Below are 114593 nucleotides of genomic sequence, written 5' to 3' on the forward strand. Positions count from 1 at the left end.
TTATATGATGTTTCGCTAGAAGAAACGAAAAAAGAGAACATCATATGGTATTGGCTTGATTTATATAAGCCAACGAAAGAGGAGTATACATATATTTTACAAGATCACTTCAAGTTCCATCCCCTTGCAATTGAAGATTGTGTAGAGTATGTACAGAGACCAAAGGTAGATTTTTATGATGGATATAACTTTTTAGTTCTTCATGCATTCGGAGAAGACGGATTAGAACCGCATGAAATCGATTTATTTATTAGTGATCGATATATAGTCTCTTTCCATTTCTCTCATAACAATGCGATTGAAAGAGTATGGAAAACGCTCGGTGAAAAGAAACGTATTAAGAAGAGTCCTTTGCATGTAGCACATACAATTATTGACCAAATTGTAGATGATTATTTCGCACCTGTTTATTACATCGAAGACCATTTAAATGCAATTGATGATAATTTAACGGGTGAGACAGCAGGAAGTGTGCTAGAAGAAGTATTTGATATTCGTGCAGATTTATCTAAGCTAAGGCGTACGATTATTCCGATGCGTGATTTATTGTATCGTATATTAAATTCAACACGTTTTTACGGTATAAGCGATCATGAAATTTATTTTAAAGATATACATGATCATTTGCTTAAACTGACAGAGATGATTGAAGCGAGCCGTGAATTAACAGCAGATATTCGAGATAGTTACTTTTCGTTGAATTCCCACCATATGAACAATATTATGAAAACATTAACTGTTTTCTCAACTATTTTCATGCCGTTAACATTTATTGCAGGGGTATACGGCATGAACTTCGCACATATGCCAGAGCTTGGCGGGAAGTATAGTTATTTTATTTGCTTAATTTTAATGGCATTAATTGGCGGCGGAATGATGGCTTGGTTTTATAAAAAAGGTTGGTTTAAGTAAAAAAACACCGAGGATTTCCTCGGTGTTTTTTTCTTAGCCAATAGCGTGTAATACGAACATGGCTAAGAATAAGCATGTAATAATATACATGGACGGTGCGACTTCTTTACGCTTTCCAAGTGCAACTTTCAAGATAGGATAAGCGATAAATCCGAACGCAATGCCATCAGCGATACTATATGTGAGCGGGATCATAACGATAATTAAAAACGCTGGAAATCCTTCTGAAAAGTCGTTCAGAGGAATTTGTTGAATGCTTGTAATCATCAGCCCGCCAATAATAATTAAGATTGGTGCAATGGCACTGTCAGGGATTATTTTGACAAACGGAAGCGCAAACAGTGATGCGAAGAATAACAACCCTGTAACGATAGACGTCAGACCTGTCTTTCCGCCTGCAGTAATACCTGCGGCACTCTCTACTGTTGAAACGGTAGGGCTTGTGCCAAATAGACCACATGTCATTGCTGAAATTGCATTTGCTTGGTAAGCACGTGGGAATTTACGATCATCTTCTAATAAACCATGTAAAAGTCCCATGTTCTCAAAAATAAGCACCATGCTTAAGGAGAATGTTGCAATCCAAAATGGCAAGGAAGAAAGTTTCCCAAATGACATAGCTCCAAACACATCGCCATAATTAGCGAATGAAAACGAACTATTTCCCATTTGACTCGTATCAACAAGACCAAACAGCCATGCAATACCAGTTCCAATTGCAATCGTCCATAAAAAGCTTCCACGTACGTTACGCGCAAATAGTACAAGTGCGACAATAAGAGTAAGTAGTGTGGCAAGAACGACAGGACTACTTAATTTTCCCATTGCAACAGCAGTATTAGGATGCGAAACGACTAAACCACCTTTTTGCAAGCCAATGAAAGCTAAAAACAACCCGATACCGACAGTGATCGCTTCCTTTAATGACTTTGGAATCGATACCGAAAGCACGCGAGCAATCGGTGTAAAAGCAGCAATTGCAAAAATAATACCGGCGATAAAAACAGCTGCCAATGCTTCTTGCCAAGTTAAACCGAGCGTATGCACAGCAGTGTACGTGAAGAATGCATTTACACCCATACCAGGGACAAGAATAGCAGGTGCATTTGCCCAAAATGCCATGAGTAGACATCCGACAAATGAACTAAAAACAGTTGCCAAAATTCCTGCCTCAAGAGGAATGCCGGCATCTGATAAGATTGACGCATTTACAATCATAATATAAACAATTGTGAAAAATGACGTGACTCCAGCTAAAACTTCTTGTTTTGGTGATGTTTGGTGTAAGTCTAATTTAAATGTTCTTTCAAGTATTCCTTTCATGTTAAACCTTCTTTTTCATATCCCTCTCCCACCCGTGATATCTCTTATGTAAGAGCTCACCGTCCTTTATTATATCAGAACATCATGTTTTTACAACAACGAAAATGATAACGGTTACTTATAAATGAATTTATTTATAAATACGTAAAAATTGCCCGGATAGATGAAATGATTTCTAGTTCTCCTGATTGAATGGGCGGAGCTGCTTGCGCATGCAAAGTAGCATATGATGCGATCTCCCGTGGTAATTGGACAGATTCTTCAACGAATGAGAGGGGAACAGGATTAATATTTAAATTGTAGGTACTCGCAATTGTACGAGCTTTGTCTACTGCTTGTTGCAGAGCTTGAATGAGAGCTTGCTCATAATATTTATTTGGATGAGATATTCGAAAACGTAATCCTTTTGCTACGTTTGCACCATTCGATACGGCTATATCATATACTTCCCCTGCTTTTTGCACATTTAAAACGGTAATTTCATACAAATGCTCCACACGGTAGCCTTGTAGTAATGCTTTATCATTTACATATTCGTATTGAGGCGTAATCGTATAAGAAATGGTTTCTATATCTTTATCGGCAATACCTAGCTGTTTGAGTGCATCAAGCAATTGTTTCGATTGCACTGCATTTTCTTCTTGCGCTTGTTTTACATTTTTACTATCCGTTCGAATGCCCAGTGTTAATATGACAACATTTGGTTTTGCTTTTATAATGCCTTCTCCTTGTACAGTAATAGTAGCTTCTTTACCAGTATTTGTCGTACGGATATTATGTAAATACGGATTCATTCCACTTTGCATTTATGCTCACCATCCTTTTTTATATGTATATGTGTGAACAAAAAAGAAAATCTTATGAAAAAAGTTACATAAATGAGAATGTTGAGGGAAGAAAGCATATACAATATAGGTATTTATAGATTATAATATGTGTAAATATGATAAAAAAGGGACGAGGCTAGTGAACGAAAATAGAGAAACACTGATTTTAGATTTATCTGCATCATTTCGAAAGATGATACGTTTATTACAAAATGATATTAATACACGTTTTTCAGAGCATATGCCATATAACGAATTCTCTGTATTACGTGCGTTATTTTTAAAAAGTCCACAGATGGCTTCGCAAATTGCGAGTGAAGTAAACGTAACCTCCAGTCATATTACAGCTGTAACAGATCGTCTCGTGCGAAAAGGGTTTGTTGAAAGAAAACGTTCAAATTCGGACCGTCGTATCGTATACTTAGAAATTACTGAAAACGGACGAGAAGTAACTGAAAAGCTTGAAGCTGTGCGTAAAGAATATTATAAAGAGAAATTTAAAGGTTGGAGCGACCAAGAGATAGAAATGGTTTTAGAACTATTTGGCCGCGTATTATAATAAATGAGGATAGGAAGCGAGAGCTTTCCTATCCTTTTTCTTTTGAATAAAAATATTTTGAAACTCCGATACTTTAATTAAACAGATCGGAGGAAAGATTATGAAATATATTGCTGCACTTATCATTTTACTTGGAAGTTTCTTCTGCTTTCATACATTCATGTACGCTGATACCCCTATCCAAGTGGTGCAAAAAGAAGTGAAGTACATTGAAAACGATAATACAGTCTTGTATTCGAAATTATGGATTCGTTCTATGCAAAACGCAGTATTATTTCATCATAGTGATAATGTTCGTAATCAGGACACTTTGCGTAATGTAACAAGTTCATCGCTCGTTAAAGCGAAGCACTTACCATTTAAGAAAGCATCAATGTACATTCCAAGATTATCGCAATACGTATCAAAAGCAGGGAAAGAAAATATTCAAGTGCACTACATTGCGGTGCACTATAATGTGAAAAAAGAAAATGCGTATCAATTAAATGGCATGAACTATTTTCTGCAAGTATTTGTGAAAGAGCGCGGCGAATGGAAAATTGCTGAAAGTGTAGTCGCGCCGACAGAGCAAATTGTGCAAAATGGTGATGGGTTCGGGATGAAAGAAGAGATGGTGTATGGGGATAGGAGAGAGAATGTGAAATAACCTCCTTTTGAAGGAGGTTATTTCGTATGAAGTAAAAATTTTTTATTTATCAAATAGTGAAGTATTACATAGCCAAATAGTCCTATTATTATGAACCCAGCGTAATAACTTAATAGCGGATCGTTTTTTTCACCTGTTATCCGGCCTCCTAATAGAGCAAAACATATTGTAACACAAGGTATAAATAGTCGATGTAGTTTAGTGAATAATAATATTTTACCGTTATTTTCATTAGGAGTCCGATTATACAAAAATACTCCTAATGGTAAAAGAATGAGAATATATAGAATCGGAGTGATAAGCTTCCAGATGGGCTGGAATTGATGCTGCTCCTTAACGGATTCTTTTAAATTATTAATGTCTACTTCCTTTACTTCTGGATTAAATGTATAAGATATATAAGTATTATTAGTAGGTGCAAAAACTTCAATATTCTCTATATATGATGCATAATTTGCTTTCTTAAGGAAAAATTCAGTTGTAGATACATTTGTGTGAATCCAAGCAAAATGAAACAGTAACATGCCTATTCCAGATGGTAATATAATGAAAATTAAGCTTAATATACTATGCGAAATGACATTGCCAGCAATTGTTCCGATAAAAATAGCTATTGTAAAAATCGCAATCCATGTAATGGTAACATAACATAATAATGTACCCATTGGCCCGAAAGATTGGTATTGGCTAAAAAGATTAATCTTTAGGATGAAATAAATTAAGATACCATTAAGACTCATTATGAATAGAATTGCGATTGTCCCGAACAGCCACTTAGAAAGAAAAAGCTCTTTTCTCGTGAATGGCATTGCAAATAACAGATAGTCTGTTTGATTTTGTCTTTTCCAACTGATTAATGAACAGGCGAGTAATATGAAAATTGGAATGAAGGGGATGATAAGAGTATCCCCATTTAAACTATAGTAGAAATAGCCATCTTCGTTTGGTTGAACCTGTAAATCATTAAAGTAGCTAATAGGTAAAAACCAAAAACTACTACAAGCAAAGAGTAAAAGAATGTACTTACTTTGCTTGTAATGATGGAGCCATAAAGCTTTATGAAACATGTAATCCCTCCAGTACAAAATTGTGATAATGATGAGTTTATTTAGCGTTCCAAGAGAACTTCCATTTCAATAGTTTGGATAGAAGAAAATAGCTAATTATGCTTGCCCCCAAAAATCCAATGTAAAAATTAAGTAATGATTTGTCTCCCCTTAAGACTAAACCACCAACTATTCCTATAACGAAAATACCAATGCTCATAATTATTTTTTGTAACTTCGGATATAGGAGGAAGTTTCCATTTAGCTCATTGACTGAACGAACATATAAATATATACCGAGTGGTAATAAAATAATGATATATGTGATAGGTGCAATCAATAATTTTGCTGAAGGGATTTTTGTAAAGTTTGGTTCATTATGACGCACTCCATCCTCATCAGTAAAAGCGCCTTGAGGATCGTAATTAAAGCGAATAGTAAACTCTTCTACTGGACCAGAAATCCGTATGTTTTCCATAACACGATGCATATTGCCATTGTTCTCATGAAAGTCAACATTTGAGTGAACAGCGATGACTCCTGAGATAAGTGGTGGAAGTAATAATGGGAACATGAATATAGCTGCAGTGAGAAATCCTTGCGAAATAACATTCCCAGTTATTGTTCCTATACACAAGGCAAGTGTATAAATAGCAATTAATACAATTAACATGTATATAAAATAAGAATGAAATGGGGAAAATACTTGATATTTATTATGAAAAGTCAACTTTTTCATAATAGCAAATAGTCCCCAGTTTATACTAACAGCTGCTACAATGTTACAAGTACCAAACAACCATTTTGTCATAAAAAGGTGGGAACGTTTAAAAGGCATAGACCAAAGAAAATCAATGGAGTTATTTTGCCTTTCCCAACCGATTAACGTACAGGCCAGAATGATAAGTGCACCACCTTGAAAGATGACAGGGTCCATAAGTGATAAACCAAAATTGTAATGATATACATATTCCCCTTCTTTTGGCATCTTCAGAAGGTATTCTTGTTCAATCGATGTTATATAGTATTTGTATGACAAAGTATAGAGGCTGACGAGCCAAAATAACCATACAACATATTTACTTTGTTGATACGTTCTTAGCCATAGTGCTTTTTGAAACATAGGATCTCTCCTTTAAAAAACTTTATAATTTGTTAGGCGTGATAATACAACATAAGTAATGATTCCAACGAGAAACAAACCGATATAGTAGTTAAATAAGAAACTAAATTGATTTATTTTATAGCCACCTAGTAATGCAAAGTAAATGGTTGTTCCCCATATCCATATTCGTAAATGTTTTTGGAAAATAAATATCTTTTGAGTGTTTTCATTAGGCGATCGTGTATATAAATATGCGCCAAGTAGTAAGTAAAATATTGTATACAAAATAGGGACTAACACTGATTTAGCCGAATAATACGTATAAGATGCTGGATCTCTTAAAGTAGTTGGGTCATTTTCTTTTTTGCGTGATTCTGGATTATATTGGTAATGGATCGTAAAGTTATATATCGGTGCAACTATATTTGTCTTTCGATTGATTTCATCAAGCTGTTGATACAAGTTGGTATTTCTAGTATCTGTAGCCTGTAAATGGTTTATTGTAAAATTGTACAATAATGAAGTAAATGTAAGTCCCATTAGCAGCCATGGAATACAAAAAAAGATTTGCGAAACAATGCTCCCAGTAAAAGTACCGATACATAATGCAGCTGTATAGACTGCAACATAAGAAACAATCGCATAAAGAAAGTATCGATGAAATGGACTGAATGTTTGATACTCAAAATGAATTGTTGTTCTATAAATAATGTACATAAGGATCCAGTTCATAAGGAGAGACCCTATAATCCAGAATGAACCGAAAGCCCATTTAGAGAAGAAAATATTTTTTCTTGTAAATGGCATTTCCATAAGTAGGGTATTAGACTGGTTGCTACGTTCCCATCCTATTAATAGACAAGCTAAACAAATAATAAGAATAGTTAGCCAAAAGCTATTACCTGTATTTGACAAAAAAGTATAATAGTAATAGAACGTTCCCTTTTCTTGCAATTTATAATAATTAGCAAGTTGTTGCTGAGCTGCTTTATAGTATCCGAAAGATAAAAGATAAAGTGTACTCAAGAAAAAGAGTGATACAGCATACTTCCCGCGCTTCCAATTCCACATCCACAATGCCTTATGAAACATACCCATCCTCCTCAAGTGTCGTAACAAAGACATCTTCAAGTGACATTGCTAATTCTTCAATGAGTATTGGTTGCTCTTTATAAAACTTCTCCAGTGTTGTAGCCACATTTTCCTCAATTAAGATTGTATATACTTTTCCTGTTTGGTTTAATATTTTAATATTGCTTAAGTTTTCTAGTTTTTGAGGTAATGAACGTTCATAAGCAACTTGTATTTTGGCAAATCGTGATTTTGCATCATCTAGTGATGTAATAGAATCTACTGTATGTCCTTTTAAAATAATGATTGTATCGGCAATTTTTTCAACTTCATCTAAATGGTGAGTGGAGATGAAAATTGTAATTTCTTTTTCTGCTACTTCTTCAACGAGAAATTGTAGAATCTGTCTTTTAACGATAGGATCAAGTCCGTTTGTCGGTTCATCTAAAATGACATATTCTGCTTTTGCAGCGAAAGCTAAAATGATCGCAAGCAGTGCTTTCATTCCTTTTGAGTAACTACGAATACGTTTGTTTGGTAAATTAAAACGTTCTAATATTTCATAAAAATATTGTTCATCAAATGCTGTATAAACTGCTTTATAAAACTTAACGATTTCTTTCACTGTATAACCGTTTAGTATGTTAGTAGAGTCTGGAACGTATACAACCTTTTGTTTAATTTCAGGATGCTTATGAACATCCGTATCCTCATATGTAACAGTTCCTGCATCTGGGTCTAAAATGCCGACCATCGTTCGTAATAAAGTTGTTTTCCCCGCACCGTTTCTTCCGAGTAATCCGACGATACTACCTTTTTGTAATGTGAAAGAAACATCGTCTAAAATCGTTTGGTTATCAATTGTTTTCTTCAAGTTTGTCACTTTCAGCATCCGTATTTCCTCCAATCTCTTTATAGTATGAATCTATCCAATCGTGAATTTTATCTTTCGTAATCCCAAGATAAGAGGCTTCTAGTAATAATTGATGAAATTGCTTTTCAACCATAGCGATTTTCCTTTCGTCTAATGTTGGGGTAATCGATTGGGCTACAAATGTTCCTTTTCCTCGTAATGTTTCAATAATCCCTTGTCGCTCTAATTCTTGATAAGCTTTACTTACTGTATTTGGATTTATAACGAGCAAAGAAGCAAGCTCGCGTACAGAAGGAAGCTTATCACTTGGAGCTAACATGTTTTTTAGTACGAGCTCTTTTATATTTTGAACAATTTGTTCCCATATCGGAGTGTTGCTTCTTGGATCAAGTTGAATATGCAAGAGCAATGTCTCCTTCCTGATGAGTATTAAGTGTACTACTGTGTGTAATACACTTAATACAATATAAGCAATGAATTTATTTGTCAACTGAAAATGATAGAAAAATATGGTATTAAAAATGAATAAATTGGAAAAAATAAGTTTGATATAGAATGGAGGGTTAGTCATGAAGCGAGTTTTTGGAATACTTGTTTGTTTCATGTTATTGCTTTCTGGTACTTCAGTTAGTTTTGCGCAATCTGAGAAAACGAAGCAGGAGAAAACAGAAGAAGCCACGCCGAAGTTAGCGGAACAAGCGTCGTCAGCGATCGTAATTGAGCAAGATACAGGTAAAGTTTTGTTTGATAAAAATCCGAATGAAAAGTTACCACCTGCTAGTATGACAAAGATTATGACAATGCTATTAATTATGGAACAAGTTGAAAAAGGAAAACTAAAACTAAACGATAAAGTTAGAGCGAGTGAACACGCAGCTTCAATGGGCGGATCACAAATTTTTCTAGAACCTGGGGAAGAGATGACTGTAAATGAAATGTTAAAGGGCATTGCAATTGCATCTGGAAATGATGCATCTGTTGCAGTAGCTGAGCATATCGCTGGTTCAGAAGAAGGTTTCGTAAATATGATGAACAAAAAAGCGAAAGATCTAGGATTGAAAAATACACATTTTCAAAATCCGACAGGTCTCCCGGCCAAAGATCATTATTCTACAGCGAATGATATGGCTATTATGGCGAAAGAGTTGATGAAGTATCCACTTATTCGAAAATACACAGGTAAATATGAAGACTATTTACGTGAAAATACGGATAAGAAGTTTTGGCTTGTTAATACGAATAAGTTAGTACGTTTTTATCCTGGAGTAGATGGAGTGAAAACAGGCTTTACGACAGAAGCGAAATATTGTTTAACGGCATCGGCTGAGAAAAATGGTATGCGTGTTATTTCAGTTGTAATGGGAGCACCTACATCAAAAGAGCGGAACAATCAAGTAACGAAGCTTCTTGATTATGCATTTGGACAATACATGACAAAGAAATTATATACACGTGGTGAGAAAATTAAGACTGTGCAAGTAGGAAAAGGTAAGGAAGAAAAAGTAGATTTAGTTGCGTCAGACAATGTGTCTCTTCTTATGAAGAAGGGCGAAAATATGGACAAAGTTAAACAAGAAGTGATTGCTGAAAAGAAAGTGAAGGCACCGATTAAAAAAGGTGATGCACTTGGTACACTTGTTATTAAAAGAGATAAAGATGTTTTATTAAAACAAACAATTGTAGCGAAAGAAGATGTTGAGGCAGCGAGCTGGTGGGAGTTATTTAAAAGAAGTTTTGGGATGTTTTCAACATCAAAATAGCGGCGAAAATTTTGATGTTTTTCTGTTCGTATTTACTGAAATAATTGCTGAAAGGTTTCACTTTATGACGAAATAGTTCTTCTTTTGTCAGTAGGAAGGATTCTGATTTTATATCACGAAAATCTTATGTTAATGAGTAAAGTTTGAGCATAAGGAGGAAATCGTGTGAGTCTTTCCATGCATTTAGAAGTAAAACGTGACGTCTTATGTGTGAGGCTAGAGGGCGAGTTAGATCATCATACTGCTGAAGAGTTGCGAACGAAAGTCACAGATATGATTGAGACACATGGTGTTCATCATATTATTTTGAGCCTAGAGAACTTAACATTTATGGATAGTTCTGGTTTAGGCGTTATATTAGGCCGATATAAACATGTAAAGGGATTAGGTGGAGAGATGGTTGTCTGTGCAATTTCACCGTCCGTTAAACGTTTATTTGAAATGTCAGGTCTATTCAAAATTGTTCGTTTAGAAGAAAGTGAAGCGCATGCGCTCGCGACGTTGGGGGTGGCGTAGATGAGAAATGAAATGAACCTTCAATTTTCAGCGTTAAGTCAGAATGAATCATTCGCTCGTGTTACGGTAGCTGCTTTTATTGCGCAATTAGACCCGACGATGGAAGAACTAACAGAGATTAAAACAGTTGTGTCAGAAGCGGTTACAAATGCAATTATTCATGGGTATGAAGGAAATGCAGAAGGTGTTGTTTATATTTCAGTGATTTTGGAAGAAGCGATGGTGAAACTCACGATTCGAGATGAAGGGATTGGTATCTTTAACTTAGATGAAGCAAGACAACCCCTTTTTACAACTAAACCTGAATTAGAGCGTTCCGGAATGGGATTTACTATCATGGAAAATTTTATGGATGAAGTAGAAGTTATTTCAAACGAATCTTTCGGGACAACAATCCATTTGACAAAATACTTATCAAATAGTAACGCTCTATGCAATTAAGGAGAATAGCCAATGGACATAGAGGTCAGAAATGAGAAGAAGAAACCTCGGTTAAAGGACCACGAGCTAAAAGCGTTAATTCAAAAAAGTCAAGATGGAGATCAACAAGCGAGAGATACAATCGTTCAAAGTAATATGCGTCTCGTATGGTCGGTTGTACAGCGATTTCTTAATCGAGGATACGAACCAGACGATTTATTTCAAATTGGATGTATTGGACTCTTAAAATCGGTAGATAAATTTGATTTATCTTTCGACGTGAAATTTTCAACATATGCAGTTCCAATGATTATCGGTGAAATACAACGATTTTTACGTGACGATGGATCAGTGAAAGTAAGTAGATCTTTAAAAGAAACAGGAAACAAAGTCCGAAAGATGAGAGACGAGCTTTCGAAAGAATTTGGAAGGGCTCCAACGATTAATGAGGTAGCACAGGCTCTTGAACTAACGCCGGAAGAAGTTGTTCTGGCGCAAGAAGCGAGTCGTGCTCCTTCGTCGATACATGAAACTGTGTATGAAAACGATGGAGATCCAATTACTATTTTAGATCAAATTGCAGATCAATCGGAAACGAAATGGTTTGATAAAATTGCTTTAAAAGAAGCAATTAGAGAATTGGATGAACGAGAAAGGCTAATTGTGTATTTGCGCTATTATAAAGACCAAACCCAATCAGAAGTAGCGGAGCGCATAGGCATTTCGCAAGTACAAGTTTCAAGACTTGAAAAGAAAATATTAAAACAGATGAAAGATCGAATAGATGAATAGCTATCTATTCGATTTTTTTTATTGTCACGAAAAGGAGAAGATTATAACTATCGCTAAAAAATTTACAGAATTTATTGATAATTTAGTTAATTTAAACTATAATCCAAGTATGAACTTGTCACAAAGGGGGAAGGAAACATGGAAACGAGGCAACAATGGGGAACTAGGGCTGGATTTATTTTTGCAGCAATCGGTTCCGCTGTTGGACTAGGGAATATATGGCGTTTTCCTTATACAGCGTATGAAAACGGGGGAGGCGCATTCTTTTTACCGTACTTATTTGCATTATTAACGACTGGTATTTCATTGTTAGCTTTCGAGTTTGCTCTTGGGCATCGTCATCGTGGTTCGGCGCCACTTACATTCTTCCGTATTCATCGACGTGCTGAATTTATTGGATGGTGGCAAATGTGTGTGACATTTATTGTTTCAACATATTACGCTGTAATCATTGCTTGGTCTATTTCGTATACGTACTTTGCAATTACTGGAGCATGGGGGAAAGACACGCAATCATTTTTATTTAAAGAATATTTACATGTTGCAGATAAGCCAGGACAATTCGGGGGGCTCGTACCAGAAGTATTAATTCCGTTAGCTCTCGTTTGGATTATTGTGCTTGGTGTTGCGTTTAAAGGAGTTAAAAAAGGAATCGAAGTTGTTAACCGTATTTTTATTCCTTTACTAGTTGTTATGTTCCTTATTATCGTTGTTCGTGCAGTGACGATGGAAGGTGCGATGCAGGGGCTAGATGCATTTTTTAAACCAGATTGGAGTCGTATTTTTGATGGGAAAGTATGGCTTGCTGCTTACGGTCAAATTTTCTTTAGTTTATCTTTAGCATTCGGAATTATGATTACGTATTCTAGTTATTTACCGAAAAACTCAGATACAACAAATAATGCTTTTATTACAGGATTTGCAAATTCAGGATTTGAATTATTGGCAGGTATTGGTGTCTTTGCAGCTCTTGGATTTATGGCGAATAACATGGGGGTACCGGTTGATAAAGTAGCTAGTGCTGGTGTAGGACTTGCATTTGTAGTATTCCCGCAAATTATTAATGAGTTACCGATGTCGCCGTTATTTGGTGTATTATTCTTCTTATCTCTAACTGTTGCTGGAATTACATCACTCATTTCACTTGCAGAAGTATGCTTTGCCGCTGTATCTGAAAAATTCAGCTTGAGTCGTCAAAAGACGATTGGAATTATGGGAACGCTATTAGTATTAGTTTCTCTTGTTTTTGCAACACGTGGTGGACTTATGTTCCTAGATGTTGTTGATTACTTCGCTAACAATTTTGGATTGATTACAATTGCACTCGTTGAAGTAGTTACAATAGGACTAATCTTGCGCCGTTTACCAGTTTATCAAAATCATGCAAACTTTGTATCTGATATAAAGTTAGGAACGTTTTGGAGAGTGAGTTTACTCGTTATTACTCCACTTATGTTAGGGTATATGTTAATTGATGGTACAATCCAAAACATTAAAAAGAACTACGGAGGTTATCCAACAGAGTTTGTTGTAACGTATGGTTGGTCGATAGCGGCAGCGTTTCTTATAGTTGCACTAGTCATTAGTCTGAAGAAATGGAATGCACAAATACATTCAGACTCTGTCCAGCTTGAAAAAGAATGGAAGGACCGAGGTGTTTCATGATGAGTGGATCAGCGATTATGATGATGGTTATAGGTATGGTAGTCATTTGGGGAGGACTTGCATTAAGTATTGCAAATTTATTTAAGAAAAAGGCATAAGCTAAAAAACATCTGTACCGAAACGGTACAGATGTTTTTTTATGAAAAAATTGTATTAGAAAAAATTCAATAACCATACTACAACTACGAGGAAGAGTGAAGGGGTGAATGGAAATTGGAAGGAACAATTTATATTAAAATGCGCAATCGCTTAAAAGTGTCTCCTACGTATGAAGTAAAGCTGAGCGATGTTGCTCAACTTGCCGGAGATTCTTTTGTAGTTGAGTCGTTACAAAATGAAATAGTCTACAACATAACAGCACATGATAAGACGCATGTTGTAATTGATGTTATGAAAGTAATTGAGATTATTCAACAAAAAGCGGCTCACATACAAATTAATTTACTTGGTTCTGGACAAACTCTTGTTGAAATTATATACGAAAAAAAGAAAGTGCATCCGGTTTTCTTCGGACTTGTATGGTTGTTGCTTTTCATTGGAGCGGCCCTTGCGATCATTTATTTCCATGAGGATGTAAGTATGCAACAAGTACATCAACGGTTATATTACATGATTACTGGAGAGTTTAAGGAGCAACCACTATTATTTCAAGTTCCATATTCAGTAGGTCTTGGATTAGGTATGGTTTTATTTTTTAATCATGTATTTCAAAAGCGAATTAATGAAGAGCCTAGTCCGTTAGAAGTTGAGATGTTTCAATATCAGCAGTCGCTTGATCAATATGTAATTGTTAATGAAAACAAGGATAACACGAAACAGCTTGCCGATGATTGAATGTGGGTTTGTTGTATTAATTGGTTTAGCTGGCGGGATTGCAGTAGGTAGCGGATATGTTGCCTTTTTAGCTGTTCTCGGTATTATCCCGCGCTTAGCTCAATTAACGAGAAGTGGAAAGCATATTCAATATTTTGAGTGGGCTGTCATTGCGGGTACTTTAACTGGGGCTTGGTGTAGTTTGAAAAACATTACATTTCAAACATCGCAATATTGGCTTGTAATATTAGGGTTATTTTGTGGCACATTCATTGGAATGCTTGCTGCGGCATTAACAGAAGTATTAAATGTTTTACCTATTTTAGCGAAACGAGTCGGGGTAGAGGGGAAAATTGTTGTTTTACTCGTTGCTCTTGTACTTGGAAAAGTAATAGGCTCATTGTTTCACTGGATTTATTTCGTAAAGTAGGAGGCAATATATATGACAAGGCGAAAACTGAAAGATGATTACATAAATAAAGTGAAGGAGTACCATCCAAAGCCAAACTATTTGCTAAATTGTGTGAAGGCATTTCTTGTAGGTGGGCTCATTTGTACAGTCGGAGAAATATTGATGAAATTTTATATACATTATTTTCACTTTAGTGAACAAGAGGCAGGAAATCCGACAGTTGCAACGCTTGTTTTATTGTCGGCGATTTTAACAGGGTGTGGTGTATATGATAAAATCGGGCAGTTTTCTGGAGCGGGATCAGCAGTACCAGTTACTGGATTTGCGAATTCTATGGCGAGTGCCGCACTAGAGCATAGGAGTGAAGGGATTGTTCTAGGAATCGCTACTAACATGTTTAAGCTTGCAGGAAGTGTCATTGTATTTGGAGTCGTCGGTGCATACATTATCGGGTTAATAAGATATACATTTCAAATTTTAATGTCTTAAAGGAGGGGTGGGTATGAGATTGACAGGAAAACAAACGTGGGTATTTCAAAATGATATCTTCGTGAATGCAACTGGTACTGCTGTCGGTCCGAAAGAAGCTGAAGGCCCTCTTGGAAAGGATTTTGATATTTCATATTCTGACTTACATTGCGGAGAGGAAAACTGGGAACTTGCTGAACGAAGGTTAATGTCAGACTCAATTCAACAAGCGATGCAAAAAGGGAATATAAAAAAATCGCAAATTGATTTCTTTTTAGCGGGAGATTTATTAAACCAAACAGTGACAGCAAATTATGTTGCTCGTGAGTATGGTATTCCTTTTTTAGGGATGTTCAGCGCTTGTGCGACGTCAATGGAAACTTTGGCGATTGGATCAGCTTTTATAGATGGTGGATTTGCGAATCGTATTTTAGCTACAGTAAGTAGTCATAATGCGACGGCTGAAAGACAATTTCGTTCCCCAACAGAATACGGAGGACAAAAGCCAGGGACAGCAAACTCAACTGTTACCGGAGCAGGGTCAATATTAATTAGCAATGAGGAGAGTGCAATTAAAATAACAGCAGCAACAATTGGTAAAGTGCAAGATTTAGGAATTGCTAATCCTTTAGATATGGGATCAGCGATGGCACCAGCTGCTGCTCATACAATTCAACAACATTTTGAAGATTTGAGAAGAAGTGCAGCTGATTATGATCTTATTGTTACTGGTGATTTATCGGCTGTTGGGACACCAATTGCGAAACAACTTTTACTTGAGGAAGGGTATGATTTGGGGAATGTATACAACGATTGTGGATTAATGATTTACAATTCAAATCAAGAAGAAGTGTTTGCAGGGGGCAGTGGTTGTGCTTGTTCAGCTGTTGTAACATACGGCCATTTACTGCGTGAAATGCAAAAAGGGAATTTACAAAGAATTTTTGTCGTTGCAACTGGAGCTCTATTAAGCCCCATGATGATACAACAGAAGGAAACGATTCCAACGATTGCGCATGGTGTTGTGTTTGAAAGCGTTAAAGGAGAGTGAATTGTGGATTTTATATATGCATTTCTTGTAGGAGGAGCTATTTGTGTAATTGGACAAGTGTTGCTAGATTTCGCAAAGTTAACACCGGCACATTTAATGGCAACTTTTGTAGTCGCCGGAGCTATTTTAGACGGATTCGGATTGTACGATAAGCTTATAAAATTTGCAGGTGCTGGGGCAACAGTCCCTATTACAAGTTTTGGACACTCACTATTGCACGGGGCAATGCATGCGGCAGAAAAACATGGATATTTAGGAATTGGAATCGGTATGTTTAGCTTAACGTCTGCGGGGATTTCAGCAGCGATATTATTTTCATTTTTTGTTGCACTTATATGTAAACCGAAAGGATAAATCAAATGAGACGAAGGGTTGTTTTGGTCACAGATGGAGATGAATATGCAAAGCGGACAATTGAGCTGTTAACAAAGGAATTTGGGGGGAGGTGTATTTCAGCATCGCAAAGTAATCCGACCAAATTGACAGGGAAGAAAGTTGTTGAGCTTATTATGCAAACGCCATATGACCCTGTATTTGTCATGTTTGATGACAGCGGATTTATAGGAGAAGGATCTGGTGAAAAGGCGTTAAAGTATGTCGCAACACATAAACAAGTTGATGTACTCGGTATTTTAGCAGTAGCATCTAATACACATCATTGGGAATGGGCACGTGTAGATGTAAGTGTAGATCGGAATGGGAATTTGACAGAATACGGCGTTGATAAATTTGGACTCCCAGATGGTGAAATTGGCAGGATTAGTGGAGATACGATTTATTGTTTAGATGGTCTGAATGTTCCTGTCATAGTGGGGGTCGGTGATATTGGCAAGATGTGCGGAAATGATGAATGGGAGAGAGGATCACCTATTACTAGAAAAGCGATTCAATTAATTTTGGAAAGGAGTGGCTTTTATGACGAAGCCTAAAAAAGTGAATATCCCGATTTCATCTTTTTTAAGTGATAATGAAAATTATTTAAAGCAAACAGTTGGACTGGGTGTTACATACGATGTTGGTATTCGTAAATTTCAAATTTTAAATAAAGAAATTGGTGTGTTATTTGTAAATGGACTTTGTGATACGAATTATATTATCCCTATTTTAGAAGAAGCGGTGGATACAAATGAAATAAGGGATGTAGAAGAAGATACAGTAAAGCTTTTAGAGAATCGTTTAATTCATCAACAAGTAAGTAAAGTAAAAACGATGGATGATGTAATGCTCCAAGTATTATCGGGACTCATTGTTATATTTGTGGAAGGTGAAACAGAAGCGTTTGCAATAGATGTTCGTAGTTATCCGGGACGGACACCAACAGAACCAGATACAGAAAAGGTAGTGCGTGGTGCAAGGGATGGCTTTGTTGAAAATATCGTTGTAAATACAGCGTTAATTCGTAGAAGAATACGCGATCCACGTCTTCGAAATGAAATGATTCGAGTAGGGGATAGATCGCAAACGGATATTTGTATTACATACGTACAAGATGTTGCAAATCCAGATTTAGTGAAGATTATAAAACAAGAATTAAATAACATTGAAGTAGATGGGATTACTATGGCGGATAAAACGGTAGAAGAATTTGTAGTGAAACAAGGTTATAATCCATTCCCACTTATCCGATACACAGAGAGACCAGATGTAGCAGCAAATCATCTGTTAGAAGGACATGTGTTAGTACTCGTTGATACATCACCAAGTGCTATGATCACTCCAACAACATATTTTCACCATTTACAGCATGCAGAAGAGTTTAGACAAAATCCAGCTGTAGGTACATTTTTACGTTGGGTACGTTTTTTAGGTGTTATATTTTCGCTATTCTTACTGCCATTTTGGCTAGTTTTTGTTTTTGATCCGACTCTTTTACCGGAAAGTCTTGCTTTCATTGGACCAAATAAGATGACGCATTTACCGATTTTATTACAAATTTTGATGGCGGAAGTCGGACTCGAATTTTTAAGAATGGCCGCCATTCATACACCGACATCATTGTCGTCGGCAGCAGGATTAATTTCTGCCATATTAATTGGTCAAATTGCAATTGATGTAGGTTTGTTTGTACCAGAAGTTATTTTGTACGTAGCAGTTTCTATGATTGGAGCATACGCAACGCCAAGTTATGAGTTAGGGCTTGGGAATAAGATTGGAAAATTGTTTGTCATTATTTTAACAGGCATATTTCATGAAATGGGATTTGTCATTGGAATGACGATATTGATTCTATTTTTAACATCTATAAAAAGCTTGCAAACACCGTATTTATGGCCGTTTTTACCGTTTGATTGGGGCGCGTTAACGAAAATTTTACTTCGTCCAACTATGTCTAGTTTAAAGGTTCGTCCAAGTATTGTAAGACCTCAAAATGTGCGAAGACAAAAATAAGCGGGATTATGCTCCGCTTATTTTTTATTGAAAATTTATTGTTTTTTTAACAAAAATCAAACATTTTTTTTGTACAATTAGAGTAGATATTGTGTATGGAAGGGGAAGAGGACATGATTAAACTATTTGTAAGTGATTTAGATGATACACTCGTTTACAATATGAATGATATGCAAAAAGAAGATGAACGAGCGCTTTGTTGGCTAGCTGAAAACGGGACAAATATTTGTTTTGCCTCTGGCCGTTTTACTCACCGAATTGATGAGGCGGTAAAAAGGTTTTCGTTCCCGTATTACACAACTAGTTTAAATGGAGCGACAATGATACTACCGGATGGAAAAGTATTTCATGAATCGAGTTTTGAAGATGGGGTTGCCCAGGAAATATATCGATATATACATAAAAAGGGACTAGCAGATATTGTTTGTGCAAATGAGCAGCGATATACAAAAAGGAAGAATGAACATCACCATACTTTTGAAGAGTATATGGGAGTGCATATTGCTGAAATCGAAGAGTTAGAAGAGGAATTTGGGAAGACTGTACATCCTGCGAAATTATTTGTTTTTGGCGAAGAAGAAAAAATTGTAGCATTAGATCAAGAGTTGAGAGATACATTTCATAGCGAAGCGGAAGTCTTTATATCGGGTAAGCGATATGTTGACATTATGCCAAGAGGTGTAAGTAAAGGAAGCGCTCTGAAGCGATTAATGGAACATTTACAAATTGAAGCAAATGAAGTTGCATGTATTGGAGATTCTTTCAATGATATTTCTATGTTTGAAGTAACCCCGCACTCCTTCACCCTCCATCATGCTCATCCGTATGTAAAGGAGAAAGCAAATCATGTTGTCCGTTCGGTTGAAGAAGCTATTATGAAATTACCGTTACTTGTATAAAAAAGAAGCCCGCCAGCGGCGAGCTTCTTTTTTACTTGAATAAAGATTTAACGAAATCAATGATACTAGAGAAGAAATCTTTTACTTTATCTAGGAAACTTTGCCCTTCTTCAGATCCTAAGAAGGCAGACACATGGTCTTTTGCTTTCTCTAATTGGCTACCAACTTGGTTCCAATCGATATTAAGATTTTTCATTTTATCAAATAACGCTACTAGGCTATCCAGCTGTTCATCTGTTAATGTAATACCGAGTTGATCAGCAATTTTTTTAATTAATGTACGTAAATCTTCAGTTGTTTTTGGCTGTTCTTTTGCAATTTCTTCTTTAATTTTTGCAACAAGTTGAACTGCTTTTTCTTCGCCGATTTTATCACCAAGCTGGGCTGTTTGTACCATTTCTTCATTGGCTACTTTTTTTACTTCTTCAGGAATGGCTTTGTTTGATGTTGTTTCATAGGCCTTCATTAAACCTGTTAAAGCAGCAGTTCCTGAAACTTTAAATGGTGCAGTAATTTGAATCTCTGCATCTTTCACACCTGCTGTAATAAGTGCATTTGTGTACATTGCATCTGTTATCGAATTAATGTTTTTTGAGCGTACAATGAGACCTGACCCTGGTTTTGTGTATGTAATCATAGAAGAGGAAATAGCTCTCGTACCAATTTGCGCTTTTGGAACGATGCCCTCTAGAAATTTATGTTCTTCCGCATTAGATACAGTAATAATTTGTGCATCTTTTGGTGCTTTCATTTCTTTCAAAAGATCTTGTTTCTGTTGTTCAGATAAGTTTTCTCCTAGTGTAACAATTGATTCTCCCTCAATGATGTCTGCAAATGAAGCTGTTGGCATAATAAATACGGCTACAGCTAATAGCAGAGCTAGTAATTTCGTTTTCACGAAAAATCGCTCCCTTTCTCTTTCTTAAATTTTCGGGCAACACAGTTATTATAGTATATTTTTCTTATTTGTCACCTAGCTTCTTCCACATTTCAAAAAAGAAGTATGCAGATTGTCGGATTCTTTTTGTTTCTCGTCATGAATATGGTAATATAGTGCTGAGATAGTTGAAAGGAGACATATACATATGAAAACTTTAGGATACATATTAATGGAAAATGGCGAAAAAATCGATTTAGAATTTTTCCCAGAAGAGGCACCAAAAACAGTAGAAAACTTTAAAAAATTAGCAGAGCAAGGATTTTATGATGGTGTGACATTCCACCGCGTTATTCCTGGCTTCGTAAGCCAAGGTGGAGACCCAACAGGCACAGGAGCAGGTGGCCCAGGTTACTCTATCCCATGTGAAACTGATGGAAATCCTCATAGACATCTTGTTGGCTCACTTTCTATGGCACATGCTGGCCGTAATACAGGTGGTAGCCAATTCTTTGTTGTTCATGAGCCACAACCGCATTTAGATGGCGTACATACTGTATTCGGTAAAGCAACAAGCGGTATTGAAACGGTATTAAACATGCGTCAAGGCGATGTAATGAAAGAAGTTAAAGTTTGGGAAGAATAAGTTATGAGAAAAAGAGAGCGATTTTGCTCTCTTTTTTTATTTCCTATAAACAGGAATTGGTATATATTTTAAAGTATATGACACAAATAGGACGGCTACTAACGTTAAATTATATTGTTCATGAGAACACACTTTTAACAAAATACATAGGATAGAGTACGAATTATATGCTTCAATAAATGTATTTCTCTTAACATATTGCTTTTGGTAGAACTACTTTGTTCAAAAGTGGTTAATAAGTGAAATGTGATGAGAAAGGGATTTTCCTTTTAGTTCCTATATAGTATTGTCTCTTTTTTGAGCGGTGTAATAGAAAGAAATAGCGTGGAAACATATATTTGACTTTCTTCTTAACGCTTTGTATGATTATCAAGTTGTTTCAGCCCCTTCTCACTCTGGTAAAAATATTGTAGAATGAATGTGATATGAAAAGAGTGATTGAGGGGATAAATAGTTTGTAACTTTTGTAAGAAGGGATAAGGGTTATGTTAATTCGTTTTAAAAAAAGTTATGAAAAAATTGCAATGGGGCTTCTTTCATTTATGCCAACTGAAAAAGATGTGAAAACATTACAATTGACAATGAAAGAATATGAAGCGAAAGAGGATTGGCAATTGTATTTGTGGAAACAAAATGAAGATTTTGTTGGGATAATGGGGATTATAAAAAAAGAAGATCAGGTATTGGAAATTCAGCATTTGAGCGTGAATCCGTCTCACCGTCATATGGGGATTGGGACGAAGATGGTTCAAGAGCTTAAGAGTAAATTTCTTGAGTTTACAATTTGCGGAAATGAGCAAACAGCAAGTTTTTGCAAAAAGTGTAAAGAGCTTGAACAAAATATACATTCATGAAAGCAGGGATAAGTAGTTTATTATCTCTGCTTTCTTTTTTGTAGTTGCTCGTGTCGCTCAGAAATGACTTCTGTTCGATCACGCAATGTGTGCTTACTTATGATGTATTCACCAGGAATGACGTTCAGATCTTTCCAAGAGAGGTTTTGTTTCTTACATAACTGTATGCATTGTTTTTCTAACGATACGTCTAATAAGGGTAAAAATAACGGCGCAAAAATTTCCTTTTTGTGGATAGAGTTTAATCTTTCATTTAATAAGAACATAAGTTGTTTATGATCTATTCCTAATTGATGTAAAGATGTACTGTTCTTTTCTAAAAGTGCTATTGCGCTTTTTATCATCTTCTCTGCACCATTCCAGTTGGATCGTCTGTGATGGTATAAGGAAACAGCAATTTGAATGAGACCGACTAAGTAATTGTCGCGTTCTCCTCTAGGTTTTAATTTCCAATACTCTTCTAATATTTCATGACATTCAAAATAATCATAGTCTCCGTGAAAATGAATTAAAAATTGTATGTACTCGGTAGGATACATTTTATTCGCTCCTGTCTAACGGTTATATGTACAGTTTATCATAGAAATATTAACAATAAGCGACTAGGGAAATATCCCTAGTCGCTTTATTGCGTCCTATTAGCAGAAGCAAGCTGCTCCTACAATGATTAGTAAAATGAACAGTACAACAAGTAATGCGAACCCACCGCTAAAACCGCAATCAACGTGACCCATAGTTTTTTGACCTCCTACATTGTTCTTACTACATTGTTATCATATGAAGCGGTGGGCATTATGACATGGGCATAGGTCTATTTTTAATTAAATTTCTTAAAAAGGTTGGATAGAACATGAGTATGCTCTATACTTATGGTGTTATAGAAAAAATGTGGTGGGATGCTTTGTGCAGTATAATTTTAAAGTAGAGGCTTTTGAAGGGCCTTTAGATCTATTGTTACACTTAATAAATCGTTACGAAATTGATATATATAATATTCCTGTAGCGAAAATTACAGAGCAATATCTATCTTATGTCCATACGATGAAAGAATTACAATTAGATGTTGCCAGTGAGTATTTAGTAATGGCTGCAACGTTATTACAAATTAAAAGTAAAATGTTGTTACCGAAACAAGAAGAAGATGTACCTGATAACGGTGAAGACTTTATAGATGATCCTCGTCAAGAATTGATGGAGAGGTTAATTGAATATAAGAAATATAAGCAAGTTGCTACTGAGTTAAAAGAAAGAGAACAAGAAAGAGCACAGCTATATACACGTCCGCCAATTGATTTTACATCATTTCAACAAGAAGAGGAGACAAGCTTACCTCTTGATGTTACGTTATATGATATGTTAGCGGCATTTCAAAAGCTAATGCGTCGTAAAAAAGCAAAAACCCCCGTAACAACGCGAATTACTCGCCAAGAAATACCAATTGCACAGCGAATGACTGATATTCTACAACAGTTAGAAGTAAGAGGCGGTCGTCAAAGCTTTTATGATTTGTTTGCTGATGAAGAACGTGAAATAATGGTTGTAACATTTTTAGCGGTTCTTGAGCTAATGAAAAATCAACAAATCATAATTGAGCAGGAACATAATTTTGATGAAATTTTCGTATCAAGCTCTAATAAATCCGTATAGAGTTGATGTGAAGATGGGATAGAAATATTTTATCTCATGTTAGGTTTTAATGTATCGTTTGGAACGAGAGAAGAAATATTGAACCGAACGCATTTACTGTGATTCGGTTTTTTTATGTGTGTTTTTTATGGGAAATAGGAGGAAGGAGTTCGTAAAATGGATAGAAAAGAACAAAAATCGATTATTGAAGGGCTTTTATTTGTTGCAGGTGACGAAGGGATTTATCCGGAACAGATAGCTAAAGTTCTGGAAGTTGAAGTGGAAGAAGTAATAAACAGTATAGAGGAAATGCAAAAAGAATGCGAAGGATCGAATCGCGGTTTGCAAATTGTACAATATGCAAAAGTGTATCGTTTTGCAACAAAGAAAGAACATGCTTCGTACTATCAAAAATTAATAGATACTCCAACCGCGGCTTCACTTTCTCAAGCAGCTCTTGAAACGTTGGCAATCGTTGCGTACCGTCAACCGATTACAAGGACAGAAATGGAAGAGATTAGAGGTGTGAAAACGGACAAGGCATTACAAACGTTAGTTTCACACTTACTTATAAAAGAAACGGGAAGAGCGGAAGGACCAGGGCGCCCTATTTTATACGGAACGACGAAAGAATTTTTAGATACGTTTGGATTGAAAACGTTAGATGATTTACCACCTCTTTCGGAAGAAAATGAACAAATGAATGAAGCAGATTTATTCTTTGGTTCTTTACAGGAATTATCAAAATAAAAGCTTAGCATTTTGCTAAGCTTTTTTTGTATATCAATTACAGAGCGTGCCATACTAAATGAAAAAAGGAGACGAGTTATGAGAGGTGTACGGAATATTCTATTGTTGGTTTCTGTTTTATTATGCTTTTCGTTAAACAGCGCATCGGCTAAAAGATATATGATGTCTATTCATACTGCGTCTTCTATACATATGCAGCGGCAACATTTTGGTAAAATGAAAGTGAGTTTTTTAAAAGTTGGACAAGGTGATGCGACACTTATTACATTGCCAAATGGTCAAACGATGTTAATAGATGGGGGTCCTTATGAAGCGGGAGAGGTCATTATTCAAAAACTAATTGAAAAAAGAATTAATCATTTAGATGTGATTGTAAGTACTCATCCTGATATGGACCATATAGGAGGACTTATTCCAATTGTAGAGCAAATGCCAGTTTCCCTCGTATTAGATAGCGGGAAAACATATAGTTCATTTACTTATCATACGTATCGAAATAACATTAAAAAAAGGGGCATTCCTTTCATTTCAGTGAAGGAAGGACAATACATACCGCTAGATCCACATGTTTCTATACAAGTATTGAACAATGGGAAATCGAAAGACGAGAATAACGAGTCTTCAATTGTATTAAAGATTCGATATGGTAAAGCGGACTTTTTATTAATGGGTGATGCTGATATACGGACAGAAAATGAAATATTAAAGCAATTTGATGTACATGCAGATGTATTAAAAGTAGGGCATCATGGCTCGTATACTTCAACGAGTGAAACATTCTTAAAAAAAGTAGACCCACAATTCGCTATTCTTTCGTACGGGAGTAGAAATCCATATGGACATCCTCATCAAAGTGTTGTAAGACGATTAAAACAGCGTGGTATAATGATATACGGAACAAACAAGCGTACAGTAGAAATAGAAACAGACGGTGAACATATTACTATGGGGTCGAGTGGTCTTATGCCACTACTTAAGTAATTAATTATATAAGAGGGTATTTTCCATTTTGGAAAAAATGAATAACATATATTATAATGAAAAAGAAATAAATTTCCTTTTTTCTGCTGAATGAAGAGGAAATTTCATTAGAATGTATAGACAACTACTCGTGTGTATATTAAGATGGAATTAGGCGAATAAGGTAATAATAACAAGTAGGTATTTCATGGGAAAGGATCGATGAAAATGAAAACGCAAGTTGTCATCAATGCCAAAATTTATACAGGTAAAGAAGTAGTGGAAAACGGATTTATTCGTTACACAGAAACAATTAAAGAAATTGGTTTGATGGCTCAATATGTATCACAAGAAAATGAAACTGTGTTAGATGCGGCAGGAAAGATTGTGATTCCAGGTATGATTGATGTTCATATTCATGGTGGATACGATATTGATGCGATGGATGCAAATAGCGATGGATTAGTAACTCTTGGTAAAGAAATGTTAAAAGAAGGAGTTACAACTTACTTCCCAACAACAATGACACAAGCTCCAGAAGCGATTGAAGCGGCGCTAAGTGCTGCGAAGGAAGCGAAAGATAAGGGAGCACATTTCGAATATATTCACTTAGAAGGACCATATGTTTCAAAAAAACGTGCGGGTGCACAACCACTTGAACATATTGTTCCTGCGAGTATCGAGCAATTTAAACAATGGCAGGAAGCAAGCGGTAATCTAATTAAATTAGTAACATATGCACCGGAAGAAGAAGGTGCGTTAGAGTTTGAACAGTATCTTGCTGAAACAGGTGTTGTTGGCACAATGGGGCATACAGATGCAATTGATGCACAACTGAAAAATAGAAAAATTACACATGCAACACATTTATACAATCAAATGCGTGGATTACATCATCGTGAACCAGGAGTTGTTGGTCATGTGTTATTAAATCCAGATGTAATGGTTGAAGTAATTACAGATGGTATTCACATTCACCCTGATATGGTGAAATTAGCATATAAATTAAAAGGACCGAAAAAAGTAAGTGTCATTACAGATGCAATGCGTGCAAAAGGTCTTGAAGAAGGATTATATGAGCTTGGCGGACAGCCAGTACATGTAAAAGATGGCAGTGCCCGATTAGAAGATGGAACGTTAGCTGGTAGTATTTTAAAAATGGATCAAGCTTTCCGAAATGTAATTGAATTTACAGGATGTTCAATCGAGGAGGCAGTGTTAATGACATCAGTTAACCAAGCAGAAGAATTTGGATTAAATAATAAAGGTGCGTTAGCGGTAGGTAAAGATGCAGACTTTGTTGTTATGACTGAAGAATTACATGTATATGATACGGTTCGTTTAGGAATTCATATGAAGGAAGGGAAGTAATTAGATGAATATTCTTGTTGTAAAAACTCCAGAAGAATTAGCAGAAGCAGGTTATAAGTTAATTAAAGAGGTTGTAAAATCAAAAGAAAATCCAACTTTAGGAATGGCTACAGGAAGCTCTCCATTAGGTATTTATGCAGAAATGCGAAAAAATAAACTTGATACAAGTCATGCAATCACTGTAAACTTAGATGAGTACGTAAATTTACCACACGAAGATAAAAACAGCTATCACTATTTCATGCAAGAACAGTTGTTTGATCATCTTCCATTTAAACAAACTTATGTACCGAATGGGATGGCAAGTGATTTAGAGGAAGAGTGCAAGCGTTATGAAGGCATTCTAGTAGCTAACCCAGTTGACTTACAGATTCTTGGAATCGGTGAAAACGGTCACATCGGATTTAATGAGCCAGGAACACCATTTAATTCTCCAACTAACATTGTAGAATTAACAGAATCTACACGCCAAGCAAACCTTCGCTTCTTTGAAAATGAAGAAGATGTGCCGACTCATGCGATTACAATGGGAATTGGAAGTATTATGAAAGCGAAACAAATTCTACTTGTTGCTATGGGATCTAAAAAGGCAGAAGCTATTAAAGAATTATTGCAAGGTGAATATAGTGAGGCGTGTCCTGCTACAGTTTTACAACGTCATCCGAATGTAACCGTAATCGCAGATCCAGAAGCTCTATCTTTATGCAGTGAGGCGATTGCTGATGAACATCGACAAGTATTCACCATTTCCGATTTATTATCAGATTCAAGAGTGGGTGAAACAGCTAATTGAGGAAGGCGAATGGAAGCCGGGAGATAAAATTCCATCTGAGAATGAACTTTGTGATAAGTTCGAAGTGAGTCGTATGACAATCAGACAGGCGATTAATAACTTAGTGGAACAAGGTTATTTATACCGGAAACGTGGGATTGGAACGTTCGTCCAACTTCCGAAAGTGGAGCAAAAGTTGCAAGGAATGACGGGATTCACAGAAGATATGATATCTCGTGGTATGAAACCGAGCAGCCAGTTATTAAGTTTCCGCCTAGTTCCAGCTACTGCTAAAATAGCAGACCGGCTGAGAATACAAGAGGGAGAATCGGTTTATGAAGTGAGGCGTACGCGCTTAGCTGATGACGAACCGATTGCATTTGAGACGACATATTTGTCGCCAACTCTTGTGAAAGATATTAACGAAGAAATATTACAACAATCTTTATATGAACATTTAGAGAAAAAACTGGGCTTTAAGCTTGTTCGCGCTACTCAATCAATTGAAGCTTCAATTGCAACGGATAATGAAGCTGAACATCTGCATATTCCTAAAAAGGCGCCTGTACTTGTAATGCGTCAATGGTCATATTCAGAAGGTGAGTTACCGTTAGAGTATGTGAAATGTATTTATCGTGGGGATCGTTACAAGTTTATTACGAACATCGCACGTAACAAGTAATATATTTCAGTTTGTGAAGTACAGTGAACTTTGATGTTTTCAACATGTAAAGAAATAAAAATACGACTCATCCTTATAAGGATCGAGTCGTATTTTTATTTGCTTCTTCATTATAAACAAGTACTTGGTTAACGGCATCTTTGACAGCATCTACTACATAGTGAGCGTGCTCTTTTACCGCATCATCAGCTTGAGACATAGCAAAACTATGGGGAGTTAAGGAAAACATTGGAATATCATTGTAAGAATCCCCTATGCACGCAACCTCCTCTGGTTGTATTTGAAACTCTTGTAATAAAACAGAAATAGCAGAACCTTTACTAATATTTGGTGGCATTACATCTAAACATTGTTCAGCTGAAATGAAAGTACTAACTTTTCCATGGAATTTTTCATCGATCTTTTTTTGAAGGAGTTGTAAGTTTTCCTTTGTTCCACCGATAGAAATTTTATTTGGAAAAATTGTATCATCGATTTTCTGTAATAAATTTGGTTCTTCAACAGAAGTCATTGCTACTTGTTTTTCGAGTTCATGAATAAAAGGTGTCTTTTCTTCAATATAGTAATTATGCTCATCACTTACATAACGGAAATAAGGGTCTTGATTTGTCATAGCTAGTAAATCAGGAAGAATGCTGGAATCAAAATTTGCGGATAATAGTTGCTTATTTTCATTAGTATATACAAACACACCATTTACACTAATACGATGGAAATTTGTATTTACAGCTTTCATTAAGTCTGCGATTTCATTATCAAGTCGTCCAGAAGCGAAGCAAAGAATAACATTTTGCTCAGCAAGACTGCGAAGTGCCGCAACATCCTGCTCATCAATCAGACCTCCGTGTTGCATCATCGTTCCATCAATATCACTTACAAACATTTTAATCATGTTGCAATCTCCTTTCTATGTACAGTTGCCCTTACATTATACGCATCATATACAAACATGTCTAAAAAATGAATTTTTATTAAATGGTAGATGTTTTATATTGACGAAAAAGAAGAATGTTCTGTAACATAAAAGTAGGCTATTTAAGTACGAGGGTGGTGTTATATGAGTAATTATCTAGAAATTAAAAAAGTTTTAAATAATAATGTCATCATTGCTAGCCATCCTGAACACGAGGAAGTAGTAGTGATCGGTAAAGGAATCGGATTTGGGAAAAAGGCTGAAGATGTGTTGGAGCAAGAACAAATTGAGAAAATGTTTGTTTTAAAAAATGAACGTGATCGAGAACAATACAAACTTTTAGTACCACATGTGAGTGAAAAGCTAATTGAATTGATGAATGATATTATGTTATATATTCAAGAAAAAGCGGAGTCTCCATTAAATGAACATATTCATATCGCTTTAACAGATCATATTTCTTTTGCAATTAAAAGGCTGAAACAAGGACTTACAATAGATAATCCTTTTTTAGTTGAAACGAAAATGCTATATCCAGAGGAATATAAAATTGCTGAAGGCGTTGTGCAACTTTTAAATTCTCGTTTGCAAATTACATTGCCAGAAGGGGAAGTTGGCTTTATCGCACTTCACATTTACAGCTCGCTTACAAACTCTGATTTATCTTCTGTTAATCAAAATTCTCGTCTTATTGCACAACTTGTGTCTTTAATTGAGACAAGCCTACAAATTACATTAGACCAAGAAAGCATTCATTATTTACGCCTTATTCGCCATTTACAATATGCTATTGAGCGGGTGAAAAAAGGAGAAAAAGTAGAAGAAGCACAGAGTTTTGCTGATTTATTAAAGTTGGAATATCCAGTTTGTTATAATTTGGCGTGGAAACTAGTCAAAGTAATGCAGAAAGAATTACAACTTCCTGTATATGAAGCGGAGAGTATTTATTTAACGATGCATTTACAACGATTAGTGAAAGTAGAACATGTGTAAAAAGACATATATTTTTGTCTAAAATGAAAACGTTAAAAAAAATGATTGAATCGCTTACAATAGTTATGTATAATAACTATTGCAAAGTTATACAAAATTCGACAAACACATTAAGGTAAATAACGAAAACGTTTGCTTTAATTATAGTGAACTTATACGTAATCCTATTTTTGACACGTGTTACTGATTCGATCAGGCATGAGTGGAGAAAAGTTGGGAATGTAAGCTAAAGAAAGGGACATACTACCCTTTGTATAGCTATCGTTCTATCTTTTTTTTCCTCATGCCTTTTTGGCGTTTGTCGAAAAGTATCAATATAGATAAGAGAGGAAGGGTTTCCATGTTTAAGAAGATCTTTGGTGTTCTTCAAAAAGTCGGAAAAGCGCTTATGCTTCCAGTAGCGATTTTACCGGCAGCAGGTATTTTACTTGGATTTGGTAATGCATTTCAAAATCCACAACTAACAAATGTTATCCCTGCTTTAAAAGCAGATTGGTTCGTAATGGTTGCAAAAATTATGGAACAATCTGGCGATATTATTTTCGCTAACCTTGCGCTATTATTCGCAGTTGGGGTAGCGATCGGTTTAGCTGGTGGAGACGGAGTAGCTGGTTTAGCAGCGTTCGTCGGATACTTAATTATGAACAAAACGATGAGTGTGTTCTTAGAAGTAGATAAACTAGTGAAAGTAACAAGCACTGGAACAGATCCAGTAAAAATTGGATTTTCAGATCCAGCATATGCAAACGTATTAGGAATTCCAACGCTGCAAACAGGAGTGTTTGGTGGTATTATCGTCGGGATAGTAGCGGCATATTGTTATAATAAATACTTCAACATTGAATTACCATCATACTTAGGTTTCTTTGCAGGTAAGCGTTTCGTACCAATCGCAACTGCAACATTCTCTTTAGTGGTAGGTATTATCATGTGCTTCATTTGGCCATACATTCAGGGTGGCTTAAATACGTTCTCACATCAAATGATTGATGCAAATAGAACGATAGCAGCATTTATATTCGGTTTAATCGAACGTTCATTAATTCCATTTGGATTACATCATATTTTCTATTCACCGTTCTGGTTCGAATTCGGTCAGTATACAAATGCAGCTGGCGAATTAATCCGTGGTGACCAAAAAATCTTTATGGCACAGTTAAAAGACGGCGTAGAATTAACAGCAGGTACATTTACAACTGGTAAGTATCCGTTCATGATGTTCGGTCTTCCAGCAGCAGCTTTAGCAATGTACCATGAAGCACGTCCGGAAAATAAAAAATTAGCAGCTGGTATTTTAGGATCTGCTGCATTAACATCTTTCTTAACAGGTATTACAGAACCACTTGAATTTTCATTCTTATTCGTAGCACCAGTATTATTCGGAATTCATGCAGTATTCGCTGGTCTATCATTTATGACAATGCAAATTTTAGGTGTTAAAATTGGTATGACATTCTCTGGTGGTTTAATTGACTTCATATTATTCGGTGTACTACCAGGTCGTACGGCATGGTGGTGGGTAATTATTGTTGGTCTTGTACTAGCAGTGATTTACTACTTCGGATTCCGTTTCGCAATCCGTAAATGGAACTTAAAAACACCTGGTCGTGAAGTAGCGAATGCTAATGAAGGCGCAGGGAAAACAGAAGCAGGAGAACTTCCACGTGAAGTATTAGTAGCACTTGGTGGTAAAGAAAACATTGCTTCGTTAGATGCTTGTATTACTCGTTTACGCGTTCAAGTTAACGAACAAAAAAATGTAAATAAAGACCGCTTAAAAGAGCTTGGAGCAGCCGGTGTACTTGAAGTTGGAAATAACATTCAAGCTATTTTCGGACCGAAATCTGACACATTAAAATCACAAATTCATGATATTATGTCAGGTCGTACACCTCATGTTGAAAAAGAAGCGCCTGTAAAAGTGGAAGAAGCTCCTCAACAGGTTGATGAAAATGAAACAATCGTTTCACCAATTGAAGGGAAAATCTTACCGATTACAGAAGTACCTGACCAAGTATTCTCAGGGAAAATGATGGGAGATGGATTTGCGATTGAGCCAACAGAAGGAACAGTAGTTTCTCCGGTTAATGGTGAGATTGTAAATGTATTCCCTACAAAACATGCGATTGGTATTCAGTCTGAAGGCGGAAAAGAAATTTTAATCCACTTCGGTATTGATACTGTAAAATTAAATGGTGAAGGCTTTGAAGCGCTTGTAGCACAAGGTGATAAAGTGAAACAAGGACAACCATTATTAAAAGTAGATCTTGCATTTGTAAAAGAAAATGCACCATCTATTATTACACCAATCGTCTTTACGAATTTACAACAAGGGCAACAAGTCGAATTGAAAAAAGATGGAAATGTTAAGAAGGGCGAAAACGCTATTATTGACATTCAGTAGGAATTTGACGCAAAATGTTTATAATTATAATAGGCGATGTGGTTGACCGAACATCGCCTATTATATACAATAGATGATGTAGTACTCACGTCTATACAACTAAAAAAATACTGTATTTGAAGGAGATAAATTATCATGGAAAAAATCTTTAAAGTAACTAGCGACTCAGGAATTCATGCTCGTCCAGCAACTCTACTTGTAAACACTGCAAGCAAATTTGGTTCTGACATCAACTTAGAGTATAACGGAAAAAACGTTAACTTAAAATCAATCATGGGTGTTATGTCTTTAGGAATTCAACAAGGCGCGGAAATTAAGGTCACTGCAAATGGTGATGATGCAGCTCAAGCACTAGCAGCTATCGAAGAAACTATGAAAAACGAAGGATTAGGAGAATAATGACTCTTAACATTCAAGGGATCGCTGCATCAAGTGGGATTGCTATTGCAAAGGCTTTCAGACTTGAGAATCCTGAATTTAACATTGAAAAGAAATCAATTACAGACGAAGCTGCTGAAATTGCACGCTTAGACGCTGCGCTTGAGAAAGCAAAATCTGAACTAGAAGCTATTAAGGACCATGCTTTTGCTGAGCTAGGTGCTGATAAAGCTGCTATCTTTGAAGCACATTTATTAGTATTAAATGATCCAGAATTAGTGAATCCAGTAAAAGATAAAGTAAATGGCGAAAAAGTAAATGCTGAATTTGCAATGGATGAAGTTGCATCAATGTTTATTTCTATGTTTGAAAACATGGATAACGAATACATGAAAGAACGTGCTGCGGATATTCGCGACGTAACAAAACGTGTTCTTGCACATTTACTAGGAATTAACTTCTCAAACCCTGGTACAATTTCTGAAGAAGTAATCATCATTGCTGAAGATTTAACACCATCTGATACAGCTCAGTTAAACCGTAAGTATGCAAAAGGTTTCACAACTGATATCGGTGGACGTACATCTCACTCTGCAATTATGGCTCGTTCTATGGAAATTCCAGCTGTTGTTGGTACGAAAGTTGTTATGGAGAAAATCCAAAACGGCGATATCGTAATCATTGACGGTTTAGATGGAGAAGTAATTGTAAACCCATCTGAAGAAACTCTTCGTTCTTTTGAAGAAAAGAAAGCGAAATTTGAAGAGCAAAAAGTTGTATGGGCAAAATTAAAAGACCAAGCAACTGTAACAAGTGATGGACATCACGTTGAGCTTGTTGCTAATATCGGAACACCAAATGATGTACAAGGTATTATCGATAATGGCGGAGAAGGCGTTGGTTTATACCGTACAGAATTCTTATACATGGGCCGTGACAATCTTCCAACAGAAGAAGAGCAGTTCGAAGCGTATAAAGCAGTTCTTGAAGGTGTAAAAGAAGATCAACCAGTCGTTGTTCGTACACTTGACATCGGTGGAGATAAAGAACTTCCATACTTACATTTACCAAAAGAAATGAACCCATTCTTAGGATACCGTGCAATTCGCTTATGTCTTGATGAGCAAGATGTGTTCCGTACACAACTTCGTGCATTACTTCGTGCTAGCGTATACGGTAACTTGAAAATTATGTTCCCAATGATTGCAACTCTTGATGAGTTCCGTCAAGCGAAAGCAATCTTATTAGAAGAGAAAGCAAAACTTGTAGAAGCGGGTACAAATGTTTCTGATTCTATTGAAGTTGGTATGATGGTTGAAATTCCAGCTTCAGCAGTATTAGCTGATCAGTTCGCAAAAGAAGTTGATTTCTTCTCTATTGGAACAAATGACTTAATCCAATACACAATGGCTGCAGACCGTATGAACGAACAAGTAGCTTACTTATACCAACCATATAACCCATCTATTTTACGTCTTGTAAAAATGGTTATCGATGCTGCTCATAAAGAGGGCAAATGGGCTGGTATGTGTGGTGAGATGGCGGGAGATTCACTTGCTATCCCATTATTATTAGGATTAGGCTTAGATGAGTTCAGTATGAGTGCAACATCTATCCTTCCTGCAAGAACACAACTAAGCAAGTTGTCAAAAGCAGAAATGGAAACATTAGCAGAGAAAGCATTAACAATGTCAACTGCTGAAGAAGTTGTTGAATTAGTTAAAAGCATATAATAGTAAAAAAACCTGAGTCGATTCGAAATCGATCTCAGGTTTTTTCTATGAGAAAAGTAAATCTTATTTTGCCACTATTGAGGCTAAAGAACAGAATTAGATAGCGATTGCAACGATATCAGTTGGGCAAACACGTAAAATACCAGTAAAACTATTCTGATTGTTCTTATCGTCTTTATTATTGTTGTTGTTGTTATCTTTGTTATTACGAGCTAAAGCAGAGAAAAGAGCAACACCGTTAGCGAAACCTTCAAAAATTAAATTACGGAATGATCCATCGCCTCTAATGCTTAAAAGGGAAATTTCTGTTCCCACTGAAATGCTAGCAAGTACGTTACATACAGCAGGTCGGTGTGGTCTAACTTCTTCTCTCTCTTTCTCGCGATGGTCGCGATGGTCACACTCTCTTTCACGATGATGACATTCTCTAAAGTTATCACAGCATCCAAATGATCCAAACATAATCCTCATCACCCCCTTCACACTTATAATCTATGTAAGTTCGGCAGTCGGTGACTGGACAGATAATGGAAATTTTTCTAGGGGATTTTCTCATTTTAAATGACTAGATGGGTATTTAGTATGGAATGATGTTTAAAATAGGGGAAATGTCACAAAAAAATGTAAAGACCACCGAAATGAATGAAATAGGTAGCCTTTACACTTTTTTACTTTTATATAAAACGATGATATATACAGGAAGAGCTAAGAGTAGTGGTGCAATGGATCGTGCAGTATGTTTTTCTGCTTCTAATTGTAACGCTTCTTCTTTAGGGAATTGTAACACTGATATGTTTGCAGCATCGCCAATAAAATATAGCAGTAGTACAGTTACTATGTAACTCAAAAGTGCGATAAAGCTTCCGTATGAACTCAATGAAAATCCCTCTCTTGTTATCTATTTGTTATCATTGTATCACAATTGTAACAAAAATACACGGTTATATTTCAATGCTTTAACAAATTTCGACACAAAACGCCATATTTGTTTATGGTGATAGCGTAAAAATTACAATTTCTCTATGTATAGATGTCGAATAATACATTGTAATATTACGGATGTGTGACAGAATATAAAAAAGCGAAGGTAATGAAATTACCTTCGTTTTTATTATTTCGCCCATTCACTTACTTGTTCTACGCTCATGCGCGGTGCAGGGTGACCTTTTAAAGTTGATTCACCAATTGTAATAAGCATAATTGGTACGTAACGAGATGAAACATTGAATTCTTCCATTAATGCCTGTGGATTGAAGCCACCAATAGCGCAAGTATCCCAGCCAGTTGCTTTAGCAGCAAGCATAAGTTGCATTGCTGCTAAAGCAGCATTTGAAAAGGCAGCATCTCGTGGGTATTGCTCACGAGTATATGCAGATTCAATATTTTTAGCTAAGCGCTCTTTTGCGTCTGCTTTCATAAATCCTTGTTCTACAATTGGACCGTAAACAGGTTCAACATTTTTATATGCCTCTAAATCACCTAAAATAGCGACTACGGCAGAAGCATCAAGAATTTGTTGTTGGTTATAAGCAATTGGGTGTAATCGTTTTTGTACATCTTCGCCTTGGAAAACAAGGAATTTCCAGTGTTGCAAGTTCCAAGCAGAAGGTGCTTGCGCAGCTGCTTTTAAAATTTCATGTAACTCTGTAGATGAAATTTCTTTTTCAGGGTTGAATGCACGTGTAGATGTGCGTTCATATAAAACGTTAAAAAAGTCGTTGTTTGTCATTATATATCCTCCAAATTACATATCAACTTAATATAAAATAAATGTAATATACTCTACTTACATTTTGTAAGTTATTGAATTTAAGAATATAATACCTTTATTTTAATTGTCAAGTTTTAAATAGTAAGGCAGGGCATTCATACAAACGATACAATTCATATAATCATAAACTAAAAAAGGAATTTCCAGAGCAGATAAGCGAAGATAACATTCTCAATTAGCTTGTTAATATGAGTTCCTCACAATTCTTTATAAAATGATTGTGAGGAATTCAGTAAAACAAGATATATGAAGTGAGTGAAGACTAGTGATGAACATACTACATTTTTTATTAGAGAATACTGTTTTCCAAAATGTATTACAAGATCTTCAGTTGAATGTCCTTTATATAGAAGATGGATGTACACATCAACAAACGATAGAAAACGTCCATCCAAAATGTATGTTTATAGCAAATAGTTTTGAAGAAGGAGAAATATTGTTTCATAGAACTAGACCACATATTGTAATTATGTATGTAACAGATTTTGCTCAAATAAAATATATAAAGAATATATATAATTCACAGAGCACATTCATTATCATTTGGGATCAACAGATAGACAATCAGTTTGCAGATTTACTACTGTTAGGAATACGTAATATTGTTATAGCACCAGTAACCCCACAAGTAGTACTAGAGGAAGTGAATAAGAGTTTATATCAGCTTTCTTTAGTGCGACAAGTAAGTTTACAACAAGAATTGCTTCAAACGATGTTTGATTTTCAAAATGATTTATTATTTATAGTAGAAGATGATGAGATTGTTGATTGTAATACGAATTTTTTACAATTCTTCGGACATGATAATTTATTTACGTATCGTGAACAACATTTAGTGTTTGCAGAACATCTTATTAGAGAGAACGGATATTATTCGACGACTCACGATATAACATGGCTGGATGATACTTTATCAAATGGAAGAAGAATTAAAATGTATAATTATGAAGGAGAAGCATTTACTTTTCTATTACGTGCGACACCATTACCAGAAGACTTATCGCGATTTATAGTAAAATGCACAGAGATTACAGAATTAGATGAAATCTATCAAGAGCAAGAAAGATTGGCTATGATAGATTCATTGACAGAAATATATAATCGCTTGAAATTCCAACAAATATTGGAGACAGAGTGGGAGAATGTATTACGTAATGATGAAAAAGTTGCACTTATTTTGTTTGATATAGATAATTTTAAATCAGTAAATGACACATATGGTCATGATTTTGGCGATTTAGCATTAGTACAACTTGCAGATCTTATGAAATCTAAAGTTGAAGCTCAACATGTATTTGCAAGATGGGGAGGAGAGGAATTTATAATATTAGTGACAAATACGGTAGAAAAAGAAGCGTTTCAAGTTGCGGAATCATTGCGATTTTTCATTGAAACAAAGCATTTCTCTGGAATTTCGAAATTAACAGCGAGTTTTGGAGTTGCGTTATATGAGCAAGGGATTACAAGAGAAGAGTTAATGCAAAGAGCGGATATTGCGTTATATGAAGCGAAAAAAAATGGGAAAAATCAAGTATGTATATATAGAAAAGAAAAAATGTGATTTTTCGCAACAAATTGTTGCGATTTTTTTTTATTACTTGATAATAGAATATGGGGGACCATTTTAACCGAGAAGCTCCCACTTCAAGTAAGCTCGCAAGAGAGACTAAGTGGTGGGTAGTTCACATGAAGTAATTACGGAGGAACAATATGATAAAAAAAATAATGGTTATGGCTTCACTGTCTGCTGTAGTTTGCGGCGGAGTATACTATTTTCTCTATCCCGATCCAAGGGAACAAGCAGTATTAACAACAAAGGTAACTCCTGCTATTGAGTCAGATGTACAGGATAATATAGAAGAAGTGCAAAAAATTGATTATGCTAGTATATCTCAAAAGTTAGATCAGTATTTAGTAGGAAAGCAATTTAATGGGACAGTTTTGGTGACAGATAAAGAGCATGTTATATTGAATAAAGGATATGGATATGCTGATGTTCAATATAAAATAGAAAATACGCCTCAAACAAAATATCGTATCGGTTCTATTACGAAAACAGTTGTTGCTACATCCATTCTACAGTTACAAGAACAAGGGAAGTTAAATATCCAAGATAATGTAAATAAATACATTCCTTCATTTCCAGCAGATAAACACATCACGTTATATCACTTATTAACGCATACATCTGGTTTACCGGAAAGTGGGAAAGGGAAGGTTAATGTAGCTTCACGTATAAATTTAGTAACTTGGATTGGAAGTCAAAAATTAGAGTTTCCACCAGGAACAGGTTGGAAGTATACGGATTATAATTATATGGTGCTCGCTTATATTATAGAAAATATAACGAAAAAGCCTTTAGGAGACTATGTAAAAGAAAATATATTTACAAAGGCCGAGATGCATGAATCAGGTATGGGAAATATGGTGCCTGGAGATAAAAACTTCACGAAGGGGTATGTGAAGAAAGATCAAGAGCTTGTACTAGCACAAAAATTAGGGGGGGACTGGTTATATGGATCGGGTGAGATGTATACGACAGTAGGGGATATGAAAAAATTAGATGAAGCGATTATAAATGGAAAGCTTCTTTCTGAACAAAGTATACAAGCGATGTTTACACCTTCACAAGAAAGAAAATATGCATTTAGCTTTTACATATATCCAGATTATTTCCATAACCATGGTGTACTATCTGGTTGGAACACTTTCAATAATTTTAATAAAGAAAAAGGAACTTTTGTTATTTTATTTTCAAATGTGAAAAATAGTATGGATGATGATTTTAATAAAGAGTTCCGAAAGATGGTAAATGATTTATTAGAACAAAGGGGATGAGAAGATGGAAAATAAAAATTTATCAATAGGTTTCATTGGTATTGGTGTAATGGGAAAAAGTATGGTCAACCATTTAATGCAAAGTGGTTATAAAGTATATGTATATAATAGAACGAAGGAAAAAGCGGATTCTTTAGTGCAAGAGGGTGCGACTTGGTGTGATACACCGAAAGCGTTAGTAAAGCAAGTTGATGTTGTTATGACGATGGTTGGTTATCCTCATGATGTAGAAGAAGTGTACTTTGGGATTGATGGAATTTTAGAACATGCAAATGAAGGTACGATAGCAATTGACTTTACAACATCTACACCAACATTGGCAAAACGTATTAATGAAGTTGCGAAAAGCAAGAATATATATACATTAGATGCACCAGTATCTGGCGGGGACATTGGGGCTAAAGAAGCAAGACTAGCAATTATGGTCGGTGGAGAGAACAGAATATATGATATTTGCTTACCTCTATTTGAAAAACTAGGAACAAATATTCAGTTGCAAGGCCCTGCTGGGAGTGGACAACATACAAAAATGTGCAATCAAATAGCAATTGCTTCTAACATGATAGGAGTATGTGAAGCGGTAGCATATGCGAAAAAGGCTGGACTTAATGCAGATAAAGTATTAGAGAGTATTTCGACAGGAGCAGCAGGTAGCTGGTCATTAAGTAATTTAGCTCCTCGAATGTTAAAAGGAGATTTTGAACCTGGCTTTTATGTAAAGCATTTTATGAAAGATATGAAGATTGCTTTAGATGAAGCTGAAAAATTACAATTACCAGTACCGGGTTTAACCCTAGCGAAGGAATTGTATGAAGAGCTAATCGCAGATGGAAAAGAGAATAGCGGAACACAAGTATTATACAAAAAGTATATAAGGGGGTAAATGGAATGGATCTCCAAAAGTTTGACGAGATGATTGATGCTGTGCAGCGAGCAACTTGTGTACAGATTAATGATAAGCAAAAAGAAGCTTTTAAACAAAAATACGATTTTGGACCAGATTTTGAATATGGAAGAGATGAGAAAGGACATTATGTTATCCGAAGCTCGAAAAAGATGTTAGAGGAAATGGAGTTTTATTTGGCATTGAAATATGATCGGGATGGAATTGTCCTTTATATGCATGCTGAGATTGAAGGGACATGTCATGTATCCGTTAGCTACAGTGAAGATGCACTTCATTTGCAAGAGTTGTTTCAATTTCTAGAAGAAAATAAATAAAAAGTCCTCATTTGAGGACTTTTTATTTATTTAGGCAGGCATAATATTTAAGCTGGATAATTTATAGGCTGGAAGCTCGGCGGCATCGTTCAATTGGGAATGGAATAACTTGTGCAATGTGATTAGGACCAAACTGTTTCGCACGAGCATGGCGTACTATATAAAATGCGCACAGGATAGAAATAGGAATAGCACCGTACAAACCGAAAAATAAAGCGCTTACACAAGATGCGACAAAACCTAAAACACCAACTTCTAATTCTTCCATAATAGCTCCTAAAATGACAGGAATAGCTCCGCATGAAACCCCTAGTATAAGTGCGATAAGTAAACTCATGATTATCCCCCTCTGCTTGCAATATTCTTTTCCTTCTTATTAGTTGTAGTATATCATACATAAAACAGAATTTTCAGAAAAAATTCAAAAAAAGTTCAATAAATGTTCAAAAAGTGTTCCGAAATATACTTGATAAAATGGAAGTGTGATTTGAGATATTTGATTTGAATAAACGAAAGGGACAAATTATTTTAGTAAATAAAAAATCAGGCTTACTTCAATGTTATGAAATAAGCCTGTTCCATAGGAGGATGTATATATGTAGAGTGAATAAAAGATTGGAAAAGGGGTTCCAATCTTTTATTCAACTAGCTACCTTAATAAATTGGAACCCAACCTTCTGTTGTAACAAAAATACGAATAGCTACAACTTGGCGATCATCTTGTAAGGTAAAATAATGTCTTGCATTTTCAGGTACAGATATAAGATCACCAGGCTCAAGTTCAACGTCAAAGAATCGACCATCTTTTCCTTCAATAGCGAAGATGCCATGACCGCTGACAATAAAGCGAACTTCATCGTCAGTATGATGGTGTTCTTTTTGGAAATTAATTAATAATTCGTCAAGGTTAGGTGTGCCATTTGAAAGTGAAATTACATCATGAGCTTTATAACCTCGGCGCGCTGAAACATCAGCGATTTCTTTTGAAAACACAGCTAATATTTCAGCCTTGTTTTCATCTGCTAACGAATAATTTTCATTTAAATGAGTAGGAAGCTTAGAGATGTTCCATTTCTCATATAAAACGCCTTCCTCTTGTAGAAATTTAGATACTTCCACTTCATTTTCGATACGAGTATTTACTTCATGAATACGAATTTGCGCCATTAGAAACGCCTCCTTGAATTGATAATAGTTTTATATGAAATTGGAATAAAAACTCATAAGCTTCTAATCTTTTCTTTGCATCAAAGCTATCTCGGCCCCATACGGTAATACCATGGTTACGGATTAATACTGCTCCCGAATCTCCTTGTATATGCTTTCGGAAGTTTTCTCCAAGCGTTGGGATATGGGCATGGTTTTCGATAATAGGAATGTTAATCGTTGCACCTTCTTCCCAAATATCAAGAGCTTTAATAATCTCTTGATTTTGAAGGGTGACTGCATCACTATACAAATTTGTGATGACATTGTTATCAGTTGTATGAACATGAAGTACGCACCCAGCGTTCGTATTGTTATAAATATGTGTATGCAATATTGTTTCTGCCGAAGGGCGTAACTCAGTTTCTAAAACGGGAACTCCTTGATGATTTACTAATAAAAAATCATCTGGAGTGGTTTTGGTTTTATCTTTGCCACTTGCTGTAATAAGAAAAGTAAGGGGATCATGACTGACTTTTATAGAAATATTTCCACTCGTTGCTGGAAACCAATTCCGAGTTGTTAATTCTTTTTTAATTTCACTTAAGTCATACCATTGACGAAAAAGTTGTTTCATAATTTCACCTCCAACAAATGTTTTAGTTCAGCTAGAACATCGTGAAATGTTTCAAACGGTGTATAAGCAATACGATTTTCTTCACATTTTGTAATAAGGAAGTCACGGGCGAATACTTTATCTGCTTGTTTTGCTGCTTGTAAATCAGTAATAGAATCTCCAATCACAATATGAAAATCATCTTTAGAGCTTAGTTTACGAATTAATGATGATTTACAGAGACCGCAACTATGCTGACATTGCTCGTCACAAGGGTGCGGCCATTTAACTTCAACAAATTCTCCTGAAAAGTCAGTTGCATTACAGTAAATTTGCTCTTTTGGAATGATTCCTTGTAAGAGTGGATAGACGAAGAAATCCATTCCACCTGATATAACGTAAAAGGAAATGTTATTTTCATTAATAAATTGTATGAATTCATGAAAACCTGTACGGATTTCAGCAGTTTCTTGTAAAAACTGAATAATATCATCGTGTAGATTAATAGGTATTAATCGAAATAATTGAGAAACACCTTCTTGAATAGAAAGTTCTTGCGATAAAATTTTTTGCTTTATTTCCTCTGCTTCTGGTGGTGCGAACTTTTCCATAATGGACATGATATTATCGTTATTTGTAATCGTACCATCGAAATCACAAAATACTTGAATACTCATAATTTCACCTCATGAGAAGGATTTCCCCATATTTGTAGTGCGCTATGTAAATTCACTTCATCTACCTCATGGAGTGGTTTACCTTGTAAAGTAGCTTCAATTGCAGCACGGAAAGCTTTGCCACCACCTTGAGCTCCATTTGGATGCCCATGAATCCCGCCGCCGGCATTAATAACAACATCCTTACCAAAATCTCGTAAAATAAAGGGAACGAAACCAGGATGAATTCCAGCAGATGGAACAGAAAAACTTTTCTTGAAATAGTGGTCTTCCTCAGTTAATGCTTCTGTAATGAGAAGAGCTTCCTCTTTTTCTGATGCAACGTTGCCGTATGGTGATGGGAATAAAGAGAAATCAGCACCAGCGTAACGTAGTAATTTTCCAAGTAGTAATGGAGAAGAGAAACCGTATAGTTTCGATGATGAATATGCGCCACTTACAGCAGGGTGTGCCATAATAGGAATTGGAATTTCATCGTCTTCTACAAGTGCTTGCAGTACATCTAATCCATAAGAAAATACATTAAATAAAAGAATGTCTGCTCCAGCTACCACCGCACGTTTCGCGTTTTCTTTTAAATCATAAGTTCGACCTGTTAAATTTACTGCGTATAAAGTTTTATGCCCGTAAGTTTCGTATACAGATTGTAAAACTTCTTTCCCAGATTCAATTCTTTTTATAAGTGGTGTTAATGAGTTTTCGAATAAAATTTCATCATCTTTTACAATATCTACGCCTCCAATTGCCTGATCGCGTAGTTGAGTTTTTAAATATCCAATATTCCGTCCTATCATCCCTTTGAAAATACTCATTAGAAGAGGTCGATCTTGAACTTGTAAAAGGTTTCGGATGCCTTCAATTCCAAATTTTGGTCCAGGGAACTGTTTCTTTAATTCGTCTGAGAATGTTAAATCAATTAGTTTAATTTCTCCATCTAACGAAAGTTTTCCAAATGTTGTTGTCAAAATGGCTGGTAAGTCAGGGCTAAAGTTCAGCGATGGATAATGAATTTTAATGAGTCCACGTGATACTTTTTTGCCAAGGTAAGAGTTAATATGTTCTTGTTCGTCTAACGCTTCAATATGAATGACATTGCCTTTATGTTGTTTTAATTGTTCTTGTAATAAGTGTGGTAAATGAGTCCATGAACCAATTGTTAAACCGATTGCAATTTGTTCTGCTTTCTTTTCTAAGTTGTAAGAATCATCGTGGATTAAATACGTCGCTATAATTCCGCTCATTGTTATACCCTCCTAGTTAAATAAAAAAACCTCTCAGATAAGGAGAGGTTTTTTTACAACCAGCTCCTTATCTGTCAGCGTAATGCTGCGAGAATTAGCACCGTGTCTACAATTATGTAGATCGGTTGCCGGGCTTCGTCGGGCTCGTCCCTCCACCTGCTCTTGATAAGAAGTATTTAGAAATGTTTAAATTTTTAAGATAACTGAATTTTGTCAGATGTTTTTCATGTTGTCAATGACTTTTTGAAAATTTTTAATTTATCAATTCGATTAATTGCTTCACGTAATCGTTCTTCTGTATGTAAGAGGCCAACACGGACATAGCCTTCACCGTGCTCACCAAATCCAACGCCAGGAGCAACTGCAACGTGTGCTTTTTCTAGTAAAATATTAGAAAATTGCTCAGATGTATAGCCTTCAGGTACAGGGAGCCAAGCAAAGAATGATCCTTTTGGAATATCAACATTCCAACCGATTGCATGACAAGCTTCTATAAGAGCATTTCTGCGAGATTCATAACTATTAACAAGTTCTACTACACAAGACTGCGAGCCTAATAGTGCTTCGCGTGCTGCGTCTTGAACTGCACCGAAAATACTAACATACATATGATCTTGCAATAAGTTAATTGTTTCGATGACACTTTCATTCCCTACTGCAAAAGCAATACGCCATCCAGCCATATTGAAAGTTTTTGATAATGTATAAATTTCAATTCCTGCATCTTTGGCGCCATCTGCTTGCAAGAAACTAACAGGTTTTTGACTATCAAATCCAATAGCACCGTAAGCAAAATCGTGAACGACTAATATATTATGTTTATTAGCGAAATGAATAGTCTTATCAAAAAATTCTTTTGATGCAGTAGCACCAGTAGGATTATTTGGGTAATTTAAAAACATTAACTTTGCACGCTCAGCGATAGTGTCATCAATTTTCGTGTAATCCGGTAAAAAATTATTTTCTGCAATTAGCGGCATTGTTTCAAATTGTGCTTTTGCTAAAGCAACTCCGGATAAATAATCTGGATAACCTGGATCTGGAACGAGAATGGTATCGCCAGGGTTTGTAAAACAAAGTGGTAATTCTACTAATCCAGCTTTTCCGCCAAACAAAATAGCAACTTCAGTTTTTGGATTTAATTCTACGCCGTATTCACGTTTATAGAATGTTGCGACAGCTTCTTTTAAGCTTTCATGTCCGCGAAATGGCGGATATTTATGATGAATGGTCTTTTCGGCAGCATCTTGTAAAGCTTTTACGATATGCTGCGGTGTTGGTTGATCTGGATTACCTTGTCCTAGATTAATAACATCGTGACCAGCTGCAACGACTTTGTTAACTTTTGCAACAAGTGAAGCGAAAAATTGTGTTGGCAATGATGTTACTATCTCAGAAGGTTGAAATAATTTCATACTTTCCACCTCTTTTGAAAGTTGTTACAATTCTAGTGACAAATGATATAATCTTTCCAGTATTTTGTAAAGAAAAAAATGAGAATGGGGCTGAAAAAATGAAAGTCGCATGTATTCAAATGGATATTGTCTTTGGAGATGTAGAAAAAAATATTGAGAACGCTAAAAAAAAAATAAGTGAAGCGATGAAAGAAAGACCAGATGTTATCGTCTTACCAGAACTATGGACAACAGGATATGATTTAACGAGACTTTCTGAAATTGCAGATACGGATGGATTAGAAACGAAAGAAAAGTTGAAAGAATGGTCGAAGCAATATGGTGTACATATTGTTGGTGGTTCCATAGCAAAGCAAACAGAGCAAGGGGTTACAAATACAATGTATGTTGTAAACAATGAAGGAAATCTAGTCAATGAATATAGTAAAGTACATTTATTTCAGCTGATGGATGAACATAAATATTTAGTTGCTGGTAATGAGACAGGTGAATTTAAGTTAGATGATGTAGAGTGTGCTGGTACAATTTGTTATGATATTCGTTTTCCAGAGTGGATGCGCGTTCATACTGCTAAAGGTGCAAAAGTTTTATTTGTTGTAGCAGAATGGCCATTAGTACGTTTAGCACATTGGCGTTTGCTTTTACAGGCGAGAGCAGTTGAAAATCAGTGTTATGTTGTTGCGTGCAATAGAGCAGGAAAGGATCCGAATAATGAGTTTGCAGGTCATTCTCTAATTGTGGATCCTTGGGGTGAAGTTGTGGTAGAGGCAAATGAAGAGGAATCAATTTTATTTGGAGAACTTAAATTCGAGAAAATTAAAGAGGTACGTAAAGGAATTCCAGTTTTTGCAGATCGTCGTCCAGAATTATACAAATAAAATGTTGACAAGTGATTTTTATTCTTGGTATAGTCTTCATCATAAAGTTAAAAATTCTAAAAATTATAAAACTCTTATCAAGAGCAGGTGGAGGGATTTGGCCCGATGAAGCCCAGCAACCGACCGTAATACCATTGTGAAATGGGGCGTTTATGACGCCAAAAGGCACGGTGCTAATTCCAGCAGAAAGTAAACTTTCTGGCAGATAAGAGGGGAGAAGATAAACTTCAAACCTCTTTCTTTGTGGAAAGGGGTTTTTCTATTTTAGAAAAACCTCTGAATGAAAAGGAGGAGAAGACGATGGGATATTATTCATTAACTGAAACAACAGCTATACAATATGCGAAAGAACACGGTTATTTTGAAAAGAAAGCAAATGTAGTTTGTCATGAAATTGGAGATGGAAATTTAAATTACGTGTTCAAATTAGATGATGGAGAGAAGTCTATTATAATAAAACAAGCACTGCCATATGCGAAAGTAGTTGGTGAGAGCTGGCCACTGTCTATAAAAAGAGCGACGATTGAAAGTAAAGCATTACAAATTTTTGCGAAGTATGTGCCAGATTATGTTCCGGTAGTGTACAGTCATGATGAAGAGTTAGCAGTTACAGTAATAGAAGACTTATCAAGACTAACAATTGCAAGAAAAGGATTAATAGATGGAGAAGGATATCCACTTTTATCCCAGCATATCGGTCGTTTTCTAGCACATGTTTTGTTTTATACTTCAGATTTCGGTTTACAGTCAGAAGAGAAAAGGGTACTAGAAGGTACATTTGTAAATCCAGACCTTAGTAAAATTACAGAAGATTTAGTTTTTACGGATCCGTTTGGACATTATGATACGAATGATTATGAGTCAGATTTACAGTCAGTGATTGATGAACTTTGGAGTGACAAAACTTTAAAACTAAAAGTAGCACAATATAAATATAAGTTTTTAACGAGAAAAGAAGCGCTTATTCATGGTGATTTACATACTGGTAGTATTTTTTCATCACCTTCTGAAACGAAAGTGATTGATCCAGAATTTGCAACGTACGGTCCATTTGGATTTGATATCGGTCAATTTATTGCAAATCTATTATTAAATGCTTTATCTAGAGAAGAAGAAAAGAGAAGTGTACTATTTTTCCATATAGAAAAGACATGGAGTTATTTTGTAGAAAACTTTACGAAGTTATGGATTGGAGAAGGTGTAGAAGCATATACGAAAGAAAAACAATGGTTACCAATTATTTTGCAAAATATCTTTACTGATGCCGTCGGATTTGCCGGATGTGAACTGATTCGTAGAACAATTGGCTTAGCTCATGTAGCGGATTTAGATGGGATAGCAAATAAAGAAAATAGAATTCAAGCTAAAAAACAAGCGTTATCCTTAGGTAGAGAACTAATAAAATATGAAGCCAAGTGTGCTGATATTCAACTGTTTCGAACATTATTTCAACAGACAGTTGGAGGCGTAAAAGCATGAGTACAATTATTACTATTCCGAGATCTGTAAGTTGGAAAGGCGATGCAATTGCAGTATTAAATCAAACAAAGTTGCCGCATGTCACTGAATACAAAACATTAACGAATATTGAAGATGTATGGAAAAGTATCGTTATGTTAGAAGTACGAGGAGCGCCTGCAATTGGAATTGTAGCTGCGTTTGGTTTGGCGCTTGCGGCAAAGAAATACGATGCTATAAATATCTATGAGTTTCAGAAGAAGTTTAATAGAGATTGTAACTATTTAGGAACATCACGCCCGACAGCAGTCAATTTATTTTGGGCAATCGATCGTATGAGAGAATCTATTCGAGAGATTACTACAATAAAAGAAGCTCAAAAAATATTAGAAGAAGAAGCGCTTCATATTCAGCAAGAGGATGAAATGGTGTGCCGAAGTATTGGAGAACATGCTTTAACATGTTTTAAAGACGGTGATAAAATTTTAACAATTTGTAACGCTGGAAGTATTGCAACTGCTAGATATGGAACAGCATTAGCCCCATTTTATATTGGGAAAGAGAAGGGTGTGCGTTTACATGCGTATGCGTGTGAAACGAGGCCTGTTTTACAAGGTGGTCGTTTAACGACATGGGAATTGAAACAAGCAGACATTGATGTAACGCTTATTACGGATAATACTGCAGCACATGCAATTCGAACGAAAGAAATTAATGCGATTATCGTAGGGGCAGATCGAATCGTTGAAAACGGTGATACTGCTAATAAAATAGGAACATTAAATTTAGCTATATTAGCAAAGTATTTCGTTATCCCATTTTACGTTGCAGCACCGTTATCTACATTTGATACTACGAAACAAACAGGTGCTGAAATTGTCATTGAAGAAAGAGATGAAACAGAAGTTACGAAAATTTTTGGGAAACAAGTGGCGCCACTTGGAACGCCTGTATTTAACCCTGCATTTGATGTAACACCGCATGAATTAATTACGGGGATTATTACTGAGAAAGGTATTTTACGTGGAGATTATAAGCAAGAAATTACATCATTATTTGAAAAAATAAGCTAACTGCTCAGTCGCTATATAAAAAAACGGTAGAAAAGCATGTTTTTAAATGGTCGAGAGGGACTGGCTATGTATAGGAGCGGTAAGTGCCTGTTCCTACCACGCGCAACGTTTTAAAACAAAGAAAGGTAGCAAGGTGTAGGACCATTTGTATCTTCATGGTAGCAATCTATATGCTGAAAAATGAAATGTATGGCTGAGTAGTTAAAAAACAAGCTAATAAAAAATAGCTTGTTTTTTATGCCTTAAGTCTTCGTTTCCTCTTATTTATGTAATGAAGGGAGGAGAGAAAGATGGAAGAGTGGATCGGGATGATAGGTAATGTGGGCTTTCCAATTGTTGTAACGCTATATTTACTCCATCGGATTGAAAGTAAATTAGACGGAGTGATTGTTGCAATTGAGAAACTCCCTAAACAATTACTAAAGTAGAAAGATCCTCGCGATAGAAAGTAAGATAAAGTTTGCTCGCGAAGAGCAAACTTTATTTTTTATCCCGCATTAACTGCCCGTAAAAGCCCGATTGGTGAAGGCTAATAATTAGTGGGGATGAACAAAACCCCCACTGATTAAAGTTTCACTTTATTGAGCAGTATAACCACCATCGATAACGACGGCTTGACCAGTTATACCTTTTGCTTTTTCACTCGCTAAAAACATAGCATAATCAGCAATTTCTTGTACTTGTAGCAAACGTTTCTGTGGTATAAGAGGATAAATGACATCTTCTAAAACATTTTCAAGTGGTACATTTCGCGTAGTTGCTAAGTCTTGTAGTTGATTTCGTACAAGAGGGGTATCAACATATCCGGGACAAAGAGCATTTACAGTAATTCCATGAGTTGCTCCCTCTAAAGCAGCAACTTTTGTTAATCCAATTACACCATGTTTCGCACTATTATAGGCAGCTTTTCCAGCGAATCCAACAAGTCCGTTAATCGAAGCAACATTAATAATACGACCATATTTTTGTTTTTTCATAATCGGAAAGGCATGTTTGATGGCGATAAATGGAGCGATTTGCATAATTTTAATAAGAAGCTCGAATTTATCAGTTGGAAAATCTTCAATCGGTGAAACATGTTGCATTCCTGCGTTGTTAATTAATACATCTAATGAGCCGAAGTGAGTAACTGTTTGAGAAATTGCTGCTGTAATTTCTTCTTCAGATGTAACGTCACATTTTAAACCAATGGCTTGATAGCATTCTTTTTGCAATTGTTCAGCAGCTTCTTTCGCACGTTCTTCAAGACGATCACTAATCACAACTTTAGCACCCTCTTTGGCAAAAGCACTTCCCATTTCATAACCAATACCGCTCGCAGCACCTGTTAAAAAGACAACTCGATTTGTAACCATGATGAAAAACACTCCTTCATAATAAAAGTTCTCTTATTGCTCTATTTAGAGAGGTGATAATAAAATTCCTGCAAACATTTGGAAAAATATTGCTAGCTATCTTGTTTTGCAAAGTAGCGTTTGCTATACTATTTTGTAAAGCAAGATACTTACGCTTATCTATCTTGTAAAACAAGATAGTGGGAGGATTTGAAATATGTCGACAAGTCAAATGCTGAAAGGGATTTTAGAAGGATGCTTACTTGCTATTATTTCTGAAGGTGAAATATACGGTTATGAAATGAGTGAAAGATTAGCGAAGTATGGTTTCACAATGGCGAGTGAGGGAAGTATTTATCCGTTATTAATACGAATGCAAAAGGAAGGATTAATAACAAGTGTAATGAAGGAATCTCCATCTGGTCCAAAGCGAAAATATTATACATTAACAGAAAAAGGCGAGGAAGCACTGGATGAATTTATGGATCGCTGGGAAGCGATGCAAAGTAGTGTAGAGCGTCTACTTGAAGGGAAGGGGAGAAAAAAATAATGTTATCAAATGAAGCGCGAAATTTTTTATTAGATATGAGATTATTTTTAACTGCAAAGAGTGTGAAAGAAAGCGATATTGAAAGCTTTTTAGAAGATGCAGAGTTGCATTTAATAGAAGGTGAGGGTGAAGGAAAAAGTGTAGAAGATATTTTCGGAAGCTCACCGAAAGAATATGCAAATGAACTTGTAAAAGTGATGGAGAGAGATAGACAGGAAACGTGGAAGCAAATTGGGTTTACGGTAATGAATATCGTTTCGTTTTGGATTATTGCTTCTATTTTAATAGTTAATAATGGGATTTTACAGATTTCGCTTATTCAGTGTATTGGCTATAGCTTTACATTGATCGTAGCTGTAATGGGTCCTAATTTTCTGCTTCGTAAAATGACCTTTGTAACAAGTTTTACAAAAACGTGGTTTTCCATGTGGTCTTTAGTCATGATCGCGCCAATGTTTTTATTAGGAGCTGTTACGATTTTAGATGTGATATATCCTACAACGATGTTTACGTTGACTCTAGTCCAAAGTTATATATTAGCTGGAGGGATCTTTATCCTCACGGTAGCTATAAATATATATTTTGAAGGATGGTTTAAAAACTTATATTTAATTATTCCACTTTCGATTATGTTAGTGTTTAAAACATTTACATCGGAAGATCTTATGCCAATGTTATTTCAAATTATATGTTTATACGGAAGTTTGTTTATTTTAATTTTCCTTGAAATTATGATGAAGACGAATAGAAAAAAACGGTTAATTAAGGGAGGGGTTATAATGAAGGTTTCTAAAGAAGGTGAAAAGTTTTTAATTGATACGAAAGTGTATTTAATAACAAAAGGAATTAAAGAAGCGGATGTGGATGCTTTTCTAGAAGATGCAGAACTTCATTTAATAGAAGGAGAGCAAGAGGGAAAGACAGTAAATGATATATTTGGTGATTCACCAAAAGAGTATGCGGAAGAGTTAGCGAAAGAGATGGAGAAGGATAAAGGCGGGAGTATAAAAAGCATTTTAGGGATGATTATTGGTATTGGTGGATATTGGTTACTGACAAATATTTTATTTGGAAGTCCGAATCATGAATTTACATTAACAAATGTACAGTTGATTGGGTATCCAATTGTTTTAATGATTACTATTGTGGGGACTATTTTTGCTTTTAAGATGTCATCATTTAAGAGCAAAATAAAAGAATTTAGCATAATTTATGTAGCAGCTTTGCTACCAATTTTATTACTAGTATTATTAATGTTTATGAATAAATGGTATGGGACACCTGTCTTGCAATTAACTACAATGCAAAGTTATATACTAGCTGGAGTTATCTTATTAGTACTGCTAATTGGTGAAGCGTACATGCTTGGATGGATTGGAATGTTAGTTGTTATCATACCGCTATTAATTATGTTTGTATTTAAAGAATTAGGGAAGCAAAACCCATATTGGGGAATACTAGAGCCTTTACTTCTGTACGGAAGTTTATATGTATTAATGCGATGGTCTATGAAAAATGAGGAGAAAAAAACTGTAAGCTAGCTTTATATTAATAGTGAACGAACTGAATTTTTTATTAAGGGGGGGAACAAATATGCAAAGTATATTTCTAGGTATATTGTCTATTATATTTTTAGGTTTAACGATTTTGGGGCTATATACTACCTTTTCAAAAAAGGTACACGATGACTATTTCGATACTTTATTAGATGACACATCGGGTTATATTTTGTTCTTCGGTTTAATAGGAAAAGGGCTGCTTTGGATATGCAAAAATTTATTTCCAAAGAAATATTATATAAGGATTTTTAGAGGAATTACGCTTATGTTTAGTTGCCTATTTTTATTTCTAGCAGCCGGAATTTGGTTTATTGATTTGAATAGATTGTTTTAAACAGTAACAAGGCGTTACTGTTTTTTTCTTTGTAATAAAGAGCTTTGTAAAGAGAGTTCCTTTTGTTCGTTTGTTAATAAGGAATGAATATGGACGTTTTCAGGGCTAGGGACTATAGGGTACATCAGGTTCGATGGTGAATGGTGATGTTCAGAACCGGTTGGAGAGTGGGGATCTGCGTGCGTAAGTTTTCCGTGAATCCGTCTTGTAAATAAAATATGACCAATTTCGTGAGCGAGGGTGTATATATTTTTCATTGGAGCAGCTGAGTTTGTTAGAACGATGTAACCAGTAAGTTGTTGTTGTTTCGCTAAAGAGTAAGCGCAAGCGATTACTGCGGTTTCTTTGAAATAATCACTACCAATATAACAAATATAAAGGTCACATTCAGGAGCTTCGTTAACACAAGTTTGAAAAAAAGATGATAATTTTTCCTGACTTTGAATGGAGTTTTTATAACTAATTTCCCGATTAGAAAAACGGAAAAGTTCGTTTAGTACAATTACTTCTTTAATTTGAAATGTAATGGGATGCCAAATTGATTCTGCAACTGCTAAATCTTTTGCAATACGGTCGTCAGAAATATCGGCGCCTGGAGTAATGCAAACACATATGTTAATGTATGAATTCATAAGGAACACCTCAAATGAAAAAATTCTTTCTATAATATATGTGAGGGAAAGGTCCTATGTATGGATAAACGCCTTGTTTATTACAGCCCTTTCCGAACGAGAAAGCCCATCGCCTTTAGGCATGGGATGAAAGTGAGGTTGGATACGGAGTGCCACTGAAAATCGCAAGGTTAAGTATCCAAAGTATAGGTAGTTTCTTCGAGTCTTTTTGTTGTAATTTTTCGAAAGTAACTGATACATTGTAACTAGAATCAATGATGATAGAAGTACGTTTCAAAGTGTTTGAGAGGGAAATCTCCTCACCTCATGTAGTTGTAAAGTTTATGGACACGTTCTTATTTTGTTTCTATTGCTAGAAATGTTTCAAATGAACGATGTTGAAAATCAAAAAACAAGGGGATGAAACGTATGTCACAGACCCTAACAGTGAAAGTGAAATTGATTCCAACAAAAGATCAAATCCGTTTATTAGAACAAAGTAGTCATGAATATATCAAAGTTATAAATACACTTGTATCGGAAATGGTTAAAGCAAAGAAAAGTACGAAAAAAAGCACAAAAGATATTGAAGCAAATATCCCGAGTGCGGTGAAGAATCAAGCGATTAAAGACGCGAAAAGTTTGTTTGCTACAAAAGTAAAGAAAAGCCATTATAAAATCATTCCGATTCTAAAGAGACCTGTTTGTGTATGGAACAATCAGAATTATTCATTTGACTCTACTCATATTTCAATCCCGTTTAAGAGAAATGGAAAATCGACTCGTGTGAAAATCCGAGCTTTATTTAGCGATAAAAACAATCGCAATCTGAATCTGTTAAAACATAAATTAGGTACACTTCGCATCACAATGAAATCGAATAAGTGGATGGCCCAAATATCTGTCACGCTTCCTACAAATGAAAGGGTAGGAACGAAAATTTTAGGAGTAGACTTAGGTCTCAAGGTCCCCGCCGTAGCAATCACAGATGATGATAAGATTCGTTTTTTTGGAAATGGTAGGCAAAACAAATGTAAGAAGCGTAAGTTTCGGTGTATTCGTAAGAAATTAGGAAAAGCCAAAAAAGTGAATGCGCTTCGGGGATTGGATGATAAAGAACAAAGATGGATGCAAGATAAAGACCACAAAATAAGTCGTGAAATCATTGATTTTGCGATTGTAAATCATATTTCTGTCATTCGATTAGAACAATTAACGAATATAAGACAGACGGCAAGAACAAGCCGTAAAAACGAAAAAAACCTACACACTTGGTCATTCTATCGTTTGTCAAAATTTATTGAATATAAAGCGATATTAGCTGATATTCAGGTTGAATATGTGAATCCAGCGTATACAAGTCAAAGCTGTCCGAAATGTGCTAAAAAGAACAGGGCACAAGACAGAAAGTACAAGTGTCAATGTGGGTTTGAGACACACCGTGATATCGTTGGGGCGATGAATATTCGCTACGCAACTGTGATTGATGGTAACAGTCAATCAGCCTAAGCACCTATATGGTCTGGTTTAGGAGGGGCAATGAGATGCCCTCATCTTGAAGGCTGTTCAAAACAGAAATGGACTGCGAACGCTTAGTCATTCAAGAATCCCACCCGTAATTCCGTAAGGATTCGGGCTTGCGAATTTAGTCGTGGGAGTCTCAAACGAATATATAGACTATAAGTCGAAAAAATTTCATAGTTCTATAACGTAGTATGGTCTGCTTTTTGATATAGTAAAGAAAAGGGGGAGAATATATGTATACATTAAAAATCGTTTCAGACAGAGAAGCTCTGTATCAATTTGCGAGCTATGTAAGAGTTGTGCAAGGGGTTGAAGATGTATATGTAGAGGTGGGAGAACCTTTATATGAACATCCATTAATGAAGTTTTATGTACATATTACAATTGAAGAAACATATGATCAGCATAAAGCATTGCAAGAAATAGCTAGATTAGTAGAATTAGGGCGTTTTACATATGTCCATTATCATAATGAGGAAATTGAAGAAGCTTTTGAAGTTGTAAAATACGAAAGCTTTAAAAAATAACGGTAAAAAAAGGAAGCGGAAGCTTCCTTTTTTATTGAAAATTACAGCAACAAAAGAAAGAGAATTTTGTTATGATAAGGAAGGGTGAGGAAAGGGGAGTTTACATATTGGGGTATATTGAAGAGTTACGCAAAGTAGTTGGTACGAGACCACTTATTTTAGTAGGATCAGCAATTATTATATTAAATGATAATCAAGAAGTATTGCTTCAATATCGTTCAGATACATATGATTGGGGCGTACCTGGTGGGGCAATGGAACTGGGAGAAACGACAGAAGAAACTGCTCGTAGAGAATTATTCGAGGAGACGGGACTAAACGCGAAAATTATGCAATTTCTTGGCGTTCTTTCAGGAAAGGAAGTTTATTTCCGTTATCCAAATGGAGATGAAATTTTTAATGTGATTCATCTGTATCAGGCACATCATGTAAGCGGAGAATTAAAGCTCGATCATGAAGGGTTAGAACTTCAATATTTTCCAGTAGATAAGTTACCAAAATTGAATGAAACGACAGAGAAGATATTACAAAAATTCTTATACGCATTGACAGAATAGAAGGTTAATTCCTTCTATTTTTATTATATTAAATATTTTGATTTTTTGGTATGTTTATAGTATGATAATTTTAGACATACAACTTATGGAATTTCACCTACAAACTTACTAGGGTACATAAGAGAGGGGCAAGTACAAAATGCATAATGTTGTCATTACAGCTGCAGTTCGTTCACCAATTGGAACTTTCGGAGGAGCACTAAAAAATATAACACCAGTAGAATTAGTTGTTCCTGTACTTCAGGAAGCTGTAAAAAGAGGCGGAGTAGAGCCACATGAAGTTGATGAAGTAATTTTAGGTCATTGTATTCAAAGAACTGATGAAGCAAATACGGCAAGAACAGCTGCATTAGCGGCAGGATTTCCTGACACAGTTACTGGTTATACAATTCAACGTCAATGTTCTTCAGGTATGCAAGCAATTATGTCTGCTGCAATGCAAATCCAATTAGGTGTAAGTGATATTGTTGTTGCAGGTGGAGTAGAAGCAATGAGCTCGAGCCCTTATGCATTAAAACAACACCGCTGGGGACAACGTCTACAGCACGGAGAAATTCGTGATACGGTGTGGGAAGTTTTAGAAGATCCGATTCACCATATTATGATGGGTGAAACAGCGGAAAATTTAGTTGAACAATATGAAATTACAAGAGAGGAACAAGATGAAGTTGCGCTTCGTAGTCATACATTAGCGTTGCAAGCGATGGAGTCTGGATACTTTGACGATCAAATTGTTCCTATTACAATAAAAGAACGTAGAAAAGAAGTTGTATTTGCGAAGGATGAACATCCACGTGCAGATATTACAGCGGAAAAATTAGCAGGATTAAAACCAGCTTTCCGTAAAGACGGATCAGTAACTGCAGGGAATTCATCTGGTCTTAATGACGGAAGTGCAGTTCTAGTATTAATGAGCGAAGAAAAAGCAAAAGAAAAGGGCTTACAACCGTTAGCTCGAATTGTTGGATACTCAGTAGCGGGTGTAGATCCGAAAATTATGGGTATTGGACCAGCACCAGCAATTCGTAAAGGATTAGAAAAAGTAGATTGGTCATTAGAAGATGCAGATTTACTTGAAATTAATGAAGCTTTCGCTGCACAATACCTAGCTGTAGAGAAAGAGTTAGGGTTAGACCGTGAGAAAGTGAATGTAAACGGTAGTGGTGTAGGACTTGGACATCCAATTGGTTGTACAGGAGCTCGTATTACGGTAAGTTTAATTCACGAATTAAAAAGACGTGGATTAGAGAAAGGTATTGCCTCTCTATGCGTTGGAGGCGGTATTGGAGTAGCTTTATTTATAGAAGCATTATAAAAAAGAGGCAGCGATTGCTGCCTCTTTTTTTATGACTCAAATAAGTGATGAAATAATCGATCGCGATTTTCAAAGAAAAGTTTCGTCGTTTGGTAATGCTCAGTTTCTTCTAATGTAGATTCGTGAATCCCTTCTTGAGTTAAAGAGTATATAGTAGATTCAGGATAAGCCATTAAAATGGGAGAATGCGTTGCGATAACAAATTGTGAACCTTGTTCCGCTAGTTCGTGCATTCGAATAAGCATAGAAAGTTGCCTCATTGGTGATAGAGCGGCCTCAGGCTCATCTAAAATGTATAAACCTTGTCCTGAAAAACGATTCATAAATAATGAGAAGAAGGATTCGCCGTGTGATTGTTCGTGAAGTGAAACGCCGCCATAAGATTTTATAGCATCTATTTCATCGATATAAGAAGCAACGTTATAAAATGATTCAGCGCGAAGAAAGAAACCGTCGTTTGGTGTATTGAAACTTTTTGAAATTCGAAGATATTCATGTAAAGATGAATGGGAATCGTTTGTGCTAAAACGGAAATTCTTCGTTCCACCTTCTGCATTAAAACCTAAAGCAATTGCAATTGCTTCCAGTAATGTTGATTTACCTGTCCCATTCTCTCCAATAATGAATGTTACATTTGGGTGGAAAGCTAGTGATTGCAAAGTTCGAATAGCGGGTAGACAGTAAGGATATGCGGAAAAGCTAGGGATATTTTCTTTTTTTAATGTGACATTTTTTAAAAAGGGTACGTCAATCAATATATAAACCTCAATTCATAACGGATTTTGATTCTAAAAAAGCGGCAAATACTAATGTAAGACAACTTGCTAGTAATATTGTATATTGAAGTGCGCCAAAACCGAGCCCTTCCCAGCTGAAAGCCATTCTCTTTCCTATAAAAATGATAAGAACGCTCATAAATCCATATATATTTTATAATTTTGTAGTGCTTCCATATAAAGAATCCGATGTATGTACTTAAAAACAATATAAACAAAACAAGAAAAAAGACAAGTGTTAATGACACGTGAACACCTCCTTATTTTCTGAATATTTTATGTGGATTATAACACGTAAACTATCATATTCCAATGTGAAAATAAACATTGCATCAAGATTAATTCTCTCGTTATGATAGATGGTATTCTATTAGAAATATGAAGAGGAGTATTAATATGCCGTTTACATTTGCACATCCAGCAGCTGTTCTCCCTTTTGCTAAGAAACATTCTAGTTATATTTCGGTGACGGCTCTTATATTGGGTAGTATGGCACCTGATTTTGAATATTTTTTATATTTTAGGCCATACGGTATTATTGGCCATACATGGGCTGGTTTCTTCTATTTGAATTTACCACTCGTTTTTTTATTAGCATATGCATATCATCGTATTTTAAAAGGACCGTTTATAACACATTTACCTAAGCCTTTTGCTAGTTACTATAAATATGTAGTAGATGCGAAGTGGGGGCTATATACTTGGAAGAATTTTTTTGTATTTTGCTATTCAGCTTTATTCGGTATGGTGACGCATGTCGTTTGGGATGCTTTTACTCATAAGACAGGCTATTTTGTTATGAAAATACCGCTGTTACAGCAAGAAGTATATAGTATTCCAATTTATAAATTTTTACAGCATGGGAGTACATGTTTTGGTCTACTATTACTAATATATGTACTATGGAAATATAGGAGGGAAACTGATCAAGATACTAGTTTAACTTCGGAAAAAAAGAAATATTGGGCTTCATCTATCGTTGTGGCGGCCATTATATTTATCGTTCACGCGTTATTAGACCCCTATTTTCATATTTTCCAAATAGGAGGTATAATAGTATCTGGACTGACAAGTTCGTTTTGTGGACTTCTTATTGTTTCTATAGTTTACAAATCAAGGGACTAATTTATATTAATGAATGATAGTGTTAGGAGAAATTAAATGATGAAAGCATGGAAAAGTATTTTTGTTTTATGCAGTTTTCTTCTTATGTTAAGTGGTTGCTTCCAGCAAGAAGAAAAGAAGGCAGAACCTAAAAAGAAAGAATCTATTCCAGAAACAAAAGAGTATGGTGGGCGTGAGCTTAAAAAAGTAGGACAAAAAGTGAAAGAAAAAGGGTGGGGGACATTTGAATTAGAACAGATTCATTCTGTGAATCAGACATTTGAAGTGGCCCCAATGAAAATTCACGTACAAGACGTTAAAGTTATCTCATTATCACAAATGAGCAAAGAGGCAAAAAATACATTGAAAGTGTATACTGCATTAACTCCTGAAGAAGTAAAGCGTAGATTGGGAGATAAAGTGAGTCAAGAAGATGCTGAATTATATGCATCGTTAAGTGGAACAGAGATTAGCGATACGATTCGGTATGTTGAAATTACATATAAGGTAGAGAATAGTGGAGATAAGAACATGCAATTTTTCTCTATGAATGATGTTGCTATAAATGACAAACAACATTTTAATGTAGCGACTCAAAACTTTTTATATGATGAAGATACGCTCGTTGGTACAAAGAGTGTTTCAAGGGAAGATTATAGGCCTGGTGAGACACGAGAAGGAATTATCGGTTTAATACTTGATGATGGAAAAGAAAAAGTAAAGGATATTAAGTTTACGACAGATGATTTAGCAGCAGGAGACACAAATGAAGCTGTTAAAGAACCGCAAACTTTTAATATTTCACTCTCTAAATAAAATGTCTTTATAATAATTTAAGCAAAAACAGTCAGCATAAAAAGTTATGCTGACTGTTTTTTTAGCTCTTTCACATATGAATCTACACTTTGAAAAGGTACAGTAATTTTAAAAGCATCTTTCTGCTCGTTAAATTGTTTTTCATTATAAGGACCGAATCGTTTATTATGCTTTACATCGATAATCCAATAATGTTCACTTTTTTTATTTGTAATTGCTGCGTCAGGATTATTTGGATCTGACTTTTCCTCAATTTGTTTTGTGATAATGTATTTATCGTCCCAAGCAATTTCTGTAATTTTTGCAGGGATGTATTGTGTAGCATATACAGCATCCTGCGATGGGAAAAGTTCAAATGCATCTCCAGAAGTATGTATGAGTTCATATTCATCGTTAATTGTATAGGTTAAATGGTTTGTATTGCCTGTGCAACCTGTTAATAAGAGTGAGGCAAATAGGATTATCCATCTTTTCAATATGGGAACCTCCTTTATAATGCTGTTGTAACACATTGTACAAGAAAAGTAAGCGAAACGCCAGTTTACAATGTTTTTTAGAAGTGGTACGATGAGACGGGTAAAGAAGGATATGAAGGAGTCGACACAAAATGAAGTTAAAGATGCATCGTCCAGCGCTTGTAATGAATCGCATAGGTGCTTCCCTTATTGACATGTTTTTAATCTCGGTTACGTACGGTGCAGTAGTAGCTATTATTACAGGAAACTATAGTGCTATTTTCAATCGTTTTAATATAAGTTTAGGTGACTATAGATATGACCTTACACTTGTTTTCGTATTAATGGCTATAAATTTTATTCTGTTACCTTTTCTTTGGAACGGTTCTACACTTGGTAAAAAGGTAACAAGAACAAAAATAATCTCGTTAACAAGTGAAAAACTAACGTTACAAACATTAATAATACGATTTTTGGTATTATTATTACCAAGCATATTATTACTTGGAGTTCCATTAATATGCAATGTATATATGATGTTATTCCGCAAAGATAATTGTGGCTTCCATGATTTAATTGCAAAGACAAAAGTGATGAGTCTTGTATAATTAATATTTAGAGTATACGTGCTACTAATGAAATAAGACTTTTTATTGTTTGTATATAAAAAGTCTTATTTTTAATTTCATGAAAAATTCCATAAATATCTTATTTTTCGGAAAATTAAATAAATGGTATTATATAGGGTGGATATTTCCTATATAATACCCTCCATATTATTGATGGATGTTTAAAGAAGCGGTAGCTAATTCAAACATCCTATTTTCGTTTTAAATAGATTGAAAATTAAGAGAATGTTATAATGGGTATAAATAATATCGTTATATAACAAAGGGGGATTTGGAATGACTGGAGGTAGCTTAATATTTTGGGGAATTCTTATTTTTATTGGTTTAACCTTCGATCAATATAATAGTAAGAAAAAAAAAGAAACAAAAAAGTAATCGCTTACAATCTGTAGCATGAACTTTTCCTGCTTGCAGACTAATCTAATAAAGGAGTATACTGAATGACGGTAAGACTTATAGAAGGGGTAATGAAAATGAAGCTTGCAGGAAAGGTTGCCATTGTAACTGGTGGTGGCATCGGTATTGGACGTAGTACAGCTCTTTTGTTGGCTAAGCAAGGCGCAAAAGTAATTGTGACGGACATTGATCAAGAAAGTGGACAAGCAACAGCTGAGGAAATTACGGATTTAGGCGGAGAAGCACTTTTTGTATCCTACGATATGGGGAAACAAGGAGATTGGCAACGTGTTATTAGTTTTGCTATGGAGGCATATAGTCGTATTGATATGCTTTTTCAAAATGCTGGTCTATATAAAATAGATTCTATTTTTTCTCGCCAACAAGAGAACGATTCCAATGTACTTTGTATTAATGACGTTTGGATAGAGATAAAACAATTAACGTCATCTTTTATGAAACAGCAAGAAGAAGTGGTGCTTAGTGATTTACCTGTTTTTGGTATTATTAGCACGAGAGGACAATCATTTCATACAATAGAAGCCCTAGTATAATAATGGAAAACCGCCCCCAGTATATATGTGGACGGTTTTTTTGTATGTTCTATTATAGAACTTTATTTTTTAACGAATACGTTGTTCGGTTTGGCTATCAAAGAAATGTGCTTTATTCATATCAAAAGCAAGTTTAATTTGGTCACCAGGTGAAAAAGTATGTCTTGCATCAACACGTGCTGCAAAATCTTGATTTCCAAGTTTCATATATAAAATGGATTCAGCCCCTAACAACTCTGCAACTTCAATTTTCGTTGTGAAAGTAGTAGCTTGTGAAGCTTCTAAAAATAATAGTTCATCATGAATATCTTCTGGACGAATACCTAAAACAATTTCTTTATTTACATAGCCTTGTTCGCGTAATAACTTCATTTTTCCTTCAGATACTTTAAACTTTAGTGAACTGTCTATAACGAAATCGGTTTCAGTTAATTTTCCACGGAAGAAATTCATTGCGGGTGAACCGATAAAACCACCAACGAAAATATTTTCAGGTGTTTCATATACTTCTTTTGGAGTTCCAATTTGTTGGATTTTGCCGTCTTTCATAACAACAAGGCGTGAAGCCATTGTCATTGCCTCAGTTTGATCATGTGTTACATAAATTGTCGTTGTGCCAAGGCGGTGGTGTAATTTAGAAATTTCTGATCGCATTGCAACACGTAGTTTAGCGTCTAAGTTTGATAATGGTTCATCCATTAAGAAGACTTTTGCGTCTCGAACAATTGCTCTACCTAATGCAACACGTTGACGTTGTCCGCCTGATAAAGCTTTCGGTTTTCTATCTAAATATTGTTCAAGCCCTAAAATTTGAGCTGCATGTTTCACTCGACGGTCGATTTCATCTTTCGGTATTTTTCGAAGTTTTAATCCAAATGCCATATTATCATACACACTCATATGTGGATAAAGAGCGTAGTTTTGGAAGACCATTGCGATATCTCGATCTTTTGGAGGAACATCGTTCATTAGCTTACCATCAATTGAAAATTCTCCTTTTGAAATATCTTCAAGTCCAGCTACCATTCGTAGTGTTGTAGATTTTCCGCATCCAGAAGGACCAACGAATACGATAAATTCTTTATCTTGAATGTGTAAGTTAAAATCTGTTACGGCTGTTACGTTATTATCATATATTTTATAAATATTTTCTAATTTAAGTTCTGCCATGATATTTCCCCCTAGAAAGTTTATGCAAACGTTTTCTTTGAATTTATTATAAACGAATAGATTCAAAAAAGAAATAAAAACACTATAAAAAAATAAAACGTTTTCATTATCCCTATGAATATATAATAAGTTCCACATGTTTTATTAGAAAAAGAAAATAAATATTGTAAGCGCTATTTTAAATTTGGATAGAATCTGTTATCATTCAGTAATGAAAACGTTTGCGCCTTAAAAAAAAGAAAAAAGAATCAATAGTATAGATGAAATGGGGTAGCATAATGGGAAAACAATGGTGGAAAGAAAGTGTAGTATATCAAATTTATCCTCGTAGTTTTATGGATAGTAATGGTGATGGTATAGGTGACCTTCGTGGTATTCTTGCGAAGCTAGACTACTTAAAAGAATTAGGTATTGATGTAATTTGGTTATCACCAGTCTATGAATCTCCAAACGATGATAATGGTTACGATATAAGTGATTATTGTAAAATTATGAACGAGTTCGGAACAATGGAAGATTGGGATGAACTATTACATGAAATGCATAAACGTAATATGAAACTTATGATGGACTTAGTTGTTAATCATACTTCAGATGAACATAATTGGTTTATTGAATCATGTAAATCGAAAGATAATAAATATAGAGACTATTATATATGGCGCCCTGGAAAAGAAGGGAAAGAGCCGAATAACTGGGGAGCAGCATTTAGTGGATCTGCATGGCAATATGATGAGATGACAGATGAATATTATTTACATCTGTTTTCTAAAAAACAGCCAGATTTAAACTGGGATAATGAAAAGGTAAGACAAGATGTTTATGACATGATGAAGTTTTGGTTAGAAAAAGGAATTGATGGGTTCCGTATGGATGTTATTAATTTTATTTCTAAAGAAGATGGCTTACCATATGTTGAAACGGATGAAGAAGGATATGTTTCAGGGCATAAACATTTTATGAACGGTCCGAACATTCATAAGTATTTGCATGAAATGAATGAAGACGTATTGTCTCAGTATGACATTATGACGGTTGGGGAAATGCCTGGTGTAACGACAGAAGAGGCTAAATTGTATACAGGGGAAGCTAGAAAAGAACTACAAATGGTATTCCAATTTGAACATATGGATTTAGATTCCGGAGAAGGTGGGAAATGGGATGTAAAACCATGCTCACTTCTTACTTTGAAACAAAATTTAACAAAGTGGCAAAAAGCATTAGAACAAACAGGATGGAATAGCCTTTATTGGAATAACCATGATCAGCCTCGCGTTGTATCTCGTTTTGGTAATGATGGGGTTTATCATACTGAATCAGCAAAAATGTTAGCGACAGTACTTCATATGATGAAAGGGACACCATATATTTATCAAGGAGAAGAAATCGGAATGACAAATGTTCGATTTGAATCAATTGATGAATATCGAGATATTGAAACACTAAATATGTATAAAGAAAAAGTTATAGAGCGCGGCGAAGATATCGATAAAGTGATGCAGTCTATATATATAAAGGGCCGAGATAATGCTAGAACTCCGATGCAGTGGGATGATAGAGAACATGCTGGATTCACAACGGGTGAGCCTTGGATCGCGGTAAATCCTAACTACAAAGAGATTAACGTGAAACAAGCGATTCAAGATGAAGAATCAATTTTTTATTACTATAAAAAATTGATTGAATTACGTAAAAACAATGAAATAGTTGTGTATGGAACATATGATTTAATATTAGAAAATAACCCTTCTATTTTTGCTTATGTAAGAACATATGGAGAAGAAAAGCTGCTGGTGATTGCAAACTTCACTGCGGATGAATGTGTATTTGAATTGCCAGAGGATATTGTTTATAGTGAAGCAGAGTTATTAATATACAATTATGACGTAGAAAATATATCGATAGAAAACATTACATTACGACCATATGAAGCAATGGTATTTAAATTGAAATAAGAAAAGCCTTATGCCACCCTGGCATAAGGCTTTTACTATTACCATTTTAAAATAGAGAATCCATACGGTGGAAGTGTAACTTGTAATACACTTGCTTCCGCTGAAAATTCTTCGTTTGTATAGATGTTAATTATTTTCTTCCTGGTAATATGAAGAGGGAGTGAAGTTGTAACTTCACTGTTAGTAGGATTTAAAACGAAAAAGATAGTTTCATCTTCATATGTTTTTGTATAAGAAATATAATTATGTTCATCATTTGCCTCAATGAATTGAAAAGTACCATTTCCTCCAAATGCTTTATGTTGTTTCCGTAATGAAATTAATGTTTGTATATGTGTAAATAAAAGAGTATCTTGTTCTTTTTCATCCCATATCATACATTTGCGGCAGTCAGGATCCATTCCACCATCCATACCGATTTCATCGCCGTAATAAATACAAGGAGAACCGATGAAAGAAAGGTGAAATACATAGAGTAACTTTAACTTATTTTTATCCCCGTTACATGTTGCTAAAATTCTAGGTGTGTCATGACTGTCTAATAAATGAAATGCCGCTTCATTTACATTCATAGAGTAGGAATGTAGAGAATCGGTAATTTGTTTCATAAATTCACTTGCATGAATGGATTCGTTAGCAAAGTAAGAAAGTAGAGCGTTTGTAACAGGATAGCTCATTACAGCATCAAATTGGTCACCTTGTAGCCATGGGAGTGCATCGTGCCAAATTTCACCTAAAATATATACTTCAGGATTTAATGCTTTTATTTCACTTCGGAATTCTCTCCAAAAACTGTGATCGACTTCATTTGCTACATCAAGGCGCCAACCGTCTATATTGAATTCTCTTACCCAATAACGCCCTACTTCAAGTAAATATTCTTTTACATCTGGGTGTGCTGTATTTAATTTAGGCATATATGGTGTAAATGCGAAAGTATCATAATTGGGAAGTGGCTCGGTTATAATTGGAAATTCATGAATATGGAACCAATCTTTATAGGCGGAATTTTCACCTTGTTCCAGCACGTCTTGAAATTTATCAAAGAAGTACCCGCTATGATTAAAAACAGCGTCGAGCATTACTTTTATACCATGTTTATGACACTCCTGAACGAGTTCTTTGAAAGTTTCTTTCGTCCCAAATTGTGGATCGATTTCCATGTAATCAATTGTGTCATATTTATGATTCGAATGAGCTTTGAAAATAGGAGTGAAATATATTCCGGAAATTCCAAGCTTCACAAGGTAATCAAGGTTTTGAATAATACCAGCAAAATCTCCGCCGAAAAAATTAGTTGGAGTTGGTTCGGTACTTCCCCAAGGGAGGGTGTTTGCTGGATTTAATGTGTTATCCCCGTTAGCGAATCGTTCCGGGAAAATTTGATACCATACTGTGTCTTTAATCCAGGATGGTGCCCTGAAAACGTCTTTTGCATGAACAAATGGAAAGCAGAAAAAGTTACCGACATCGTCATTTGGGATATTAGAAAAAAATCCTCGTTCTGTATAAATAAAAGTTTCTACGTCGTTTTTTAATTCGAATCCATAACGTAAGCGTTTAAATTTTGGTTTGATTGAAACGGACCAATAATCAAATAACTCAGTAGATCCAGTTTTTTTCATCGGTGTACTCGCTGTAATCCATTTCCCGTCCTGCCATTCGTACGGGTCACCGTAGATGAGAGCGGCGTTGTGAACATCATCTCTTTTTGTGTGTATTCGGATGTGAATTGTTTTTTCGTCGTAAGCGTATGCATAATTATCTTTTGGCCTATGATAGATCGCTTCTTTAAGCATATAGAAAATCCCCCTTTAATATCTCTATACATATAGTTCCCTTAAACGAAATAATAAAGATTATGTTGCAAACGATTGCCTTCCACATAACTTTAATATTGCTTATAAGAGTAGTATTCATTTTATGTAAAGTCAATGAATAAAGAGTATGATAAGATTATTTTGAAAATTAATATTTGCAAAATGAATAAAAGGATGTATAATGATAGACAAATAGCGCAAACGTTTTCATAAATTTAGATATTGTTTGCGCTTCTATTAAACAATCAAATGCAAACGTTTTCAATTAAAGAGGTACATAGACAATTTAGGGAGGTTTTTGGGATGAAGAAAGCATTATCACTATTAACGATTTCAGCATTGTCAATTGGCATGTTATCTGCATGTGGACCGAAAGATTCAGGAAAAAAAGAGGAAAGTAAAGCGAAGAAAGACTATGATCTTCTCGTTTGGGAAGATGATAAAAAAGGTGTTGGTTTAGAACCAGCAGTGAAAAGCTTTGAGGAAAAATATAAAGTAAAAGTAAAAGTTGTTGAAATGCAAATGACAGATCAAGTGAAAAAGTTACGTCTTGATGGACCAGCGGGGACGGGACCAGATGTTGTAACATTGCCACACGATCAAATCGGAAATGCAGTAACAGAAGGCTTAATTTCTGAAGTAAAAGCAGATGATGCTGTGAAGAGTAAATTTACTGACTTATCAATAAAGGCACAAACATACAACGGGAAATTATATGGTTTACCAAAAGCAATTGAAACACCAATTTTTATTTACAATAAAAAATTAATGCAAAAAGCTCCAGAAACGATGGACGAGCTATTTAACTTCTCAAAAGACTTTACGAAGGATGGCAAGTACGGATTTTTAACATTAGGAGATAACTTCTACTTTGCTAACGCGTTTATGGCAGGTATGGGCGGATATGTATTTGGTGAGAAAGACGGAAAGCCAAATGCAAGTGATGTTGGATTAAATAATAGCGGAGCAGTACAAGGTGCTGAATATCTTCAAAAATGGTACAAAGAAAAGTTATTCCCGAAAGGTATTATCGGTGAATCTGGTGGACCTGCTGCTGACGGATTATTCAATGAAGGAAAAGCAGCATCTATTATGAATGGACCGTGGGCGTTCCAAGCGATGGAAAAGAACGGAATTGATTATGGTGTTGCTCCAATGCCGAAATTACCAAATGGTCAACCGATGAAAACATTTGTTGGGGTAAAAGGATGGCATGTAACAAGCTTCTCTAAACAAAATGATTTAGCTACAAAGTTCACTGAGTGGGTAACAAATGAAGAAAATGCAAAAATTCGATTTGAGAAGACAAAAGAGATTCCTCCAGTAAAATCAGTAATGGAAGATCCAATTATTAAAGATAATGAAGCTGCAAAAGCAGTTGCAACTCAATCAGAAAATGGAATTCCAATGCCGAATATTCCAGAAATGCAAGAAGTATGGAAACCAGCTGGAGACGCTCTTCAGTTAGTTGTTACAGAAAAAGAGGCACCAAAATCCGCGCTTGATAGTGCAGTGAAACAAATTAAAGGAAATATTGAGGCAAATCATAGTAAGAAAAAATAAGGTGAAATTCGTGCCTCTAATAGGAGAGGCACGAATTCTCTCCCTTCCAAGTAGGAAGAAAAAAGGGGGAAGGAACATGCAAACATCTATGGAACCAATGAAAGATATGAATGGTTCGAAACATAGGAAAATGGCGACCATGTTATCTATTATTCCAGGCATGGGCCAAATATATAATAAACAATTTGTAAAAGGTCTTATTTTTCTAGTATTAACAGGTTCATTTATTGTAGCATTTGCTGATTTGTTAAATATGGGATTATGGGGAATTGTAACGCTCGGTACAGAAGTTCCACGTGACCATTCTGTCTTTCTATTAGTAGAAGGGATTTTGGCACTTATCGTCATAGTGTTTGGACTCGGAATATATGGATTTAACTTATATGATGCATACCAAAATGGGAAGAAACGTGATATAGGAACACCATTAAACTCAGTAAAAGAGCAATACCGTAACTTATTAGATCAAGGTTTTCCATATTTAATGGTTTCACCAGGATTTCTATTACTAATCTTTGTAGTTGTATTTCCAATCATTTTTGTAATTTTAATTGGATTTACGAACTATGACTTATATCACTCTCCTCCAGCTAAATTAGTAGATTGGGTGGGCTTTAAAAACTTTATTGATATTTTCACATTACCAATGTGGAGAGAGACATTTTTAAGTGTATTTTCTTGGACTGTCATTTGGACATTTGTTGCAACAACATTACAAGTTGCACTTGGTATTTTCTTAGCGATTATCGTAAATCAGCCTGGTATTAAAGGTAAGGCAATTATTCGAACAATTTTCATTTTACCGTGGGCTGTTCCAGCATTCGTATCTATTCTTGTCTTCTCGGGTATGTTTAATGAAACATTTGGAGCAATTAATAATCAAGTATTAGCTTTATTCGGGATTGAAAAGATTGCTTGGATGACAGATCCGTTTTGGGCGAAGATTGCTTTAATTATGATCCAAACGTGGCTCGGTTTCCCATTCGTCTTTGCAATGACAACAGGTATATTGCAATCGATTCCAGGAGAATTATATGAAGCTGCTACAGTAGATGGAGCAACTGCTTGGCAACAGTTCCGTAAAATTACATTGCCACTTGTTTTATACGCAACAGCACCAATTTTAATTACACAATATACGTTTAACTTTAATAACTTTAGTATCATTTATCTATTTAATGGCGGAGGTCCTGCTGTAGCGGGGCAAGATGCAGGTGGAACGGATATTTTAATTTCATGGATTTATAAGTTAACGATGACTTCAGCGCAGTACGGAAAAGCAGCAGCTCTTACAATGATTTTATCGTTAATCGTTATTACAGTTGCGTTATGGCAATTTAAGAGAACAAAATCATTCCAAGAAGAGGATATGATGTAAATGAATATTAAACGACAAAAGATGTTACGTCTTTCATTAAGTTATTTGGTTATCTTCATAATGTGTGCGATTATTTTCTATCCATTACTATGGATTATTGGTTCATCGTTTAATCCAGGAGATAGTTTGTCTGGTTCTAGCATTATTCCAAAAAATGCTACGTTAGATCATTATCGTAAGCTACTTGATCTTGATTCAAGTAATTACTTACTTTGGTATAAAAATACGTTAAAAGTTAGTGTTATGACGATGATTTTTTCGGTGTTAGCAATTAGCTTTACTGCTTATGCATTTTCGAGATATCGTTTTGTCGGAAGAAAAAATGGTTTATTAACATTTTTAATTCTACAAATGATTCCGAACTTTGCAGCGTTAATCGCACTATATGTATTAGCGCAGTTAACAGGATTAATTGATACACATCTTGCATTAATTTTAATTTATGTAGGTGGAGCAATTCCAATGAATACTTGGCTTATGAAAGGGTATTTTGATACGATTCCGAAAGAGTTGGATGAGTCAGCCCGCATGGATGGAGCAGGACACTTCCGTATTTTTTGGCAAATCATTATGCCGCTTGCAAAGCCAATCGTAGCGGTTGTAGCATTATTCACTTTCATCGGTCCATTTACAGATTTCATTTTAGCAAGTATTATTTTACGCACGCCGGAAAATTACACTTTAGCAGTTGGATTATATGAAATGGTAGCGAAAAAATTTGGTAATGAATTTACGACGTTTGCGGCTGGTTCAGTATTAATTGCAATCCCGATTTCGATTTTATTCTTATCACTACAAAAATACTTTATTTCTGGTTTAACAGCTGGAGGTACGAAAGGATGAGAAATGGGACATTATGTCCCATTTTTCTTTTCATCTCTCTATAAAAAAATTATAGAGAGATGAAAAGAGATTTGACATCGCATATGAAAAGAAGTGAAATAAATAGTATATTATAGTATAGGAAAAAAGAGCTATATCCCTTACAATACATGGAGAGGGAGAATATGATAAGTTTTGCAAGATAGAATAAATAAATGACAGTTTATGACTTCTCCTATGACTTGCAACGGGTGCAAGATAAAATATATGAAAATGGCAGAGAAGTGAAAGGAGGGGATTTTTATGACAGTTACAATTAAAGATGTGGCGAAGAAGGCGAACGTAGCACCATCAACTGTTTCTCGTGTAATTGCTGATAATCCAAGTATAAGTGAAAAGACAAAGCGCCGTGTTCGAAAAGTAATGAGTGAATTAGGGTATCATCCAAATTTAAATGCAAGAAACCTTGCGAACCAAACGACGAAGACACTTGGTCTTGTTATGCCGAGTTCTGCAAGTAAAGCTTTTCAAAATCCGTTTTTCCCAGAAGTTATAAGAGGAATTAGTTCATTTGCACATGTGGAAGGGTATGCGCTTTATATGTCGACTGGTGAAACGGAAGATGAAATTTTTAATGGTGTTGTAAAAATGGTACAAGGGCGTCAAATCGGTGGTATTATTCTTTTATATTCAAGAGAGAACGATCGGATTATTCAATACTTGCATGACCAAAACTTCCCGTTTGTTTTAATTGGAAAACCATATGATCGAAAAGATGAAATTACATATGTAGATAATGACAATTATACAGCTGCAAGAGAAGTAGCGGAATATTTGATTTCATTAGGCCATAAACAAATCGCATTCATCGGCGGTGGATCAGATTTACTTGTAACGAGAGATCGTTTGGCGGGGATGAGTGATGCTTTGAAACTAGCAGATATTCTATTGCCGAAAGAGTATATTTTACACTTTGATTTTTCAAGAGAGAGTGGTCAACAGGCTGTTGAGGAATTAATGGGACTAAAGCAACCACCGACGGCAATTATGGCAACGGATGATTTAATTGGACTTGGCGTGTTAAGTGCGCTTTCTAAAAAAGGATTTGTTGTACCGAAAGATGTTTCGATTGTAAGCTTTAACAATGCTTTATTATCAGAAATTGCTAGTCCACCACTTTCGACAGTTGATGTGAATATTTATCAATTAGGGTATGAAGCGGCAAAAGCTTTAGTTGATAAGGTGGAGCATTCTGAATCTACTTCAAAATGCATTATTATTCCGCATAAATTATTGAAGCGTCAAACTTGTGATCATTATGCAACAAAAAGCTAAGAGTTTAACTCTTAGCTTTTTTCTTTAGAAAGACTTCTAAACGGTCACAGCCTTCTTTTAAAGTTTCGAAACTGTAAGCATAGGAAAGGCGAAGGTAGCCTTCACCGTATTCGGAAAATGCGGTTCCAGGAACAACGGCTAGCCCAGCTTCTTTTACAAGATCAAGTGCAAAATCAAATGATGAAGATGTTAAATGTCCAACATATGGGAATAAATAAAATGCACCTGTTGGCTTCTCAACCGTTAAACCCATTTGAATGAGTCTATTATATACGTAATCACGGCGTTTTTTGTATTGATAGCGCATCATCTTCGGGGCGTCTTTAGCAGCTGTTAAAGCTTCGATTGCAGCATATTGAGCAATTGAAGTAGCGCATGTAACATTGTATTGATGCACTTTTAAAATGTGTTTTGCTAAATAACTTGGGGCAAATAAAAGTCCGATACGCCAACCAGTCATAGAATGTGATTTTGATAAGCCGTTAATGACAATAGTCTTATCACGCATTTCTGGGAAATGAGCGATAGATGTGTGTTTGTCTTCATATACAAGTTCGCTATAAATTTCATCGGAAAGAACGAAAATATTTTTATCTTTTAAGATAGATACAATATCTTCTAATTCTTCTTTTGATAAGGTAACACCAGTTGGATTAGAAGGATACGGTAAAACGACGCATCTTGTTCGTTCTGTAATTGCATTTCGCAGAGCTTCAGCTGTTAAACGAAATCCAGTTTCACGAACATCTATAAAAATAGGAGTTGCACCACATAGTCGAATAATCGGCTCGTAACCAGGGTAAATAGGAGCAGGTAAAATTACTTCCGTTCCTGGTTCTAAAATAGTTCGGAATGCAACATCGATCGCTTCACTAGCACCGATTGTAACAATGGTTTCGTTTTCAGGTGAATAATGTAAATTGTAGTTGTCCTTTACAAAGTTACAAGCTGCCTTGCGTAATTCTAGTAAACCAGCGTTATGTGTATAGCTTGTATAATTTTCTGTAATGGCCCGTTTAGCTGCTTCTTTTACTAGAGAAGGTGTAGGGAAATCGGGTTGCCCAATTGTTAAAGAGATAAGATTATCATAGTTTTGAATCATATTAGAGAACTGACGGATTCCAGAAATTTGGATGTCCTTCACTCTAGGATTAATGAATTGTTCCATTGTATCTCCCTTTCTTCCGTTTGAAAATTAAGTTCATTTTATCATATTTTCAACTATTACGCTTTGTTTATAAAATTCCCCCCGCTATTTGTGAAAGATAAGAATCGTATCTTAAAATTCAGTGGAAGTAAGAAATTATGTGAGGATTCAAATGTCTATAAGAGTATAAGCTGTGTGAGTTAATTAAAGTTTCACTTAAGCATAAACACAAAAAAAAGCCGCTGCAAGCGACTTTTTAATAACCGTATTCCCAATCTATTTCATCTTCGTTCCAAAGTACGGAAGATACTTTGCCAAGATGGACAACGGATTCATTTACAGCACATGTACAGTCTTCGTCCCCTGCTTTATGTTGCAATTCTTCGTATACTGATTTTTCAACGTTTTCTAGCACAACCAAATTTTCTTCTTTTAAAACAAGCGTAGTACCCGCCATATTTATCTTCCTCCTACTAAAGTAATGATCACTTATTTGTAAACATAGATAGTATGGATTATATGCTGTATTTTGCGATAGTTGTCCGTCTAGTGAAGTGTTTTTTATTTTCTTTGTAATCCGTATTCATTGTATACTGCACGAAGGAAATTTGGTACAGGGTTTACAATCATTTCGGAAATTTGTAACATTTATTATTAGTTGTTAACAAATAATTAACAAAGATGTTAAGAAAAATCAAAATTTTGAAACAAATAGACTTATAAAATGATATAATCATATCAAAATACATATAGGGGATGAGAGGCTATGGAGCTGATTCGTGATTTAATGATCCAAATTGCCATCATTATTTTACCACTATTTTTATATGAAGCGATTCGTTTAAATCGTTATCAAGGAATGCTTCCGAAGCCTAATCGCTACTTTATTATGTTTTTATCTAGCGTTACACTCGTTCTCTCCATGACATACTCTATTTGTTTTGGTACCGTTTGCGGATACAATTTTCATCCAGTCCCAATTGTTAGTGGTTTTTTATATGGTGGGATTGTTGGGCTCATCCCTGCCATTATTTATGTTGCATATGAATGGATTTTTAAGGGGCTTAGTTGGTTGCCTATGGTAGAAGTTATATTTCTTTCGATAATTCCATTATTTTTGTCAAAGAAATGGTCTCTTTTTTCAAGAGATAAGAAGCTAATATTAGCTTTTATGATTGCATCATTTTATGTTCTTGTTTCATTAGTAGTCGGGATGTTGAATGTCCTTTTAGAAACAGGTTTTACACCGTACATATCTAATCTATATAGTGGGTATATATTTGCATCACTTATTATGGTTATGACAATGGTATTTCAAGTGTATTTGACTGAGTATTTAAACGAAAATGCATTATTGCGTACAGAAATGCAAAAATCAGAAAAACTTAATATTGTAAGTGAGTTAGCTGCAAGTGTTGCACATGAAGTTCGAAACCCTCTCACTGTTGTACGAGGGTTTATTCAATTGCTAGAGAGTACGGAAGACGTAAAAAACAAAGATTATATGCGTCTCGTATTAGCTGAACTGGATCGTGCTGAACAGATTATTTCAGATTATTTAAATTTAGCAAGGCCTCAAATTGAAAAAAAAGAACATATTTGTTTATCAGCACAATTAATTGAAATGACAACTCTTATGTCATCATTTGCAGCGATGCAGGGCGTTTATTTGCAAGTTGAGATTTCTGAGAGCCTTTATACTATCGGCGATAAGACGAAATTGAAGCAAGCTATTATGAATGTTGTTAAAAACGGTATTGAAGCAATTCAAGGAAACAAAGGGTATTTAAAAGTAACAGCTATTCAAAAAGATGAATTGATAATAATAAGAGTTAAAGATAGTGGTGTTGGAATGACAAAAGAACAGTTAGTAAGGCTTGGACAACCGTATTATTCTTTAAAAGAAAAAGGAACAGGATTAGGTCTTATGGTAACATTTAGTATTTTACAAGCGCATAATGGCACATTGGAATATAAAAGTGAAAGCGGAAAAGGAACTGAAGCTATTATTATATTGCCAGCTGTACGATATAAGGAATAAAAGTTACCGATAGAAGGTAACTTTTTATTTTATCGTGCATTAGAAAAAGATACAAAATTTCATTCATTTATTTTTTCTTGTTTTGTTCGAACGAATAAACTTTTAAATGATTGAAAGAAGCTTTGCTCTTTTGAGGCGGCGACTAATCTTTTTGTTTCTTGAATTTCGCGAATAACTTGCATAAGTTGTGTATCACGGTTGCTATCTTTATTGTAAATTTGATTGACAAGTTTATTCATTTTTTCTTCTTGTTTGGATTCTCGCTTATACATATGATTCATTAATAAGTCCATTTTTTCTTTTTGGAGTGCATCTGTTTGAGCGGCGTGAACAACTAGATCTTGTAACATTTTTTCTTGTGAGCCTTCTTTTACATAAACTTGTTGCATTAGTTCATCTAATTTCTCGTCTTTTAAACGATTTTGTGTAATGAGAGTAGAGTTTTGATGAATAATTGCTTCATTTAATTGAGCAAGCATTTCAAGTTTTAGCATGAACTCCTCAAAGTTACGCCCATCTTCTTTTGGTTGCACTTCTTGTTTATCTTGAATAACAGGTACAGGCGGGGCATCTTTTTCTTTTAAAATAATAGGTATTGTTTCTGAAATGTCTTCTTGTAATGTAGCAGCTCTTTCATGTATAGATTTCAATAGTTTTAAATCATCCAATTTATAAATACGAGCATCAGCTGTTTTTGAAATGATATAACCGTGTTCCTCTAAGAGTTGGCTATATTTTCGGACTATATGTTTTGGGATACCTGTTTTATTTGTAACATCTTTCGTTTTATAAATAGCTTCCATGATAGTTCCTCCCCAAAAAGTATCGTATATATCATTTCAACCTTTTATGTGGACTTCCTTTGAAAAAGAATGTCGGAAGGTTATTAGTTTTCTACAGCATTAGTGAAAAGATGAAGAAAAATGAATGTTTTTGGCGGAATGGAGAGGAAGAGCTAAAATAATGTCTGAAAACATACATAGAAGAAGTTTGTTATAATAACTGAGGAAAAGAAATTGGTAGGAACACGGAGGTACACATGAAGCAATTTAAAGGTATTATCATTTCAATTATTGCAATTCTTTCTCTTTTGGTAGCAGTATATGAAGTACTTGTGCCAGAGGAGACAAGTACTAAAAAAACAACTACGTATGATCAAATTCTAGAGTTCCCGAAAGAACGATATCCAGAGACCGGGAAACATATAACGGATGCTATAAAAGAAGGACATTCGGAAATGTGTACAATTGATCGTAATGGTGCAGCGGATAGAAGGAAATTATCGTTAGCGCCATATCCGACGAAGAAAGGTTATGATCGTGATGAATGGCCGATGGCGATGTGTAAGGAAGGCGGAAAAGGAGCTCATATTGAATATATAAGTCCAGCAGATAACCGCGGTGCAGGTTCTTGGGTAGGGAATAAGCTAGACAAATATCCAGATGGTACGCGTGTGAAATTTGAAGTGAAATAGTAATTGGCATGCATTTCATAGTGGAGGAGAGGGATAGTTATGGAATTAACAATTTCATATTCGCAATTAATGATAATGAACTATGATGGTCAGCAGCCTTATGTAGATTGGACTCCTGAAGATTTTGAAAGAGGCTATGCTGAGGTGGATGGAGCTATTATTTTTGAAGCAATCTCTGACTATACTTGTGAAGTGGAAGTTACTTGTGGAAATCATATTGAGAAAGAAGAAGTGGTTAGAACGATATCAGTTCCTTTCACAGTGAAGAATGAAGAAGTATATATAACAAGTATTCTTTCCAATAAATATCATATTCCTATTCCGAACGGGGAATATATGATAGTCTTGCAGGCAACTCCTCTTGAAGAGCCATCAGACGATGAATTGTATAAAGTACAATACGACTTCTATTTTGAGAGTGTAGAATAAAAAAACGTGTTATCCTTTTTGAAGGATAACACGTTTTTTTATTATGCGTTTGTTTTTAGGAGAGAACGAGCGTCTTTTGCTGCCTGAACCATGTGCTCTAAAGCAGGTATAACTTCCTCAGTTCTTCGTGTTTTTAAACCACAGTCTGGATTAATCCAGAAATATTTAGGGTCACATACTTGTAAAGATTGTTCTACGATTGTGAACATTTCATCTTTACTTGGGACACGTGGGCTATGAATATCATATACCCCTAGACCAATTCCTTTTTCATATGTTGTATGCTTTAATGTATTAATAAATTCTCCATGACTTCTTGATGTTTCGATAGAAATAACATCTGCGTCTAACGCTCGAATTGCATCTACAATATCTTCGAAGTTACTATAACACATATGAGTATGAATTTGTGTTTCATTTTCTACAGAAGATGTTGCTAAAAGGAATGATTGAACTGCCCATGTAATGTATGCATCCCAATCTTTTTCTTTTAACGGCATACCTTCACGAAGTGCAGGTTCATCGACTTGGATTACTCTAATTCCGGAAGATTCAAGTAATTCAATTTCATGACGAAGTGCTAATGCAATTTGATATGATACTTCTTTTCTTGAAATATCATTTCGAACGAATGACCAATTTAAAATAGTGACAGGTCCAGTTAGCATACCTTTTACTACTTTCTCTGTTAAGCTTTGTGCATATACAGTTTCTTTAATAGTCATTCCACTTATAAAGGCAACATCACCATAAATAACAGGTGGTTTTACGCAACGAGAACCGTATGATTGTACCCATCCGTTTTTAGTAAAGGAGAAACCAGCAAGTCTTTCTCCAAAATATTCCACCATGTCAGTTCTTTCGAATTCACCATGTACTAGTACATCAAGACCAATATCTTCTTGGTAACGAATCCACTTTGCAGTTTCTTTTTCAATGAATTGATTATATTGTTCATTTGTAATATCGCCGTTACGCCACTGTTTACGTGTTTGACGAACTTCAGATGTTTGCGGGAAGCTACCAATAGTTGTTGTTGGTAACAACGGTAATTGTAAAGCTACTTGCTGTAGTTCATATCGTTTTTCAAATGGAAGAGGACGTGAGAAATCATCTTCTTTAAGTGATGTACGTGCCACTTTTACATCTTCACGATTACGTGCAGCTGATGAGCGGATTGCATGATGTGCATTACGATATGTTGTTAAATCGCTACTGATGCTTTCTACACCTTTAGTAAGAGCAGAATGGATAAGGACTAGTTCTTCTAATTTTTGATTAGCAAATGCAAGTGCATCAAATAATTCACTTGTTAAGTGCGTTTCTTCCGTTTTATCAATTGGAGTATGCAATAAGTTACAAGAAGGTTGAACAATTAAACCTTTTGCTGTGATTTGATTTTGTAATGTTGTAAATAAAGAAAGTACATCATCAAGATCAGCTCTCCAAATGTTACGGCCATCTATACAACCGATAGCTAAAATTTTATCAGCTGGGAATCCATATTTTGAAATAGCATTTACATTACCTTCTTTGCCATGAACAAAGTCTAATCCAATACCAGAAACAGGGAATGCAATAATTTCTTCATAGTTCTCTTCTACACTATCAAAATATGTTTGTAGAAGAAGATTCGCATTTGGAACCTCTTTATGAATAGCTTCGTAAAGTTCTTTCGCTTGATTAATTTCATCTTTTGTTAAAGATGCGAAGATTGGTTCGTCAACTTGAATAATTTGTGCTCCAGCTGCGTGTAATTCAGAGAATAATTGTACATAAGGTGCAACTAGCTCTTTTAAAATAGTGGCAAATTGCTCTTCGTTATAACCTTTTGCCAGTTTTAGGAATGTATAAGGGCCTAAAATAACTGGTTTTCCATCAACGCCTAACTCTTTTTTCGCTTCTTCATATAAACGAAGAGGACGATTGTCTTTTAAAGAGATTTGTAATCCTTCTTCATATTCAGGAACAATGTAATGATAGTTTGTGTTAAACCATTTTGTCATTTCAGAAGCAACGTGATCTTTAGAGCCGCGTGCCATTGCAAAATATACATCAAGGTAAGAGGTAAACTCTGAAAAACGTGACGGGATGAATCCTAACATGTAGGCCGTATCCAGAACGTGGTCATAATATGTAAAATCGCCAACTGGAATTAATTCAATTCCCTTTTCTTGCTGTACTTTGACGTGTTGAAGGCGAATTTCTTTCATTGTCGTTAAAAATTGTTCTTCATCAATTTTATTGGACCAAAAAGCTTCCAATGTTTTTTTCCACTCTCGTTGTAGTCCGATACGTGGATAACCTAAGTTACTTGTTTGAATTGCCATTTTAAATTCCTCCCTAATTGAAAGTAAGCATTTCCGTTTACTCGGAAATACCTATAACAAAAAGCATAAAGGCATAGAAAAATAAGCCTTCCTTTTTGTTCTTAACACCTCATCATCATCCGTGAGTCTATCAGTGTTGTTAAAATAGGCAGGTATCCTGACTTATGCTTCATATAATTTCTTTCACCTTCCCGTTTTCACAGTGGCACAAAAAAGAAATCTCAGCATTTACAGTGGCGGGACCGTGTTGGAGTTTCACCAAACTTCCCTTTTAAACACGAAGTGAAATATTCGTGTACCTATTTTCCTTTTGAAAGGAATTTAACAAGCGATATGATATTGAAACAAATTCTAACACAATTTTCGGAATTTTGTCCACTGTTTTAAAATAAGAAAATTCTAAAGTTTTTCATTTCTTTTTATTCGGAAAATTAAGTTTTTTTGATGTTTATTTATTATTAAAATGAGGGTGTTTTGAGTTGCGAGGAATAATTATAGTGTTAAGTTTTTCTAAAAGAGGAGGCACCTCTTTTAGAAAAACTTAATCATTATCTACACCTATTTCTGAAAGACGACCTGCAGTTGCATCTTGTAAGAGCGTGTTTAGCCAACGTAATTCAACATTAATATGCTCAATGACGCTTTGTAGAATATATAGTTGAGCACGAGGAACTAGTTGTTTATTATGATCGTATATCGTTTGCATTGTATGTAAATAGAGCATTGTATCATCTCTCTTTTTTTTCAAAATAGGAACTAGAGCTTGTTCGTCGCTAAAGTGAGCGAAAGAGAGCGCTGAATAAATAGGTTTATATATTTGGTTTTTCGCTTCAAATTGTTTTAATAATAAGGTGTGGAAAAGGGCTTTTCCTTCCTCTGTTATATGGAAGATTGTTTTATCTGGTCTATTCGTATCTCTAACAATATTGGTAATGCTAATCGCACCTTGTTTTTCTAATTGCTCGAAGGCGTAGTATAGCGATCCCTTGGCATATTTAATATAACAATCCATTTGTCTTTCTTTCATTATGTGCTGCACTTCATAGGGATGTTTATCTCCTTCGAGTAACAAGCCGAGAATGACTAACTTCATGCTCATGCTGTCTCAACTCCTGTATATAGAAACTTTATATATATTATAAACGGTATATCCTCTTTCATAAAGGGATATACCGTTTCGTTTTTCTATATTAGCTTACTTGTTTTTGTTTTTGCTTTGTTTTTGGTCCTGTTAAAAGACGTTCATTTCCCATAAGTAAAATACAAATTATACTTAGCGTAGCTGGGATAAGTGCCCAGAAAAATGTATTAGCAATAGATGTTGCAAGAGCCTCTTTAATTCCGCTCAGTACTTCAGGAGGTAGCTTTTCAGTAGCATTTGGTGATAATAAAAAGCTTGTGTCTCCACCTTTAGGAGCCATTTTTTCTAGTTCAGGAGGGAAGACTGCTTTTAATTTATCAGTGAAAACATGATTTTGAATCGTACCGAAAATCGTGACGCCAAGGGTCATTCCAAGTGAACGGAAGAATGAGTTCGTGGATGTAGCAGAACCGCGATCTCTCATTTCTAGTTTGTGGATAGATGCCATACTTAAAACTGAGAAGGAGAATCCAACTCCAAGTCCAGCAAGCACCATAAACATTGTTACGAGTGTACGAGGTGTTTCCATAGTTAAAGTACTTAGTAAATAAATTCCAAGAACGAAGAAAACTCCAGATACTGTCATGATGTTACGATAACTTGTTCGTGAAGCTAATTGTCCACCAGTTTGACTGCCGATTACAGATCCTACCATCATAGGTGTCAAAATTAATCCAGCATTTGAGGCTGAACCACCGAGAACACCTTGAACGAAGATTGGAATATAAACTGTACAGATGATAAAAGCTGCGCCATAGAAAAAGGCAACACCTTGGCTAGCTGCAAATAAAGGTTTTTTAAATAAATGGAAAGAAATAATAGGCTCGGTTGCGTTTCTTTCTACGAAGAAGAAAATAATAAGCAGAATAACAACAGTTGAAAATAAACCAATAATCACATTAGAGTCCCATGCGTATTCTTTACCACCAAGTTCTAAAGCAAACATTAAGCAAACGATACTAATGACAAGCGTAATAGCACCAGCCCAGTCAATTTTTTGTTTTCGATATTCTAGAGACTCGCTATAGTATTTAGTAATGAAGAAGAAGGAAATAAGTCCTAACGGAATATTAATATAGAAGACCCAGTGCCAACTTATATAATCTGTAATGTAAGCACCTAATAAAGGTCCGAAAACACTAGATGTTCCGAAAACAGCACCAAATAGTCCGGTCATTTTTCCTCGTTTTTCAGGCGGGAATATATCATACATAATTGTAAATGCGATAGGCATAAGAGCGCCGCCACCAATTCCTTGAATGGCTCTATAAATACTTAGTTGTTCAATACTTGATGCTGTCCCGCAAAGTGCAGAACCGAATAAGAAAAGAATTAATCCGCCAATAAAAAAGCGTTTCCGTCCGTACATATCAGACAGCTTACCGAAAATAGGCATTCCGGCCATTGTTGCTACCATGTAGGCGGATGTGACCCAAACGAATTTGTCGAACCCTCCTAAGTCTCCGACAATCGTTGCCATCGCAGTTGCGACGATTGTGTTATCCATTGCTGCCATTAGAATACCAAGTAGTAAACCAGCAACAACAAATTTTGTTTTACTTGAATCGTTTTTTGATAGTTGTGCTTCCAAAAGTAGCCCTCCTTTAATAAAAATTAAACTAACTTAAGTTTTTTAGTGCAATGCATAAAAAAACTTTATGTACAGTTTGTATCGTTCCTCTTCATTTTATAAAAAATTGCACTGACATGATATAAAGGATGGAAATCATAAATTATATTATAGTCAAATTTGACTAAAAGGCAAATGTTTTCTAACGCCAAATTATTTTATCGGGCTTTAACTGCCCGTTAAAGCCCGATTGGTAAAAGCTAATAATCAGTGGGGGATGGACAAAACCCCCACTGATTAAAGTTTCACTTTATTATAATGACCAAAAGAGAGTAAGAATTTATTTTGTTATGTAGTCAAGGAAGGAAATTGTAAAAAAATATTTAATAAAGTATAACCTGTGTCAACCTATTAAAAATGGTTTTTTCTTTATATTGTCGAATAGGATAAAAGGAAAAGAAAAATTTGATATGGTTTGTAACAAGCTAAATATTTTTTCTAAGTGTAGTTTATTGCATCGAGAGGCAGAATACAGTTGTATAGATGATATATCTGGAATGAGGTGAATATATTATGAAAATATGGAAACGAATTTCGGATCAAGGAAGGTATTCTATACCGTTACAGCCGGTTTTGTGGATTGATGGTTCTAAAAAGGACACGGAAGCAGCCAATGTAGCAGTCACATTGCAAATCCGTAGTATGTATAAAGAAAAATTTTCGTATGAGATGATCTATGATGTTAATGACATACTAATTATTCGACTTGAAGTTGAAAATAAAGGCGTTGAAATGATTTCGCGAGTAGTTGTAAGTCATATGATTCGTGATTATTTCGCGTATATCCCAAACTCTTTAAAAGCAGATAAGGGAATAAGTGAGTTTTTATTTCAGCTTGTAAGGTGGCGAATCGATAATTTATCACCGAATGAAAAGGTAGAATTAATTTGTCAAATAAAAGCAAATAAAGATAAAGCTCCTCCCAATTCATTATTTCAGGCTACATATACATTTCAATATAAAGGTGTATCATATGGACCGCTACAAACAAATGAAGTGGTTGTCAGAAAATGATAAGAAGGAACCTGTGCGAAAGGTTCCTTCTTTAATGAAGATTGTGCTTCTTGAGTAATTTCTTTTGTTCCACTCCCTTTTTTCCAATATAGTTATTTTTGTATCCAAAATATAGAATGAATAGAAATGAAATAACATTTACTATAGCGTCAATTTGATCGTTTGTAATGAAGTTTATTCCGAAAGAGTTAAATAGTAATTTTAATGATAACAAAAAGCCAGCTAGTAAGCGCATAATATCTAATAGATTTTCTTTTTGAGGCATATAGGTCACTCCTTCCTAAAAACGATATATAGTATATATATGAAATAAAATAGAAAAGGTATACAAACTTAAGTAGAAATGTACATTAAATATGTACATTTTTTATTTTATAGAAAAACATTATTGTTATAGAAACATATATTGGTATAAAAGGGGGAGAGTATGAAACATAAAGGGAAAATTAGTGGATTATTAATTGGGAACACAGTTGCGGTTACAGAATGGATTGCACTTCAGGATGTAATTGCTAAGCTAGATTCGAGATCATTTTTAACCGTCTTTATTATTTATATATTGCAAATGATACTAAGCTATTATTTTGGACATTGGTACGATAAAAGAACGAATACGCGTGTAAATATTGAAGTAGGAGGAATGACGAATAACGATTTTGTCGTTGATTTTTTTGGGAAAGTAGCTGCTTTATCAGAAAGAGATTCTCGTAATATCACAGTGTATATTCTTTCCGTAAAAGAATGGGATGTATTAAAAGACACAGTGCAAGAAAAAAAGTTAGATGAGCTAGTCCAAAGAGTAGAACGTACAATTGTAAAGACAGTTCGAAAAGGCGATGTAGTTACGAGGTGGGATGAAAATAAATATGTTATCGTAGCTGTTGATAATGGCTATGAAAAGTCAACAATAACAAGCCGATTAATCAAAAATATTCAAAATGAAATAGCGAATGATTTATTAAGTGTCACACTATTATTTGGGGCTGCAAGTTATCCTATAGAAGGGAAAACTTTTGAAGATTTGTTTAGAAAGGCACAAAATCAATTGTATAATTATAGAAACTTGCAAAGTCATGAATGAAACTTTGATTTGAAGAAGTATGATATAAAGATTTTTTGTAACATTTTTTTGTCTTTTGTTACAAGAAAACTTTTTTTTGTAACAAAAGTCTTTAAAAATATATGAAATCAGCATATAATTGTGTGTGGATGTGTCAATGCATTTTGCACAATGTTTTCAGTTTAAAAGTGTAGAGGAAAACATGCTCTACACTTTTCCTTTTTAAGAAATTAAAAGAATCTTTGTAAGAGTTGCGAGGTCCCCTTTGCAATATGTAAAATGGACAAAGAGGTTATTTGATAGAAAGTGAGAAAGGGAATGATAGACGTGAGAGGTCAACGAACATCTTTTATCAGGTGAAATATTATAGTGTTTCTTGCAGTAGGTAAGATTAAGGTAAATACCTTTATGTTTTAAGACATTACATAATTTCAAGTGCGAAAATTGTACAAGCAGTATAAATAATTATTGATGATCTTCGTAAAAAAGATGCGAGCGTGAAATAGATAAAGAAGTTACATGTTTTTCATGGGATTTTTGGCACGATGGTCGCTTATTAATAGGAGGAAAAGATGTTGAAATATAATAAATTAGCAATTGTAACTGCATTATCAATGACTTTACTAGCTGGTTGTTTCGGCCCAAAACCAGAAGAGGAGCTATATGTTGCATTTGAAAATGCTGCCAAGCAAGAAAAAACAATGTTTGAAGATGCGAAAAAATTGGAGTCATTAGAGAAAGAGGGGCAAGTATTATATAATCAAATTGTCCAAGAAGGAAAAGATAATAATCAGGCTGTTAAGGATAAGCTTGATCAAGCGGTGAAAAATACAGCTGAACGAGAAAAAGTTCTTATTAAAGAAAAAGAGGCGTTAAATAAAGCGCAAGAAGAAGTGAAGTCAGCTGATAAGCATGTGAAGAAAATTGAAGATAATAAATTAAAAGAACAGGCTGATAAAGTAAAGAGTACTTATGAGAAACGACATGATTCATTCCAAAAGATGTACGATAGCTATAATAAATCTTTAAAGCAAGAAAAAGAATTATATACAATGCTACAAGATAAAGGTACAAAATTAAAAGATATTAGCGAGAAAGTAAAGGTAGTAAACCAAGCATATAAAGATATTGAGACAGAAAAAGATAAGTTTAATGAATATACGAAATCATATAATACAGAAAAAGTTGCATTCTATAAACAAGCGAATATTAAAATTAAGGAAGATAAAAAATAAAACAGTTTGGCCTAATATTAGGCCAAACTGTTTTATTTTTTTGTATAGGTACGGCTATACCATGGAACTGGTTCGCTTAATTTTTTTTCTTGTTTTAATGCTTCAGGACCAATATAATCTTGAAGTGTTTTTTTTGCTATTGTTAAAGATAAGGTTGTTTTCGGATTTCGATAGGAGGATTCAAGGTGACCAAGATGCGGTAGGGTGCGAAAATCATCTTTCGTAGGAGGGATATGGAAAAAATAATCACCTAAACGTATAAGAACATCGGATTGTTGTTGACTAAAACGTGGATTTCTAGAAAAGTGTAATCCTTCTTTGATAGCCTTTTTTTCAGTAATTAAGCGTTCTAAAGCAGTCTTTTTTAACCAATATAAGTACTTAGGGTTAGTTGCAGCTTTAGCATGACGATTCACAACGAAAATAGATTGAGCTAGTCTATTAATAGAATGTTGATTATGCAATGGAGATTGTGGTTGTGAAGGTTTCATATTGACTCTCCTTTCAATTTTTCCTTATTATAGCATAAATAAAATGGGTTTTTATTATATGCAAAAAGTAATTGTATATATTTTCAATATTAAAGCAATATTGTTATAAAAAACAACTATTTTGTATAATAGTGATAGAATATGTTTCAGAAATTTGATAATGAAAGAGTGAGAAGTTTGAAAGAAATATTAAAATTACAATATGCCATTATAGATATTGGATCTAATACAATGCGTTTAGTTATTTATGAAAAGCAAAATGGAGGCTTTTATAAAGAAATTGAAAATACGAAAGTGGTTGCTCGGTTAAGAAATTATTTAATCGCTGGTGTTTTGAATGAAGAAGGTAAAGAAGTATTGTTACAAACATTATTTCAATTTCAAGAAAGTACAAAATTCCATCAGTTGCATCATGTACTTTGTGTTGCAACGGCAACAATTAGACAGGCTGAGAATCAAGAGGAGATTAAAAAACTTGTTGAAGGACAAACAGACTTTACTCTTAGAGTATTATCAGAATATGAGGAAGCACGTTACGGCTATTTAGCAGTTATGAATTCTACTTCGTTTTCGGAAGGAATAACAGTAGATATTGGTGGCGGAAGTACGGAAGTTACATATATTAAAAATAGAGAGATTTTAGAGTACCATAGTTTTCCTTTTGGTGCGCTTTCTTTAAAACATCTATTTATTAAAGGTGATATTCCTACTAAAGATGAATTAGAGGAAATTCGAGAGTATTTAGAGTGTCAATTTCGAACGTTACCATGGTTAATTGATAAGAAATTGCCTCTTATTGCAATTGGTGGTAGTGCGAGAAACTTAGCGAAAATCCACCAAAATTTAACAAACTATCCTATAGCGGGAGTACATTTATACAAAATGAAAGAAGAAGATATTGAAAATGTAAAAGGTGCATTGGAAAAACAATCGTTTATCGAACTTCAGAAAATGGAAGGATTGGCAAAAGATCGAGCTGATACAATTATTCCAGCGGTTGAAGTATTTCATAAACTTGTAAATATTATAGAAGCAACGGCATTTGTATTAAGCAAAAAAGGATTAAGAGAAGGTGTTTTCTATGAAGAGTTGACGAAAGATTTAGGAATTTCATATTATCCGAATGTAGTTGAAGAAAGCTTACATTTGTTATCACACGAATATGAAATGGATATGGAATTTGTCATTCAACTTATTAAACATGGAAGATTGATTTGTAAACAACTCGAAGAAATGAGACTGATTTCTGTTTCAATAAAAGACTGGGAAGCATTCCATCAAGCAGCGAAAGTATTTAATATTGGAAAATATATAGACGAAGAAGCGAGTCGTTTACACACGTTTTATTTATTGGCAAATAAAACAATTGACGGCATGATGCATAAAGATCGAGTGAGGTTAGCGCTTATTGCATCTTATAAATCAAAAATGCTATTTAAACAACATTTATCTCCATTTGAAGGTTGGTTTGATAAAAGCGAACAAAAAAAAATCCGCCTATTAGGCGCTGTTTTACAATTTTCAGCTGCTTTAAATGTAAGACAAAGATCGCTTGTTGATACGATATCCATAACAGAAAATAAAGAAGGATTAACGTTTAGAATTTTATGTGAGCAATCGGCATTAGCAGAAAAAGTACAAGCTGAAAAACAAAAAAAGCAGCTAGAAAGAGTATTGAAAACAAATATTCACTTATCATTTGAATCAAAACGTTAAGTTGTACGGATGTCTTTACAGAAAATTAACACTTTGGAATATTGTAATTTGATAAAATGAAAGTAACTAAATTATAGTGAAAAAGTTTCAAAGGGAAGTGTGAAGAGAATGGAATTGCTAAAGGGGAATTTAGTAAATTTAAATGATACAGCGTATTATAATAATCGTGAATTAAGCTGGCTAGCATTTAATGAACGTGTACTACAAGAAGCGCAAGATGAAAATAATCCACTATTAGAAAGACTAAAGTTTATTAGTATTTTTAGTTCGAATTTAGATGAATTTTTTATGGTGCGCGTAGCAGGTTTGAAAGATCAAGTAAGTGCGGGATTTAATCAGCCAGAAAATAAAGCAGGTTTAACACCAAAGAAACAGTTAAATAAGATTGCGATAAAATCGCATGAGTTAATGACTGTGCAGTATGAAACGTTTAAAAATTATGTATTGCCAGCGCTTGAACTAGAGGGGATTGAGCGTTTAACATTCCATGATTTGACGAAAGAGCAAAGGGAATTTATCGAGGAGTATTTTGATGAACAAATATTTCCGGTTTTAACCCCTGTATCTATTGATGCGTATCGTCCATTTCCAATGTTATTAAATAAAAGTTTGAATTTAGCTACTATTTTATATGATGAGCAACAGGCTGAGGAAGAAAATCGTACGAAGTTAGGAATTGTACAAGTGCCTTCATTACTGGAGCGTTTCATATTTTTACCGAGTGAAGGGCAAAAACATAAATTTATTTTATTAGAAGATGTAATTAGTGGTTTTACTCATAAACTATTCACAGGATATAACGTATCGCCTGTTACTCGTTTCCGTATTACACGTAATGCGGATTTAACGATCCATGAAGAAGGTGCACGCGATTTATTAAAAGTAATTGAAAAAGAATTGAAAAAGCGTAAGTGGGGAGCTGCCGTTCGTTTAGAAGTTGGTAAAGAACACATTGATGAAAGAGTGTTAGCGTTATTGTATGATGTGTTAGAAGTAAAAGATGAAGATGTGTACATGATGGATGGACCGTTAGATTTAACATGTTTATTCTCCTTATATAAAAAATTAGCGCCTTTATATGAACATCTAGTATATCCGGCTCTTATTCCTCAACCTCCTCAAGATTTAGGTGATGAGGAAGATGTATTTGAAAAAGCGATAGAACATGATATTTTATTACACCATCCCTTTGAGTCGTTTCAGCCAGTCGTTGATTTTGTCCGTGATGCGGCAGATGACTCGAATGTACTTGCGATTAAACAAACATTATATCGTGTAAGTGGAGATTCTCCAATAATTCAGGCGCTGAAGGTAGCAGCTGAAAAAGGAAAACAAGTGACGGTATTGGTTGAGTTAAAGGCAAGGTTTGATGAAGAGAATAATGTTCATTGGGCTAAAGAATTGGAACAGGCCGGATGTCACGTTATTTACGGAGTAAGTCACTTGAAAACGCATAGTAAAATTACGTTAGTTGTAAGAAGAAGAAACGGAAAAATTGAAAGGTTTGTACATCTTGGAACCGGAAATTATAATGATGCAACAGCGAAGTTGTATACCGATTTTGGATATATTACATCGCGAAAAGACTTTGGTGTAGATGCAACAAATTTCTTTAATTATTTGAGTGGTTATACAAAAAAACCGCATTTTCATCATTTATCTGTTGCCCCGTTTGATATAAGAGAGCAGTTTATGGAGTTAATAGATGAGGAAATCCGTTATCATAGACAATATGGAAATGGATATATTATCGCTAAAATGAATTCGTTAACAGATAAACCGTTAATAAAAAAAATGTATGAAGCATCACAAGCTGGAGTAAGGGTAGAGCTCATCGTTAGAGGGACATGTTGTTTAAGACCTGGGATTCCAAATGTAAGTGAAAATATTCGTGTAGTTAGTGTTGTTGGAAGATATTTAGAGCATAGTCGTATTTATTATTTCCATCATAATGGAGATGAAAAAATATATTTATCTTCAGCTGATTTGATGACGCGAAATATGGAAAAACGAGTAGAAATATCCTTCCCAATTTTAGATATTGAAATGAAAGCGAGAATAAAGGCAATTTTACAGCTGGTTTTGGCTGATAATGTGAAAACACGTGAACAAAATAAAGATGGTGACTATTATTATATAATTAATAGTAGTATAGAAGAAATTGATAGCCAAGTGAATTTATTTAAGATGGCGTATCAAAATACAGACGCTGAATAGTGTGAAAAAAGTAAAAACCTCTTATTGAATTTAAGAGGTTTTTACTTTTTTTCTCTACTCATATATTCTCAAAATGGAAGGATGAGTAGAGAGAATAGTTTTTATTATAGGCGTGTGATGAGTCGGTTCGTTGAGAGAAAAACATTAGAAGAATGGTTGGTTTAAATTAATAATAGTATGGTTGTTGACAAGGCCCTCCGTAACAAGGAAAAGGTGCTGGTGGTGGGAAAGGCGGTGGATAAGGCGGATAAAACGGTCTAGGCCCGAAAGCTAATGCTCCGCCTAGCAGTCCGCCAGCAATTCCAGCTAGAAATGGAACACCGAAAAATGGAAAGAAGCGTGAGTCGCCTGCTGGGCCAAAAGGTGCTGAACGAACTGGGATCGGTTGATAATATGGATACATGAACAAACCTCCTTTACTGGACTCATTTTTATCATATGGTGGACCAAGCGTGGATGAGCGCGTACAAGGAAGGATATGTAAGGAAATAGGCGAATTGTTACGAATGTTGTAGGATGAAGAGTGTGATTTCAGGTTTTGACATAAAGCGGAATGGGACACGTGTTCTTCCAATACCTCGATTGACATAGAGAGTCAAACCTTGAATGTTATAGAAACCTTCAATATATTCTTTTGCAAGCGACGGAGTAATAATAGCACCTAAAAAAGGAATTTGTACTTGTCCGCCATGGCTATGACCAGAAAGTTGAAGATTGATTGGATATGTAGCGATTTGTGGCGCGATATCTGGTTCGTGAACGAGAACAATTGTATAAATATTTTGTTTTGCATGTTGTAAAGTTTCCGCTATTTTTGGTTTACCCAGTAGCATATCATCGAGTCCGAAAATAGAAATTTCACTATTATCCAGTAAACGAATTCGCTTTTCGCTATTTAGCAAAAGTTCAAATCCAGATTCGCGCATGATGTGATCATAGTATTCAGTTCCATATCCGCCATGGTCGTGGTTACCATAAATAGAAAATTTACCGAAGGGTGCCTGTATATTCTTTAAAATGGATGCAACAAAAGAAGCCTCGGTATATGTTTGGTAATCATCAATGAGATCACCAGTAAAAAGGACAATATCTGGCTTTTCAGCATTAATCTTGGAAACGATTTGAGATAAATGTTGGAGAGAGAAATAGTATCCTAGATGTAAATCGCTAAATTGAAGGATCTTCATACCATGAAAACCTTTTGGTATGAGCGGTGATTTAAGTGTGTGTTGCGTAAAAGAAAGCAAATAGGGCTCTATATATTTAGCATAATAATAGCCGATACTTGCGGTTATAAATGAATATAGACAAGTGCGTATTCCAGATTTTAAAAAATTTCTTCTTGTAATTTTCTTCATATACAGGTTACTCGAACCTCCCTTCAGTTTTTTTAAAATATATTTTAAATACTAAAAAAGTAGTATAGATTACGAAAAAAATGAACGAAAAGAAACCTCTTTACGTTAAAAAATCAGAAAAATTGAAAAATATAAAGATTTCTATCAAATAAAGTGATAAAATGAATGTGTATTCATTTTTTGGAGGGGATGTATGTGAAAGAGAAGGTAGTTATTATAACAGGTGGATCAAGTGGAATGGGAAAAGGGATGGCGATACGTTTTGCGAAAGAAGGGGCACGTGTTGTTATTACAGGGCGTACAAAAGAAAAGCTAGAAGAAGCAAAGTTAGAAATTGAACAGTTTCCAGGCCAAGTATTATCTGTACAAATGGATGTACGAAATACTGATGATATTCAAAAAATGATTGAACATATTGATGAGAAGTTTGGACGAATTGATATTTTAATAAATAATGCAGCTGGAAACTTTATTTGTCCAGCAGAGGACTTATCTGTGAATGGCTGGAATTCGGTAATTAATATTGTATTAAATGGTACATTTTATTGTAGTCAGGCTATTGGGAAATATTGGATTGAAAAAGGTATAAAAGGAAATATTATTAACATGGTGGCAACTTATGCATGGGATGCAGGCCCAGGGGTTATCCATTCGGCGGCAGCTAAAGCTGGTGTATTAGCGATGACAAAAACTCTTGCTGTTGAGTGGGGACGTAAATATGGAATACGAGTTAACGCTATCGCACCAGGACCAATTGAACGTACAGGTGGTGCCGATAAATTATGGATTTCAGAAGAAATGGCTAAGCGTACAATACAAAGTGTCCCACTTGGTAGGCTGGGGACACCAGAAGAAATTGCGGGTCTAGCTTATTATTTATGTTCAGATGAAGCTGCATACATAAATGGAACTTGTATGACAATGGATGGTGGCCAGCATTTGCATCAATATCCATTTTAAAAGGATGAAAAAAACGAATGATTTATTCATTTCTTTGTGGTAAAATATGACGAAAATGTGACACTTAAAAGAAATGTGTTTACAAGAGGGGATATATACGTTATATTTAAGACCTCTTTTTTCTTCATAGTAGAATTGCTAATTCCCCTTAGCATTTTACCCCTCTAATCCCTTCAGGAAAACTGAAGGGATTTTTTATTATTTTTCCGTAAATATCGTGTTATAATTTTTGAAAAGTAAAGGGAGGGAAGCACGTTGATAGATGCATTAGATGTAATGAGTAACTTGGATAAAGTCCTTCCTTATTATCAAGCTATTTTTAGTGCTGATGAGCATACAATAATTGGATATGAAGTTGTAGGACGAATTCAAACAGAAGAGGGCATACAAAGTTTAGCATCTTTCTTCCATGATGATTCTATTCCGAGTGAGTTCCAACTTGAAGCGGATAACATCATCGTAGAAAAAGCGTTAAATAGGTATTTAGAAACGGATCAAAAATTATTATTATTTATACATCGGAATGCTAATGTATTAATGAATGATGAAGATGAAAGTTTACTTCAACTTTTGCTGATGTATGAAGAACAAGGTTTGAACTTACAACGCATTGTTCTGGAAATAACAGAACATGAATGTAAAGAAGATATAGAACAATTTAATCATTTACTCATGTATTATCGTACATATGGTATTCAAATTTCGATTAATAAAGTCGGAACGGGTACAAGTAATTTAGAGCGTATTAGCGTGTTAGCACCGGATATTTTAAAAGTAGATTTAACAAATTTAAGGCAAACTGCACTTTTACAATCTTATCAAGATATTTTATATTCCTTATCTTTACTTGCTAGAAGAATTGGTGCGACATTGTTATATGAAGAAATTGATGCTTTTTATCAACTACAATATGCTTGGAAAAACGGTGGTAGGTATTATCAAGGTAATTATTTGAAAGAATGTTTACCTGATTTTATTGAAACGAATGTTTTAAAAGAGCGACTTGGTAATGAATGTCATCAATTTATTCTGCATGAGAAGAAGAAGTTGCAAAAAATTTATAATTTAACAGAGATGTTACGTGATCGAATTGGTGATGTTCTGTCAAAACAAAAAAAGAATGAAGATATAAATGATTGGTTATTACAATTTAGCCAAAGCATATCACAATATAGTTTTCGGATATTTATTTGTAATGAAGATGGTTTTCAACAATCGGGTAATATTATGAAAAAAGATGGTGGATGGATCATTATGCCAGAGTATTATATGAAGAACTGGAGCTGGCGCCCTTATTTTCTAGAAAATATAATGAAAATGCGTTTTGAGAATAAGGCAAGACTTTCAGATTTATATGCTGATATCGAAACTGGTGAAATGGTACGAACATTTTCATTCCCGATTGATGATGAAAACTTTTTATTTATAGATTTATCGTACGAATATTTATATGAAGAAGATGTTTTATTTTAATGCACGAAGAGATTCGTGTATTTTTTTGTTTGTTTTTATCATAAATTGGTAATAGTGAAAATGATGATGAAAATGCTGTCTATCGTTGTAAAGATTTTACGAACGAAATCATCCCTTTCTTTGCATAATCATTGTTACAATGAATACTACAAAGACAAGCTCTTTTAAAAGGAAGGTGAAAAAATGAAGAAATATGGAATATGGTTTGTTCTATTTATATGTGTTGCCTTTCTAGTTGGCTATAGTGTCACAACTGTTTTAGGAAAAGAAGAAGTGAAAGTGGATCGGAAAGAAGTGTTTACAACGATACAAAAAGGTTATGAGACGCAATTTTCAATCCGCGGGAAGCAAATACCTATGAATAAGATGATAGAGACGTTATCACCATATTTTACAAATAATTTCCTTCAAGTTTTTACAGATGAAAACAGTAGAAATGAAAAACAAAGTGGTGAATATTTACTTCCAGCAAAAGAAGCTCCGTTTTCTTTTAATTCAGAAACAAAAATGTCTTATGATGAAGAACATAAAAATTTATATGTCTATGAGCGGACAAAGAGTGGACAATATCAAATTGTGACATTGCAAAAGGATAATGGAAAATGGAAATTAGCAGGGTATCATGAAAGTCAGGAACTGTTGACTGAAATAAAAAGGTTACAACAATTATGAGAATAGGAATAGGTGTCGCCTATTCCTATTCTATACCGAGTAGCTGTTGCAATTTTTCAATTTGAAAACCTGCCACAACTTCTTCGTCAATTACAACTGTTGGAGTTGAATAGGATTCATAGTCATATAAAAGACGATTGCGTGCAGCAGCGTCTTTTTTTATGTCAAATTCTTCATATACAACGTTATTATGTTTTAAAAATTCTTTTACAATGGTACAAGGCGGACAATCAGGTTGTGTATAAACCTCAATTTTTTTCATTGTAATTCCTCCCTTTTTCTGTTGTTTATTATATTCTGCCAGTATAAAAAGCGCAATAAAGAAGTAAAAAGATGATCTTTCATCTTTTTACTTCTTATTTCGACAAATTTTAGTTGAGTTTCTGGCCAAGAACCTTTATCCTAGATTGTGGAACGTTTTTTCTGTTATGACGGATAGAATGAGTATAGCTGTAAAACCTATTGGTAGGAAGATCAGAGAAAGGAGAGATTTCATGTCTCTACTCCAAGGAATTTTAACTCGACTTGTTAGTCTACAAGAACAAGCTGAAAGCGGTGAAGTAGCACAACGCTATTTTGAAGTGAACGGTGAGCGCAAATGTAGCGTGAAATTTTTCGATAAAAGTGAAATGTATGAGTTAGAAGTGTATCAACAAGGTGAAAAACCTCAAGTGTATCAATTCGATAACATCGATATGGTTGCAATTGAGATTTACGATATCATTTCTTGATACATATAAAAAAGGTACTGCCAAATGGCGGTACCTTTTTTAGTTATATTAATTAATGGGCTATATAGGTAGTAGAAGTTGTAATTTAAGTCGCGATTAAATAAAAGAGTTTTTACAAATGTATATGTATAGGAATTTTTTATTTTTCCTACAATGATAGTAAATATTAATAGGAGGTGCAAAGGATGGAACGCTTACCGATTGTTATTTGTCCTAATTGTCACAGTCATGCTGAAATTAATCACGTATTAACCGCCCAGTCTAATCAAAATGTAATATATACATGTAGATTTTGTAATTATGTAATTCGAAATATTGAAACGAATAAAGGGTAGTAAGTTATAATTTTTGTTTTTGTCCCATACAATGAGAATACGAAAAGTCTGTCTAATTGAAAGGACGTGACTATGTGGACGGTGAGCATACATTTTATAATGTTTCAGAGAGACATTTGAATTTTGATATGGTATTTAACCGTATTTGTAGTTTCATTGAAAAGGATCCGCGAAATTTATATCGATTATCTATTGGGACAGACTCACAAGCGCATCAAAAGGATACGAGGTTTATTACAGCGATACATATTCATCGTGTTGGAAAAGGAGCATGGGGATGTTTGCATCATAAATCAGTGAAAAATAAGCCAGCAACGTTGCGAGAGAAAATATATTTAGAAACACAGTTTAGTCAAGAAATCGCCTATCTATTTACTCCCAATCATATACAAGCGATATGGGATTTATTGCACCCATACGCTCAAGATGGAGCAGGATTCATAATGGAAATTCATTTAGATATCGGGAATGATGGTTTAACAAAAGAATTTATTTTAGATATGACGATGAAAATTCAAGCAATGGGATTAACAGCAAAAATTAAACCAGATGCTTATGCGGCATTTAGTTATGCAAACAGATATACGAAATAATGTGAAATGATGTCTATATATTCGCAGTCGTTAAGTATTTCTAACAAAAACTGAATATTACATCTGTTAAATAGACTGAAAAATTTATATAATGAGAGTGATGATGCGAGTGCAAGGAGAGGAGCATATGGAAAAGGAATTTGTTTTAACAAGAGAAGAAGAAAATTTATTGTTGGATATTCTGTTTCAGCAAAATTACGCGAGCGAAATTTTAGCGGTGGAGCTTACAGACATTGAGAATGGTTTAAAACAGACAGATGTGACGCAATATAAAAAAATCACAAGATTGTTTTACCGATTAAAAAATAAAGGGTTTTAAGCACTACCGGAATGGTAGTCTTTTTTTTATGTTATATGCTAAAATAGTTATGTATTTTTATTTTTATTAGAAGAATGTCAGGACAAAATAATAATATGAAAACGCTATCATAAAATGTGAATAGGATCGGAGAATATTAGCAGGAAAAAGGGAAAATGGGGGATGTAACATGATTAGTATTCCGAAAGACGAGTTTCAACAAATTCTTGTGAAGGATTTAATGATTTCATCAGATAAAGTAGCACATGTACAAATAGGGAATGGTCTAGAACATGCTTTACTCGTTCTTGTGAAATCTGGATATTCGGCGATTCCTGTTTTAGACCCTATGTATAAATTACATGGGTTAATTAGTACTGCTATGATTTTAGATGGTATTTTAGGATTAGAGCGCATTGAGTTTGAAAGACTTGAGAATATGAAAGTGGAACAAGTGATGAAGGAAGAGATTCCAGTTCTTATGTTAGAAGATTCTTTTGCAAAAGCTTTAGAAATGACAATTGATCATCCTTTTATTTGCGCTGTCAATGAAGAAGGTTACTTCGAGGGTATTTTAACACGGCGGGCTATTTTAAAATTGTTGAATAAAAAAGTGAGACAGCATAATCGATAACGTAGGGAAAGTGACTTCACAGAAAAGGCGAAGTCACTTTTTTTCGTGCATATCAGTTGTGTATGTATTATATTTAAAAAGACATAAAGCATAAGAAAAGTTTGAACTAACAAACCGTTCTAATGTATAAAAGTATGCAATTAAATTAAGGATGAAATATTTATTAAAATTAGGTGTATGGAAGCTAAGGAAAGAGGGAGAAAGTTGCAAATTGATGATTTTCAAATGATGGTTGTGTTAGCTCAGGAATCAAATATGAGAAAAGCGGCGGAACGTTTATTTGTTTCCCAACCTGCGCTTAGTCAACGATTACAATCTATGGAGAAACAATGGGGAATGAAATTTTTTATTCGTTCACAAAAAGGATTAACAATTACACCTGAAGGGGAAAAAGTTGCAAATTATGCAAAAGAAATGTTACAACGGGAAGAGGGTATTAAAAGTGAACTGGCTCTTTTTAGAACCGAAACATACGGTACGTTAAAAATAGCTGTTGCATCAGTCATTGGGCAATATTGGCTTCCACCTGTTTTGAAAAAATTTGTGCATAAGTATCCTTCTGTGAAGATATCTCTGTTTACTGGCTGGAGTAGTGAAGTGCAAAAGCAATTTTATGAAGGAGACGTTCATGTTGCTATACTGAGAGGATCACAAGAATACAAAGGGCAGAAACAACAATTATTTGAAGATGAATTATATTTAGTTGATAAAGAAATAAAAGATATTTCGATGTTAAAAGAGACAAATAGACCATTTATTCAATTTAAAAGTGATTCGACCTACTATGGACAAATACAAAATTGGTGGTATGGATTATTTTCAAATCCACCTAAGCGAACGATTGTAGTTGACCAAATTGAAACGTGCAAACAGCTTGTTTTAAATGGAATAGGCTATGCTCTTTTACCTTCGACTGTTTTAAAAGAAGTGCAGGAAAATATGTATAAAACACCTGTTCAATTAACGAGAGAAACATGGTTATTGACGAGTGACTCTGCAAGGCAGTTGAAGCAAGTACAAGCATTTTTAGAAATTATAGAAGAAATTCAAATGGAAAAATAAGATTATTGTCTTGCTACTCGCTCTATCGTTTGGTAGAGTAACATTATAAATGGATTTAGGAGGCAACAAGAATGAAAATGATGGACGCTAACGAAATTATTTCGTTTATTCAAAACAGTGAAAAGAAAACTCCTGTAAAGGTATACATAAAAGGGGATTTAAAAGAGGTAACATTCCCTGAAACAGTACAAGCATTTGTAAATAAAAAATCTGGTGTATTATTCGGAGAATGGTCTGAAATTAAGACAATTCTTGATGAAAATAACAAGCACATTGTTGACTATGTAGTTGAGAATGACCGTCGTAATTCTGCAATTCCAATGCTTGATTTAAAAGGTATTAAAGCTCGTATTGAGCCAGGCGCGATTATTCGTGACCATGTAGAAATTGGTGACAACGCTGTTATCATGATGAATGCAACAATTAACATCGGTGCTGTAATTGGTGAAGGTACTATGATCGACATGAACGCAGTGCTTGGTGGACGTGCAACAGTTGGTAAGAACTGTCACGTAGGTGCAGGTGCTGTACTTGCCGGTGTTATTGAGCCACCTTCTGCAAAACCAGTTATCGTTGAAGATGATGTTGTAATTGGTGCAAATGTAGTTGTTCTAGAAGGCGTTACAGTAGGTAAAGGTGCAGTTGTAGCAGCAGGAGCTGTTGTAACAGAAGATGTGCCTCCATATACAGTTGTTGCGGGAACTCCGGCACGTGTAATTAAAGAAATTGATGAGAAGACAAAAGCAAAAACTGAAATTAAACAAGAGCTTCGTCAATTAAACCCAGAGAAATAAAAAATAAAAAGCGTAAGAGCATGAATGTGCTCTTACGCTTTTTATAGATAGAGGTGCAAAAATGACAGTAAGCAAATTTGTCCAAGTTCGTAGAGATTTACATAAAATTCCGGAGATCGGATTTAAAGAGTGGAAAACACAACAGTATATTTTAGATTATATAGGAACGCTTCCTAATGAATATTTGGAAGTGAAAACATGGAAAACAGGTGTAATTGTTAAAGTAAATGGAAAAAATCCAGAAAAAATAATAGGTTATCGTGCAGATATAGACGGTCTACCAATTACAGAGGAAACTGGATATGAATTCTCTTCTGTCCATGAAGGAATGATGCATGCATGTGGACATGATTTGCATGCAACAATCGGTTTAGGACTTCTAACAGCGGCTGTAAGCGAAAGAATAGATGATGATCTTGTGTTTATATTCCAACCAGCTGAAGAAGGTCCAGGTGGTGCACTTCCTATGTTAGAAAGCGATGAGTTAAAAGAATGGAAGCCTAATATGATTCTTGGACTTCATATTGCGCCTGAATACTCTGTGGGAACAATTGCGACAAAAGAAGGTTTATTATTTGCGAATACATCAGAGCTATACGTTGATTTAAAAGGAAAAGGTGGACATGCTGCATATCCGCATACAGCAAATGATATGATTGTTGCAGCGAGTCATCTCGTTACACAACTTCAATCAGTTATTAGTCGTAATGTGAACCCTCTTGACAGTGCGGTAATTACAATTGGGAAAATTACAGGTGGTACAGTTCAAAACATTATCGCAGAAAAGTCTCGTTTAGAAGGAACAATTCGAACGCTATCAGTGGAATCAATGAAACGTGTTAAAAGCCGAATTGAGGCAATTGTTGCGGGAATAGAAGCTTCTTTTCAATGCGAAGCTGTTATTGACTACGGAGCGATGTATCATCAAGTGTATAACCATGAGGAGCTAACGAGAGAGTTTATGCAATTTACACGTGAACAAACGACTATGGACGTAATTACGTGTACGGAGGCAATGACAGGTGAAGACTTTGGTTATATGCTTCGAGAGATACCTGGATTTATGTTTTGGCTTGGAGTAAATTCAGAATATGGTTTACATCATGCGAAATTAAAACCAGACGAAGAGGTTATTGAGAAAGCAATTGTATTTTTAAATCAATATGTGAAGTGGAAGGGAAATAGAAAGTGAACTTACTCGCTAATTGTGCAATAGTTTAGAGTGGGGACTTCTTAGTTCAGAGACGAAAACATCTTTCGTATTCGTTCGTGTTAGACATCTTCATACAAATGAGTAAAGTTAAATTTGACGTCTTAATAATGAGCAGGGGGTTTTTAGCCACTGCTCATTATTAATTATTGCTAATAGGGAAGATAATTATTTAACTACCCTATATATGTTTACTTTTAGTATGAAAAGTGTGTAAAATCAATGTGATACATAGAAAAAGGGTGGGGAATTACGTGCAAATTAGCAGTGCGATTTTATGTTTCGTCTTATATGCATATGTTATTATTGCGGCGGTTTATTTTGGGATAAGTTTTTACGCCTATCGTTTAGCAAATAATAGTGAATATGAAGAAACATACAAATGGGTGAAAAGATATTTGTCACCTGTACTAGAAATTATGAATGGATTTGTTCTTTTTTTATTTATTGGATTAATTGCTTTCTCGACGAGTTTAGTAGGGAATAAGACTACGTTATTTGTACTAGGTATCATTATTTTTATGCTATTAGGAATTCGGATTGGTAATACGGTGTTTTGGAACGAAAGAAAAATAGATGGTTGGACAGGGATGTTTATTCCATGTATGTTAGCTGCAATTGTGACGAATATAGAACATGAATATTATCAATTACATTTTTGGCTTATCATTGTTTTAACAATCCTCTCTGTTTTGTATATAAGTACTGTCGTGCTAACATACATCGCAAATGAAAAAGGAGATGCAAAAGGTGCGCACTTCTTTAGAGGGCGTGCATTATTATGGAGTGTGCCGACGATGGCAGTTATAGGGATTATTGCGATATTAGTAAATGGATATCAATTTACTAATTGGCAATTGTTTTTAGAAACTTGGTGGATCTTCATTGTTTCGCTTGTAGCTTTTTTAGGCGCAACACATTATTTATTCCATCAACATCATTACATATTGGCACTGTTATTCGCATTTACACAACTTTTATTTGCTTTTTTCGGACAAGAAACGCTATTGTTCGTTTTTGAAACATTTAGTTCATTTGGAAATATATTTGTATTTGGTATGTTAATTTTCGGTATCGCGTTTTATTTACAACAGTATTTTTATATGCAAAAACAAAAATAAGAAGTATGTACAGGTTTTTGTAGCGAATTTAAAGTATGTTACAATAAAAGTACATAGTATTTGATGTTATTGGAGGAATTCCTGTGGGCGAAAAAGAGAAAGAATTTGCTGTTATTGGGCTTGGCCGTTTTGGTGGAAGTATTTGCCGTGAATTAGCTCAATTAGGTATGGAAGTAATGGCAATTGACTCAGATGAGGATAAAATTAATGAGTTTGCAAATATAGCTTCGCATGCTGTAATTGCAGATTCAACAGATGAGATGGTATTAAAAAGTCTTGGTATTCGTAATTTTGATCATGTAGTCGTTGCTATTGGAGATAATTTGAATTCAAGTATTTTAACAACGTTAATTTTGAAAGAATTAGGTGTGAAAAATATTACTGTAAAAGCTCAAAATGACTATCATGAAAAAGTGTTAAGTAAAATAGGGGCAGATCATATTGTGCATCCAGAACGAGATATGGGAAAAAGGATTGCTAATAATATCGCATCAAGTAATGTGTTAGATTACCTAGAGCTTTCAGATGAGCATAGTATTGTAGAGATTATCGCAAATAAAAAAATTGATGGGCACTCTTTAATTGAATTAGATATTCGTGCGAAGTTTGGTTTGAACATTGTAGCAATTAAACGTGGAAAAGAAGTTATCGTATCTCCTCGAGCTACAGAAAACGTTCAGGCGGGAGATATATTAATTGTAATTGGTCATGACGATGAAGTAGATCGTTTTAAGCATTTTTTAAGATAAGAGAAAAGGACAATGCCGAGGAGGCATTGTCCTTTTTCTTATATTTCCATAATGATTGGTAAAATCATTGGACGACGTTTCGTTTTTTCGTATAGGAATGGTGCTAATGTGTCTGTAATCTCATTTTTAATTTCAGACCATTGTGTTGTTTTTCGCTCCATTACTTTTTCTAAATGTGTTGTAATTAATGTTTGAGCATCGTTGATTAAATCGCTGCTTTCACGCATATAAACGAAACCACGCGAGATGATATCAGGTCCTGCTGCAACTTTAAATTCTTTCATATCAATGCTTACAACTACAATAACAAGTCCTTCTTCAGAAAGAATGCGACGATCACGTAATACGATATTACCGATATCTCCAATACCATTTCCATCGATATAGACAGAGCCAGATGGGATTTTCCCAGCTACGCTTGCTTCATCAGAACGTAAAGCAAGAACATCTCCATTATCCATAATGAAACAATTTTCTTCTGGAATACCACAATCATTCGCTAATTTCATATGCATACGTTGCATACGATATTCACCATGAATTGGCATGAAATATTTCGGCTTAATAAGACGTAGCATTAACTTTTGTTCTTCTTGTCCACCGTGTCCACTCGTATGAATATTTGAGAGTTTACCATGGATTACATCAGCACCAGCGCGGTACAACATGTTAATTGTACGACTTACACTAATTGTATTGCCTGGGATTGGTGAAGAAGAGAAAACAACTGTATCGCCAGGGATAATTTGAATTTGACGATGTGTACCATTGGCAATACGTGAAAGTGCTGCCATCGGTTCCCCTTGACTACCTGTACATAACATAACAACTTTATTAGCTGGTAGGCGGTTTAGCTGAGCTGTGTCTATGAATGTATCCTTTGGACACCGGATATAACCAAGGTTTTGTCCGATTTCAATAGCCGCTTCCATACTTCGACCGAATACAGCTACTTTACGATTGTTTTCAACAGCAGCCTCAACAACTTGTTGTAAGCGATGGATATTCGATGCAAAGGTTGCGAATATAATACGACCGTCTACTTTGCGGAATATATCTTGAATACTATCACCAACGCGGCGCTCAGACATCGTAAAGTTTGGCACTTCACTGTTTGTACTATCAGATAAGAGACAAAGTACACCGTCTTTTCCGATTTCGGCCATTTTTGTTAAATCTGCTGGCTCACCTACTGGTGTGAAATCAAATTTGAAATCACCTGTATGAACGACTTGTCCTTGAGGTGTTTTCACAACAACTCCGTATGAATCCGGAATACTGTGAGTTGTACGGAAGAAGGAAACAGATGTCTTTTTAAATTTAATAACATCATCTTCTTGAATTTCATAAAGTTTTGCTTTACGAAGTAATCCGTGCTCTTCTAATTTGTTTTTTATTAGGGCAATTGCTAATTTTCCGCCGTAAATTGGAATGTTTACTTGACGTAATAGATAAGGAATTCCACCGATATGATCTTCGTGACCATGTGTAATGAATAATCCTTTAATTTTATCTTCGTTTCGCACAAAATAAGTGTAATCTGGTATTACATAATCGATCCCGAGGAGTTCGTCTTCTGGAAATTTAATTCCAGCATCAATTATAATAATTTCATCTTGAAATTGAACAGCATATGTATTTTTACCGATTTCACCAAGACCACCGAGGGCAAAAACGGCAGCTTGATCATTTTTTAGGAATTTCATATGACTATACGATCTCCGCTAATATTAAATCAGCGTTTTGTTTTTCATATTCAAGATGAGCACCAGTAACAGACTGAACGAACTCGATATTATATGCGAACTTATTTAATTTTTTACGAACATCCTTTTGAGACGTAGCCTCTAAATATAAAACTTTTGTATTTTCACGTACTGGAACCTCAGTTAATTTTTCTTGATAAAATACTTTAAAAATCATTTGGAAAACCTCTCCTTGTCTATGTTTTGCATTATCTGTTACTTATTATAAAGCAAACAGTCACGATTTTCATGTTTTTTCGAATGAGAATGAAGAAAAAGCCCGAAATGGGCACAATTTAAGCGATTGTCTTCTTACGGACTAAATCGTTTAAATAACGCTTGAGCTTTTTCTTCAGCTTCTTCAGCATGATTACTCCTTCCTTTCCTTATTTAAAACATGCATATTACTAATGATAACTCTGTCTCCCATACAAGAAAGAAGATTAGAAGTGAATAGTGAATCTTGTTCTTTTTAGTATAGTGTAAGTTATCTTGTAGTAACGATTAGTAGCCGTTAGTTATAGATATAGTATGAGGAAGAATAGAAAAGAAAATTCATCCGAACAAGTATCCACATTTTTTCACTAATAGTATATGCACATTTCATAAATAAGGTCAGAAAGTGAACGCTTTCTTCACAGATGTTTAATATGTTATACTTTTTTTGAAATTTGAAAAGTGATAATCAAAATAGGAATATAGAGTGCCAGAAAGGATTTTGACAAATGAATGATAAAATTGTCTTTTTTGATATTGATGGAACATTATTAGATCATGATAAGAAAATTCCGCAATCTACAAGAGATGCAGTAAGAGATTTACAAGAAAAAGGTGTGCATGTAGCGATTGCGACAGGGCGTGCGCCATTTATGTTTGAAGATATTCGTGAGGAACTCAATATACATAATTATGTTAGTTTTAACGGGCAGTATGTTGTATTTGAGGATGAGGTATTATTTAATAATCCATTACATCCTGATGCTCTACATAAGTTTACTCAGTTTGCAAAACAAGAAGGATATCCACTTGTATATCTTGACCATCAAGAAATGAGAGCGTCAGTGGAATATCATGATTATGTAAAAGAAGGTTTTGGAAGCTTACAATTCGATCATCCGGCATATGAACCTGATTTTTATGAGAAACGCGATATTTATCAAACGCTTCTTTTTTGTGAAGTAAACGAAGAAGAAAAGTTTATTCATCATTATCCAGATTTTCATTTTATACGCTGGCATGCATATTCAATGGATATTATCCCTAATGGTGGTTCTAAGGCAAAAGGGATTGAGAAGTTTATTGAGAAAATAGGATTTAATCGTGAACAAGTATATGCATTTGGGGACGGATTAAATGATTTAGAAATGATTGAAGCAGTAGGAACGGGCATTGTGATGGGGAATGGTCATGAGGATTTGAAAAAACTTGCTAATTATGTGACAAAAGATGTTAATGAAGACGGTATTTATCACGGATTAAAGTGGGCTGGCTTGTTATAAGTAAGTGTGGAACCCATTTCATATAATAAAAAGGCGGAAGGTTAACTTCCGCCTTTTTATTATTATCGCTCGAGAGGTTTTGAATCATCGGGAGCCACAAATGGATTGTCTTTATTAATATGGTCATAGAACATAACACCGTTTAAATGGTCGATTTCATGTTGGAATACAATTGCTGGTAAACCTTTTAATCGCAGTTTTACGTCTTCACCGTTAATCGTTGTTGCCTTTACTGTAATTCTCGTGTAACGAGGGACATAACCAGGTACTTCACGGTCTACAGATAGACAGCCTTCACCATTTTGTAAATATGTACGTTCAACAGAATGACTAATGATTTTTGGGTTAAATAATGCGTAGCTATATAACGTATCGTTCGTATCAGTTACATGAACCGCAATCATTTTCTTTGAAATACCGATTTGCGGAGCCGCTAATCCGATTCCGGGGCGTAAATTATATTTTTCAGCCATTTCAGGGTCCTGGCTATTTATTACAAATTCAATCATTTCTTTAAGAGTATTTGTATCTTCCTCGCTAGCAGGTAAGGAGACCTCTACTGCGACGTCGCGCAAAATAGGATTTCCTTCACGAATTACCTCATTCATTGTAAGCATATGTAATCTCTCCTTTCTCCTTTAGTCTACCAAAGGAGATAAAAAAAGTCATCGGCAAGTAAGGAAGAGCTACTTGGAAACAAATCTTCTACAGATAAGTTATGTAATAAAAAGAAAAGACGGCAAAGCCGTCTGTTTCTTTCCATAGTTGTTTCATTTTACATTAATTAGCGAATGCAAGCAGCACCAACGATAATTAAAAGGATAAACAACACAACGATTAAGGCGAAGCCGCTTCCAGATCCGCCACAAGAACCGCCATAACCGTAGGAAGGATATGAACAAGTTGTTGGATAGCAATATGAGTATCCGTACATGAGATGACCTCCTTTATCATTTCCCGCTAATACTGCGGTTACTATAATGTATGGAGGAAGGATCAGAAATGTATAGGTATTTACCTATAAAAGGAAGAAGTGTTTGTATAATTTTCTTGAGAAGAGAGAAAAACTAAGGAGAATTAAATCGTTTACATATTATTCTAAGAGAAAAAATAAGTTAAAAAGGGAATAATATAACAGCAGGTTATTGCTTACTAATACAGATGTGAAAAATAAAAACACGTTTGTGTAGAGGAAACCGGCATATTATTTATAAAAAAACGTATTCAAAGTAATTGACATCGTAATTAGAATAGTTGTAAACTAAAAAACGTGATCAAGATTGTATTAATATGTTTTTGAAAAAACATTAGTACAGATTGTTAGGTACACAAAATTATTCTCAACCGACAAACAAATTTGTTGGTTTACATTGTTGCGCTTTCAGTCTAGCTAATAGATAGTGAAAGCGTTTCAGAATATGGTTCAAGAGAGGAAGAGGTGAACGGAATGGGTACTAAAACAAAAAAGACCCTATTTAATGTTGATGAGCAAATGAAAGCTATCGCAGCTCAATTTGAAACATTACAAATTTTAAATGAAAAAGGCGAAGTTGTGAATGAAGCAGCTATGCCTGAATTATCTGATGATCAATTAAAAGAATTAATGCGCCGTATGGTGTATACTCGCGTACTAGATCAACGTTCTATTTCTTTAAACCGTCAAGGACGTTTAGGTTTCTACGCACCAACTGCTGGACAAGAGGCTTCTCAATTAGCAAGTCATTTCGCACTTGAAGCAGAAGATTTCATCTTACCAGGATATCGTGACGTTCCACAATTAGTGTGGCACGGTCTACCATTATACCAAGCATTCTTATTCTCTCGTGGACATTTCATGGGTAACCAAATGCCTGAGAATGTAAATGCACTTGCTCCACAAATCATTATCGGTGCGCAAATCATCCAAACTGCTGGTGTTGCGTTAGGTATGAAATTACGTGGTAAAAAATCTGTTGCAATTACTTACACTGGTGACGGTGGTGCTTCACAAGGTGACTTCTACGAAGGTATGAACTTTGCGGGTGCATTCAAAGCTCCAGCAATCTTCGTTGTACAAAACAACCGTTATGCAATCTCTACTCCAGTAGAAAAGCAATCTGCAGCTAAAACTGTAGCACAAAAAGCAGTAGCAGCAGGTATTTACGGAATTCAAGTAGACGGTATGGATCCATTAGCTGTATACGCAGCAACTGCTTTCGCTCGTGAGCGCGCAGTAAATGGCGAAGGTCCTACTTTAATCGAGACTTTAACATTCCGTTATGGTCCACATACAATGGCTGGTGATGACCCAACTCGTTACCGTACAAAAGATATCGAAAACGAATGGGAACAAAAAGATCCAATCGTACGCTTCCGTGCATTCTTAGAAAACAAAGGCCTATGGTCTCAAGAAGTTGAAGAGAAAGTTATCGAAGAAGCAAAAGAAGATATCAAACAAGCAATTGCTAAGGCTGACCAAGCTCCAAAACAAAAAGTTACTGATTTAATGGAAATCATGTACGAAAAAATGCCTTACAACTTAGCTGAACAATATGAAATTTACAAAGAAAAGGAGTCGAAGTAAGCCATGGCTCAAATGACAATGATTCAAGCAATCACTGATGCTTTACGCGTTGAAATGAAAAATGATCCTAACGTACTTGTGTTTGGTGAAGACGTTGGTGTAAACGGCGGAGTATTCCGTGCTACTGAAGGTTTACAAGCTGAATTCGGTGAAGATCGTGTAATGGATACTCCACTTGCAGAGTCTGGTATTGGTGGACTTGCAGTTGGACTTGCACTTGAAGGCTTCCGTCCAGTTCCAGAAATCCAATTCTTCGGTTTCATTTTTGAAGTAATGGATTCAGTTTCTGGTCAATTAGCTCGTATGCGTTACCGTTCTGGTGGACGTTGGACTGCTCCAGTAACAATTCGTTCTCCATTCGGTGGTGGTGTTCATACTCCTGAACTACATGCTGATAGCTTAGAAGGATTAGTGGCACAACAACCTGGTCTAAAAGTTGTTATTCCATCTACTCCATACGATGCAAAAGGTCTTTTAATCTCTGCGATTCGTGACAACGATCCAGTTATCTACTTAGAGCATATGAAATTGTACCGTTCATTCCGTCAAGATGTACCAGAAGGTGATTACACAATTGATTTAGGCAAAGCTGACATCAAACGTGAAGGTACAGATGTATCTGTTATCGCTTATGGTGCTATGGTTCATGCTGCATTAAAAGCTGCTGAAGAACTTGAAAAAGAAGGTATCTCTTTAGAGGTTGTTGACTTACGTACAGTTCAACCATTAGATATCGAAACAATCATCGCTTCTGTTGAAAAAACAGGTCGCGTAGTTGTAGTTCAAGAAGCTCAAAAACAAGCTGGTATTGCAGCTAACGTTGTAGCGGAAATTAACGACCGTGCAATCTTAAACTTAGAAGCTCCAGTTGTACGTGTTGCAGCTGCTGATACAGTATTCCCATTCTCTCAAGCTGAGAGCGTATGGTTACCAAACCATAAAGATATTGTTGAAGCTGTTAACAAAGTAATGAACTTCTAATTTTTAGTTTTTCATGTGCAAAAGAAATCAGCACATGCTGGTTTCTTTTGTACATATTCCATAATAATGAAATGAATCAGGGGGCTGAATTCCGTGGCATTTGAATTTAAACTACCAGATATCGGTGAAGGTATCCACGAAGGTGAAATCGTAAAATGGTTTATTAAACCAGGCGATGAAGTAAATGAAGATGATGTACTTCTTGAAGTACAAAATGATAAAGCAGTAGTAGAAATCCCTTCTCCTGTTAAAGGTAAAGTACTTGAAGTACTTGTAGAAGAAGGAACAGTTGCAATTGTAGGAGATACATTAATTAAATTTGATGCTCCTGGATACGAAAACCTTAAATTTAAAGGTGACGATCATGATGAAGCTCCAAAAGCTGAAGAAGCAGCAGTAGAAGCTCCAGCAGCGGAAACTACTCCAGCAGCAACTGCAGAAGTAGTAAATGAGCGTGTAATCGCTATGCCATCTGTTCGTAAATATGCTCGTGAAAAAGGTGTAGATATTCATAAAGTAGCTGGTTCTGGTAAGAACGGCCGTGTTGTGAAAACTGACATCGATGCATTTGCAAATGGTGGACAAACTGTAGCAGCAACTGAGGCTCCAGCAGCAGTAGAAGCTACTCCAGCAGCAGCGAAAGAAGAAGCACCAAAAGCACAACCAATCCCAGCTGGTGAATATCCAGAAACTCGTGAGAAAATGAGTGGTATCCGTAAAGCGATTGCGAAAGCAATGGTTAACTCTAAGCATACAGCTCCTCACGTAACATTAATGGATGAAGTAGATGTAACAGAACTTGTTGCTCACCGTAAGAAGTTCAAAGCTGTTGCAGCTGACAAAGGTATTAAATTAACTTACCTTCCATACGTTGTAAAAGCTTTAACATCTGCATTACGTGAATTCCCAATGTTGAATACTGCTTTAGACGATGCTTCTCAAGAAATCGTTCATAAACATTACTTCAACATCGGTATCGCAGCTGATACAGACAAAGGTCTATTAGTACCAGTTGTTAAAGATACAGATCGTAAATCTATCTTTACTATTTCTAACGAGATCAATGAACTTGCTGGTAAAGCACGTGATGGTCGTTTAGCTCCAACTGAAATGAAAGGTGCTTCTTGCACAATTACAAACATTGGTTCTGCAGGTGGACAATGGTTCACTCCAGTTATCAATCACCCAGAAGTAGCAATCCTTGGTATCGGCCGTATCGCTGAGAAACCAGTTGTGAAAAACGGTGAAATCGTTGCAGCTCCAGTATTAGCATTATCTCTAAGCTTTGACCATCGTTTAATTGACGGCGCAACTGCTCAAAAAGCATTAAACCAAATTAAACGTCTATTGAATGACCCACAATTATTAGTAATGGAGGCGTAATAACAATGGTAGTAGGAGATTTCCCAATTGAATTAGATACAGTCGTTGTTGGTGCAGGTCCTGGTGGATACGTTGCGGCAATTCGTGCAGCACAATTAGGTCAAAAGGTAGCGATTATTGAAAAATCTAACCTTGGTGGCGTATGCTTAAACGTTGGATGTATTCCTTCAAAAGCGTTAATCAATGCAGGTCATCGTTATGAGAATGCAATGCATTCTGATGACATGGGTATCACTGCAGAGAACGTAAAAGTTGACTTTACAAAAGTTCAAGAATGGAAAAACGGCGTAGTTAAGAAATTAACTGGCGGTGTTGAAGGCCTTCTTAAAGGTAACAAAGTTGAAATCATTCGCGGTGAAGCTTACTTCGTAGATGCTAACACATTACGCGTAATGACTGAAGATGCAGCACAAACTTATACGTTTAAAAATGCTGTTCTTGCAACTGGTTCTACACCAATCGAAATTCCAGGATTCAAATACTCTAAACGTGTTATCAACTCTACAGGCGCTTTAAGCTTAACTGAAATTCCTAAAAAACTTGTTGTAATCGGCGGCGGTTACATCGGTATGGAATTAGGTACTGCATATGCTAACTTCGGTACAGAAGTTACTGTAGTAGAAGCTGGCGACGAAATCTTAGCTGGTTTCGAAAAAGCTATGAGCTCTGTTGTTAAACGTGCTCTACAGAAAAAAGGTAACGTAAATATCCATACAAAAGCTATGGCTAAAGGCGTTGAAGAAACAGAAACTGGCGTAAAAGTTAGCTTTGAAGTTAACGGTGAAATCCAAACTGTAGAAGCAGATTACGTATTAGTAACTGTAGGTCGTCGTCCAAACACTCAAGAAATCGGTCTTGAGCAAGTTGGAATTAAAATGACTGACCGTGGCATTATCGAAATTGATGAGCAATGCCGTACAAATATTTCAAACATCTATGCAATCGGTGATATCGTTCCTGGACCACCATTAGCTCACAAAGCTTCTTACGAAGGTAAAGTAGCTGTTGAAGTAATTAGTGGCCATGCATCAGCAATCGATTACATCGGAATTCCTGCAGTATGCTTCACTGATCCAGAATTAGCATCTGTTGGTTACACTAAGAAACAAGCTGAAGAAGCAGGAATGACAGTAGCTGTATCTAAGTTCCCATTCGCTGCAAACGGTCGTGCGTTATCATTAAACAGCACTGACGGTTTCTTACAACTTGTAACGCGTAAAGAAGATGGTCTTCTTGTAGGTGCACAAGTTGCAGGTGCAGGTGCTTCTGATATTATCTCTGAGATTGGTTTAGCTATCGAAGCTGGAATGACAGCTGAAGATATCGCTCAAACAATCCATGCTCACCCAACATTAGGTGAAATCACAATGGAAGCAGCTGAAGTTGCTCTTGGAATGCCAATTCACATTGTAAAATAATTTAAGTAATGTAAATACCCCATCTCTTATTTAAAGAGATGGGGTATTTTTATTTTCATAAAATGACTTGCAAGGTCTTTATATGTACTTGTCGAATGAATATATAATACTTTAAATGAACCGTTAGCATATATGCCGTTATATAATATGTAATTGATTCAAACTTAATCCCATATATTAATAAAATAGAGCATGTCAAAGGAGAAGGTTCCATGAGAATATTACATGTTATATTTTATCATTTTCTATTATGGAGTGGTTTTTCCATTGTATTAACATTATCGAATGGTGATAAGTTTCATTATAAAGTAATTCTCTTTTTCGTATTTCTTTATTTGGCATATGTGATTGCATGTTTTGTATTACACGTAAGAAAGCAGGCATTATTCCTTACGTGTTCAAATTGCATACTTTTTTTAATCATATTCTCTATTTTTTAAATTAACGTTTATAGAAATACATTGTTCTTCCATTAAATAGTTGTAACTCTCCTTCTAATTTCTTCGCTAGAAAACGGCTAAATTCATTTGCTTTTCCTTTATCACCAAATGTTGCTGTAGTAGGCAAAGAAACCTGAATAAAAGATTGTTCCTTTTCTATTCCAATCCCAACATAAATAGAATCATATCGATCGTGACTCGATTGGAGTTTTAATGTTGTTGCTGATGTATCTAATATTTCATAAGGAAAAGCTGTATTTGTATAAGCATAATTAATTTGATCACCAGTCTTGGAAGTAACGGTTTTATAGTTATGAAAAAGGTGTTTAACATCTTCTATTGAAACAGATTGTTGATTGGATTTAGGTACAAGTGTGATAAAGGCGTGTTGCATACAAATTCCCCCTTAGCTTAGTAGAATAATATCATTCTACATCCCACTGAATTTTTTGACAATTAAAAGGAGTATTACTTTTTTTGTTTAATATATTAATGAGTAGGAAGTGTTATTTAGAAAGGTGGAAACTCATGTTTGAAAAATTGTATGATGAGCATGAAAGTGTGAAGGTACGATTTTTAGGATTTATGACGCATGATACACGTTATGATTTTGGAGTTATTTATACAAATATGTTTTTTGGAAAACCACTTATTGTTTGTATGCAAACAGGGAGATCTACTTTGCTTGGGAGAGATGATGTAGAAAATGTTCCATATATACAGGAAACTTTTAAGTTAGGATCGGAAGAGGAGGCGGAGGAGTTAGCTCAGTTTTTTAAATTTCTTGTTCCGTCTACTTCTTTGCATGCGGAGTATGAAGAATAATTAACAAGAAACAGTCGTACGTATGAGATATGGCTGTTTTTTTGTGTTAATATCGCATACTAATTTAATTTTAAAATATTCAATGTGTTATACTAAAAACCTATTGACGTAAAAAGTATAACATATTAAAATAAAGACAGAAAGTTAAGCGGTTACAAAAGTTTTTGGGATTATAAACTTAGGGGGAAATGAAAAATGGGAACAATCGTATGTCAAGATTGTGAAGGTACAATTGCACACTTCGAGGATGAGAAAGTAACGGTACTTTACGGGAAATGTGGATCTTGCGGATGTGATCACACAGAACATACAAAAGCCCAATAATTGATAGGAAATTGACAGCTAAAAGTTTTTAGGACCATAAACTTAGGGGGAAATGAAAAATGGGAACAATCGTATGCCAAGTTTGTGAAGGAACAATCGGACATTTTGAAGATGAGAAAACGACAGTACTTTATGGGAAATGTGGTTCCAATTGTGACTGTGCTAGTAGAGACAATGCGAAAGCTTAATCATATATAAGTAGATTATTCTTTAAACTCAGGGGGAAATGAAAATGGGAACAATCGTATGCCAAGTTTGTGAAGGAACAATCGCACATTTTGAAGATGAAAAATCAACAGTACTTTATGGGAAATGTGGATCTCATTGCGAATGTGACCATACAGAACATACAAAAGCTTAATAATTAAGAAAAAACGCCTACACATGTAGGCGTTTTTTTAATAGATTGTAGTTGTATGCCCGACTGTTGCAACAATTGCATCATCTCTAATAGGAATAAATCCTATTGATGTTTGTGGCGTGTTAGGAGGGGCATATTGACTCATCATACGGCTATCAATACGAGTAATAAAATCGGTTAAATAAGCTGAAATAAAAGCATAAGGAATCCTTCGTTCATTTAATGAATAAATAATTTCCTCTTTCGTTTTTACGCCTACGCCATGTCCGTAAAAAAAGAAGTTTCCTAGATAGATTGCATTTTCTCCTTGCCACTCAATCGTAGCTGGATTAACTTGTGGATTTTTAAAGTAAACGAGGTCACCTGGAACGATATCGCCACTCGTTTTTGTTATGAGCTTTAAGTCGCGATCGTAGTCCCATGTATAAAGTAAGAGGTTTGCGAATAGACGGTTGAAAGTTTTTTCCTCATATAATGATAGTAATGCTTTGTAAAAAATGATAATCATTGCGGTGGCACATTCAGTTCCATATAGTTTTCCGTTTTTAAAAATATCTTGGATGGCAATGGAAGGGGCTATGTTTGGGAGTAGTTGAAATCCGCCAAGTGATGTTCTTTCCCAAAACTGAGGGTTGCAAAAAGATTGTTGAAACGTACGAAACTGAAATCCACTTTGAAAAAGTTCTAGCGCGGAAGTAATAATATTAACTCGTAAATTAAGATCAAAGCTGAGTTCATCGGCTGTTCGGAAGGAATAAACTTCTTGATTTCCCGCCATTATGGATAAAATCTGTTGTTTTTCAGCTGCAAATGGCTCATATTCATTTGTGATATAAGGGTGTACAATAGAACGGCCTATCACAATCATAATGGTATCCCCACCTATACGTTACAGATTTCGCGATACGGGAAAGCCTATATTGGACTTTAGACATAGGATGAAAGTATCGCTTTTTCATAGAAAAACATTTATCCCGCTATTTACGGGCAGTAAGAATTCCACCTCAAAATTCGGCTGGAGCCCTGCTGCCCGTAAACGTCCGATTGGTGAAGGCTAATAATCAGTGGGGATGAACAAAACCCCACTGATTAAAGTTTCACTTTATATTTTGGTAGACTTTAACTACAGACAAGTACAAGTCTTTAAAACGCCAATGTGTTCTTTGAAAAAAGATAGCATAGGGAGTTCGATAGCCGAATTCAAGCTATCGGTAA

At 35.1% G+C, this 114593-nt stretch carries 128 protein-coding genes, 2 pseudogenes and 3 riboswitches (1 of these 133 only partly in view); of the genes and pseudogenes, 86 read left to right on the plus strand and 44 right to left on the minus strand.

The window, feature by feature from the left end; all coding sequences use genetic code 11:
- Positions 1-912 carry the 3' portion of a magnesium/cobalt transporter CorA gene (gene corA / locus JFU54_RS11345; protein WP_002067031.1) on the plus strand. It extends 51 nt beyond the left edge of the window, so the window shows 912 of its 963 coding nt (coding positions 52-963); its start codon lies beyond the left edge, outside the window; it ends in the stop codon at positions 910-912.
- A gap of 33 nt (positions 913-945) precedes the next feature.
- Here the strand turns inward: corA and JFU54_RS11350 are convergent, their stop codons facing one another.
- Entirely contained in the window at positions 946-2235 is a 1290-nt protein-coding gene (locus tag JFU54_RS11350) for an NCS2 family permease (protein ID WP_002033892.1), read from the minus strand.
- Positions 2236-2369: 134 nt separating this feature from the next.
- A complete protein-coding gene (locus JFU54_RS11355; RefSeq protein ID WP_002067033.1) occupies positions 2370-3041 on the minus strand; it encodes an SIMPL domain-containing protein in 672 nt (223 codons plus the stop codon).
- 160 nt (positions 3042-3201) lie between these two features.
- Between JFU54_RS11355 and JFU54_RS11360 the strand changes: the two genes are divergently transcribed.
- Both JFU54_RS11360 and JFU54_RS11365 read left to right on the plus strand, forming a co-directional pair.
- Positions 3202-3621 carry a MarR family winged helix-turn-helix transcriptional regulator gene (locus tag JFU54_RS11360; RefSeq protein ID WP_002088468.1) on the plus strand — a complete coding sequence of 140 codons (420 nt, stop codon included), beginning with the start codon at positions 3202-3204 and terminating at the stop codon, positions 3619-3621.
- Positions 3622-3721: 100 nt separating this feature from the next.
- Positions 3722-4267, plus strand: coding sequence for a hypothetical protein (locus JFU54_RS11365; RefSeq protein WP_201064432.1), 546 nt, complete (start codon positions 3722-3724; stop codon positions 4265-4267).
- Between the two features lie 17 nt (positions 4268-4284).
- Here JFU54_RS11365 and JFU54_RS11370 read toward each other — a convergent pair whose 3' ends face one another.
- Genes JFU54_RS11370 through JFU54_RS11390 form a run of 5 tightly spaced genes read right to left on the minus strand, consistent with a single transcriptional unit; the run spans position 4285 to position 8766 of the window.
- Entirely contained in the window at positions 4285-5334 is a 1050-nt protein-coding gene (locus JFU54_RS11370; protein ID WP_201064434.1) for an ABC-2 transporter permease, read from the minus strand.
- A gap of 37 nt (positions 5335-5371) precedes the next feature.
- Positions 5372-6436 (minus strand): ABC transporter permease subunit, encoded by a 1065-nt coding sequence (locus tag JFU54_RS11375; protein ID WP_201064436.1) that lies wholly within the window; start codon positions 6434-6436, stop codon positions 5372-5374.
- 12 nt (positions 6437-6448) lie between these two features.
- Entirely contained in the window at positions 6449-7510 is a 1062-nt protein-coding gene (locus JFU54_RS11380) for an ABC-2 transporter permease (protein ID WP_201064438.1), read from the minus strand.
- On the minus strand, positions 7500-8381 hold the full coding sequence (locus tag JFU54_RS11385; RefSeq protein ID WP_201064440.1) for an ABC transporter ATP-binding protein: 882 nt from the start codon (positions 8379-8381) through the stop codon (positions 7500-7502). The genes JFU54_RS11380 and JFU54_RS11385 overlap by 11 nt, the downstream gene beginning before the upstream one ends.
- Positions 8347-8766: a GntR family transcriptional regulator gene (locus tag JFU54_RS11390; RefSeq protein ID WP_002145907.1), complete on the minus strand. Its 420-nt coding sequence runs from the start codon at positions 8764-8766 to the stop codon at positions 8347-8349. The genes JFU54_RS11385 and JFU54_RS11390 overlap by 35 nt, the downstream gene beginning before the upstream one ends.
- Positions 8767-8932: 166 nt before the next feature.
- Here JFU54_RS11390 and dacF point away from each other — a divergent pair, with 166 nt between their 5' ends.
- From dacF to JFU54_RS11460, 14 genes are all read left to right on the plus strand, one after another.
- Complete coding sequence (dacF, locus tag JFU54_RS11395) at positions 8933-10123, plus strand: serine-type D-Ala-D-Ala carboxypeptidase DacF (protein WP_201064443.1); 1191 nt, start codon at positions 8933-8935, stop codon at positions 10121-10123.
- Positions 10124-10288: 165 nt separating this feature from the next.
- On the plus strand, positions 10289-10639 hold the full coding sequence (spoIIAA, locus tag JFU54_RS11400; protein ID WP_201064446.1) for an anti-sigma F factor antagonist: 351 nt from the start codon (positions 10289-10291) through the stop codon (positions 10637-10639).
- Positions 10640-11080, plus strand: coding sequence for an anti-sigma F factor (spoIIAB, locus tag JFU54_RS11405; protein ID WP_001243400.1), 441 nt, complete (start codon positions 10640-10642; stop codon positions 11078-11080).
- A 12-nt stretch (positions 11081-11092) separates the two neighbouring features.
- Positions 11093-11851: an RNA polymerase sporulation sigma factor SigF gene (sigF, locus tag JFU54_RS11410; protein WP_201064449.1), complete on the plus strand. Its 759-nt coding sequence runs from the start codon at positions 11093-11095 to the stop codon at positions 11849-11851.
- A gap of 138 nt (positions 11852-11989) precedes the next feature.
- Entirely contained in the window at positions 11990-13516 is a 1527-nt protein-coding gene (locus JFU54_RS11415) for a sodium-dependent transporter (RefSeq protein ID WP_002014921.1), read from the plus strand.
- Entirely contained in the window at positions 13513-13614 is a 102-nt protein-coding gene (locus JFU54_RS11420) for a methionine/alanine import family NSS transporter small subunit (RefSeq protein WP_002094424.1), read from the plus strand. Before JFU54_RS11415 ends, JFU54_RS11420 begins: the two co-directional genes overlap by 4 nt.
- 115 nt (positions 13615-13729) lie before the next feature.
- Entirely contained in the window at positions 13730-14350 is a 621-nt protein-coding gene (locus JFU54_RS11425) for a stage V sporulation protein AA (RefSeq protein WP_002014920.1), read from the plus strand.
- Positions 14343-14759 (plus strand): stage V sporulation protein SpoVAB, encoded by a 417-nt coding sequence (spoVAB, locus tag JFU54_RS11430; protein WP_033709411.1) that lies wholly within the window; start codon positions 14343-14345, stop codon positions 14757-14759. Before JFU54_RS11425 ends, spoVAB begins: the two co-directional genes overlap by 8 nt.
- A gap of 12 nt (positions 14760-14771) precedes the next feature.
- Complete coding sequence (gene spoVAC / locus JFU54_RS11435; protein WP_002014918.1) at positions 14772-15230, plus strand: stage V sporulation protein AC; 459 nt, start codon at positions 14772-14774, stop codon at positions 15228-15230.
- A 13-nt stretch (positions 15231-15243) separates the two neighbouring features.
- On the plus strand, positions 15244-16260 hold the full coding sequence (gene spoVAD / locus JFU54_RS11440; RefSeq protein WP_002165116.1) for a stage V sporulation protein AD: 1017 nt from the start codon (positions 15244-15246) through the stop codon (positions 16258-16260).
- 3 nt (positions 16261-16263) lie between these two features.
- Positions 16264-16614 (plus strand): stage V sporulation protein AE, encoded by a 351-nt coding sequence (gene spoVAE / locus JFU54_RS11445; protein ID WP_002014916.1) that lies wholly within the window; start codon positions 16264-16266, stop codon positions 16612-16614.
- A 5-nt stretch (positions 16615-16619) separates the two neighbouring features.
- On the plus strand, positions 16620-17189 hold the full coding sequence (gene spoVAEA / locus JFU54_RS11450; RefSeq protein ID WP_002088445.1) for a stage V sporulation protein SpoVABEA: 570 nt from the start codon (positions 16620-16622) through the stop codon (positions 17187-17189).
- The gene (gene spoVAF, locus JFU54_RS11455) at positions 17176-18648 is read left to right on the plus strand and encodes a spore germination protein SpoVAF (RefSeq protein ID WP_002128950.1); all 1473 of its coding nucleotides are present in this window, start codon (positions 17176-17178) and stop codon (positions 18646-18648) included. The genes spoVAEA and spoVAF overlap by 14 nt, the downstream gene beginning before the upstream one ends.
- Before the next feature lie 95 nt (positions 18649-18743).
- Positions 18744-19547, plus strand: a complete 804-nt coding sequence (locus JFU54_RS11460; protein ID WP_002067045.1) for a Cof-type HAD-IIB family hydrolase — start codon at positions 18744-18746, stop codon at positions 19545-19547.
- 31 nt (positions 19548-19578) lie between these two features.
- Here the strand turns inward: JFU54_RS11460 and JFU54_RS11465 are convergent, their stop codons facing one another.
- Positions 19579-20445 (minus strand): DUF1002 domain-containing protein, encoded by an 867-nt coding sequence (locus tag JFU54_RS11465; protein WP_002014912.1) that lies wholly within the window; start codon positions 20443-20445, stop codon positions 19579-19581.
- A 187-nt stretch (positions 20446-20632) separates the two neighbouring features.
- On the opposite strand from JFU54_RS11465, the gene JFU54_RS11470 reads away from it, so the two are divergent.
- Positions 20633-21070, plus strand: a complete 438-nt coding sequence (locus JFU54_RS11470) for a peptidylprolyl isomerase (RefSeq protein ID WP_000853785.1) — start codon at positions 20633-20635, stop codon at positions 21068-21070.
- 485 nt (positions 21071-21555) lie between these two features.
- Entirely contained in the window at positions 21556-21924 is a 369-nt protein-coding gene (gene ribT / locus JFU54_RS11475; RefSeq protein ID WP_000908403.1) for a GNAT family N-acetyltransferase RibT, read from the plus strand.
- A gap of 20 nt (positions 21925-21944) precedes the next feature.
- Here ribT and JFU54_RS11480 read toward each other — a convergent pair whose 3' ends face one another.
- The gene (locus JFU54_RS11480; protein ID WP_002014910.1) at positions 21945-22463 is read right to left on the minus strand and encodes a DUF309 domain-containing protein; all 519 of its coding nucleotides are present in this window, start codon (positions 22461-22463) and stop codon (positions 21945-21947) included.
- Positions 22464-22562: 99 nt separating this feature from the next.
- Entirely contained in the window at positions 22563-22658 is a 96-nt protein-coding gene (locus JFU54_RS11485) for a YjcZ family sporulation protein (protein WP_000510194.1), read from the minus strand.
- 169 nt (positions 22659-22827) lie between these two features.
- Between JFU54_RS11485 and JFU54_RS11490 the strand changes: the two genes are divergently transcribed.
- From JFU54_RS11490 to phnF, 6 genes are all read left to right on the plus strand, one after another.
- Positions 22828-23571: a segregation/condensation protein A gene (locus JFU54_RS11490; RefSeq protein ID WP_002143025.1), complete on the plus strand. Its 744-nt coding sequence runs from the start codon at positions 22828-22830 to the stop codon at positions 23569-23571.
- A 156-nt stretch (positions 23572-23727) separates the two neighbouring features.
- Positions 23728-24300: an SMC-Scp complex subunit ScpB gene (gene scpB / locus JFU54_RS11495; RefSeq protein ID WP_002128944.1), complete on the plus strand. Its 573-nt coding sequence runs from the start codon at positions 23728-23730 to the stop codon at positions 24298-24300.
- 78 nt (positions 24301-24378) lie between these two features.
- A complete protein-coding gene (locus tag JFU54_RS11500) occupies positions 24379-25281 on the plus strand; it encodes a ComEC/Rec2 family competence protein (protein WP_002165118.1) in 903 nt (300 codons plus the stop codon).
- A gap of 207 nt (positions 25282-25488) precedes the next feature.
- Complete coding sequence (nagA, locus tag JFU54_RS11505; protein ID WP_002165119.1) at positions 25489-26631, plus strand: N-acetylglucosamine-6-phosphate deacetylase; 1143 nt, start codon at positions 25489-25491, stop codon at positions 26629-26631.
- A gap of 4 nt (positions 26632-26635) precedes the next feature.
- Positions 26636-27424 (plus strand): glucosamine-6-phosphate deaminase, encoded by a 789-nt coding sequence (gene nagB, locus JFU54_RS11510; protein ID WP_002014905.1) that lies wholly within the window; start codon positions 26636-26638, stop codon positions 27422-27424.
- On the plus strand, positions 27354-28085 hold the full coding sequence (phnF, locus tag JFU54_RS11515; RefSeq protein ID WP_078172874.1) for a phosphonate metabolism transcriptional regulator PhnF: 732 nt from the start codon (positions 27354-27356) through the stop codon (positions 28083-28085). The genes nagB and phnF overlap by 71 nt, the downstream gene beginning before the upstream one ends.
- 73 nt (positions 28086-28158) lie before the next feature.
- Here the strand turns inward: phnF and JFU54_RS11520 are convergent, their stop codons facing one another.
- Positions 28159-28977: a Cof-type HAD-IIB family hydrolase gene (locus JFU54_RS11520; protein WP_002014903.1), complete on the minus strand. Its 819-nt coding sequence runs from the start codon at positions 28975-28977 to the stop codon at positions 28159-28161.
- A gap of 165 nt (positions 28978-29142) precedes the next feature.
- Between JFU54_RS11520 and glcT the strand changes: the two genes are divergently transcribed.
- The 4 genes from glcT (at position 29143) to ptsP (ending at position 34506) form a co-directional block, all read left to right on the plus strand.
- On the plus strand, positions 29143-29991 hold the full coding sequence (gene glcT / locus JFU54_RS11525; RefSeq protein ID WP_002143016.1) for a glucose PTS transporter transcription antiterminator GlcT: 849 nt from the start codon (positions 29143-29145) through the stop codon (positions 29989-29991).
- Positions 29992-30331: 340 nt separating this feature from the next.
- On the plus strand, positions 30332-32395 hold the full coding sequence (ptsG, locus tag JFU54_RS11530) for a PTS glucose transporter subunit IIABC (RefSeq protein ID WP_002014901.1): 2064 nt from the start codon (positions 30332-30334) through the stop codon (positions 32393-32395).
- Positions 32396-32530: 135 nt separating this feature from the next.
- Positions 32531-32794, plus strand: coding sequence for a phosphocarrier protein HPr (ptsH, locus tag JFU54_RS11535; RefSeq protein ID WP_002033915.1), 264 nt, complete (start codon positions 32531-32533; stop codon positions 32792-32794).
- Complete coding sequence (gene ptsP / locus JFU54_RS11540; protein WP_002143015.1) at positions 32794-34506, plus strand: phosphoenolpyruvate--protein phosphotransferase; 1713 nt, start codon at positions 32794-32796, stop codon at positions 34504-34506. Before ptsH ends, ptsP begins: the two co-directional genes overlap by 1 nt.
- A 96-nt stretch (positions 34507-34602) precedes the next feature.
- On the opposite strand, the gene JFU54_RS11545 is transcribed toward ptsP, so the two are convergent.
- The 3 genes from JFU54_RS11545 to JFU54_RS11555 form a co-directional block, all read right to left on the minus strand.
- Complete coding sequence (locus tag JFU54_RS11545; RefSeq protein ID WP_201064451.1) at positions 34603-34968, minus strand: DUF3915 domain-containing protein; 366 nt, start codon at positions 34966-34968, stop codon at positions 34603-34605.
- Between the two features lie 196 nt (positions 34969-35164).
- Positions 35165-35383: a hypothetical protein gene (locus JFU54_RS11550; RefSeq protein ID WP_002088422.1), complete on the minus strand. Its 219-nt coding sequence runs from the start codon at positions 35381-35383 to the stop codon at positions 35165-35167.
- Between the two features lie 234 nt (positions 35384-35617).
- Positions 35618-36235: a nitroreductase family protein gene (locus JFU54_RS11555; protein WP_002033918.1), complete on the minus strand. Its 618-nt coding sequence runs from the start codon at positions 36233-36235 to the stop codon at positions 35618-35620.
- Positions 36236-36545: 310 nt separating this feature from the next.
- On the opposite strand from JFU54_RS11555, the gene JFU54_RS11560 reads away from it, so the two are divergent.
- The 4 genes from JFU54_RS11560 (at position 36546) to JFU54_RS11575 (ending at position 40336) form a co-directional block, all read left to right on the plus strand.
- Positions 36546-37838: a GGDEF domain-containing protein gene (locus JFU54_RS11560; RefSeq protein WP_201064453.1), complete on the plus strand. Its 1293-nt coding sequence runs from the start codon at positions 36546-36548 to the stop codon at positions 37836-37838.
- 149 nt (positions 37839-37987) lie between these two features.
- Positions 37988-39115 (plus strand): serine hydrolase domain-containing protein, encoded by a 1128-nt coding sequence (locus JFU54_RS11565; RefSeq protein ID WP_201064456.1) that lies wholly within the window; start codon positions 37988-37990, stop codon positions 39113-39115.
- 4 nt (positions 39116-39119) lie between these two features.
- A complete protein-coding gene (locus JFU54_RS11570) occupies positions 39120-39998 on the plus strand; it encodes an NAD(P)-dependent oxidoreductase (RefSeq protein WP_002033921.1) in 879 nt (292 codons plus the stop codon).
- A gap of 5 nt (positions 39999-40003) precedes the next feature.
- Positions 40004-40336: a DUF3909 family protein gene (locus tag JFU54_RS11575; RefSeq protein WP_002014892.1), complete on the plus strand. Its 333-nt coding sequence runs from the start codon at positions 40004-40006 to the stop codon at positions 40334-40336.
- A 61-nt stretch (positions 40337-40397) separates the two neighbouring features.
- Here JFU54_RS11575 and JFU54_RS11580 read toward each other — a convergent pair whose 3' ends face one another.
- The 6 genes from JFU54_RS11580 to JFU54_RS11605 form a co-directional block, all read right to left on the minus strand.
- The gene (locus tag JFU54_RS11580) at positions 40398-40673 is read right to left on the minus strand and encodes a hypothetical protein (RefSeq protein ID WP_002165122.1); all 276 of its coding nucleotides are present in this window, start codon (positions 40671-40673) and stop codon (positions 40398-40400) included.
- Between the two features lie 317 nt (positions 40674-40990).
- Positions 40991-41503, minus strand: coding sequence for a 1,2-dihydroxy-3-keto-5-methylthiopentene dioxygenase (locus tag JFU54_RS11585; RefSeq protein ID WP_002165123.1), 513 nt, complete (start codon positions 41501-41503; stop codon positions 40991-40993).
- Complete coding sequence (locus JFU54_RS11590) at positions 41481-42119, minus strand: methylthioribulose 1-phosphate dehydratase (protein ID WP_002165124.1); 639 nt, start codon at positions 42117-42119, stop codon at positions 41481-41483. Before JFU54_RS11590 ends, JFU54_RS11585 begins: the two co-directional genes overlap by 23 nt.
- Positions 42116-42775: a 2-hydroxy-3-keto-5-methylthiopentenyl-1-phosphate phosphatase gene (locus JFU54_RS11595; RefSeq protein ID WP_002165125.1), complete on the minus strand. Its 660-nt coding sequence runs from the start codon at positions 42773-42775 to the stop codon at positions 42116-42118. Before JFU54_RS11595 ends, JFU54_RS11590 begins: the two co-directional genes overlap by 4 nt.
- Positions 42772-44016, minus strand: a complete 1245-nt coding sequence (mtnW, locus tag JFU54_RS11600) for a 2,3-diketo-5-methylthiopentyl-1-phosphate enolase (protein ID WP_201064459.1) — start codon at positions 44014-44016, stop codon at positions 42772-42774. The genes JFU54_RS11595 and mtnW overlap by 4 nt, the downstream gene beginning before the upstream one ends.
- Positions 44017-44080: 64 nt before the next feature.
- Positions 44081-44188: riboswitch (SAM riboswitch) on the minus strand.
- Between the two features lie 52 nt (positions 44189-44240).
- Complete coding sequence (locus tag JFU54_RS11605) at positions 44241-45431, minus strand: pyridoxal phosphate-dependent aminotransferase (protein ID WP_033715907.1); 1191 nt, start codon at positions 45429-45431, stop codon at positions 44241-44243.
- Between the two features lie 14 nt (positions 45432-45445).
- Between JFU54_RS11605 and JFU54_RS11610 the strand changes: the two genes are divergently transcribed.
- The 4 genes from JFU54_RS11610 (at position 45446) to JFU54_RS11625 (ending at position 49268) form a co-directional block, all read left to right on the plus strand.
- A complete protein-coding gene (locus JFU54_RS11610; protein ID WP_002131202.1) occupies positions 45446-46309 on the plus strand; it encodes a carbon-nitrogen family hydrolase in 864 nt (287 codons plus the stop codon).
- A 71-nt stretch (positions 46310-46380) separates the two neighbouring features.
- A riboswitch (SAM riboswitch) is annotated at positions 46381-46521 on the plus strand.
- An 88-nt stretch (positions 46522-46609) separates the two neighbouring features.
- The gene (gene mtnK, locus JFU54_RS11615; RefSeq protein WP_002165128.1) at positions 46610-47788 is read left to right on the plus strand and encodes an S-methyl-5-thioribose kinase; all 1179 of its coding nucleotides are present in this window, start codon (positions 46610-46612) and stop codon (positions 47786-47788) included.
- On the plus strand, positions 47785-48840 hold the full coding sequence (mtnA, locus tag JFU54_RS11620; RefSeq protein WP_002165129.1) for an S-methyl-5-thioribose-1-phosphate isomerase: 1056 nt from the start codon (positions 47785-47787) through the stop codon (positions 48838-48840). The genes mtnK and mtnA overlap by 4 nt, the downstream gene beginning before the upstream one ends.
- Before the next feature lie 290 nt (positions 48841-49130).
- Positions 49131-49268, plus strand: coding sequence for a YvrJ family protein (locus JFU54_RS11625; RefSeq protein WP_002014881.1), 138 nt, complete (start codon positions 49131-49133; stop codon positions 49266-49268).
- A gap of 150 nt (positions 49269-49418) precedes the next feature.
- Here the strand turns inward: JFU54_RS11625 and JFU54_RS11630 are convergent, their stop codons facing one another.
- A complete protein-coding gene (locus JFU54_RS11630; RefSeq protein ID WP_201064462.1) occupies positions 49419-50195 on the minus strand; it encodes a 3-hydroxybutyrate dehydrogenase in 777 nt (258 codons plus the stop codon).
- A gap of 196 nt (positions 50196-50391) precedes the next feature.
- Between JFU54_RS11630 and JFU54_RS11635 the strand changes: the two genes are divergently transcribed.
- The 4 genes and pseudogenes from JFU54_RS11635 (at position 50392) to JFU54_RS11650 (ending at position 52617) form a co-directional block, all read left to right on the plus strand.
- Positions 50392-50724 (plus strand): PadR family transcriptional regulator, encoded by a 333-nt coding sequence (locus JFU54_RS11635; protein WP_002014879.1) that lies wholly within the window; start codon positions 50392-50394, stop codon positions 50722-50724.
- Positions 50724-51479, plus strand: a pseudogene (locus JFU54_RS11640) (DUF1129 domain-containing protein); the annotation flags it as partial. The gene JFU54_RS11635 and the pseudogene JFU54_RS11640, both read left to right, overlap by 1 nt.
- Positions 51480-51503: 24 nt before the next feature.
- Complete coding sequence (locus tag JFU54_RS11645; protein WP_201065578.1) at positions 51504-52265, plus strand: DUF1129 domain-containing protein; 762 nt, start codon at positions 51504-51506, stop codon at positions 52263-52265.
- A gap of 52 nt (positions 52266-52317) precedes the next feature.
- The gene (locus tag JFU54_RS11650; RefSeq protein ID WP_001190631.1) at positions 52318-52617 is read left to right on the plus strand and encodes a hypothetical protein; all 300 of its coding nucleotides are present in this window, start codon (positions 52318-52320) and stop codon (positions 52615-52617) included.
- 14 nt (positions 52618-52631) lie between these two features.
- Here JFU54_RS11650 and JFU54_RS11655 read toward each other — a convergent pair whose 3' ends face one another.
- A complete protein-coding gene (locus tag JFU54_RS11655) occupies positions 52632-53249 on the minus strand; it encodes an ImmA/IrrE family metallo-endopeptidase (protein WP_063218965.1) in 618 nt (205 codons plus the stop codon).
- A gap of 408 nt (positions 53250-53657) precedes the next feature.
- On the opposite strand from JFU54_RS11655, the gene JFU54_RS11660 reads away from it, so the two are divergent.
- From JFU54_RS11660 to JFU54_RS11675, 4 genes are all read left to right on the plus strand, one after another.
- Entirely contained in the window at positions 53658-54737 is a 1080-nt protein-coding gene (locus JFU54_RS11660) for an RNA-guided endonuclease InsQ/TnpB family protein (RefSeq protein ID WP_201064465.1), read from the plus strand.
- A gap of 248 nt (positions 54738-54985) precedes the next feature.
- Positions 54986-55279, plus strand: coding sequence for a DUF3928 family protein (locus JFU54_RS11665; protein ID WP_002088390.1), 294 nt, complete (start codon positions 54986-54988; stop codon positions 55277-55279).
- Positions 55280-55386: 107 nt separating this feature from the next.
- A complete protein-coding gene (locus JFU54_RS11670; RefSeq protein ID WP_012261633.1) occupies positions 55387-55836 on the plus strand; it encodes an NUDIX hydrolase in 450 nt (149 codons plus the stop codon).
- A 139-nt stretch (positions 55837-55975) separates the two neighbouring features.
- Positions 55976-57151 carry an acetyl-CoA C-acetyltransferase gene (locus tag JFU54_RS11675; protein WP_201064468.1) on the plus strand — a complete coding sequence of 392 codons (1176 nt, stop codon included), beginning with the start codon at positions 55976-55978 and terminating at the stop codon, positions 57149-57151.
- Positions 57152-57180: 29 nt separating this feature from the next.
- Here the strand turns inward: JFU54_RS11675 and JFU54_RS11680 are convergent, their stop codons facing one another.
- Positions 57181-57906 (minus strand): AAA family ATPase, encoded by a 726-nt coding sequence (locus JFU54_RS11680; protein WP_002165131.1) that lies wholly within the window; start codon positions 57904-57906, stop codon positions 57181-57183.
- 10 nt (positions 57907-57916) lie between these two features.
- Positions 57917-58175 (minus strand): annotated as a pseudogene (locus JFU54_RS30200) (hypothetical protein).
- A 148-nt stretch (positions 58176-58323) separates the two neighbouring features.
- Between JFU54_RS30200 and JFU54_RS11685 the strand changes: the two are divergent.
- The gene (locus JFU54_RS11685) at positions 58324-59052 is read left to right on the plus strand and encodes a DUF4184 family protein (protein ID WP_201064470.1); all 729 of its coding nucleotides are present in this window, start codon (positions 58324-58326) and stop codon (positions 59050-59052) included.
- Between the two features lie 36 nt (positions 59053-59088).
- Positions 59089-59847, plus strand: a complete 759-nt coding sequence (locus JFU54_RS11690) for a hypothetical protein (protein WP_002066932.1) — start codon at positions 59089-59091, stop codon at positions 59845-59847.
- Positions 59848-59891: 44 nt separating this feature from the next.
- Here the strand turns inward: JFU54_RS11690 and JFU54_RS11695 are convergent, their stop codons facing one another.
- Positions 59892-60323 (minus strand): DUF3997 domain-containing protein, encoded by a 432-nt coding sequence (locus JFU54_RS11695; protein WP_201064473.1) that lies wholly within the window; start codon positions 60321-60323, stop codon positions 59892-59894.
- A gap of 131 nt (positions 60324-60454) precedes the next feature.
- Here JFU54_RS11695 and JFU54_RS11700 point away from each other — a divergent pair, with 131 nt between their 5' ends.
- The 3 genes from JFU54_RS11700 to JFU54_RS11710 all read left to right on the plus strand — a co-directional run bounded on the left by JFU54_RS11700 (position 60455) and on the right by JFU54_RS11710 (position 61881).
- A complete protein-coding gene (locus JFU54_RS11700) occupies positions 60455-60910 on the plus strand; it encodes an RDD family protein (protein WP_002138152.1) in 456 nt (151 codons plus the stop codon).
- 297 nt (positions 60911-61207) lie between these two features.
- On the plus strand, positions 61208-61306 hold the full coding sequence (locus JFU54_RS11705) for a hypothetical protein (protein ID WP_002128904.1): 99 nt from the start codon (positions 61208-61210) through the stop codon (positions 61304-61306).
- A gap of 65 nt (positions 61307-61371) precedes the next feature.
- Positions 61372-61881 carry an SDR family NAD(P)-dependent oxidoreductase gene (locus JFU54_RS11710; RefSeq protein ID WP_002066937.1) on the plus strand — a complete coding sequence of 170 codons (510 nt, stop codon included), beginning with the start codon at positions 61372-61374 and terminating at the stop codon, positions 61879-61881.
- Between the two features lie 69 nt (positions 61882-61950).
- Here the strand turns inward: JFU54_RS11710 and JFU54_RS11715 are convergent, their stop codons facing one another.
- Entirely contained in the window at positions 61951-63051 is a 1101-nt protein-coding gene (locus JFU54_RS11715) for an ABC transporter ATP-binding protein (RefSeq protein ID WP_002066938.1), read from the minus strand.
- Between the two features lie 278 nt (positions 63052-63329).
- On the opposite strand from JFU54_RS11715, the gene JFU54_RS11720 reads away from it, so the two are divergent.
- Positions 63330-65006, plus strand: coding sequence for a glycoside hydrolase family 13 protein (locus JFU54_RS11720; protein WP_201064476.1), 1677 nt, complete (start codon positions 63330-63332; stop codon positions 65004-65006).
- 38 nt (positions 65007-65044) lie between these two features.
- Here JFU54_RS11720 and JFU54_RS11725 read toward each other — a convergent pair whose 3' ends face one another.
- Entirely contained in the window at positions 65045-66805 is a 1761-nt protein-coding gene (locus JFU54_RS11725) for an alpha-glycosidase (RefSeq protein WP_002128901.1), read from the minus strand.
- 324 nt (positions 66806-67129) lie between these two features.
- Between JFU54_RS11725 and JFU54_RS11730 the strand changes: the two genes are divergently transcribed.
- From JFU54_RS11730 to malR, 4 genes are all read left to right on the plus strand, one after another.
- Positions 67130-68389, plus strand: a complete 1260-nt coding sequence (locus tag JFU54_RS11730; RefSeq protein WP_002128900.1) for an extracellular solute-binding protein — start codon at positions 67130-67132, stop codon at positions 68387-68389.
- 76 nt (positions 68390-68465) lie between these two features.
- Positions 68466-69767, plus strand: coding sequence for a maltosaccharide ABC transporter permease MalC (gene malC / locus JFU54_RS11735; protein ID WP_002088367.1), 1302 nt, complete (start codon positions 68466-68468; stop codon positions 69765-69767).
- Complete coding sequence (gene malD, locus JFU54_RS11740; RefSeq protein ID WP_002088365.1) at positions 69768-70610, plus strand: maltosaccharide ABC transporter permease MalD; 843 nt, start codon at positions 69768-69770, stop codon at positions 70608-70610.
- Between the two features lie 282 nt (positions 70611-70892).
- Positions 70893-71924 carry a maltose operon transcriptional repressor MalR gene (gene malR, locus JFU54_RS11745; protein WP_002014809.1) on the plus strand — a complete coding sequence of 344 codons (1032 nt, stop codon included), beginning with the start codon at positions 70893-70895 and terminating at the stop codon, positions 71922-71924.
- Positions 71925-71928: 4 nt separating this feature from the next.
- Here malR and JFU54_RS11750 read toward each other — a convergent pair whose 3' ends face one another.
- On the minus strand, positions 71929-73092 hold the full coding sequence (locus tag JFU54_RS11750) for an aminotransferase A (protein WP_201064479.1): 1164 nt from the start codon (positions 73090-73092) through the stop codon (positions 71929-71931).
- A 235-nt stretch (positions 73093-73327) separates the two neighbouring features.
- Positions 73328-73528: a hypothetical protein gene (locus JFU54_RS11755; protein ID WP_000929276.1), complete on the minus strand. Its 201-nt coding sequence runs from the start codon at positions 73526-73528 to the stop codon at positions 73328-73330.
- Between the two features lie 309 nt (positions 73529-73837).
- On the opposite strand from JFU54_RS11755, the gene JFU54_RS11760 reads away from it, so the two are divergent.
- The gene (locus JFU54_RS11760) at positions 73838-75112 is read left to right on the plus strand and encodes a sensor histidine kinase (RefSeq protein WP_002014814.1); all 1275 of its coding nucleotides are present in this window, start codon (positions 73838-73840) and stop codon (positions 75110-75112) included.
- Positions 75113-75171: 59 nt separating this feature from the next.
- Here the strand turns inward: JFU54_RS11760 and JFU54_RS11765 are convergent, their stop codons facing one another.
- Positions 75172-75915 carry a DUF3967 domain-containing protein gene (locus JFU54_RS11765; RefSeq protein WP_002033817.1) on the minus strand — a complete coding sequence of 248 codons (744 nt, stop codon included), beginning with the start codon at positions 75913-75915 and terminating at the stop codon, positions 75172-75174.
- 236 nt (positions 75916-76151) lie between these two features.
- Between JFU54_RS11765 and nucA the strand changes: the two genes are divergently transcribed.
- Complete coding sequence (gene nucA / locus JFU54_RS11770) at positions 76152-76586, plus strand: DNA-entry nuclease (protein ID WP_002014817.1); 435 nt, start codon at positions 76152-76154, stop codon at positions 76584-76586.
- A gap of 39 nt (positions 76587-76625) precedes the next feature.
- Positions 76626-77015, plus strand: a complete 390-nt coding sequence (gene comJ, locus JFU54_RS11775; RefSeq protein ID WP_002088359.1) for a competence protein ComJ — start codon at positions 76626-76628, stop codon at positions 77013-77015.
- Between the two features lie 41 nt (positions 77016-77056).
- Here comJ and metE read toward each other — a convergent pair whose 3' ends face one another.
- The 3 genes from metE to JFU54_RS11790 all read right to left on the minus strand — a co-directional run bounded on the left by metE (position 77057) and on the right by JFU54_RS11790 (position 82077).
- Positions 77057-79345: a 5-methyltetrahydropteroyltriglutamate--homocysteine S-methyltransferase gene (gene metE, locus JFU54_RS11780; protein ID WP_201064481.1), complete on the minus strand. Its 2289-nt coding sequence runs from the start codon at positions 79343-79345 to the stop codon at positions 77057-77059.
- A 130-nt stretch (positions 79346-79475) separates the two neighbouring features.
- Positions 79476-79663, minus strand: a riboswitch (cobalamin riboswitch).
- A gap of 223 nt (positions 79664-79886) precedes the next feature.
- Positions 79887-80444, minus strand: coding sequence for a PadR family transcriptional regulator (locus JFU54_RS11785; protein ID WP_002128898.1), 558 nt, complete (start codon positions 80442-80444; stop codon positions 79887-79889).
- A 91-nt stretch (positions 80445-80535) separates the two neighbouring features.
- A complete protein-coding gene (locus tag JFU54_RS11790; RefSeq protein ID WP_002014821.1) occupies positions 80536-82077 on the minus strand; it encodes an MDR family MFS transporter in 1542 nt (513 codons plus the stop codon).
- A 552-nt stretch (positions 82078-82629) separates the two neighbouring features.
- On the opposite strand from JFU54_RS11790, the gene JFU54_RS11795 reads away from it, so the two are divergent.
- Complete coding sequence (locus JFU54_RS11795; protein ID WP_201052893.1) at positions 82630-83130, plus strand: hypothetical protein; 501 nt, start codon at positions 82630-82632, stop codon at positions 83128-83130.
- A 31-nt stretch (positions 83131-83161) separates the two neighbouring features.
- On the opposite strand, the gene JFU54_RS11800 is transcribed toward JFU54_RS11795, so the two are convergent.
- Entirely contained in the window at positions 83162-83395 is a 234-nt protein-coding gene (locus JFU54_RS11800; RefSeq protein ID WP_002014824.1) for a phage holin, read from the minus strand.
- 162 nt (positions 83396-83557) lie between these two features.
- Here JFU54_RS11800 and JFU54_RS11805 point away from each other — a divergent pair, with 162 nt between their 5' ends.
- Together JFU54_RS11805 and JFU54_RS11810 are read left to right on the plus strand one after the other, a co-directional pair.
- A complete protein-coding gene (locus JFU54_RS11805) occupies positions 83558-84211 on the plus strand; it encodes a diguanylate cyclase domain-containing protein (RefSeq protein WP_201064488.1) in 654 nt (217 codons plus the stop codon).
- A 551-nt stretch (positions 84212-84762) separates the two neighbouring features.
- Positions 84763-85425 carry a YkyA family protein gene (locus JFU54_RS11810; RefSeq protein WP_002014826.1) on the plus strand — a complete coding sequence of 221 codons (663 nt, stop codon included), beginning with the start codon at positions 84763-84765 and terminating at the stop codon, positions 85423-85425.
- A 32-nt stretch (positions 85426-85457) separates the two neighbouring features.
- Here JFU54_RS11810 and JFU54_RS11815 read toward each other — a convergent pair whose 3' ends face one another.
- Entirely contained in the window at positions 85458-85916 is a 459-nt protein-coding gene (locus JFU54_RS11815) for a YkyB family protein (protein ID WP_002014827.1), read from the minus strand.
- Between the two features lie 141 nt (positions 85917-86057).
- On the opposite strand from JFU54_RS11815, the gene JFU54_RS11820 reads away from it, so the two are divergent.
- Together JFU54_RS11820 and JFU54_RS11825 are read left to right on the plus strand one after the other, a co-directional pair.
- Positions 86058-87632: a Ppx/GppA family phosphatase gene (locus tag JFU54_RS11820; protein WP_201064502.1), complete on the plus strand. Its 1575-nt coding sequence runs from the start codon at positions 86058-86060 to the stop codon at positions 87630-87632.
- Positions 87633-87740: 108 nt separating this feature from the next.
- Positions 87741-89849, plus strand: a complete 2109-nt coding sequence (locus tag JFU54_RS11825) for a polyphosphate kinase (RefSeq protein ID WP_002014829.1) — start codon at positions 87741-87743, stop codon at positions 89847-89849.
- Between the two features lie 166 nt (positions 89850-90015).
- On the opposite strand, the gene JFU54_RS11830 is transcribed toward JFU54_RS11825, so the two are convergent.
- Both JFU54_RS11830 and JFU54_RS11835 read right to left on the minus strand, forming a co-directional pair.
- On the minus strand, positions 90016-90252 hold the full coding sequence (locus JFU54_RS11830) for a hypothetical protein (protein WP_002014830.1): 237 nt from the start codon (positions 90250-90252) through the stop codon (positions 90016-90018).
- A gap of 97 nt (positions 90253-90349) precedes the next feature.
- On the minus strand, positions 90350-91207 hold the full coding sequence (locus JFU54_RS11835; protein ID WP_002033825.1) for a metallophosphoesterase: 858 nt from the start codon (positions 91205-91207) through the stop codon (positions 90350-90352).
- 195 nt (positions 91208-91402) lie between these two features.
- Between JFU54_RS11835 and fadH the strand changes: the two genes are divergently transcribed.
- The 3 genes from fadH (at position 91403) to JFU54_RS11850 (ending at position 94312) form a co-directional block, all read left to right on the plus strand.
- The gene (gene fadH / locus JFU54_RS11840; protein ID WP_002142976.1) at positions 91403-92167 is read left to right on the plus strand and encodes a 2,4-dienoyl-CoA reductase; all 765 of its coding nucleotides are present in this window, start codon (positions 91403-91405) and stop codon (positions 92165-92167) included.
- A 255-nt stretch (positions 92168-92422) separates the two neighbouring features.
- A complete protein-coding gene (locus JFU54_RS11845; protein ID WP_002033827.1) occupies positions 92423-93640 on the plus strand; it encodes an EAL domain-containing protein in 1218 nt (405 codons plus the stop codon).
- A 183-nt stretch (positions 93641-93823) separates the two neighbouring features.
- Positions 93824-94312 carry a DUF3993 domain-containing protein gene (locus JFU54_RS11850; protein ID WP_002014834.1) on the plus strand — a complete coding sequence of 163 codons (489 nt, stop codon included), beginning with the start codon at positions 93824-93826 and terminating at the stop codon, positions 94310-94312.
- A gap of 25 nt (positions 94313-94337) precedes the next feature.
- Here the strand turns inward: JFU54_RS11850 and JFU54_RS11855 are convergent, their stop codons facing one another.
- Entirely contained in the window at positions 94338-94574 is a 237-nt protein-coding gene (locus JFU54_RS11855) for a glutaredoxin domain-containing protein (protein WP_002014835.1), read from the minus strand.
- 232 nt (positions 94575-94806) lie between these two features.
- Here JFU54_RS11855 and JFU54_RS11860 point away from each other — a divergent pair, with 232 nt between their 5' ends.
- From JFU54_RS11860 to JFU54_RS11905, 10 genes are all read left to right on the plus strand, one after another.
- Positions 94807-95043: a YkuJ family protein gene (locus JFU54_RS11860; RefSeq protein ID WP_000055151.1), complete on the plus strand. Its 237-nt coding sequence runs from the start codon at positions 94807-94809 to the stop codon at positions 95041-95043.
- Between the two features lie 185 nt (positions 95044-95228).
- A complete protein-coding gene (locus tag JFU54_RS11865; RefSeq protein WP_002033828.1) occupies positions 95229-95378 on the plus strand; it encodes a hypothetical protein in 150 nt (49 codons plus the stop codon).
- A gap of 74 nt (positions 95379-95452) precedes the next feature.
- Entirely contained in the window at positions 95453-95971 is a 519-nt protein-coding gene (locus JFU54_RS11870) for a ribonuclease H-like YkuK family protein (protein WP_002033829.1), read from the plus strand.
- Positions 95972-96098: 127 nt separating this feature from the next.
- Positions 96099-96290: an antirepressor AbbA gene (gene abbA / locus JFU54_RS11875; protein ID WP_088040066.1), complete on the plus strand. Its 192-nt coding sequence runs from the start codon at positions 96099-96101 to the stop codon at positions 96288-96290.
- A 169-nt stretch (positions 96291-96459) separates the two neighbouring features.
- Positions 96460-96903: a cyclic-di-AMP-binding protein CbpB gene (gene cbpB, locus JFU54_RS11880; RefSeq protein ID WP_002066926.1), complete on the plus strand. Its 444-nt coding sequence runs from the start codon at positions 96460-96462 to the stop codon at positions 96901-96903.
- Between the two features lie 177 nt (positions 96904-97080).
- Positions 97081-97965 carry a transcriptional regulator CcpC gene (locus tag JFU54_RS11885; RefSeq protein ID WP_002014840.1) on the plus strand — a complete coding sequence of 295 codons (885 nt, stop codon included), beginning with the start codon at positions 97081-97083 and terminating at the stop codon, positions 97963-97965.
- A gap of 71 nt (positions 97966-98036) precedes the next feature.
- The gene (gene dapD, locus JFU54_RS11890) at positions 98037-98759 is read left to right on the plus strand and encodes a 2,3,4,5-tetrahydropyridine-2,6-dicarboxylate N-acetyltransferase (RefSeq protein ID WP_002014841.1); all 723 of its coding nucleotides are present in this window, start codon (positions 98037-98039) and stop codon (positions 98757-98759) included.
- Positions 98760-98820: 61 nt separating this feature from the next.
- On the plus strand, positions 98821-99951 hold the full coding sequence (locus JFU54_RS11895; RefSeq protein WP_002033831.1) for an N-acetyldiaminopimelate deacetylase: 1131 nt from the start codon (positions 98821-98823) through the stop codon (positions 99949-99951).
- Between the two features lie 272 nt (positions 99952-100223).
- Positions 100224-101090, plus strand: a complete 867-nt coding sequence (locus JFU54_RS11900; protein ID WP_002014843.1) for a hypothetical protein — start codon at positions 100224-100226, stop codon at positions 101088-101090.
- Between the two features lie 83 nt (positions 101091-101173).
- Complete coding sequence (locus JFU54_RS11905; RefSeq protein WP_000504033.1) at positions 101174-101839, plus strand: potassium channel family protein; 666 nt, start codon at positions 101174-101176, stop codon at positions 101837-101839.
- 38 nt (positions 101840-101877) lie between these two features.
- Here JFU54_RS11905 and rnjA read toward each other — a convergent pair whose 3' ends face one another.
- Positions 101878-103545: a ribonuclease J1 gene (gene rnjA / locus JFU54_RS11910; RefSeq protein ID WP_002033834.1), complete on the minus strand. Its 1668-nt coding sequence runs from the start codon at positions 103543-103545 to the stop codon at positions 101878-101880.
- Positions 103546-103549: 4 nt separating this feature from the next.
- A complete protein-coding gene (locus tag JFU54_RS11915; protein WP_000576436.1) occupies positions 103550-103762 on the minus strand; it encodes a DNA-dependent RNA polymerase subunit epsilon in 213 nt (70 codons plus the stop codon).
- Between the two features lie 547 nt (positions 103763-104309).
- On the opposite strand from JFU54_RS11915, the gene JFU54_RS11920 reads away from it, so the two are divergent.
- Positions 104310-105083, plus strand: a complete 774-nt coding sequence (locus tag JFU54_RS11920) for a Cof-type HAD-IIB family hydrolase (RefSeq protein ID WP_002033835.1) — start codon at positions 104310-104312, stop codon at positions 105081-105083.
- 62 nt (positions 105084-105145) lie between these two features.
- On the opposite strand, the gene def is transcribed toward JFU54_RS11920, so the two are convergent.
- A complete protein-coding gene (gene def, locus JFU54_RS11925; protein WP_201064504.1) occupies positions 105146-105700 on the minus strand; it encodes a peptide deformylase in 555 nt (184 codons plus the stop codon).
- Between the two features lie 167 nt (positions 105701-105867).
- A complete protein-coding gene (locus JFU54_RS11930) occupies positions 105868-106017 on the minus strand; it encodes a YjcZ family sporulation protein (RefSeq protein ID WP_002014847.1) in 150 nt (49 codons plus the stop codon).
- Between the two features lie 513 nt (positions 106018-106530).
- Between JFU54_RS11930 and pdhA the strand changes: the two genes are divergently transcribed.
- From pdhA to JFU54_RS11955, 5 genes are all read left to right on the plus strand, one after another.
- Positions 106531-107646, plus strand: coding sequence for a pyruvate dehydrogenase E1 component subunit alpha (gene pdhA / locus JFU54_RS11935; RefSeq protein WP_000536893.1), 1116 nt, complete (start codon positions 106531-106533; stop codon positions 107644-107646).
- Between the two features lie 3 nt (positions 107647-107649).
- Positions 107650-108627: a pyruvate dehydrogenase complex E1 component subunit beta gene (gene pdhB / locus JFU54_RS11940; protein ID WP_002033837.1), complete on the plus strand. Its 978-nt coding sequence runs from the start codon at positions 107650-107652 to the stop codon at positions 108625-108627.
- 93 nt (positions 108628-108720) lie between these two features.
- On the plus strand, positions 108721-110010 hold the full coding sequence (gene pdhC / locus JFU54_RS11945) for a pyruvate dehydrogenase complex dihydrolipoyllysine-residue acetyltransferase (RefSeq protein ID WP_002128881.1): 1290 nt from the start codon (positions 108721-108723) through the stop codon (positions 110008-110010).
- Between the two features lie 5 nt (positions 110011-110015).
- A complete protein-coding gene (lpdA, locus tag JFU54_RS11950) occupies positions 110016-111428 on the plus strand; it encodes a dihydrolipoyl dehydrogenase (protein ID WP_088040065.1) in 1413 nt (470 codons plus the stop codon).
- Between the two features lie 212 nt (positions 111429-111640).
- On the plus strand, positions 111641-111868 hold the full coding sequence (locus tag JFU54_RS11955) for a hypothetical protein (RefSeq protein WP_002088334.1): 228 nt from the start codon (positions 111641-111643) through the stop codon (positions 111866-111868).
- A gap of 1 nt (position 111869) precedes the next feature.
- Here the strand turns inward: JFU54_RS11955 and JFU54_RS11960 are convergent, their stop codons facing one another.
- On the minus strand, positions 111870-112262 hold the full coding sequence (locus JFU54_RS11960; RefSeq protein WP_002014853.1) for a DUF1885 family protein: 393 nt from the start codon (positions 112260-112262) through the stop codon (positions 111870-111872).
- Positions 112263-112396: 134 nt separating this feature from the next.
- Here JFU54_RS11960 and JFU54_RS11965 point away from each other — a divergent pair, with 134 nt between their 5' ends.
- The 4 genes from JFU54_RS11965 to JFU54_RS11980 all read left to right on the plus strand — a co-directional run bounded on the left by JFU54_RS11965 (position 112397) and on the right by JFU54_RS11980 (position 113378).
- On the plus strand, positions 112397-112693 hold the full coding sequence (locus tag JFU54_RS11965) for a DUF3055 domain-containing protein (protein ID WP_000462037.1): 297 nt from the start codon (positions 112397-112399) through the stop codon (positions 112691-112693).
- Positions 112694-112888: 195 nt separating this feature from the next.
- On the plus strand, positions 112889-113017 hold the full coding sequence (locus JFU54_RS11970) for a GapA-binding peptide SR1P (protein ID WP_000536778.1): 129 nt from the start codon (positions 112889-112891) through the stop codon (positions 113015-113017).
- Positions 113018-113076: 59 nt separating this feature from the next.
- Positions 113077-113205, plus strand: coding sequence for a GapA-binding peptide SR1P (locus JFU54_RS11975; protein WP_002033839.1), 129 nt, complete (start codon positions 113077-113079; stop codon positions 113203-113205).
- A 44-nt stretch (positions 113206-113249) separates the two neighbouring features.
- Complete coding sequence (locus JFU54_RS11980; RefSeq protein ID WP_002142969.1) at positions 113250-113378, plus strand: GapA-binding peptide SR1P; 129 nt, start codon at positions 113250-113252, stop codon at positions 113376-113378.
- Positions 113379-113415: 37 nt separating this feature from the next.
- Here the strand turns inward: JFU54_RS11980 and JFU54_RS11985 are convergent, their stop codons facing one another.
- On the minus strand, positions 113416-114246 hold the full coding sequence (locus JFU54_RS11985; protein ID WP_002014859.1) for a protein-glutamine gamma-glutamyltransferase: 831 nt from the start codon (positions 114244-114246) through the stop codon (positions 113416-113418).
- Between the last annotated feature and the right edge of the window lie 347 nt (positions 114247-114593).

This window comes from Bacillus sp. TH19 (assembly GCF_016651075.1).
Taxonomy (GTDB): Bacteria; Bacillota; Bacilli; order Bacillales; family Bacillaceae_G; genus Bacillus_A; species Bacillus_A mycoides.

Excerpts from the sequence above, each read along its gene's own strand:
- JFU54_RS11580 (WP_002165122.1), bottom strand. The coding sequence starts at position 40,673 with ATGAGTTTACTTATCGCACTTATACTAGGGGTTTCATGCGGAGCTATT.
- JFU54_RS11860 (WP_000055151.1), top strand. The coding sequence starts at position 94,807 with ATGTCTCTACTCCAAGGAATTTTAACTCGACTTGTTAGTCTACAAGAA.
- JFU54_RS11820 (WP_201064502.1), top strand. The coding sequence starts at position 86,058 with ATGTTTCAGAAATTTGATAATGAAAGAGTGAGAAGTTTGAAAGAAATA.
- JFU54_RS11355 (WP_002067033.1), bottom strand. The coding sequence starts at position 3,041 with ATGCAAAGTGGAATGAATCCGTATTTACATAATATCCGTACGACAAAT.
- JFU54_RS11415 (WP_002014921.1), top strand. The coding sequence starts at position 11,990 with ATGGAAACGAGGCAACAATGGGGAACTAGGGCTGGATTTATTTTTGCA.
- malC (WP_002088367.1), top strand. The coding sequence starts at position 68,466 with ATGCAAACATCTATGGAACCAATGAAAGATATGAATGGTTCGAAACAT.
- mtnK (WP_002165128.1), top strand. The coding sequence starts at position 46,610 with ATGGGATATTATTCATTAACTGAAACAACAGCTATACAATATGCGAAA.
- JFU54_RS11675 (WP_201064468.1), top strand. The coding sequence starts at position 55,976 with ATGCATAATGTTGTCATTACAGCTGCAGTTCGTTCACCAATTGGAACT.
- JFU54_RS11855 (WP_002014835.1), bottom strand. The coding sequence starts at position 94,574 with ATGAAAAAAATTGAGGTTTATACACAACCTGATTGTCCGCCTTGTACC.
- lpdA (WP_088040065.1), top strand. The coding sequence starts at position 110,016 with ATGGTAGTAGGAGATTTCCCAATTGAATTAGATACAGTCGTTGTTGGT.
- JFU54_RS11930 (WP_002014847.1), bottom strand. The coding sequence starts at position 106,017 with ATGTACGGATACTCATATTGCTATCCAACAACTTGTTCATATCCTTCC.
- JFU54_RS11625 (WP_002014881.1), top strand. The coding sequence starts at position 49,131 with ATGGAAGAGTGGATCGGGATGATAGGTAATGTGGGCTTTCCAATTGTT.
- malD (WP_002088365.1), top strand. The coding sequence starts at position 69,768 with ATGAATATTAAACGACAAAAGATGTTACGTCTTTCATTAAGTTATTTG.
- JFU54_RS11865 (WP_002033828.1), top strand. The coding sequence starts at position 95,229 with ATGGAACGCTTACCGATTGTTATTTGTCCTAATTGTCACAGTCATGCT.
- JFU54_RS11590 (WP_002165124.1), bottom strand. The coding sequence starts at position 42,119 with ATGAAACAACTTTTTCGTCAATGGTATGACTTAAGTGAAATTAAAAAA.
- JFU54_RS11575 (WP_002014892.1), top strand. The coding sequence starts at position 40,004 with ATGGATCTCCAAAAGTTTGACGAGATGATTGATGCTGTGCAGCGAGCA.
- JFU54_RS11370 (WP_201064434.1), bottom strand. The coding sequence starts at position 5,334 with ATGTTTCATAAAGCTTTATGGCTCCATCATTACAAGCAAAGTAAGTAC.
- JFU54_RS11380 (WP_201064438.1), bottom strand. The coding sequence starts at position 7,510 with ATGTTTCATAAGGCATTGTGGATGTGGAATTGGAAGCGCGGGAAGTAT.
- spoVAEA (WP_002088445.1), top strand. The coding sequence starts at position 16,620 with ATGAGACGAAGGGTTGTTTTGGTCACAGATGGAGATGAATATGCAAAG.
- JFU54_RS11920 (WP_002033835.1), top strand. The coding sequence starts at position 104,310 with ATGAATGATAAAATTGTCTTTTTTGATATTGATGGAACATTATTAGAT.
- JFU54_RS11710 (WP_002066937.1), top strand. The coding sequence starts at position 61,372 with ATGACGGTAAGACTTATAGAAGGGGTAATGAAAATGAAGCTTGCAGGA.
- JFU54_RS11805 (WP_201064488.1), top strand. The coding sequence starts at position 83,558 with ATGAAACATAAAGGGAAAATTAGTGGATTATTAATTGGGAACACAGTT.
- nucA (WP_002014817.1), top strand. The coding sequence starts at position 76,152 with ATGAAGCAATTTAAAGGTATTATCATTTCAATTATTGCAATTCTTTCT.
- JFU54_RS11835 (WP_002033825.1), bottom strand. The coding sequence starts at position 91,207 with ATGAAGAAAATTACAAGAAGAAATTTTTTAAAATCTGGAATACGCACT.
- JFU54_RS11630 (WP_201064462.1), bottom strand. The coding sequence starts at position 50,195 with ATGGTTACAAATCGAGTTGTCTTTTTAACAGGTGCTGCGAGCGGTATT.
- spoVAC (WP_002014918.1), top strand. The coding sequence starts at position 14,772 with ATGACAAGGCGAAAACTGAAAGATGATTACATAAATAAAGTGAAGGAG.
- JFU54_RS11570 (WP_002033921.1), top strand. The coding sequence starts at position 39,120 with ATGGAAAATAAAAATTTATCAATAGGTTTCATTGGTATTGGTGTAATG.
- phnF (WP_078172874.1), top strand. The coding sequence starts at position 27,354 with ATGAACATCGACAAGTATTCACCATTTCCGATTTATTATCAGATTCAA.
- nagB (WP_002014905.1), top strand. The coding sequence starts at position 26,636 with ATGAATATTCTTGTTGTAAAAACTCCAGAAGAATTAGCAGAAGCAGGT.
- JFU54_RS11815 (WP_002014827.1), bottom strand. The coding sequence starts at position 85,916 with ATGAAACCTTCACAACCACAATCTCCATTGCATAATCAACATTCTATT.
- spoIIAB (WP_001243400.1), top strand. The coding sequence starts at position 10,640 with ATGAGAAATGAAATGAACCTTCAATTTTCAGCGTTAAGTCAGAATGAA.
- mtnA (WP_002165129.1), top strand. The coding sequence starts at position 47,785 with ATGAGTACAATTATTACTATTCCGAGATCTGTAAGTTGGAAAGGCGAT.
- dapD (WP_002014841.1), top strand. The coding sequence starts at position 98,037 with ATGAAAATGATGGACGCTAACGAAATTATTTCGTTTATTCAAAACAGT.
- JFU54_RS11830 (WP_002014830.1), bottom strand. The coding sequence starts at position 90,252 with ATGTATCCATATTATCAACCGATCCCAGTTCGTTCAGCACCTTTTGGC.
- JFU54_RS11955 (WP_002088334.1), top strand. The coding sequence starts at position 111,641 with ATGAGAATATTACATGTTATATTTTATCATTTTCTATTATGGAGTGGT.
- malR (WP_002014809.1), top strand. The coding sequence starts at position 70,893 with ATGACAGTTACAATTAAAGATGTGGCGAAGAAGGCGAACGTAGCACCA.
- JFU54_RS11750 (WP_201064479.1), bottom strand. The coding sequence starts at position 73,092 with ATGGAACAATTCATTAATCCTAGAGTGAAGGACATCCAAATTTCTGGA.
- dacF (WP_201064443.1), top strand. The coding sequence starts at position 8,933 with ATGAAGCGAGTTTTTGGAATACTTGTTTGTTTCATGTTATTGCTTTCT.
- ribT (WP_000908403.1), top strand. The coding sequence starts at position 21,556 with ATGTTAATTCGTTTTAAAAAAAGTTATGAAAAAATTGCAATGGGGCTT.
- JFU54_RS11420 (WP_002094424.1), top strand. The coding sequence starts at position 13,513 with ATGATGAGTGGATCAGCGATTATGATGATGGTTATAGGTATGGTAGTC.
- JFU54_RS11470 (WP_000853785.1), top strand. The coding sequence starts at position 20,633 with ATGAAAACTTTAGGATACATATTAATGGAAAATGGCGAAAAAATCGAT.
- JFU54_RS11605 (WP_033715907.1), bottom strand. The coding sequence starts at position 45,431 with ATGAAATTATTTCAACCTTCTGAGATAGTAACATCATTGCCAACACAA.
- metE (WP_201064481.1), bottom strand. The coding sequence starts at position 79,345 with ATGGCAATTCAAACAAGTAACTTAGGTTATCCACGTATCGGACTACAA.
- JFU54_RS11825 (WP_002014829.1), top strand. The coding sequence starts at position 87,741 with ATGGAATTGCTAAAGGGGAATTTAGTAAATTTAAATGATACAGCGTAT.
- JFU54_RS11800 (WP_002014824.1), bottom strand. The coding sequence starts at position 83,395 with ATGCCTCAAAAAGAAAATCTATTAGATATTATGCGCTTACTAGCTGGC.
- JFU54_RS11545 (WP_201064451.1), bottom strand. The coding sequence starts at position 34,968 with ATGTTTGGATCATTTGGATGCTGTGATAACTTTAGAGAATGTCATCAT.
- JFU54_RS11980 (WP_002142969.1), top strand. The coding sequence starts at position 113,250 with ATGGGAACAATCGTATGCCAAGTTTGTGAAGGAACAATCGCACATTTT.
- JFU54_RS11555 (WP_002033918.1), bottom strand. The coding sequence starts at position 36,235 with ATGACAAACAACGACTTTTTTAACGTTTTATATGAACGCACATCTACA.
- cbpB (WP_002066926.1), top strand. The coding sequence starts at position 96,460 with ATGATTAGTATTCCGAAAGACGAGTTTCAACAAATTCTTGTGAAGGAT.
- JFU54_RS11850 (WP_002014834.1), top strand. The coding sequence starts at position 93,824 with ATGAAGAAATATGGAATATGGTTTGTTCTATTTATATGTGTTGCCTTT.
- JFU54_RS11975 (WP_002033839.1), top strand. The coding sequence starts at position 113,077 with ATGGGAACAATCGTATGCCAAGTTTGTGAAGGAACAATCGGACATTTT.
- JFU54_RS11965 (WP_000462037.1), top strand. The coding sequence starts at position 112,397 with ATGTTTGAAAAATTGTATGATGAGCATGAAAGTGTGAAGGTACGATTT.
- pdhA (WP_000536893.1), top strand. The coding sequence starts at position 106,531 with ATGGGTACTAAAACAAAAAAGACCCTATTTAATGTTGATGAGCAAATG.
- JFU54_RS11755 (WP_000929276.1), bottom strand. The coding sequence starts at position 73,528 with ATGGCGGGTACTACGCTTGTTTTAAAAGAAGAAAATTTGGTTGTGCTA.
- JFU54_RS11795 (WP_201052893.1), top strand. The coding sequence starts at position 82,630 with ATGAAAATATGGAAACGAATTTCGGATCAAGGAAGGTATTCTATACCG.
- JFU54_RS11500 (WP_002165118.1), top strand. The coding sequence starts at position 24,379 with ATGAGAGGTGTACGGAATATTCTATTGTTGGTTTCTGTTTTATTATGC.
- JFU54_RS11485 (WP_000510194.1), bottom strand. The coding sequence starts at position 22,658 with ATGGGTCACGTTGATTGCGGTTTTAGCGGTGGGTTCGCATTACTTGTT.
- JFU54_RS11665 (WP_002088390.1), top strand. The coding sequence starts at position 54,986 with ATGTATACATTAAAAATCGTTTCAGACAGAGAAGCTCTGTATCAATTT.
- JFU54_RS11655 (WP_063218965.1), bottom strand. The coding sequence starts at position 53,249 with ATGAATTCATACATTAACATATGTGTTTGCATTACTCCAGGCGCCGAT.
- JFU54_RS11970 (WP_000536778.1), top strand. The coding sequence starts at position 112,889 with ATGGGAACAATCGTATGTCAAGATTGTGAAGGTACAATTGCACACTTC.
- JFU54_RS11760 (WP_002014814.1), top strand. The coding sequence starts at position 73,838 with ATGGAGCTGATTCGTGATTTAATGATCCAAATTGCCATCATTATTTTA.
- JFU54_RS11690 (WP_002066932.1), top strand. The coding sequence starts at position 59,089 with ATGATGAAAGCATGGAAAAGTATTTTTGTTTTATGCAGTTTTCTTCTT.
- abbA (WP_088040066.1), top strand. The coding sequence starts at position 96,099 with ATGGAAAAGGAATTTGTTTTAACAAGAGAAGAAGAAAATTTATTGTTG.
- JFU54_RS11685 (WP_201064470.1), top strand. The coding sequence starts at position 58,324 with ATGCCGTTTACATTTGCACATCCAGCAGCTGTTCTCCCTTTTGCTAAG.
- JFU54_RS11645 (WP_201065578.1), top strand. The coding sequence starts at position 51,504 with ATGAAGGTTTCTAAAGAAGGTGAAAAGTTTTTAATTGATACGAAAGTG.
- glcT (WP_002143016.1), top strand. The coding sequence starts at position 29,143 with ATGAGTAATTATCTAGAAATTAAAAAAGTTTTAAATAATAATGTCATC.
- JFU54_RS11560 (WP_201064453.1), top strand. The coding sequence starts at position 36,546 with ATGAACATACTACATTTTTTATTAGAGAATACTGTTTTCCAAAATGTA.
- comJ (WP_002088359.1), top strand. The coding sequence starts at position 76,626 with ATGGAATTAACAATTTCATATTCGCAATTAATGATAATGAACTATGAT.
- sigF (WP_201064449.1), top strand. The coding sequence starts at position 11,093 with ATGGACATAGAGGTCAGAAATGAGAAGAAGAAACCTCGGTTAAAGGAC.
- JFU54_RS11720 (WP_201064476.1), top strand. The coding sequence starts at position 63,330 with ATGGGAAAACAATGGTGGAAAGAAAGTGTAGTATATCAAATTTATCCT.
- JFU54_RS11785 (WP_002128898.1), bottom strand. The coding sequence starts at position 80,444 with ATGAGCATGAAGTTAGTCATTCTCGGCTTGTTACTCGAAGGAGATAAA.
- rnjA (WP_002033834.1), bottom strand. The coding sequence starts at position 103,545 with ATGAAATTCCTAAAAAATGATCAAGCTGCCGTTTTTGCCCTCGGTGGT.
- nagA (WP_002165119.1), top strand. The coding sequence starts at position 25,489 with ATGAAAACGCAAGTTGTCATCAATGCCAAAATTTATACAGGTAAAGAA.
- JFU54_RS11810 (WP_002014826.1), top strand. The coding sequence starts at position 84,763 with ATGTTGAAATATAATAAATTAGCAATTGTAACTGCATTATCAATGACT.
- def (WP_201064504.1), bottom strand. The coding sequence starts at position 105,700 with ATGCTTACAATGAATGAGGTAATTCGTGAAGGAAATCCTATTTTGCGC.
- JFU54_RS11520 (WP_002014903.1), bottom strand. The coding sequence starts at position 28,977 with ATGATTAAAATGTTTGTAAGTGATATTGATGGAACGATGATGCAACAC.
- JFU54_RS11915 (WP_000576436.1), bottom strand. The coding sequence starts at position 103,762 with ATGATTTTTAAAGTATTTTATCAAGAAAAATTAACTGAGGTTCCAGTA.
- JFU54_RS11595 (WP_002165125.1), bottom strand. The coding sequence starts at position 42,775 with ATGAGTATTCAAGTATTTTGTGATTTCGATGGTACGATTACAAATAAC.
- spoVAF (WP_002128950.1), top strand. The coding sequence starts at position 17,176 with ATGACGAAGCCTAAAAAAGTGAATATCCCGATTTCATCTTTTTTAAGT.
- JFU54_RS11635 (WP_002014879.1), top strand. The coding sequence starts at position 50,392 with ATGTCGACAAGTCAAATGCTGAAAGGGATTTTAGAAGGATGCTTACTT.
- JFU54_RS11715 (WP_002066938.1), bottom strand. The coding sequence starts at position 63,051 with ATGGCAGAACTTAAATTAGAAAATATTTATAAAATATATGATAATAAC.
- scpB (WP_002128944.1), top strand. The coding sequence starts at position 23,728 with ATGGATAGAAAAGAACAAAAATCGATTATTGAAGGGCTTTTATTTGTT.
- JFU54_RS11375 (WP_201064436.1), bottom strand. The coding sequence starts at position 6,436 with ATGTTTCAAAAAGCACTATGGCTAAGAACGTATCAACAAAGTAAATAT.
- JFU54_RS11385 (WP_201064440.1), bottom strand. The coding sequence starts at position 8,381 with ATGCTGAAAGTGACAAACTTGAAGAAAACAATTGATAACCAAACGATT.
- JFU54_RS11705 (WP_002128904.1), top strand. The coding sequence starts at position 61,208 with ATGACTGGAGGTAGCTTAATATTTTGGGGAATTCTTATTTTTATTGGT.
- JFU54_RS11895 (WP_002033831.1), top strand. The coding sequence starts at position 98,821 with ATGACAGTAAGCAAATTTGTCCAAGTTCGTAGAGATTTACATAAAATT.
- JFU54_RS11730 (WP_002128900.1), top strand. The coding sequence starts at position 67,130 with ATGAAGAAAGCATTATCACTATTAACGATTTCAGCATTGTCAATTGGC.
- JFU54_RS11985 (WP_002014859.1), bottom strand. The coding sequence starts at position 114,246 with ATGATTGTGATAGGCCGTTCTATTGTACACCCTTATATCACAAATGAA.
- spoVAB (WP_033709411.1), top strand. The coding sequence starts at position 14,343 with ATGATTGAATGTGGGTTTGTTGTATTAATTGGTTTAGCTGGCGGGATT.
- JFU54_RS11700 (WP_002138152.1), top strand. The coding sequence starts at position 60,455 with ATGAAGTTAAAGATGCATCGTCCAGCGCTTGTAATGAATCGCATAGGT.
- JFU54_RS11585 (WP_002165123.1), bottom strand. The coding sequence starts at position 41,503 with ATGGCGCAAATTCGTATTCATGAAGTAAATACTCGTATCGAAAATGAA.
- JFU54_RS11660 (WP_201064465.1), top strand. The coding sequence starts at position 53,658 with ATGTCACAGACCCTAACAGTGAAAGTGAAATTGATTCCAACAAAAGAT.
- JFU54_RS11365 (WP_201064432.1), top strand. The coding sequence starts at position 3,722 with ATGAAATATATTGCTGCACTTATCATTTTACTTGGAAGTTTCTTCTGC.
- JFU54_RS11480 (WP_002014910.1), bottom strand. The coding sequence starts at position 22,463 with ATGTATCCTACCGAGTACATACAATTTTTAATTCATTTTCACGGAGAC.
- JFU54_RS11650 (WP_001190631.1), top strand. The coding sequence starts at position 52,318 with ATGCAAAGTATATTTCTAGGTATATTGTCTATTATATTTTTAGGTTTA.
- JFU54_RS11725 (WP_002128901.1), bottom strand. The coding sequence starts at position 66,805 with ATGCTTAAAGAAGCGATCTATCATAGGCCAAAAGATAATTATGCATAC.
- ptsG (WP_002014901.1), top strand. The coding sequence starts at position 30,332 with ATGTTTAAGAAGATCTTTGGTGTTCTTCAAAAAGTCGGAAAAGCGCTT.
- ptsP (WP_002143015.1), top strand. The coding sequence starts at position 32,794 with ATGACTCTTAACATTCAAGGGATCGCTGCATCAAGTGGGATTGCTATT.
- spoVAD (WP_002165116.1), top strand. The coding sequence starts at position 15,244 with ATGAGATTGACAGGAAAACAAACGTGGGTATTTCAAAATGATATCTTC.
- pdhB (WP_002033837.1), top strand. The coding sequence starts at position 107,650 with ATGGCTCAAATGACAATGATTCAAGCAATCACTGATGCTTTACGCGTT.
- JFU54_RS11885 (WP_002014840.1), top strand. The coding sequence starts at position 97,081 with ATGGAAGCTAAGGAAAGAGGGAGAAAGTTGCAAATTGATGATTTTCAA.
- JFU54_RS11960 (WP_002014853.1), bottom strand. The coding sequence starts at position 112,262 with ATGCAACACGCCTTTATCACACTTGTACCTAAATCCAATCAACAATCT.
- JFU54_RS11765 (WP_002033817.1), bottom strand. The coding sequence starts at position 75,915 with ATGGAAGCTATTTATAAAACGAAAGATGTTACAAATAAAACAGGTATC.
- JFU54_RS11565 (WP_201064456.1), top strand. The coding sequence starts at position 37,988 with ATGATAAAAAAAATAATGGTTATGGCTTCACTGTCTGCTGTAGTTTGC.
- mtnW (WP_201064459.1), bottom strand. The coding sequence starts at position 44,016 with ATGAGCGGAATTATAGCGACGTATTTAATCCACGATGATTCTTACAAC.
- JFU54_RS11460 (WP_002067045.1), top strand. The coding sequence starts at position 18,744 with ATGGAAGGGGAAGAGGACATGATTAAACTATTTGTAAGTGATTTAGAT.
- JFU54_RS11350 (WP_002033892.1), bottom strand. The coding sequence starts at position 2,235 with ATGAAAGGAATACTTGAAAGAACATTTAAATTAGACTTACACCAAACA.
- ptsH (WP_002033915.1), top strand. The coding sequence starts at position 32,531 with ATGGAAAAAATCTTTAAAGTAACTAGCGACTCAGGAATTCATGCTCGT.